Genomic DNA, 111,828 nt, shown 5'->3' with positions numbered 1-111,828 from the left:
TTCATGCATCTAAAAAATCACTTTCTACCTTCATAGCCTGTAATCGTTCAATTTAACTGTAAGAAATCCAGTTAGTTATAGCCTCTGCGGATAACAGCTTCATTTTAACTACAACAAATACAGTTAGTGTACGTATTCTCCGTGTTCACCACCGCTTCCACAACCGCTACTGCTATATCAGCTTATCAACTCATGAGCAAACATCAACTAAATCAGCTATTAGTTATCCCAGCCTATCAGCTCATGAGCTACATCAACTAAATCAGCTATATTAGTTATCTCAGCCTATCAGCTCATGAGCTACATTAGCTACATCAGCAATCTCAGCTATATCAGCTTATCAACTCATGAGCAAACATCAACTAAATCAGCTATTAGTTATCTCAGCCTATCAGCTCATGAGCTACATCAGCTACATCAGCCGTCTTAGATCTCTCAGACATCACAGCCACCACCACCAGCAATCGCCGGAATTTAGAAGGTTCAATAATCAATTAAAAAAGCTGCCTCCGTGGTTGGATATCAAACCTACGGCAGCAGCTTTCGCTCATATAACTTTTAATGGGATATGGACAAATGATTAGGCCTGGCTTGCGGCAATGGCTTGATCCAGATCATAAATGATATCTTCAATCGACTCCGTACCGATCGATAAGCGGATGAGTCCAGGTGTAACGCCCGCCGACTGCTGCTCCTCTGGGGATAGCTGCAAATGCGTCGTGCTTGCCGGATGTATGATCAATGATTTCGAGTCGCCGACGTTGGCCAAATGCGAGAACAGCTTGACACTGTTGATCAGCTTACGGCCTGCTTCTACCCCGCCCTTGATTTCGAAAGTCAGGATAGCCCCTTGGCCTTTCGGCAGATACTTCTGTGCAAGCTCATAGGATTCGTGGCTAGGAAGTCCGGCGTAGCTTACCCACTCCACATTCGGATGGGCTTCCAAATGCTTCGCGACTTTAAGCGCATTCTCGCTATGACGTTCCACGCGCAGGTGAAGAGTCTCTAACCCTTGCAGCAGCAGCCAGGCGTTAAATGGAGACAAGGACGCGCCAAGGTCACGCTGCAACTGAACGCGAGCCTTAATAATATAAGCTAGCGGCCCAAGCGCTTCCGTATAGACTACACCGTTGTAGCTTGGATCCGGCTCAGTCAGTCCAGGGAATTTTCCGCTGGCCGCCCAGTCGAATTTGCCACCGTCCACGATGACACCGCCAATGGATGTTCCGTGTCCGCCGATGAATTTCGTGGCAGAGTGAACGACGATATCCGCTCCGTGCTTAATAGGTTGCAGCAAGTACGGGCTTGGAAACGTGTTGTCTACGATCAGCGGAACGCCGTGCTCATGTGCAATGGCCGCCACCGCTTCAATATCAAGGATATCGCCCTTCGGATTGCCGATCGTCTCTGCAAATAAGGCTTTGGTCTTATCCGTGATCGCCGCGCGGAAATTCTCCGGGTTGGACGAATCCACAAACGTGACCTTGATTCCCAGCTTAGCAAGCGTAGTGGAGAACAGGTTATAGGTTCCGCCGTACAAGGTTGAAGAGGATACAATTTCATCCCCGGCGCCAGCAATATTCAGGATGGAAAATGTAATTGCTGCCTGGCCGGAACTCGTTGCAAGTGCGCCAACGCCGCCCTCGAGCGCTGCAATTCTTTTCTCAAACACATCGTTCGTCGGGTTCATAATTCGGGAATAAATGTTGCCGAATTCCTTCAGCCCGAATAGATTGGCCGCATGCTCCGTATCACGGAAACCATAGGATGTTGTTTGATACAGCGGTACTGCACGAGAATAAGTAGTAGGATCAATTTCCTGACCGGCATGAACCGCAAGTGTTTCAAGACCGAGTTGACGCTCTTCAGACATAGTTAAATCCTCCTTTAAATTTGCATATCCCTAAACGGGTGTCATGTTTTTCATATTCTCTCATATAATGATCCGTTTGAAAATACCAAATCCGATAAAATTCCTCTGAATTATTTAAATTCCCTTTTGCCTCCTAATGCTGTGGACAACAAATAAGCCGTCAGCTAAAGCCGCGGCCCATTTGTTCATATGTGCACAGAAATGTGCATACTGTTCATAATTTCCGGAAAATCGTATGGAATCATGCACTTATTCACAATTTTCAGCTAATCATCGTTCCCAGTTGCTGTCGTTTATTGTTGTCCACATGTGGATAGGCTTATACGCTCCAGGAATTCGCAGCGAATTTCCGAATGAAGTAGGCATCCTCCATCGACGGGTGAACCTCTGCCAGTCCGGGAAAAGGAACGCGATCAGCCACCAACCGTACAAAGAGTCCTCCTTCCGTCTCTCTCATAAAAATAACTCCCTTCTCCGGAAAACGGTGCAGCTGTTCCCTCGTGATCATCCCTTCCCACACTTTCGAGGGAAGCTCCCACTTCCACTCCGCAGCTCCGCCCTCAAAGCGAATTCCGCCCTTCTCCAGCCATAACACGCGATTCGCAGCAGCTTCCCATTCATTCAATTCATGAACGGCAGCCACGACGATACGTCCCAGCGCATAGCGGGTCAAATACGTAATCGCTAGTTTGCGTTCTCCCGAGTCCAGCGCATTTAGCGGTTCGTCGAGAAAAAGGAATTTCGGCTGGGCCAGCAGGGATTGAACGATAGCGATTCTTCTGCGCACGCCGATCGATAACCGCTTGATCCGGGTATTCCGGTACGATTCCAGCCGAAAATCGCGAATCAAGCGGTCAACCGGCTCGGTTTGAAAAACACCTTTCAGCTCGGCGAGATAAACAAGCAGCTTATATGTCGTCATTTCTTCGTATAGCTCCAAATCAGAGGGAACAAAACCAATTTGGCTGCGCACCAAAGGCAAATCATCCGCCGCTTCTCGCTGCTGGTACGTAATTTTGCCCTTGCGCGGTTTCTCCACGGTAGCGAGCAGCTTCAGCAAAGTGGTCTTCCCGGCCCCGTTAGGGCCGACGAGCATCGTAAGTCCCGGATATATCCGCAATTGGTTAATTGCTAGCTTAAACGCACCTACAGGCTGCTGCAATTGATCAATGGATATCATGGCCTGCACCCGCATTCATCTCAAATTTCAACCTGCGGCTGCGATAATAGGAGCGAAGCAGCAGCACTATTCCTGCAGCCAGCAGCACTCCATCGATAACCGCACGGTACTCGACACGCAATGTATAGGAAGTGGAGTTATCAATGTAAATGAACCACAGCCCATAGACGGCTAAGGCACTTCCCAGTGCGTAATAAATCCCTTTGCGAAAAAGAACATACATCGCCGCTCCACTCGTCAGCAGCGTAATCCCCAGCCACTGCAGCAGAAACGGCCCCAGTGGAAGCACGAATTCGCCGGCCTTAAATATGCGAACACTCACAATGATCGAGCTGATAAATGCATAGCAGACAATCAGGGCTATCACCATAAGCATTCGGCTGTACATGACGAGCGCCGGAGGATACGGCGTAATGCTCTCAATCGAACGCATTCCCGGATCCCAGGTTCGGTAGCTGAACAGCATGGACGCGATCAGCATCAGCGGCGTAATAACGGGAAACAGCGAGCTCGGCAGCGCGCCGATGGATAGAATCGGCTGGCGCGGATCCACGAGAAGTATCAGCATCAGAAAGACCGCTGAACTGGACAATATCAAGGATTTTCGATTCAAGCGGAATTGACTGCGCAGCAGCTTCCGCAATGCCGGAGATTCCACCTGCTCATTGAATTGAAGCGATTGGGATGCATGATCCGCTTTCAGCGCGTCAAATTCGGGCTGAAGATTTCGAATCAGCTCCGCGGTCTCCGCCGGAGATGGCGGCGGCTGCATCGCACGTCGCAGCGGTTCCTGCAATTGCTGCTCCAGCAGCTCTAGCTCTTTATCGATAGACGGATTCATGAAGCGGCACCTCCTTGTCCTTTCGGGATGGGTTACGGCTTCCCGTTTGCGGGGAAGGTAAATCTAAATCTGTGCTTTTAGCCAGCACGCGTTTTAATTTCCTTAAAGCTCCGTATAAATGCGATTTAACGGAGCTGAGGGGGATATCCATCAGCTCCGCAATTTCCTGCAGCTTCAGGTCATGGAAGAATCGCATTCTTACCACTTCCTGTTGAATATCCGGCAAGTATTCTAAAGTCGCGGCAAGCTGCTTGGCCGTTTCCTGCCTTTCCAGCATTTCCTCGGCTCCCGGTGCAGGATCGGCACCATCCGGCATTTCTTCGGCCGCCGTATGCTCCGAACGAAAGGAAGCGCTGCGCCAATAATCCCGGCACAAGTTCAGAGCCACCTTGTAAAGCCAGGCCCGAAGCTGCTCCATTCCTCCATGCTGCCGCAAATGCCGGATAAGCCGAATGAATGTCTCCTGCACAATATCCTCAGCCTTGCCGCGATCCTTGAGCTGCTGGGTAACGTAATTAAGCAAGGGGCCATGGTATCTGGTTACCAGAAGCTCGAACGCCTCCTGTTCCCCTAATGCCATGCGCTCTGTTAATTGCTGATCGGAAATCATTGCTCCCCCCCCTCTCTCTTTTATAGCAAAACAAAACTCCAGCTCTATTCCTCTTCCCTGCCAATCCAGCGTTCTCGCCTGTCTATGACCCAAACCGCCATCAGCAGGCAAACACATGAAATGGCCATAAGTATGATGCGATTAGCGACAAATGATACGCCTTCCGGCAAATACGCCGCATACAACGTACATTTTCCCAAGATTTTTCCAAAGCTAATTGTATCGAGCATCCATAACGCAAAAGCAAGGACAAGCCCACCGTAAAGCTTCTGAAACCATACAATCCCGAGCACAGCAACAGAAGCAAGAAGCATATACGCCGGCAGGGTCTGCAGCAGAAGCGTTAAAAACCCCACCTGCGCAGCTGCAGCCTCTTCGCCGTTCCAGGGATACACCCTTGTCATAATTTCACCGAACTTAGCCCGGTATATAAACATCCAGCCGACCCCTGCCACAGCAGAGAGCGCAAGAGATAGCGTCCATTTCCTAATGACCATAAACTTTAGGGATACGGGATAGGTAGCGATGACTTCCATGCCGCCCCCGCCGATTTCCCGCTCAAAAAGAAGGACGGCGAGCAGAATGACAACCGGAAACATCCCCATCTCCGAAAAATAATACACCGTTTGCGGATAATCCGCATTGCCCATTATGATCGCTGCCCAATAGGAGAGGTAAATGAACAGCGTCACGAGAAATAGCGGTTGTTTTCCTATTTTCAGATCAAGCCGCACTTGACTGCCCAGCGCCCTAAGCTCAGCTTTCATGACCGATCACCCTCTCCCACTCCCGTTCCCAAGCTTCGTAAGGAATCGGGCGGCCTTTAGCCGGAGCTGACGAATCCTCGATCGGCACATCAAGCCCCTGACTATAGAAGTAATTGAGAACTTCCTTTACTTCCTTGGTTTTCCCTTTATCCAGCGCCTGCCCTACCTGCTTAGCCATACGGCCGCCTAAATTCTCGGGGTCTTGATCAGGATCATGATGGAACAGGGCTCCAAGCATGCGAAAGTCGGCCATGCCGTTCTCCATATCCTTGTGGCTAAAACCATCAACCTCATTATAATATACGTACCACATCAAACTGCGCAGAGGCATCCGGATGTCATCCCTGGTTTTCTCGATTTGATAGGAGCCTCTCCGTGTTCCAAGCAGCATTTCATTCATAAAAAAACTGGCAAGCCCGTAGTCCACGCCGCCGCTGGAAATATATATATATGTTCCGTTCTCGGTCGTGACGGGCAGCGAATGCTCGGTCACGAAATAGTTAACCTGGTTGATTCTCGGCTTGAAATCAGCTACCCAGGAGACAAAATAATCGTAATATCCATTCCATTCCTCCAATAATTGCTCCGCATACCCTTTGCTGTTCGGGGTCGTAATGACGCGGCTTGGCAGCGAGGGATGACTGACTTCTACGAGCGTCCCTCCGAACAAGCTGATGCCGTCCTTTCCAGTCCCCTGAAAGACCTGCGGCCTCCCGTCCGTACGCTGCAAATTGTCATTCGCCGATGGCTCAACCTCGGGCAAGCTCGTATACAGCTTCGTATCAAAGCCCTTGGCCGTCAGCCGATACGCAGCGTTCGGATAGGACATTTCATAAAATATCGCACTCAATTGCAGTCTTTCCGACCAATCGTCCTTGGCATATACGGACTGCTTGCCGGGAAGCGGATACCAGGCAAAATAGCTCGGCAGCATAACAAGACCCTGATGAGCAAAAGCGTAAAATTGGCCTCTCCCGCCATATTCCCGGACAGCTCCCGAATACCGGACCTCCACAAATATACGATCCGCAGGCTGCTCCATGGGCTCCCCCCATGTAACCGACAAGCTATCTCCTTGCTGCTTATAGGGTAAGATCCGGCCATCGGCCTCGACTCTCGAAACGGTAAAGGCTCGATTGAGCGTAAACGTGATTTCTTCCTTCTCCTTTAGTGACGCCTTTAATGACGCCGCAGGAATTTCAAGCCGAGCCGTGACAGTAAGGACATCATTTTTCGTTTTCTCCAGCATGAGATCATAATTCGCAACCTCAAAACTCTTCTCCTTCTGCTCATTCCTTAATTCGGTGAATTCCAGTAGCGTGTCATCGTTTATTTTGTCATAATAGCTGCTGTATCTTTCCTGCCACAATAAGCCGTAAGGCACGAATGCAGCACAAGCTATCAGCACGCTCAGTCCGGCAGTAACCCCCAGCCGTAATCCATGCTTGGTTGGCCGCAAACGATTTAGAATCGTATTGGCCGCTACTAGCAGCAGCGCAGCGAAGGCCAGCACAAAAAGACCGGACAGCAGCAGCTCATCGGCAATGAGTTGGTAACCCCACAGCTCACCCCCCCGGGTTCCTTGAACGAATAACTGGCTTAGATGAAAGATACTCAGCATGTACCAATCATTTCTTTCCACAATAAACAGCTGCATAAAGAATGTCCCGAACATCCAGGCACAAAAGCCGATCAAATAAACGACGCGATTAGGCAGGCACACCGCGAGAAGCATGGCCAACGCCAGTGTAACCATATACGAGATTTCATAGGATAGGCCAAAATAAACACTGTGAGAAACGGTAATGCCGGATTCGATCCCTCTTTTAGCAGAGAAGAGGATAAACAAGCCGGCTGCCAGTAGTGAAAAAAGAGTTAAATACGTCATTCCTGCCGCGTATTTCGCCGTGATCCGCATGCTGTAGGATACCGGCAGGCCGGCACTCCATTCATAGGAGGGACGGCGAATATCCCGACGAATGGCTAGTATGCCCAGCAGCATGGCGATGCCAAGCGTAAGTGTATGAACGAGAGAATGAAAGTTGTATGTCTCGGCAAACAGGTTCTTCAGCGGCGGACTGGCCGATAGAAACCAAGCATAGAATATCCCGTATAGCACGGGCAGCCCCATAAACCATACATTGCGAAAAATATGATTCCATTCGAGCGCGAATTGGCGCTGCCATTTTACCATGGACGGGTCGCTCCTTCCTCCTGCTCCGACCTGAGCAGCGCCAGATAACCATCCTCCAATGTGGGCCGGACAGCTGCCGCCTCCATTCCTATTGGCGGGGCGTGAGCAATAATTCGGCACAGCAGCCCTTCCTCGGTTCGTCGCGTGGACACAATAGACATCGGATCCATCTCCGCGAATTGGCCGTCCTCCACCAGGCCTTCCCACACCTTGCCTTGTCCCGCAGCCTGCAAATGTGCCAAATCGCCAGAGAAGCGGACTCCGCCTTGGTTCAGCACAGCGATTTGCCGGCAGTTGCTCTCGATGTCCGCGACGATATGCGTGGATAAGAGCACGATACGCCCCATGCTGAACCGCGTGAGCAGATTGCGGAAACGCACACGCTCCTCCGGGTCTAATCCAGCGGTTGGCTCATCCACGATGAGCACCTGGGGCGACCCGAGCAGGGCCTGCGCAATCCCCAGGCGTCTTCTCATGCCGCCGGAATAAGTGCGGATACGCTTATTTGCCTTTTCCGCGAGATTGACCTCCTCCAGCAGCCGGGAAATTTCCGCCTTGCGTTTTCGGGAGTCGTTCATGCCTTTCATGACGGCGACATAATCCAAAAATTCGGCGCCTGTCAGTTGGGGATACACCTGAAACTGCTGCGGCAAATATCCGATCATCGCCCGGATGTCCTCTGCCTTCTTTAGAGAAACTCCGTTAATCAGCGCATCCCCCGAGCTGGGGCGGATCAATGTCGCCAAAATGCGCATCAGCGAGGTTTTGCCTGCGCCGTTCGGTCCGAGCAGGCCGACCATGCCTTCACTGAGCGATAAATTGACGTCATTCAGCGCCAGGTGGCCTTTCCGGTACATTTTATATAAATGATTAATTTCGATCATGAATGAATTTCCTCATTTCATAATGGTAATGTAATTGGATAGCCCCGCGCGGTCGGCATCTGTTACTGTAACGGGATAAATGAACAAAAAGTTCGCGTTCCTCACATTTATTATTTTGTCTTAGACCAAAGTCGGATTTTTTGCTAGAGTCTATATATCTGTGAAAGTCGGCTGAAGGGAGATTATTCATGCTGTATTCTGTCCTGTCCACATTGCTTCAAGTCATCGTACCCATCTCGATCCCCGTCATTTCCGGCGCATTGCTCAAACGATTTCAAGGGCTCGATACGAGACCGCTAGTTACGCTGTACTTGTATTTTCTAAGCCCTGCCCTGATCCTTGAGACGCTCGCCAAGGCGGATATTTCATATCAGGATATTTATCAAACGCTCGGATTCTCGCTATTGAATCTCGTTTTACTTTGGCTCGTAGCCGTCATCATCGGCCGGCTAATCAAGCTTCCGTCAGACGAGCAGGCGGGCCTCACCCTGGTGTCCACCTTTACGAATAGCGTAAACTATGGCCTGCCGCTCGTTCTGCTCGCCTTTGGCCAGCTCGGTCTGGACAAAGCCTCCGTCTATGTCATCGGTCAGATGATCATCGTCAATACGGTCGGGGTCTACTTGGCGGCACGATCCAATTTTTCCATGAAGGAAGCCGTGAAATCCGTATTTACCTTACCGTCCATATATGCCGCCGCCGCTGCCATTTTGCTTAGGGTTACAGGGGCTTCCTTGCCTGCCGGCATCGCTCAGGGCATTACAATGGCGGCGGCCGCCTATTCCCCCGTCGTCCTCGCCATCCTTGGCGCGCAAATGGTCAGTGTGGCGGGCGTTCCGATGAAATCCGGCTCCAAAAAGGCCTTTCGCTCCGGCATCGCCATTCGGATGCTGCTGTCGCCTTTGGTGGCGCTGTTCGCGCTGTGGCTGCTGCAAATCGAAGGCGTGCTGTTCTCCGTGCTGCTCATTCTAGCCTGTATGCCCGCGGCGGTTAACGCTTCCGCACTGGCCGAGAAATTCGGAGCCTCGCCGCAAACGGTATCCAAATGCATTCTGTGGACGACGCTGGCCTCCTTTATGACCTTGCCGATCCTGATCGTTCTGTTAAAATAAAGCACGGCGAAGAGGCCAACCCGATATATTCGAGTTGGCCTTAATAAGCAGAAGGAGTCTGTAGTCTTCCCGCTTAAAAAGCAAACGTAAGATTTGTCTAATACAAGCTGGATATGGTTACACCGGTCGGCAGCTTGTAGGGATGCTCCTTATTGATATGATCGTAGAACATGATTCCGTTCAAATGATCCATTTCATGCTGCATGACAATCGCCTCATAGCCCTTGAACCGCAGCCTCAGCTCGTTGCCTTCCCCGTCATAAGCCTTGACCTGCACCTTCTCGTAGCGCGGCACGAATCCCTGTATCGAACGATCCACGGACAGGCAGCCCTCGCTCTCCGGCAAATAAATCATTGCTTCGGAATGACTGATAATTTTGGGGTTATACAGGGCGTACTCCCGGGACTGCCCCTGATCATCGCTGAAATAGGCGGCGAACATCCGCTTATTCAGGCCGATCTGGTTCGCCGACAGTCCGACTCCCGCCCGAAGCTTGTATTTCTTGGACAGCTCGGGATCCTGGCTGTTTTTCAAAAATTGCAGCATCGCTGCCATTTCATCCTTATCTTCCTCCGTCGGTGGAATGCTGACAGGCTCAGTTACCGTCCGGAGAATGTCACTGCCTTCTCTCACAATATCGTCCATCGTAATCAAATAGCCTTTATTGAATTTACTCATAAATAAACAACTCATCCACCTTCATTACCAGATTTGCGCCAATCCGAGCTTATTTGTATTTATGCCAATCCATATTGCTGTTATTCAGCAAATGCTCAAAATCGTTCTCCAATCTTTTCTGCTCCGCCCGCCGAGCCTCTTCGGCCTGCTTTCTAGCCGCAGCCTTTGCCTCTTCTTCCTCCCGCTTCAAGCTCTCTGCCTGTTCTTTAAGCTTATGGATCGTCTCAGCTCCAAGCAGATCTTTAAGTGTCGCGGGCTTGTCGCCGGCGGAAGCGGCTGAAGGCTTTGAATGTCTTCTCTTCGCCATCCTCGGTTCACCTCAATTTCTGACTTCCTCTTAAGTTCTGGTTCTTGCCTGCCTAAAGTATCGTACGGTCAAAATGTTTTGTCAATAATCCTAAACCCTGACCGGGAGTTGATATTCTTCCGATTTGCTCACCATTTAGCCGGATTGGGAAACGAATTTATGTACCAACCAAAGAAAAACGTCTAGTGATGTACTCTCTAGGTCGACAGACCGCATTTAGCGGTAGTTTTTCTTGTGATGATAGGCTGGTTCAGCATAGCTGAAAACTTCAACTCCTTCATCTTAAAAAAATTTACCAAATTTGTTTAAGGTGAGTGCAAACACGTGTAATTCTACAATATGCTTATTCACAAGGCTTGGAGGAGAGAGAACATGAGAAATGAACAGGAAAACAACCATCATCCGAATACCAGACCAGCCAGACCGGTCAATGGCCGGGTCAAAGCGATGCAAAAATTGAAGGAAGAACAAATCAATGCCTGGAAGCCCGTCAAAATCGAAATGGCCCAATACTGGATTGAGCATGAGAAAGTACAAATGAAACGGAGAATGACCCGGGGCGCAATCCACTTTTGTAATTTTGGAGAAAATATCGGCTGCGAGCAAAATGAGGAACGGCCCGTCATCATCGTATCGAACAATACGGTGAACTCCACCTCCGGCAACGTGATCGTTGTTCCATTGACCAAAAATCTTAAAACGCGCACCAATCCCAAAACCGGGCAAGCGATTTTGACGAAGGAAGGCAAGCCGATCCCGCGTTTTCAGAGCCACTACTTTCTGTTCAAGAGCAAATATGATTTCCTGGCCTTTGATTCCGCCGCAAAAACGGAAGAAGCTACGTCTGTCAGCAAAATTCGCTTGAAGGAGCATCTTGGAAATTTGGACGAGGAGGATATGAACCGCCTGGAGAATCGGCTGAAATGGACGCTTGGATTTTAGACAAATGGAATAAGAATTAACGGAAACGGCCAAGCGTGAGGGATTCGGAAGGTACAGGAATGTGGAGTAATATTTATAAGGGGGATTGACACGAAACTGCGAAAAGGTTACTATAGGTATCAAGAGATTTGTTCGTAGAGTTTTATTATGTCATCCACCTCGTCGTGGATAAACTCACACGTTATACGTGTATTGAGTCAGAAGAGGAGCCTCGGCTCCTCTTTCGTCTTCTTCAATACCTTTAAAATCTCATTGTCATGAAACTCTCATGGCTATCACATAATAAGTATATGTCGCCCACCTGGTCGTGGGCAAATTCACCCCGCATGGAGGCTCCTGCGGGGTTTATTTTGTTCTCTTGTGTACTATTAACCGAATGGGCCGCATTTTAACCAAATTATTGCTTCAGTCCGGCCAGAAATATTCCCAGATTAAAATCCAGGCTCTTCTCCAGGGACAGCGGCAGACCGAAGCCTCCTAACTGCTCTAGCGAGGCAAAGCCATGAATAAAGCTTCGCAGTCCGCGAACTGCATGGAGGGCATCCTCCTGCAGCAGTTTATATGGCTGGAGAAGCTGCAGCACTAAATCGACAACCCGTTCGCCAGCCTCCCGGATCTCCCGCTCGTTCATTCCCTGCGGAACGAGCTGGGCACTTTCATACAGCCCTGGATGCTCACGGGCAAAGCTGATATAGGCGTGAGCAAATCGGCGGATACCCTCCCTGCCCGACAGTCCTTCCGTTTCTTCGCTGACTTTGCCGTAGAGCTGCTCCAGGGCATATACGGCAAGCAGCGCCCTCAGCTCCTCCAGCCCTCGAATATGATTGTATAGCGATGGAGAACGAACACCGAGGGCAGCGGCAACCGAAGCCAACGTTACTGCCTGCACTCCCTGCTGATCGGCGATTTCCACCGCCGCCATCAACACTGTATTTGTATCAAGTCCCGGCCTGGGCGCCATGATAATCACTCCTAATAGGTATATTGAGCCGCTAGTTACTTCCTGGCATGCAAAAAATCATGTGGTTTACGCGTAATCACTTGCCAAGCGACCCCTTGGCAGCGATTAGGGCCTTTCGCATCTCCGCAGCTGGTTCAGCCAGCATCTCCCCGTGCCCTGTAGCAAGCAGGCTCGGTTGATGATCGGCCAGCTTGCTCGCGCTTTCAAGCGCGATCTCCTTATTCCAGGTAGCCATGGCCGGAAAAGGAAACATTAATCGAAGATGCCCTGTCACGGTTAGCCCCCCACGCGTGTGGAAGGAATCGCCGACGAGCAGCGCTCGTGTTCTTGTATCCAGCAGCGAAATCGAGCCGGGCGTATGCCCGGGTGTGGCGATGACAAGCAGGGAACCGATGCGGTCACCCTCGCGGACGAGGATATCGGGCCGTGTCTTAATGTCTTTGGGTACGCCTCCCCGGATCTTGGTCTGCGGCTCATCGGCTAAGAGAGTACGATCGCCAGCAAGCAGCTTCGCATCGCGTTCCGAAATATAGACCTCTGCTTCCGGGAACTTCTCCTTCATTCTATCTAATGCCCCTACATGATCGTCATGGGCATGGGTCAATACGATTCGGGTCAACGGCTTGCCGATTTCCTCTATTGCCTTCGCAATCCCGGCTGCGCTATACGGAAGAGCAGCATCAACTAAAGTAAGACTCTTCTCTTCCTCGACTAAATAGCAATTTACCGGGAATAGCCTAGGCATAAACGTTAATTGCAGTAAAAATTCATGTCGAATTATTCTCATAACCATGCGCTCCTCTAAACAAAACTAACACCATTAGTTTCATTTTAAACTAATGGTGTTAGTTTCTCAAGAGAAATTTTAAATTTAGGATGCAGAAAATTCTTTTCCGTGATCAGCCTGCGCCTTCTTTGAACCTTTTCCTGGCCAAAAGGCCACACGGCCAAGCACCATGGTAATCGACGGCACAAGAAATGGACGGACGATAAACGTATCGAGCAATATCCCGATTGCTGAAATAATTCCAAACTGAACGAGCGCCTGAATAGGCAGAGTCGCCAGCACGGCGAATGTGCCGGCCAAGATTAACCCTGCGGACGTGATTACGCTGCCCGTCTCGGTAACTCCGTCACGAATCGCCTGCTTCAAGGGCATCTTCCTGCTCTTTCTCCAGATGCTGGAGATGAGGAATATATTGTAATCCTCGCCCAGCGCGACTAGGAATGCAAAAGCATAAAGCGGAATGAGACCCTGAATCGCCGTAGTGCCCATAATGTCATGAATGACGAGCCAGCCCAGGCCAAGCGCGGAGAAATAAGATAAAACGACGGTCAGAACCAGGTACACCATCGCTACCGCGGAGCGCAAATATAATAACAGGAGCAGAGCAATAAGCCCGATTACAATCGGAATAATCACAGCCGTGTCCCGCTCGTTGGTCCGCTCTGTGTCGTACTGGGTCGCCGTCTGTCCGGAAATCCATACATGCTCATCCGGTGCTGAAATACCAGCAGCCTGGAGCATCTTCTCCGCCGTACCCCGCAGCTCGGGGATCAGCGCCATCGCTTCATTGGAGTAGGGGTTCAAATTGAACTCAATATCGATGGCCTGAATGTCCGGATTGCTGCCTCCCTCCACTGCTTCAGACACGTGGCTTACATAAGAAAGGCCAGTAAAGGTTTGCTCGAGAGGTACCTCCTTTCCCTCCGTATTCACCATAAGCTTGACGGGAGCCAGCTCGCCCGGGGTAAACTTGTCGCCGATCACGGCAAAGCCTTCCCGCGATGGACTGCTCTCTGGAAACGTGGATAATAAATCCACGGTGTACTCGATCCGTGCAGAATTAACTGCACAAGCCCCAAGAAAAATTACCGTAACTGCGATGACGACCCAGGGACGGCGCGTTACGATTCGGCCGATCCAGCCTCCTTGTTTCTGATTGGCTGCAGCTTGCGGAGGAATCGGAGCCGGCTTACCTTTCTTCTGCGCTCTTTCCGCCAGCATTTCCGGAGTGCGGGGCACGAACGGATAGAAGGAGCCGCGGCCTAGAATAGCAAGCAGTGCAGGCACGAGCGTTAAGCTGGCCGCACCCATGATGAGAATTGATAAGCTGAACGGCACCGCAAACCGATGAACCGCGCCATATTTGGCGAACAAGAGCACCAATAGTGCTATGACGACCGTAAAGCCGCTCATCGCAATTGCTCCAGCCGAGTCTTTGAATGCGCGAATCAACGCCTTCGTCTTATCCCGTTCCTCCCCTAGAATTTGCCGGAAACGGGAAATGAGGAATAAGCAGTAATCAGTCCCGGCACCGAACAAAAGCACTGTCATGATAGAAATGCCTTGCGAATCGACGGTAATCCAGCCGAGGTCGGCCATTTTGCCCAGAATCGGACTAGCCGCTCCATAAGCAAAGCCTACCCCGATCAAAGGGATAATGGCCAGAATCGGCGATCTGTAAATGAGCAGGAGCAGCACGAGCACAAGCAGTACAGTCGCAATCAGCAAGGATACGTCTGCGCTGGAGAACAATCCGACCGCATCGATAGAAATTCCTGCCGGACCGGACACCCGGGCTGACAGCCCTTCGCTATCGTCTATACTTACGGAGAACGGGTTCACTCCGAATATTTCCAGGGATTGTTCCTTGATCTTTTCCATCCCCGCTTCCAAGGTGTCCGTCTCCGCTTCTTTGCTAAAAAACAGAGGCAGCACAAACGCCGTCCCATCCTCGGAGGTCTGCTTTTGCAGTACAGGCAGCGGCATTTGGTGAAAAGGCGGCACGGCCTCCTGCCCTTCGAGCGGGTTTTCCGTCAGAAATGCTGTGAGCTGCTGGAATCCGCTGAAGTCCTCTTCGGTTAATCCGCTATTTCTCTGCCATACGAGTAATGCCGGAATGCCGGAATCGCTCGGAAATTCTTTCTCGGCTAACTGCTGAGCCTGTACCGATGGCATCGACGCCTCCAAATTAGCGGCATTATTGTCCTCCTTCTCATTAACGCCCGGCCATATCGCCGTCAGGGCTCCTACGATGATAATCCAGGCGGCTACGGTAATCCATTTCGTCTTGCTTCCCGCAAACCAGCGCCCAAGTCGCTCCAGCATTTTATCCATCGACTCTCTCATCTCCATTTTTTTAATTTTGTGATCAAGTGATATAAATCATATTAGTAATTATATATACCGGAAGGTTAATTATCAATCACCTCTTTTCATTTTTTAGGCAGTCATTGAAAGATGATTTTTTGAGCAGCCTCTTATGGTATAATGATTCGTCAGTATATGTTTTTCGTCAGTATAAGTTATTGAGGTGACCTTTATGAAAGTCCCGAACAAGAAGCCCTTGGGAAGACCTCCCGTACAGCAGGAAGGGATGCCTACTTCCCAGCACATCTTAGTTACCGCCTCTAAGCTGTTTATGGAAAATGGCTATGAATCCGTTTCGATGAATATGGTGGCGCAGCATTCCGGCGTGACTAAAGCTTCGGTATATTATTATTTTCCGACCAAAAACGAGCTGTTCGTAGCATGCATGGTCGCTGTCCTCGTCAATGTGAAGCAGCGCATTGAATCGATATTGGCACAACCGGGCTCCTTCCGGGAGCGGCTTGTGCTCATTTCCCAAAATTATTTGCGAGTCCCCCAGGTGCATATGGACGGGATGGTGGAGAAGCTGAAGCATCATTTAAGCGAGGAGCAGCATGAACGTCTAAATCGTCATGAGAATGCTCTATACGAGGCACTGGAGCAAGGCTTCGCCGATGCTGTCGAAGATGGAGAGATTCATTGCGACGAGCCTTTTCTCGCTGCGCATCTGTACGTATCCATGCTGAAAGTGGGCGAACGCCGCTATTCGAACAATGAGACTTTGTTCGAATCGAATGAAGAAGCCGCCGCTAAAATCGTGGCCTTTCTGTGGAGAGGTATTCATAAATAATAAAGTACAAAGGATGGATCGGCATGGCTTTCGGAATTACGCGCAAGGAATTGAACGCATGGAAGCAGCGGGTTGCGCAAGGAGACATTGCTTATTTGACGCATTACTGGCTCGACCCGCGATTTCCGGGAATCACGACCGTCACTAAAGTAGGCTGCAATGATCTTGAACGGTTGTCAGCCTGGTGCAGAGCTAACGGCCTGAACCCGAAATATATTCACCGCCGGGATGAGTACCCCCATTTCGACTTGATCGGGACGAAGCAGGTAGAAATTCTTACCCGGGAAGGATTGCATGATCAGATCCAGCGATTCAATCTTATAACACCATATTAAAGGCAGGCCGCATTCATGTTATGCTGGCCTGCCTTTTTTAATAAATCTATGTGACGGCTTAGCCGTTAAGCCTGTTCGCCCGTTATGGCCACTCCGACCCGATGAACAAGCTCCGAGCTTTCCTGATTGAGCCCTACAAGCTGTACTTCTTTGTCCTGCTCCCGATACTTGGCAATCACCTTGGAGATCGCCTGAACGGCCGAATGATCCCATACGTGGGATTTCGTGAAATCGATCATAATTTGATCGGGATCGTTCGTCGGGTCAAACTCATTCAAGAAGCCGGTGACGGTACCGAAGAACATTTGACCTTTCACCGTATATTTTTTGATAGCCTCCTGCTCTTCCGCAGTAATGCGGATCTTGGCCATCCTCCAGGCAAAAATAAGGGTGCTGAGCAGAACGCCAATGCCGACGCCGATCGAAAGGTTATTCGTGGCTACAACGGCCGCAACGGTAATAACCATCACGAAGCCATCCGAAAACGGAATTTTTCGACGCATGGATCTTAGATAGCTCCAATCGAAAGTGCCTATGCATACCATGAACATAACGCCGACTAAAGCCGCCATAGGAATTGCCTTAACGACATCGCCAAGGACAATGATGAGAAATAATAAACCAACGCCCGATACCAAAGTAGATAAGCGGGTTCTTCCTCCGGATTTTACGTTGATCATCGACTGGCCAATCATGGCACAGCCTGCCATTCCCCCGAAAAAACCTGTGACGATGTTCGCTAGCCCCTGTCCTTTCATCTCCCGATTCTTATCGCTGGGCGTATCCGTAATTTCATCAATTAACGTCGCCGTCATCAGTGACTCAAGCAGCCCAACAACAGCTAGTGATAAAGAAACCGGAAAAATAACCTTGAGCATTTCCCAGGACAGAGCCACCTCTGGAAGATGGAATGTCGGCAGCGCACTCGTAATCGTTCCCATATCCCCAACCGTTTTGACATCCAAGCCGAGAACCACAGTAATGACTGATACAATAATAATGGCGGCCAAAGCCGAAGGAAATGCCTTCGTAATCCGTGGAAATACATAAATGATAACGAGAGTCAAAGCAACCAGAGCGTACATCATCCAACCCTCGCCCGTGAAATACGTAAGTTGAGCCATGAAGATCAGAATCGCCAATGCATTCACAAATCCGACCATAACGGAATGCGGCAGAAAGCTGATTAGTTTGCCGAGTCTCAGCACACCGAGAATAATTTGAATGATGCCTGCGAGTATCGTAGCTGCGAACAGGTACTCAATTCCGTAATCGCGAACAAGTCCTCCCATCAACAGCGCCATCGCCCCCGTAGCCGCAGAGATCATCCCTGGCCGGCCTCCCGCAAAAGCAATCACAACAGCGATGAAGAAAGAAGCATACAGACCCACCATCGGGCTGACCCCGGCCAGCAGTGAGAAAGCGATCGCTTCAGGAATTAAAGCAAAGGCTACCGTCAGGCCAGACAGCAGGTCGCTCCGAGTATTCGAGAACCATGCTGTTCTCATATTTACTGTTTTAAACAATTGATGTAATCCTCCCTGTTTATCTAGATGGTCCGGTGCAACGCTCACGAACTCGATTATATAAAATTTCAACGATGTATCACAAGTGAATATTCCCCCATGTAAGCGGTAACATATTGTGTATCCTTTTTATTGCTGCCTTTTAGAGTAGTTTGCTGTCCTTATCTTCCTTACCACAGAAAAAGCACCCTGTATGTGATTCATACAGGGCGCTGCATAATGCTGTATCCTTTGGCTGTGTTCACGTCATCCAAAATACTTAGCTATAATTTCTGCGATGGCCATGCTCTTTATCGGCTTACTGATATAATCGTCCATTCCGGCGTTCAGGCAGTTCTCCCTGTCGCCCTTCAATGCGTTAGCGGTAACCGCGACGATGACCGGCCATTTATTTGCAGGTACGGTCTCCTTAATAACCCGGGTTGCATCGAATCCGTTCAGTTCAGGCATGTGAACATCCATGAAAATAAGATCAAACGGTTCATAAGCGACTTTTTGAATGACTTCAATGCCGTTCGAGACGATCGTGATTTGGTGTCCAAGCCGCTCCAGCATTTTTTTCAACACGATCTGGTTAATTTCATTATCCTCAGCCACGAGCACTTTTAGCGATGGAGCATGTGTTCTGTCTGTACAGGCTCCCTCTCCTTTACCGGAAGCAGGCTCCTTCTTTGGCTCCTTTAAAGCAATATGGAAAGCAAAGGTAGCGCCCTGCCCTTCCGTTGGCTCGACCCAGATGTCCCCATCCATCAGCCCGATCAGCCGCTTGGTAATGGCCAGTCCCAAGCCTGTGCCCTCGTAATTTCGAGTCATGAAATGATCGAGCTGGGAGAACGGCTCGAATAGATGAGAAATTTTATCTTGAGGTATGCCAATGCCGGTATCCTTGACTACGATTTTCAATCTGACGTATTCCGCTTGCTTCTCAAGGGGATCAACCGATATAGATACCCCGCCGTTAAAAGTAAATTTAACTGCATTCCCGACCAAATTGAGAAATACCTGCTTCAAGCGATCGGGATCGCCGATCAATGCTTCCGGAATGTCAGGATGGACGTTGTACTCCATCTTTAATCTTTTCTCGTTGGCCCTTGGCGTAAGAACGTCCAACGTCTCGGCAATGCACTTGCGGATATCGAATAATTCCTTATGCAGTACGGTCTTGCCGGATTCGATTTTAGCAAAATCGAGAATGTCATTAATAATGCTCAGCAGGGTATCGCCGCTTTTGCGAATAATATCCAGGTATTCCCTCTGGGTACTATCCAGCTCCGTGGTCTCCAGCAATAAGTCCGTCATTCCGATGACCCCATTCATCGGCGTACGTATTTCATGGCTCATCATGGCCAGGAATTCGCTCTTGGCCTTGTTCGTGCTTTCCGCCGCTTCCTTGGCGATGAGCAGCCTTTTTTGCTCGGTAATATCTTTGGCAATAATATAAAAGCCCACGTTCTCGTTGTTGATAATAATCGGCGCTATTGTCGTTAGCACCTCTACCGTCTCGCCTTGCTTATTCTGAAGCTTATCAATCAGCTTCTCAATGCTTGGATCGTTAATCGCGTCTTTCAGGATGCGCTTTACATATTTCTCACCGATAAAATGCGAGAAGCTCCTGCCAGCCAATTCTTCAATCGCATAGCCGGTCATCTTCACGGCCATGACGTTGGCGTTTATAATTTTCCCCTCCAGGTCAAGGGAGAATACGGCGTCATGATTGTACTTCTTCAGCGAGGTATAACGCTCAACGGTTTCCTGTATTTTGCGTTCAATGTTTTTACGTTCCGTAATATCCTGTACGGTTCCGTTCATCTTGACGGCCTTTTTCTGGTCATCATAGGATACGATTCCTTTTAAACAGTAATAGCCTAAGCTGCCGTCGTCATATCTATATTGAAATTCAAAATCGAGCTTTCCGCTCTTCAGTGCCTGCTGAACCGCATCTATAAAACGTCCCCGCTCCGTACCCTGCATCAAAGCGACAAGCTTGGAGGAAGTCACTGCGGAATCCTTCTCGATATTGAACATCTCGTATACGTAATCAAACAGGACGATCTGATCGTTAGCCACGTCCCATTCCCAACTGCCGATTAACGCGGTACGCATCGTTTCCGACAGAATCGCCCGCTCATACTTCCATTTCGAAATGTCACGCCCTACTGCAAGAATGATCGGCTGCTCCAGTCCTTCGCGGATTTGGTTAATCTTAAACTCAAACCAGACGTACTTCCCATCCTTATGCTTAAGGCGCAGCTCTATTTTCCCCCCACTACGAATAATCCCCCGCATGGTCGGGAGATTCTGATCCTCAGGATGACACAGCTCATTGTAATGCCGGCCTAACACTTCCTCTGGAGCATATCCGAGGGCAGATCCGACGGATGGTGATATAAACTCGCAAATCCCTTCTTCGCTGCAGCAAAAAACAATATCTCCCACGTATTCAACGATCTGTCTGTAAAACTGATCCGACCTGAAATTAGACTGGATTTCCCCTGCACCGTAGCCGCATTCATCCCTGTTTGAAATCTCTTTCTGATTCTCGCGAATAGACTGCTGTCCATCTCCTCTGATGTTCATATTTCTGCCTCCGTCCAATAGGATGTCATATCATTCATCAATTGAATTCACGATTGAATATGAATACAGATCAGCTGCTACAGGAAATAATTATAGTAGAATTTTCTCTTTTCAAGAAGGCTAAAATGCATTATTGTTGCTAAGGGGCTTTTTTTGCCCTGGAAAGAGAAACCATATAGTTTGAGGTGATTATTTTGTCAACAACGGGGCAAGCTTCAAAACCCGGAAGTCTTTTTCGCAATCGGTTATACCAGACCATTCTCATCTCAAATGTCCTTCTGCAAATTGGAATTTGGGTCAGAAATTTTGCCATTCTAATGTTTGTAACAGATCAAACGAATCAAGATCCGCTGGCAATATCATTAATATACGTCGTCGAGTTTGCTCCGATTTTCGTGTTTTCCTTTATCGGCGGGGCATTTGCCGACAGATGGCTGCCGAAGCGTACGATTATTTGGTGTGACTTTCTGTCCGCGCTTTCCGTATTCGGCGTCCTGCTGACGCTGATGTACGGCTCCTGGGAGGCCGTCTATCTGGCTACCTTTGTATCCGCCATATTATCGCAGTTTTCTCAGCCATCCGTGATGAAGCTGTTCAAGCAGCACGTTCATCCGGATCAATTGCAGCAAGGCATGGCTTTGTTCCAATCGCTGGTTGCGATCTTCATGGTCGCCGGTCCCGTGCTGGGCATCTTTGCTTACCATCAATTCGGAATATATAATTCAATCGCCGTTATGGGCGTGGCCTTCCTGCTCTCTGCCCTCGTCATGTTCCGGCTGCCGCCTGACGAGAAGCCGGAGCACAAGCAGGTGCGTACGACAAATATCCGCCAGGAGCTGGCCGATGGATTTCGTTACGTATGGCGCAGCAAAGTACTTAAAGTGCTGGGCGCAACCTTTGCCATTGCAGGATTTGCGGTCGGAACGATTCAGACCCTCGGATTATTTATCGTTACCGAAAGATTGGGTCAGCCCAAAGAATTCCTGCAATTCCTGATGATGGTCAACGGTGTTGCTATGTTTATAGGGGGCATCGTCATTATGATGCTGACGAAGAAATTCGCCCCGCAGCTGCTGCTTGCCTTCGGAATAACGGTCAGTGCCGTATGTATTGTCGGCATGGGCTTATCGACCAGCATTCCTCTGACCCTAATCCTGCAGTTCATCAACGGCCTCACCTTCCCATGCATTCAGATCGGCATAAATACAATGATTCTTCAGAATACCGAGCAGTCCTACGTCGGCCGGGTTAACGGTGTGCTCAGCCCGATGTTTACGGGGATGATGGTCATCATGATGTCTCTGGCCGGCCCGCTCAAGAAGACGTTTCCACTCGTTGAAATCTATACCGTATCGGGAATCGTCATGCTGATGGGCGCTCTGATTCTTATACCGATCTTTAAGCATAAGCCTGCTCCAATCGCAATGAGTACAGATGCTGAAGCTTGTTCTTAATTAAACCAGCTCTATACACCCACATTCTATTAATTTAAACCGCTCTCTGAAGGGTGACTCAACGAAAATTTGATCTGGGGCGGATAGTGTACTTTATGTTCCTAGTGATTCAGAATCTATGCATGATTAAAAAGAGTCCGGAAGCAGCTTGTCTGCCTCCGGACTCTTTGCGCTGGCTATTCAGCACCCAGCGTGGAATCGGCTAATTCAATTAACGCTTATTGAAAATGTCCGTCAATACCGGTACGATTTGCGATTTCCGGGATACTACGCCTTTCAGCACAGCTTTGCTGTCAACGAGCTTCACGCCGTAAGCTTCCTCGACTGCGGCAGCTTCCTTGCCAACTGCAAGACCCACGGAATCATTGTTCAGAATATCCGTCACAACAAACAGGAACAGATCGAGTCCCTTCTTCTCCACGATGCCTGCCAGCGCAGTCTCCAAATCCGCCTGACGAGACAATACATCATTCACATCAACGGCATTGACCTGGGCGATTTCCACCTTGGAGCTGCCCATTTCAAATTCCTTCGCATCGAGGGAGATAAGGTCTTCAATCGACTTGTCGCTTAGATCGGCGCCTGCTTTAAGCATGTCCAAGCCATATTCATCCGCATTCACGCCAGCGATGTCGGCCAGCTCGCGAGCAGCCGCAACGTCCTGCTCGGTGCAAGTCGGGGATTTGAACAGCAAGGAATCGGAAATAATAGCCGACAACATCAAGCCTGCAATATTCGCCGGAACGGCGATCCCATTTTCTTTATACATTTTGTTCAAAATCGTTGCTGTACAGCCAACAGGCTCCGCACGGTAATAAAGCGGCCCGCTTGTTTCGAAGTTAGCGATACGGTGGTGGTCAATCACCTCGACGACCCGAACCTGATCGATATCCGAAACGCTTTGCTGGCGTTCATTGTGGTCAACGAGAATGACGTCCTTCACTTCGCCCGCTACGCTCTCAACGATACGAGGAGCCTTGAAACCGAAACGATCCAAAGCGAACCCTGTCTCCCCATTCACGCTCCCGAGGGCGACCGGCTCTACATTCCATCCCAGCTTGGATTTCAGATCCGCATAGGCGATGGCGGAGCAAATCGTATCCGTATCCGGATTTTTGTGACCGAAAATCAATACTTTGTCCATCTCAATACTCTCCTTTTACTCATTAACTTAGAAAAGTATATCCTACAAGGCCTTGGACAATCAAGATGATAGAGTCCTAGATTCAAATATTTTACATCGAATGTCATTATTTCTGCAAATCAAGCATGATCGAATTAAGGCGCAGCTCAGATTATTTTCAGCGTACATTCAGTAATCCCTCCTATAATAGAAAGAACTAATCGTCAGTCGTTACCAGAGGAGGCTTCGACCTATGAGTCATTTAAAAGGAATCAAAATTTTACTCATCGACGACGAGCCCCATATCGTTCAGTTCCTCGAGCTTGGGCTCCTCAACGAAGGGTACGAGGTGCGGAGCGCACATGACGGACTTAGCGCCATCAATCTAGCCGCGGAATTTCAGCCGCATATCATCGTCCTTGATGTCATGATGCCGGGCATGGATGGGTGGGAGGTCTGCCGACTGTTGAAAAAAAACGGCATGCATACCTCCATCATTATGCTGACCGCAAAGGATGAAGTGGAAGACCGGGTCAAGGGACTGACGATAGGCGCAGACGATTATGTCGTAAAGCCGTTCAGCTTCGAGGAGCTGCTGGCCCGGATCGGCGCTCGCCTGCGCAATCAATTCCCGGCACTTCTGGGGGAAGTGGCCTTGGGGCCTTTTCGTCTAAACGACAAGAAGAAGGAAATTAGTTATCACGAGCAAGTACTGGAGCTCTCTCCCACAGAGTATGAGCTTCTTAAATATCTGGTGATCAATCATGGCATCGTGCTGAGTAAAACGACTATTCTGGATAAAGTATGGGGCTATGACTTTGGCGGTGAAGAGAACATTGTTGAGGTGTACATCCGGTCGCTGCGCGATAAATTGCACGATAAGGAGCATCGCCTCATTCGAACACTGCGCGGAGCGGGGTACCGGGTCGATATATGAGCAGGCTAAAGCGGATACGAAGCCTTATTCGGAGGGGCGCAGCCCCCCGCTCTCTCCGAATCCAGTTATTGTCGCGTTCTCTACTCGTACTGGCCGTACTGCTTCTCCTGATCGGTGCGCTTCAATACGTAATTATGAAGGATTTCCTGTACCGGAATCAGGCAGAGACGATGAGCTCCCAAATGCGCGGGCTCCCAAAGGACCTTTTCGGTATCCCCGGTTTTGTCCCTGAACGCTGGAATATTCGCGTGCCGGGTTTAAGCGGAGACGCCCCCTCCCCGGATCCTGCCCCCAGTTCTAACGGTTCCTTAGATCATCCGGACAATCCGAGCAACCCGGATCGCGGGCCGTTTGTATTCCTGCCGGATATGTCGATTGCCTATATTTCGGAGAGCGGCGTGTTCACCGACTGGACGAAGGCAACAGGAATGGTGTCCCCTCAACTATCTTCGGACAAATACGCCGCCCTCCAAGCGGAATTTGAGCAGAGGATGCACGGCAACTATGAGGTGGTTGAGGACGAGACCGGCAGGGAGCAGCTCATCGTATTTCGCCCTGCCGGAGGGCCTGGCGCCCAATACGGGCTCATTCAGATCGGCAAAGACACCGCGCCGCTGCAGAGCATCGTCCTGCGCCAGCTCCTTACCTTCGCTACCTTGTCTGCGCTCGCCCTGGCATGCGGCCTGATGCTTTATCTGCCTTTGCTGCGCCAAACGCTGCATCCGTTGAACCGCATGGTGCGTACCGTGGAGGATATTAATGCAGGCAATCTGGGCATCCGCTTCCCTTCCAGACAGGGACAGTCGGAAATCGATGCGCTCGCCCAATCGTTCAACGGAATGCTTGAGCGGCTTGAAATCTCCTTTGAAGGAGAACGGGAAGCAAAGGAGCAAATGCGCCGCTTTATCGCCGATGCCTCGCATGAGCTGCGTACACCTCTGACTTCCATCCACGGATTTTTGGAAGTGCTTCTGCGCGGGGCGGCGGCAAATCCGGAGCAATTGCAGACCTCCCTGAAAAGCATGCTTGGCGAGTCCACGCGCATGAAGAAGCTGGTCGAGGATTTACTGCTGCTTGCTAAATTGGATCGCCAGCCTGTGCTAGAGCTGCGGGAAACGCGGCTAAATTCACTTATCTCGGAAATGGAGCCTCATTTACGAATGCTTGCGAAGCAGAGGACTGTTCGCTTCATCCTGACCGATGGAATCCGGGGGATGTTTGACGACAACGCCATCAAACAGGTTATCCTGAACCTGTTCAGCAATGCCGTGCAGCATACCGATCCCGAGCGGGGGCTGATTACCGTGACGCTAACCGCTTCGCGGGGCGAGGCCAAGCTGTCCATTCGCGATAACGGCTGCGGCATCCCGCCAGAGCACCTCCCGCATGTGTTCGAGCGCTTTTATCGCAGCGATGCCTCGCGTACGCGAAGCCATGGCGGAGCGGGGCTCGGCCTCTCCATCACTCAATCGATCGTGGAAGCGCACGGCGGTGATATTCAGGTCTCCAGTCCGCCTGGAGAAGGTACGACCTTTCAGGTGAATTTACCGCTGAATACACCGCAGCGGGATATGTAGCTATGTAGCGCCTATTTTTTCTCATATAATGACAGAAAGCCCGGGCAGAGCACTTGATAAAGAGCTCTACCCGGGCTTTAACGTTTTTAGCTGTCTGCCTCAATAACATACTGCTTGAATTTGTTGTAATCGCTTAGCTTACACTCCATTGTCAGCTTAGTTCCTTCAGCCTCGTAGCTGGTAGCCTTAATATTCGCATTCTCATTGAAATGGGATACGAGCGCGCCTTGATCATACGGAATAAGCATCTCGCAATGGATGTAATCCTTAAAAATCGCTTCTCTGATCCGCTGCACCAATTCCTCGATCCCGATTCGCGGCTTGGCGGCGATATATAGCTGCTCCCCCTGAACATCGGGTACAGGATGATCGGTTAGATCGCTCTTGTTATATGCATATAACGTCGGGATATCCGTAATGCCGATTTCCTTCAAGGTTTCATTGGTAATTTGGATAAGCCGTTCATACTCCGGGTTGCTGTAATCGACGACATGAATAAGCAAGTCAGCCTCCGCCACCTCCTCTAGGGTGGAGCGGAACGCCTTAACCAGATGATGCGGAAGCTTGCTGACGAAGCCTACCGTATCGGTAAGCAGAAAAGCTTTGTTATCCGGCAGCGGAATGTTCCGCACCGAGGTCTCCAGCGTAGCGAACAGCATATCCTTCTCAAAAACAAGCTTCTCCGGCGCCGGATTATACCGTTCCATCAGGGCGTTCATGATCGTCGATTTGCCGGCGTTAGTGTATCCTACCAGAGATACGACGGGCAGATCCTTCTTCTTGCGCTGTTTGCGCTGAGTCTGGCGATGGGCTACGAGCACTTCCAGCTCTTTGCTCAGCACCGTAATCTTCTCTTCAATCCGCCGACGATCCAGCTCCAGGCGCGTCTCCCCCGCACCCCGGTTCTTCGTGCCTACGCCGCCGCTCTGACGGCCAAGGGATTCCCTCATCCCGACAAGGCGAGGCAGCATGTATTTCATATGAGCGACTTCGACCTGGAGCTGAGCCTCCCTCGTCTTGGCCCGCTGCGCAAAAATATCGAGGATGAGCACCGTACGATCGATGACCTTGCACTCCAGATCCGCCTCCAGATTGCGAATTTGCGACGGGGACAGCTCGTCGTTGAAAATAACGAGATTCGCCTCCTGCCCTTCGATCAGCCCGCAGACTTCGCCAATTTTGCCTGTCCCAATGTAATGGGATTTATTTACCTTCGGCAAATTTTGCGTTAACGTACCGACGACCTCAATATGGCAGGCCTCCGTCAAATTAGCCAGCTCTTCCATGGAGTAATCGAAATCCTCCTGATGATTCAAGTTGACTCCAACCAGTATCGCCTTCTGTTGCAATTGTTTCATATAAACATAACCTCCTCCGACATTCGATGCCGAATTCCATCTTGATTTGCTTCGTGATCAAAAGTTAAAGGAAAAATAAAGACACAGGCGTCCCCCTGTGTCATTGCAAACAAGAACCATAAGCGACATCGAGCCTACGGCAAATAGCGCTATCCGTAAGCGACGTCAACAAAGTCGGCATATTCTATTATAAAGATCCCCTTTATGATAGACACCTCTCCCGTTTGCCCTGCACAGGGCAGAGCCTTTGAGCACTATTCAATTAGCCGCGCAAAGTGGTAAAACGGGATCTAATGTAAATCACAGGGAACCCTCCGTTCTTTTTCAAAAGTAATATCATATTAACATAATTTTCAATACCACACAATGCGGCTAGCAAGCTGTTATCGGGTCTAACGTTCATAAGTCTAAGTTTCATGATTTCGGAATAGTAAAACATTGTACGAAACCAATTGCATTCCAATTGCGTTTATATTGTGAAGGAGGCTGGCCATATGTCTGATTTTGGTTTCTCACCTATGGGAGGAGGAGGCTTTTTTAATTTAATGTTCACTCTTTTTCCCATCATCTTCATTATTGTATTAGGAATTATCATCGCTGCATTTATCTCGAACGGAGTAAAATATGCCAGGAACAAACGCTCTCCCCAAGAATCCGTATTTGCCACTATCGTATCCAAAAGGATGTACGTAGAGCATCATTCCAGCCATCATGCGAGTGATCATATGCATTCCTCCACGTCGCGAACCCATTATTACATTACTCTGCAATTCGACAATGGGGAACGCAGGGAATTTCTTGACGTTAAGAACCTGTTCGGCCTGGTAGTCGAAGGAGATACCGGATATGCCCTCGTCCAGGGGGAGTGGATCGTTGCATTTGAGCGAAGCGTAGAGAGAAGCCAGGAGAGAGCTTATTAAGGTAGTGATATCCCTGGCTATCGCAAATAAATAAGAAGGCTGGTATTTCCATGAATATGAAAAGGCTGCTGAGGCCGCTGCCGATTCTTCTTGCAGTAACCCTGCTTTGCGTTCTTACAGCCCTATTGCTTCCACCCACTGGAAGGCTGCTTACCTTTTGTAGCCCTTATTTTCTCGACGTTCCTGTTGGCCATCCTCGTGCATGAGTCGGGACACCTGCTGGTAGGGGCCTGGGCAGGGCTGAAGCCCGAAGAGATGATCGTGGGCCCATTCCGAATGACCTTTAGCGGAGGTTCTATCCGCTTCCGCCCCAACAACCGTTGGGAGCGATTTGGCGGAACGATGCGCTTTTCGGCCTGCTCTGGAAATCTGGATGAAATGGCGCGCAAGTGGAGCTGGATGGCTCTTGGCGGGCCCGCCGCCAATCTGTTAGCCGGCCTGCTGATTCTAAGCCTGCTCCCCTCGTCACATCTATGGACAGAATGTTTAATGTGGATCAGCTTTTCTCTTGTGGCAGCAACGCTTCTCCCATTATCCAATGGAGTCGGCCACTCCGACGGAAAGCTTTTTTTACTCCTGCGCAAAAAGTCGGCAAGGGCCGATTTATTGATGGCCGGAGTTATTCTGCAGAAGGATTATCTGTCCGAGCTCCGTCCAGCCGAGTGGAATTCCGAAGTTATTGCCGCAACCGTCCGGTTGCTGAATAGCTTGCCGGAACGGACGCCGGAGCAGTTCATTGAGGAAAGCGAGCTGCGAATGTTTCTCTATTGTCATTTTGCCGATAAAGAACAGCCGGAAGAAGCATTGAAGTATATCCAGCCAGTCAGCGTAACCTCCCCTTCTCCTGCTGTCATCCCATTAAACCGCATCATGATTGACAGCTTATATGCCGGACATCTTTTCTTGCACTCTCCACATGGCGATCAATCCCGTCAGGAGGCTGAGGCAATTGTAATGAATTTGCCCAACAACGAACCCTACAGCTACCACAAAGCTTGGGCCGCCATGCTGTCTGTACAGGGGAAAAAGGAGGATGCCTCCAAGCATTTATCTCAAGCTCAAATCCTGCTGGATCGCTGGTACAAACCGTTTGGAGCTTACCGTTTCGAACAGGTCATATTGTCGCAAATTGAAGATCGGTTGCAGCGGCGCTTCTCTTAGCCTACAGGGAACATTATTCAAGAAGACCGTCCTCTCCTAGAGAAGGGAACGGTCTTCATCTTCCTCATTAAGCTATGGGGTCTAGTCACCGATGAGACTAATGAGGATTTGGGAAGATAATTTCAGACACAGGCGTACGAAGGTTAATTTATCGGCAGCCCCTGACTTTTAGCATAATTCCCCCAATGTGGCCTGCGGCCGTCGATATCGCGATAGCCATACTCATCGGACAAGCTCCAGCTTGACCATACCTGGCCCGCTTTGGTCGCGATCTGGGGATCGGCAGCGAGCGCGGCGATTCCTTGCCCCAGCAAATATGGCGTTTCCGATTCGGCGTAATGAGGTTCTTTAACGATTGCGTCCCGCCAATTGCTCTCCTCCACGCCGAAGTGCTCCAGCATTTGCTCCGATCGCAGAAACCCCGGCGTGACCGCTAAAGCGGTTACCTGATACGGACGCAGCTCTTCGTTCATGGCATCGGCTAAGTGAATCGGGGATATTTTGGCCAGGCTGTAATACAAATTGCCGCGATAGTTGTAGCTCACCCCGTCCGTCACTTCAATAATCAATCCTGATTCCCTTGCAACCATAAGCGGCGCTCCGTAATAGCTAGTAATCAAATGTCCTTTGACTGCCCGCTCCTGCATAAGCAGCCCCTTCGAAAGTGAGGATTCCCAGAAGGGGGTGCCCCATTCGGTTAAATGCTCACCGCCCCACAGATTATTCACGAGAATGTCCAATCGACCGTGCTGCTCCCTACTCACCTGCTCGAATAAAGCCTTTACCTCTGCTTCTGATGTATGATCTGTCCGAACAGGGATTCCTTTCCCGCCGCAAGCTGTTACAAGCTCGGCGGTATCCTCAATCGTCTCGGAACGCTGCAGATCCGAAGGATTGCCACGAACGCTTCGCCCTGTGCAATATACAGTGGCCCCGGCTGCCCCGAGCGTGACCGCAATCGCCCGGCCTGCCCCTCGGGTCGAGCCAGCTACGACGGCAACCTTGCCTTCCAAGGAATTGCGCTTTACCAGGGCAGTTAAGGTCGATAATCTCTCGGTTTCCATCGTCATTTTGTTCGTCATTGTCATTCGATACCTCCAGATTTGATGTTTGATAAGCTTATACATTTCCTCTTTAGCTTACCTCACGATATATGACATCCTTTGTCTTATATCATAATCAAATCCTAGACATAAAAAACGATCCTTCTTCGGCAGAAGTTCCCTGCCCAAAGGATCGTTCCTAGAATCGGATGCGAGCTATTTTGATTACTGCCTCGCTATTATTGCACGGAATCCAACGGCTTCAAAGGAGCCTCAATCTGCTCGCGCTTCGACTCTAAGAATGGAGGCAGAGCGAGCGATTCTCCATTGCACCGGACCGAGACCCGTAACCATGAAATTCATGGACACGCTTTACGTTCGTCGACACGGTGCCCTTGCCGATACTCGGTCGGTGTGGCGTTATATTTTCTGCGGAAGACCTGGGTAAAATGCTTTACATCCTGATATCCGATCCGCTCGGAGATGTCCGCCAGCTTAAGCTGCGGGTTCAGCAGCAACTGCTTCGCCTGCTCCATGCGCAAATGGATGACGTATTCTTTGAAGCCGTAACCCGTCTTCTGTTTAAATACCTGACTGAAATAGACAGGGTTCAAATAGACGATCGAGGCTACTTTCTCTAACGACAAATCAGTGTTGTAGTAAGCCCGAATGTATTGAATCGCTACCTCGATAATTTCATTCCCGCCGGTCGCGTAATACTCGAATTCATGGTTTACCGAATCCTGGTGCATTCTCTGCACTTCCACAGGCACCGCATTGAAATCATGCAGTACATCGCTGTGCATAATTTGAAAAGGTACTCTGATATATTGCTTCAAATAAGTACGAAGCTCTTCCAGCATGCGTTCCATCGACTTCTCATCATCGACCGTAATTAGGCCGAGCAGGCTTTTGGCATCATAAGTGGCAACAAATCCCCGTCCATACTGCGTCGTTAATTCTGTTAGAACGTTATCGATGATAAAATGCTCCAAATGAACGGCCCTGTCACTTTCCATCTTGACCATAATCAATTGAAATCGTGGATGATTAGCGATCACGGAAGTCATATCCATCCCTCCAATGTCCAGACCGGATGCCCAGCGCTGAAATACGGCCTCTCGCAAAAAATTCAGATTTGACCGCAGCATCTTCGATTCCCGAGCCTTCTCCGCTTCTTGATCCATGAGCTCCTTCAGCTTATCGATCATGTCCAGCAGCAGTTCCTTGCCGATCGGCTTGAGCAGATAATCAATCGCTCCGAGCTTAATCGCTTCTTTAGCGTAGTTGAATTCGGAATAGGCCGAAATAATAACCCACTTCACATGGGGATAACCGCGTTTAGACAGCTGCATCAGTTCCAGGCCGGTCATGCCCGGCATCAAAATATCAGTTAATACGACCTCGATCGGACAGCTGCGCAACAGTTGTATAGCCTCTTCCGGATTAGCAGCCAGATAAATATCATACTGTGGATAAGCTCTCTGAATCGTGCGCATGATCCCTTCCCGGATGACCGATTCGTCATCCACAATTAGAATTTTCATCCCCACGCCCTCCTTGTAACGGTATCGGCAGCGGAACAACGATGGTGACTGTCGTCCCTTCTCCGAGCCGGCTCTCAACGCGTACTCCATAGCTTTCGCCGAACATCATGCTGACTCTGGCATGCACATTGTGCAGCCCGATTCCCCGCCGCGGCCGGCTCACCGGTTCAAGCACAAGACTCGGCAGTTGCTGCAGTGTTGCCTGAATCTGGTTCAGCGTCTCTTCATCCATGCCCATCCCATAATCAGCGACTTTGATATGCAGCTGATGATTCTGCCGTACCGCATAAACCAGCAGCTTGCACGGACTGCCCAGCGGTTCCAAACCGTATTTCACCGCATTCTCGATGATTGGCTGGATGGTCATTTTCGGCAAAACAACATCAAGCCAGCGCTCCTCCACGTCGATTTCCGTCTGCACGCGATCATTGAGGCGGCTTTCGATAATCGTTAAGTAGTGGCGAATCTGCTCAAGCTCCTGCCGGAACGTGGTCTGAGAAGCTTCCTCCCAATCGCTGCTGTAACGAAACATTTGCGACAAGGACAGAATGACGCAGCTCAGTCTCTCATTGCCCTTCTCGTCAAGCATCCAGTAAATCATGTCTAGCGTATTGTATAAAAAGTGCGGGTTCACTTGGGACTGAAGCGCCTGTAGCTGGGCATTCTTCTCGCTGACGGAGGAAAGTTTGATCCGCTCAATCAGCTCGTCCATGCGATGAACCATCCGGTTGAAGGAGGAGACCAGACTGTTGATTTCCTCGAACGAGTTTACATTCACAGAGCCGCTGAAATTGCCTAGCTCCATTTTTTTCATCTCCCGGATCAATAGCTTCAACGGAGAGGCAATCGTCTTGGAAACGATAGAAGCCAGCATCGTTGAGACGATGATCAGGGTGAGCACCACAATGACCACGTAAAGCCGAGTCTGGTTTATTTCTGCGCTAAAGTCGCTTTTTGGCGTAATACCATATATCGTCCAATCAGCAAGCGAGGTGTTGGCGGCTACAATTAACTGATTGGAGGTATCGTCCACAATAATCGCCTTATCCGGGGAAGGCTTGGGCAGCTGGGAAAACACCGGCCATCTCGCCCCCTGCTGGCCTTTGCTCGCAATGAGCTGATCGTCCATCCCCGTAATAAACACCCGCGTGCCAGGGCTTATGCTGACATTCGACAATGCTTCGGTAATCGGGGTGGGGTCGGTCTCGATTACAATAACGCCGATGGATTTGTAGTCCGTCAAATCATAAAGCTGCCGCCCAAAGACGAACACCGTATCCTGCTGCATCGTATTTATAGGGGAACCGGAATACAGCCCCAGCCAAACCATATTGCCCGTGGATGCCTTTAATTTACTGTACCATTCGGTCTGAACGTAGTTGATATCGATGACCCCGGCGAACTGTTTCTCGTAGCTGTATACTTTGCCGCCGTTCGTAATGATATGGATGCCCACAATCTCTTTACGGGAATAGAAGGCTGCCCCAATAATGTTCGTGATGGAGCGCTCATTAATGACGGATATGGCCGGATTGCTGGTCGTCTCTTGAAGCAGGCGCGTCAATTCGTAGTTGCTGTTCAGTGATTTGGTGACACTGTTATAGCCCTCAAGCATAAGATCGAATAAACCGGCGGTCTGGGAAATGTTTTTCTCGGCAATGTCGCTGATCTTTGAATGAATAATCTCTAACGCACGCGAATAATACAGGAAGCTGACCAAAATGAGTATCCCGGTCATACAGGTTAAGAAAAGCAGAAAAAGACGGCTATGGATAGAGCGGAATCCTCGAGCCAATGATGTAGTCTCCCTTCATTCGCTTCATAATTTATTCCAGTTTATCACAGTAACCGTTCTTCAAAATTAGCCCTTCACAGCACCAGCTACCATCCCCTGGGTAATTTTATCCGCCAGCATAAAATAGATCACGATGACCGGCAGCGCACCGAGCACAAGAAACGCCCCGATCGCCCCGTAGTTCACCGAATACTGGCTGACAAAGCTGTTTACGCCAAACGGCAGCGTCTTCAGCGATTCCGAAGAAATGAATGTGGCTGCCAAAATATATTCATTCCAGATGTTGATAAACGTCAGGATACATACAGTCATGATTGGCGGAACAGAAATAGGCAATAAAATATTGCGGTATACGCGAAATACGCTAGCCCCATCCATAATCGCCGACTCCTCGATCTCATACGGGATCGTCTTCATGAAGCCATTAAGAATAAATACGGAAATCGGCGTGGAGAACGCGATATATGGAAGAATGATCGATAAATGCGTATTCAGGATTTGCATATTTTTGAATATCAGCATTAATGGCAGTAACGTCGCCTGCATCGGAATCATCATCCCGACCAGAAAGACAAGCATGACCGCCTGACCATACTTCCAGCGAAAGCGGCTGATGGCAAATGCGGCGAGCGAGCTTAAGACAATAACACTGATCATCGTAATCGAGGTGACAAAAAAGCTGTTCCATAAATAGCGTAAATATCTTCCTCCAGCCAGGGCAGAAATGAAATTAATCCATTGCGGTGACTCCGGTAGAGCGAAGAAGCTCCCGGACAGTATTTCCTCATTCGTCTTGAAGGAATACAGCAGCAGCCAAAGCAGCGGGTACACTTGCGTCACAACGAGCAGCGACAAGAATACGATAACGATTCCTTTCGTAACAGAAAATCGTTTGCGCCTCGGTACGGCGGTTTCATTCCGAACGGCCATAGCGCCTGGTGTATTCATCTCGATTTTCCTCCTTTACGAGAACCGTTTCTCTAATGAATTGAAAATGAGGTTGATGATCAGCGTCGCGGTTAGGCAGACGACGACAAGAAACGCAGCAATAGAGCTGCCATACCCATATTTCATCGACAAGAACGACATGTTGTACATGTGGGTAGAAATCACATCAGTCGCATGAGCCGGCCCTCCGGCCGTCATGACCATCACCATATCGAATGCCTGAAGCGATCCGATGAATGCGAGCACGATGGATATTTTAAAAATCGGGATAATCAGCGGAAATGTGATGTGCCGATCGGCCTTGAATCCCTCAGCGCCATCGATCCGGGCCGCCTCATAAAGCTCGTTGGGAATGTTGGAAATACCGGTAAACTGAATCAAGGTGTGATAGCCCAGGTACTGCCATAAGGCGACAAAATAAAGGGCGTACATGGCGACAGCCGGATCAGTTAGCCAGGGCTTCGTCCAAGATTCCAAGCCGGCAGCGATCAAAACCTGATTCAGCATACCGCCCATGGAGGCAGGATTGTAGATGGTTTTCCACAACTGTCCCACGATAACTACGGACAAAATGACCGGCAGAAAATAGCTGGATACTAGAAAATTCGGCCGTTTAATATATCTGCGCAGCAGGATGGCTACGAGCAAGGCTATCGGGATTTCGACCATGGAGAACACGGCAAACATCAACGTCCTACGTACGGACGGCCAAAATACCGGGTCGTTAAAAAAGAGATTTTTGAAATTTGCCAGCCCGACAAACGTAGCCTCGCCGATTCCATTCCAATCCAGCAATCCGCTATATAGCGAGACGAGGATCGGGATGAACACCATTCCGCAATAAATGAGCAAGCAAGGCAGTACAAACAGAGCAATCGTAAGGCGGGAGACCTTAAGAACATTCACGCTGCATCCCCTCCTTTTTTTGGCAAGCATGATTTGGCAGCAGGGTAGATGACGAAGGGAACAGCAAGTGTCCCCTTCGTGCAACGCCCAACGCTGAAATATTTAGTTGGTCAAGATATGAACTGCTTCGACGATTTCATGTAGTTAATTATTGTTAGCCTCATACGCCGTTTGATGCTCTTTGGCCACCTCGGCGGAATCTTTTTTCTGCACGAACAGGTTTTGAATGCTGCTTAAGTGAGCTTGCGCCGTTCCCGGATTCATCGTGTTGTCGAACGCCAGATCGCCGCCTTTGACCTCCTTGAACAGACCAAGCACTTCCATCGCCATATCGGAGTAGCCTGCCGCCTTGAAGTCTCCTTCTACAATCTGGCCGATCCCGACAGCGCCTTTCGCTTCAAACGTTTCCTTCGGGAAGTTCAGCATGAAGTAGTTCAGGAAATCCTTTGTTTCTTGCAAATGCTTGCTGTCGGCCGAGATTGCAAACGCGCTGCCCGGTGCCAGCATAAATTCGTTCGGGTCGCCTTTGCCGTTGATCGTCGGGAACTTGAACACGCCTACTTTTCCATCCACGGAAGAGGTTTCAATACCGCCAGTGGCCCATGATCCCATATAGTACATCGCCGACTTGCCTGTCTTGAACAAATTCTCCCCGGCATTATAATCAAAGGAGGTCGCTCCCTCCTGAAAGGCGCCAGCCGCCACCAAACTCTGGAATGCGTCGACAGCTTCGATAAATGCTGGATCCTCGAAGGTCTTCTTATTCTCCAGGACATCGTTTAGGAAACCCGGCCCGTTCGTGCGCAGCAGCATGTTCATAAACAGGAAGGATCCCGTCCACGTATCCTTCTCGCCGATGGCAAGCGGGGTAATTCCTTTTGATTTAAGCGCTTTCACAGCCTCCAGCATTTCTTCGAATGTCCCAGGAACCTCAACGTCCGCTTGTTCAAACAGCTCCTTATTGTAGTAGACCACCCCGATGTTATTCCCATCAGGCAGCGCATAAATGCTGCCGTCAAAGCTGTACCAGTCGAGCAAGCCCTCCTGGAATGTATCCTTCAAGCCATTCACTTCTAGCATATCGTTCAGTGGAGCGAACAGGTTAGCTTCCACAAACGGTTTCATTTGCGCCGCCGGGTTGACCACGGTAATGTCGGGAACCTCTTTGGAAGCCGCTTGCGTCTTCAGCTTCAATTTCTGTTGATCCGTATTGAGAGAATCGAGCTCTATCTTGATGTTAGGGTTTTCCGCTTCGTATTGATCAACGAGCTTATTCATAATCTGATGCTTAGGATCGGTCGGATCCGGGAAAATGTTCTGGAACGTAATCGTGACTTTCTTATTCGTAGCCTTTACTTCTGTACCACCGTTTTCTGTGCTGCCAGTATTTCCTTGAGTTTCTTTCGCGCCGCCTCCGCAGGCTGTCAGGCTAAAGACCAGCGTTGCTGCCAGCGCGAGACTTAATACTTTGGACATCTTTGCCACTTTATTCCCCCCTTGTCGTTTCTATCCTAATTATGAGTGGGAACCCTTCCTTTGTGGAGGTGTGATATTTAGGAAAGAGGTTTGATTTTTTCGGAATTATGCCGAAAAACAAAAAATCTGCCCCCGTTCTGGGAAGGCAGATTTCGATGATTGGCCGAGCTGGCCTGCAGCCTACTCGGTTACAAAACCGTGAATGAGCGTAGGAGCTGTCGCCTGCTCGGAAATCGTGATATTCGCATAAATTTTCTCGATGACTTCATCGACATTTTCCCGGTTGGCGTGAATCGTCACCAGGGATTCCCCTGCCGCCACCTTGTTGCCAATTTTCTTGTTTAGCATCAGGCCGACCGCAAGATCGATTTCCGAATCCTTCGTAGCTCGTCCCGCGCCGAGCAGCATCGCCGCAGTGCCGATTTCATCGGCCACAATGGAGGCAACGACGCCATCGCTCTTCGCCGGCACTTCAATCCGATAAGCAGCCGTAGGCAGCTTGTCCGGATCATCGACAATGGAGGCGTCGCCGCCCTGATTCGCGATGAATTCCTTGAATTTCGCCAGCGCTTTTCCGCTGCGGATGACCTCTCTCAGCTTCTCTTCCGCTTCCTCCAGGGAAGAGGCTTTGCCTGCCAGGAACACCATCTGGCGGCCAAGGGCCAGGCACAGCTCCTCCAAGTCCTGCGGCCCGTTCCCGCGGAGGGTGTCAATCGCCTCTCGAACCTCCAGGGCGTTGCCGATGGCCGCGCCAAGCGGCTGGCTCATGTCGGAGATGACTGCCATCGTCCTGCGGCCAACATTGTTGCCAATGCTAACCATGGCATGAGCCAGCTCCCTAGCATCCTCCACAGTCTTCATAAATGCCCCGGCTCCCGTCTTCACATCCAGAACGATCGCATCCGAGCCGGCGGCAATTTTCTTGCTCATGATGGAGCTGGCGATAAGCGGGATTGAATCGACCGTAGCGGTCACATCGCGCAGTGCGTAAAGCTTCTTGTCAGCCGGCGTCAGATTGCCGCTCTGGCCGACGACCGCGATTTTATGCTCGTTGACGAGCTTCACGAACTCCTCCTTGCCGATCTCGACATGGAAGCCGGCGATGGCCTCCAGCTTATCGATCGTGCCGCCCGTATGCCCAAGCCCCCGCCCCGACATCTTGGCTACGGGAATGTCCAGCGCAGCGACGAGCGGAGCCAATACAAGCGTCGTCGTGTCGCCGACACCTCCGGTGGAGTGCTTGTCGACCTTCACTCCTTCAATCGCCGACAGGTCGATCGTATCCCCGGAGTTAACCATCGCCATCGTTAGATCGGCCCGCTCCCGCTCGCTCATATCCTTGAAAAATACCGCCATAGCCAAAGCGCTCACCTGATAGTCGGGAATCTCATCCCGCGTGTAGCCTTCAATGATGAAATTAATTTCCTCGGTAGTAAGCTCTTGCCCGTCGCGTTTTTTCTCAATCAAGTCCACCATTCTCATCGCTGATTCTCCTCACTATGAATACTAAGCCGCGAATACGAAATATTGTTATGATACTGTCGCTCCACTTATCGAAGGTTACAATGAAATAGCTGTCTCCAGCGCAACCTCCATCATGTCATGGAAGGTCGTTTGGCGCTCTTCGGCCGTGGTTTCTTCTCCAGTGATGAGATGATCGCTTACGGTAAGTATCGTCAATGCGTTCACCCCGAACTTGGCAGCAAGAGTATAGAGGGCAGTCGTCTCCATCTCCACACCGAGCACCCCATGATCCATCAGCTTCTGGACGACCGATTTGTCTTCGCGGTAGAATACATCGGAGGTAAATACATTGCCGACATGCATGTTCAGCCCTTTGGCCAGCCCGCGCTCATAAGCCGTCTTAAGCAGCTGGAAGCTGGCGATCGGCGAGTAATCATAGCCGCCAAAGTTGTGACGGTTGATGCTGGAGTCCGTACACGAAGCCTGGGCAAGGATAACCTCCCGTACGCGGACATGCTCCTGCATCGCCCCGCATGTGCCGACGCGCATCAAATTTTTGACGCCATATTCGCTGATCAGCTCATGAACATAAATCCCAATCGACGGAATACCCATTCCGGTGCCTTGCACGGACACGCGCTTGCCTTGATACGTGCCTGTAAAGCCCAGCATCCCCCGCACCTCGTTATAGCAAGTTACGTCGCTTAAATAGGTTTCTGCAATATACTTCGCCCGCAGCGGGTCGCCCGGCAGCAGAATCGTGTCTGCAACGTCTCCCTGCTTTGCTCCAATGTGTACGCTCATCTGGCTTCCTCCTCAACGTTTGAATTTTATTTCAAATCCGCCAAAAAGCTTACCCCATGCTCCGGCATTTTCACGCCGAAGTTATCCGCTACGGTAGCCCCGATATCCGCGAAGGTTTTACGAAGCGGCAGCTCTTTTCCTTCCCCGGCAAAAGATTTTGAATACACCAGCAGCGGCACGTATTCGCGCGTATGATCCGTCCCCTTATACGTCGGGTCGTTGCCGTGATCGGCTGTAATGATTAACAGATCGTCGTCGTGCAGCAGCTCAAACACCTCCGGCAAGCGGGCATCGTATTCTTCAAGCGCCTGTCCATAGCCCTTCGGGTTGCGCCGATGACCGAAGACCGCATCGAAATCGACCAGGTTCAGGAAGGAAAGCCCGTTGAACGGCGTCTTCAGCGTCTCGACCAATTTGTCCATGCCGTCGGCATTGGATACAGTGCGCACCGCCTTGGTTACCCCTTCCCCATCGTAAATATCAGAGATTTTGCCGAGGGCGATGACGTCGAAGCCGCTATCCTTCAGCTCATTCATCGTCGTCCGGCCAAACGGCTTCAAGGCATAATCATGCCGGTTCGATGTCCGCGTGAAGTTCCCAGGCTCGCCGACAAACGGACGGGCGATGATCCGGCCCAGCATATAAGGATCATCCAATGTGATTTCGCGGCAGAACTCGCAAATTTCATACAGTTCCTTCAGCGGCACCACCTCTTCATGGGCGGCGATTTGCAGCACGGAATCGGCAGAGGTGTATACGATCAGCGCGCCGGTCTTCATATGCTCTTCGCCCAGCTCGTCGATAATCTCGGTGCCGCTGGCCGGTTTATTGCCGATGACCTTGCGCCCCGTCTTCTCTTCGATGCGATGAATGAGTTCATCCGGGAAGCCGTCCGGAAATACGCGAAACGGAGTATCGATATACAAACCCATAATTTCCCAATGTCCAGTCATCGTATCTTTGCCTCGCGAAGCTTCTTGCATTTTCGTATAATACGCAAGCGGTTTATCCGCCTGGGGTACACCCTGGATCGGCTCTATGTTGGACAAGCCGAGCTTGGCCATGTTCGGCATATTAAGCCCGCCGCATGCCTCTGCGATATGCCCCAGCGTATCCGCCCCCGCGTCATCGAATTCTACAGCATCCGGCGCTTCGCCGATTCCGACGGAATCCAGTACGATCAAGTGTATTCTATTGAATTTTGCCATGCTCACTGCTTCCTTTCTCGCTATGATGTTATATTAAAGCAGCCCTCGTCGGGCCCGTCGTGACGGAAGTAAAAAGTAATCTATAGATAAAACATGCCTACCTATGCCGAACATTGCTTGCTGCAGTGCAATGCCTGTTTAATAAGAGCTCGTGCCCTGCTCGCCCTGCACAATTTGCACCCCGGAGCTTGCGCCGATGCGTGTTGCTCCGGCCTCGACCATTTTGGTTACGTCGTCCAGGCTGCGAACTCCTCCCGAAGCCTTTACGCCTACGTTCGGGCCTACGGTTCGGCGCATTAGGGCCACATCCTCGGCCGTTGCTCCGCCCCCCTGAAAGCCAGTGGACGTTTTTACAAAATTGGCGCCAGCTTGAACCGCCAGCTTGCAGGCTCTTACTTTCTCATCGTCCGTCAACAGGGCAGTCTCTATAATTACTTTAACCAAGGCTTTGCTCGCCGCCGCATCGACAACGGCCTGGATATCGCGAAGAACAAGATCATCATCCCCGGATTTCAGGGCTCCGATATTGATAACCATATCGACCTCGGCGGCTCCTCTGCCAATCGCATCGCTCGTCTCGTAAGCCTTCACTTTAGAAGTTGCAGCGCCAAGCGGAAAGCCGATAACGGTGCAGACCTTAACTTCACTGCCCGCCAGCTGCTCCGCGGCGTAGGCTACCCATGCCGGATTGACGCACACCGAGGCAAAGCGGTACTCCTTCGCCTCCTCCGTAAGCTTCTTGATCTCTTCTTTTGTTGCGTCCGACCGCAGCAGCGTATGGTCGATCATTCCGGCTATACTCATATTTATGTGCTCCTCCTCTATCGTTTGTATTGATGGTTAAAATGATGCACCCCAAACTGCCTTAACATCATCTTAACACCTGGTTGAACATATGTATATTAATCATTGAAATTATGTTCAACCCAACGTGTGACATCGCCTTCATTTTGAGCCGATATCCAAAAATTATGCAGACACAGAACCGCTTATCCATCCATCCTCTTGTTGTATGTTCCATCAACAAATATTCGGCTGAGCGCCATATCGAGGGCATCCTACTCTAGCAAAGCTTGTGCCGTAAACTGATCGGTCACCAGGATATTCGGATATTTGCCGATCAATGCGGCCCGAATGGCAGCGAGCTTGCGCTGCCCGCCTGCAACAAGAATCGACTTCTCCTTCCGGCGCAAATCGGGCAGATCAATGCCTACGGTACGATGGTTAATGTCCTTGCTGACAATATTCCCCGCCGCGTCAAAAAAGCGTGAGCAAATATCACCTGCGCCCTGCCGCTGAAGCAGCCTCTGCTCCACGTCGCTGAAGTACCCCAGCTTGAACAGAAGAGCATCCTCCTGAACAGTTCCCACTGTGTAAACGGCGATATTCGCCTGCTTCCCCAGCTGGATAATGCGCTGGATATGCCGATCCTCTTCGACCATTTGCTTGAGATGGATGCTGTCAAAGATGACGGGCAGCGGCAAATAGCGGGCGATGGTACCGTACGCCTCCGCAAATAAGTGTACCGTCTCTGCGGCATAGGTATTTGTACGCGAGTGGCTGACGCCTCCTTTAAGCTGCACCACCTCTACGCCCCGCACCTGCTTATGCCGCAAATGGAGTGCCACTTTATGCATGGTCGTCCCCCAGGTTACGCCGATAATGTCCGCATCCTTTACAGTTTCATATAGATAATCGGCAGCCTTTCTGCTGATATGCTCCTGAATTTCCTCAATTTCGTTCTGGGGAGAATGGCAGACCAGCACCGTGTCTATTTCGTATTTGGCTTTGACCCGTTCAGCTAGCGTATGCAAATCCTCCAGAGGGTCGACGATGTTGATGCGTACGTATCCCTGCTCCTTCGCATGCTGAAGCAAGCGGGATACCGTAGGCCGCGACACGCCGAGCCGGTCCGCAATCTCCTGCTGGCTATAGTCCGAAATATAGTACAGTCTTGCCGCCTCGATACTCAGGCGCCGCTTGTCATTTTCCATGTGTACATCCCACTTTTATCATTATTGAACGTTCCCTAGCGGTTCGTTATAGGTCTTCACACCATTATAGTGCCTTGCCAGCACTCTCGCCAGCAACCGCAGCAACATCTTGTATTGGCGCCGGAGCGCCCCATATGGCTGATCGAAACATAATGCCTGCCAATCCAATTAGCGCGGTAATCACGCCGATAAACATAAAAGCCCTGCCTGCCTCGATCGCCGTGATAAGAACTCCTCCAATCAGGGGGGCGGCCAGCATCACTAAGCTGATGATCGTATTCTGAATGCCAAACACACGGCCAATCATATGCTCGGAGGTTTCTTTTTGCAGTATGAAATTTTGCGTGACCATGTACATGCCGTTTCCGATGCCAATCATAATGCCCAGTCCGAGAAGCAGTGCCACTCCGGCTCCCGGCGGACACAGCCCTAGAAGAGCGATACCCGCCCCAATGAGAACATAGCCTCCGCCCAGCCCCCAGCCGTAGCCGATCCGATTCAGTCGATTCAACACGATAAGCACCGCTACTGCGCCGGCTCCAATGGCGGACACTAACCAGCCGATGAGCGATTCATTGGTTGGATCAATCGAACGGAGCAGCGTCGGGAACTGGTAATCGATCATTAGCAGGGCGGTCAAGCCGACAAAGCCGAAGGCCATCGTATAGAGCACTTTTTTGGCTTGAAAAAGGTACAGCCAGCCTTCTCGCCAATTCCGCAGGAATGAGTCTTTAGCGCTATGCCCGGAACCCATGGATTCTATGGATTCCTCAGCCTGGTTGGAGACCGGAAGCTGGCGCAGCGGGAACAGCAATGCCGCAGAGAGCAGCCGTGCCGCCGTGTTGAGAATAATGCATGCCTGGGGCGATAACGCAGTCAGGGTCATAGCGCCAAGCAGCGGGCCTGCTACCTTGGAGGACTGATTGACCAATCCGTTGAAGGAGGTCGCTTGGAACAGCAAATTCGCAGGCACAATTTGACGGGTCAACGCTTGCTGGGCAGGTACGTGAAATACGCCACAAGCGGCTCTTAGTGCCAGCAGCGGCAGAAGCCACGCCATATTGGGCGCAGCCAGAATGCACAGCGTCAGACCTGCGGTGATCAGGTCGCATACCAGCATCAGCCGCGCTTTGCGCACTCGATCCGCAATCGTACCGGCGAAGGAGCCAAAAACCACCGCTGGAAGCGCCATCATCACGGGAATGAGGGCAAGCATCAGCGGGTTTACGCCCCAGCGATAAGCGACAAGCACCTGAATAGCCAGCGCGTCGAACCAATCGCCAAAGGATGCGAGTGCATAAGCAGTAAACATATTTTTGAAACCACGTATCGATAACAAGGAGGAGCGTTCATTTCGCGTCATAGGTTATAGTTCCTTTCACATCACTAGATATCCATATCCTATCTGACGATTGTCAGAGGAATATCAGACAGTTGCTGAAGTGAACCACAAGCTATGACATCGAGAGCGCTTCATTAATAACGGCTTCCATATCCTTTCTATGCTTGGATAACCCATACTCTTGATCCAGGGTTTTATATATCGAGGCATATTTACGCTCCATTTCAGGAGAGGGATAATTTCGTTCGATATATCTCATAATTTGGCACATGGAAATGATCCGCAGCGGGACGTTCAGCGACATATTCAGTACATCCAGCCCTTCATCAAAAAGCCGCTCTGCTTCGCTCTCCCGACCATGAGCTAAGCACAACAATCCTTGAACGATTTGATAACGGCCGATCTCTCGCAAATATGGCGTTTCTTTAAGCAATTCGGTCAGGCGTTCAGATACCTTAGCCGCTTCCTCCAGCTGTCCTGCCAGCACGCAGACGTACATTTCCATAATCGCTACTGGCATGACGAAGCCTGTAAGACCCTCACTTCGAACCGTCTCCCTCGTCTTCCCGAACCGCTTCATGGCCTCCATCGCCAGACCGGCATCTGCATAGACTTCAAGAATGTTAAGAATGCTCACTTCGCGATGCTCCTCCGGCGAAAGAAGACGACGAGCAATAGTCTGGCTGAGATAGTCCAACACCTGCTCCGGCTCCGGGTTTGTCCCGCGGTATAAAATGAGCAGCCAAAACAACCGATTTTGCAGCGGAACCTCCTCGGTTTCGAGAAACCAGGCGATATCCCCCTGAATAAACTTCAAATAAATATTGTAAAATGGATCCATTTCGAAGCCAAGAATGTCCTGCTGCGTGGCCAAGGCCAGCATCGATTTACCTTGCCCGTACAGATGATATTTCTTGAATATGTCCCTCACCGAGGAGTTGACCTCGCGATCCCCTACCGATGGATTCATTACGGATATTGACTCCCTGACGGTTAAGCTGTAACCGTATCCCCGCACCGTATTGATCTGAATATGAGCCCATGAAGACAGCTTCTTCCTAAGACGATAAATATGATCATCCACCGTTCGCTCCACCGGAAACTCCATGGGCCACACCTGATCCAGGAGCTGATCGCGCGTAAATGCCCGATCCCGATGATGATACAGAAATTGCAGCAGCGCAAATTCCTTGGCCAGCAGCTCTATGCTCTCCATGCCCCATATTACTTTGTAGCCGACAGGATCGAATGTCAGTCGCCCCATAATTACTCCTTCTCCATGAAGATGATGTTGTATTAGATTTATAATAATCCATCCGGCACCATCTGAAAAATATAATCCATAGAACAAAGCAAAATCCCCTGAAGGCGGCAAGCCGGAGATTTCTCCAAGCTGCCCTCCAGGGGATCGTCTTTTCTGCTTATTGGATGTTAAATGTTAGGTGCCCAACGTTAGTAAGATATGCTATATGCTATAGAACGGCTGGTGTACGTTTTCGCTTCTGAGGAAGATCCGGCATTTCGTTCACGGAGACGACTTCATCTGTCTTCTTCTCCGGCTGCTCCCAATGCGCCTCGTTGCCGGGAAGGTCATCGAACCAGGCCGCATCCTTAGGGCAATCAAGAATCATCATTTTGCCGTAATTCCCGTCGCGGGACTGATGGTATTTCAAATAGGCCTTGCCATTTTCGATCGCCAAAATTTCGATTTTGCCCGATGTATGGCTCATTGACAGTCTGACTCGTTTTCCAAGGCCGGATGTTCTCGCCTTTGCTTCTTCGACGATCCGATAAACCTCCTCCAGAGTAAGAACAAAATCCCGGTTCCCAGCGACCGGCCTGTTCACGAAAAAGTAATACGGCGTTACCCCCGCCCAAGAGAGTTTATCGAGCAGCTCGCCAAGCACAACAGGGTCATCGTTAATGCCTTTTAACACTGGCGTTTGGTTCACCACAATCGCCCCAGCTTCATGCAGAGCCTGGAAGCCCCGTCTGGCTTCAGGAGTAATCTCGCGCGGATGGTTAATATGAGCCATAACGTAAATGCGCTGCTCCGGCGTGGAGTAAGTACGGATCACGTCCAGCAGTTCCTCATCCTCGTATATCCGCATTGGGTTGAATACGGGGATTTTCGAGCCCAGCCGAATGATTTTAACGTGCTCAATTTCACGTAGCTTCTCAAGGATTCCCCGCAGCTTCTCCGTGGCAAGAATCAGGCTGTCCCCGCCAGTCAGCAGAACGTTGTTAATTTCAGGTTGTTTGGCAATGTAATCAATGCCCGGCTGCACATCGGACATGGCCTCCTTCACATCGTTACGGAACAAGCGTTTGCGGAAGCAATAGCGGCAATATGCACCACACACCTCCGATACGATTAGAAGCGCAGTGGTCGTGTATTTGTGCTGGCACCCGGGAACAACATAGTTGGTATCCTCGTCGGAAGCATCCCAGCGTCCATACTCCTCCAGTTCCCCTTCATTCGGAATAACCAGCTTGCGAATCGGATCATTCGGATCATTCCAGTCGATCAGCTTCAAATAGTAATCGTTAACCCGAAATACGAATTTCTCCGTAATCGGTTTCAAACGTTCCCGCTCCTCTTCGGGGATCATCGTAAGTCTGTCAAGATTCGTAATATACCTCGCCTTTGTCATTGTACATCCTCCTTCCTAGTAATCAACAAAAAAAGACCCGGGTCGGGGGTCTAAGCACAGCTTCGCCAGCAAGGGTCAGAAGACAAAAATAGACCCTAAAAAGGGTCTAAAGAGACGTAATAAATGATCTTATAACAGACCCATCCACTGCTGACGAGGTTAGCTGACGGACTCGGGTAAGATGGTACCCTACATCTCATATGAATGAGTGATTCGCCCCACAATTAAACTGGTTCCCCCGCTTTCTCGGCTCTTACCGAGAAACTAAGCGTGTGTTAATGATAAGGTGTACAGCCGGGATTGTCAACCTTAGGGCCCTAATCAAGAGAGTTGTTTATATTTAATATTTCTCATTATTTGGAATTAATTGTTTATTTTTATGTTCATCTTGCAGTGATTGCATATTGAGATTATTGACGGATTTCATCATCACCATCATTTTCCGACCACCTCCCTCGATAACAGTGCACTTAAATACTCATATACGAAAATGGAAGTATTACCGCCGACCTCCGCATGACGAATTAGTGATATTCCGTGCGGCCCTTTTGCATAGACTTCCTGTGGATGATTTTCGACGATCGCCTTCACCACGTTAAGTTCTCCAAGCATAGCCGCGGCGAAAATATCCATTCGTGCTCCGTGCTCCAACAGTAATCTTGCAATGTTATAATTCCCGGTATGAGCCGCTGCCCCCAGAGCACTCTCCCAGTCACCGCTTCCCCAGTCGATTACCGCATGAATGAGTGCAGGCTCCTTTGTCAGCAGCCTTTTAACCTCTTCATAGTCACCATGCGCAGCAACAATAAACTCCCGCACCAATTCATGGCTTAATGGCCCTCTCGGCATATGTAACCTTCCTTGCCTGCTCTATCCGTACCTCTCGCTCCGGGTTCCTGCCTATGGATCCCCTCTTGCTGCTCCGCCTCTCTCCGGCACACTGCCATACTAATCATCAAAAGCGCCGATATATATACCAATGAAGTTTTGCTCATCTTCAATTCCTCCACTCGAGTCATTAATAACGATTAATTGATAACCATTCTCAATAATCGTCAACTTCATTCTATTGATAATGATTCTCATTGTCAATAGAGGGGGATATACCTAGTCCGCAACGAGCCAATTAAAATCGATTTACAGTTCCCGTTATCAAGCCCACATTGGGGTTGGAAAAAGAAATGACATTCAATTCTGCTTTGATATCGTTGCGGAGCTGTATCTGATTGTAGGACTCTTTCTCATGAAGCAGTTCTTCGAGGAGCTTATTCGTTCCTCCTCCAAAAGCCAGCTGCTGCGAGACGTGGTTGATATTATTCAGCGTATTCTCAAGAACAATCAGCTCCTGGTTGAGGTTGTTCTGCAGCGCCGCTTCCACCTTGTTGCCGAGAATCGAATTGATCGTGTAGAAGGATATAAAACCAAGACATATGAACGGAATCAAGCTGCTGATCAAAAATATGGCGATAATCCGATTCTTAAACGTAACTTGCTTGAACCGCCCCATCATAAATTTCCTGCTCATGAGCCCTCCCCCTGCTGTCATTATTGATGTGAATCATACAAATTCATTTTCGCGAAGTCAATGATTTATCAAAACTGGCCCAGCACTAACAATGCTCTTGAACGGTCAATACTAGATCAATGAATTGCAAGCTCATTAAGCGACAGTTTTCGAGATTTTATGAGCTTTACCAACAAGGTAAAATAAATTTAATTTTACTAAAAATAATGTTGGATTAACTATATTCCCACAGTTTATTCAGTAAAATCATCAAGTAAAACATATTGACTTTAGTAAAAACAGTGGTAAAATTCAGGTGTAAGCGATTCCAACCAAAGGAGGATTTCTGATGAGCACCCGCACCAAATTGAAGCCCTTTGCACTGCTTCTCATGACCTTTACCGCAGTGTTTGCCTTCAATACCATCATCAACAACAGTATCAGTATTGGCTTGGCCTCGATTCCGTCATTTCTTTTTGCCACCATGTTTTACTTCTTGCCTTTTGCCTTGATGATCGGCGAGTTTTCCTCGGCGAACGATGATCGCGAATCTGGCATTCACAGCTGGATCGAGAGTTCCCTTGGCCCGAAATGGGCGTTTCTCGGGGCGTTTTCCTATTTTTTCGTTAACCTGTTCTACTTCGTATCCGTTATTCCACAGGCGCTGATTTATGCCTCTTATGCTTTTACCGGACATAACGTCTTTGAGGGGAACAACGCCACTCTCTATATTTCGTTGATCTCCATTGCAATCTTCTGGGGCTCCACGTTCATCTCGACCAAAGGGGTCGGCTGGATTTCGAAAGTAACGAACATTTCCGGGATGGCTCGCTTGTTCATCGGCCTTATCTTCATCCTGCTGGCCTTCGGTGCCGTTCTCATTTTCAAACAGCCCGTCGCCCAGGAATTCACGATGCAGAACCTAACACCAAAATTCGACTGGATCTACTTCTCCACCTTCGCTTGGATTTTGATGGCTGTCGGCGGTGCCGAAAGCATCGGAGTCTATATCAAAAACGTGGAGGGCGGAAACAGAGTATTCGTTCGCACAATGATCTGGGCCTCCTTGTTTATCGGCGTCATTTACTCCCTTGGCTGTATTGCCGTAGGTCTGATCGTCCCGTCGGAAATGCTGCAGAACAATTACTCGACAGGCCTATTCGACGCTTTCATCATTCTTGGACAAGTGTACGGATTTGCTGAATATGCTCCATATATCGTAGGGCTTGTTATGCTGCTAGCGACTCTGGGTTCGATCGTTTTATGGACGGCGGCTCCGGTTAAAGTGTTGTTCTCGGAAATTCCGAAGCAAATTTTCGGGGAAAAGGTCAGCAAAACCGATGAGAACGGCAACCCGGTAAACGCACTGCTGCTGCAAGCGGTCATCGTAACGATTCTGCTGCTCATCCCGGGCATGGGGATCGGTTCGATCGATACGTTCCTGCGCATTCTGATCAACATGACTGCGGCGACTTCCCTACTGCCCGTTCTGTTCTTCATCATTGCTTACATTGCACTCCGCTACAAAAAGGATGACATGCCGCGTTCCTTCAAGCTGGGCAGCCGCAATACGGGACTGGCGATCGGTGTCATGCTGCTGGCTTTATTTATCGTCGCTTTTGTCATCGCTTCCATTCCGGAGCCTGCTCTGCTTATGAATTATTTTGCAGGTAAACCTTTACCTGACGGGGAGGCCAATCCCGTATTTACATTGCTCTATAACGTGCTTGGAGTAGTCGTATTCATGGGCTTTGCCTGGATTTGCTGGAATCGTTACGAGAAAAACACGCTTAAGAAGGACTAAGAGGAGGAAACTATCATGCGTAAAATGAAAATTTGGGAAAATATTGCGATAGCCCATCAGAATAGAATGGAGCCGCGCGCGTTTTTCCGTTCCTATCCGACGAAACAAAAGGCTTTGTATAACGAGCCTTCCTATACTCATCATTTCAAGAGCTTGAATGGAGCCTGGAAGTTCCTGTTCCTTGAGGCTCCGGAATATTCGCCGGCAGGCTTTGAGCAGCCGTCCTATGATTGCATGGGGTGGGATAATATCACGGTTCCGAGCAACTGGCAGCTGGAAGGCTACGGCAAAATGCATTATTCGGATCTTTGGTACAACTTCCCGATCAACCCGCCGTATGTGCCGACGAACAATCCCACAGGCCTGTACAAGCGCAATTTTACTATAGGCCAGGATTGGCTGGAGAATCAGCAGGTGATTCTGCGCTTCCATGGCGTGGATTCGGCTTACCATGTCTGGGTCAACGGCCAGGAGGTCGGGTTTAGCAAAGGCGCCCGCCTGCTTGCGGAATTCGATGTTACCGATGTTGTACAGGCCGGCAGCAACGAGCTCACCGTACGCGTATACCAATGGTCGGACGGCACGTATTTAGAGGATCAGGATATGTGGTGGCTGAGTGGGATTTTCCGTGATGTGGATCTGTATACGCAGCCTTTAACCGGCATCGACGACTTTACGGTCGTGACGGATTTGAATGCGGATTACACGGCGGCCGAGCTGCAAATTACGGCAAAAATTCGCCACGCCCGCCCTGGACTTGCGCTGTCCTATGAGCTGCTGGATGAAGCGCGCAAGGAGGTATTGAGCGGCAGTGTATCCGCAGAGCAAGCCGTGCAAATTACGGAGGCTGTCGAAAGTCCGCGACTCTGGACAGCGGAAACCCCCGCACTCTATACTTTGCTGCTGACGCTCAAAGACGGGGACGACGTGATCGAAGTCATTCCGCAAAAGGTCGGCTTTCGGAAAATCGATCTGAAAGGCGATACGTTTACGGTCAACGGCGTGGCCATCAAGTTTAAAGGCGTCAACCGCCACGATTATAATCCGGTTACCGGGCGCGTCGTTTCCCGGGAGGAAATCATTCAGGACATCCGCCTGATGAAGCAGCACAACATTAACGCAATCCGTACGGCTCATTATCCGAACTCGACATATTTGTATGACCTCTGTGACGAATACGGCATGTACGTCATCGATGAGACCGATCTGGAATGCCATGGCTTTGAGCTGACCGGCAACTACGACTGGATATCCGACGACCCGGCTTGGGAGCTGTCGTACGTCGAGCGCCTGGAGCGAATGATCCACCGGGACAAGAACCACCCGTCCATTATTATGTGGTCTCTCGGCAATGAATCCGGCTTCGGCCACAATTTCAGAGCTATGGCGAGCCGTTCCAGAGAATTAGACCCTACCCGGCTGGTACATTATGAAGGGGACTTCGAGGCCGAAGTCACGGACGTATATTCCACCATGTATTCGTGGCTGGAGCATCCGACGAAGAAAACGATGGCGCAAATTATCGAGACCTCGCAAAAGCCGCATATTCTCTGCGAATATGCCCATGCGATGGGCAACGGGCCCGGCAACCTCAGCGATTACCAGGAGCTGTTCTACGCCCATGATAAGCTGCAAGGCGGCTTCGTATGGGAATGGTTCGATCACGGAATCAAGACGGTCACCGAGGACGGCCGAGTATATTACCGCTACGGCGGCGATTTCGGCGATGATCCGACGAACGGCAACTTCTGCATCGACGGCCTGATTATGCCGGATCGCACGCCTTCGCCGGGACTGCTCGAATACAAGAAGGTCATCGAGCCTGTGCTAACTTACGAGGCAGACCTTCGCCAAGGAATCGTCCGCTGCGAGAACAAATATGATTTCGCCTCCCTGGCCCATTTGGATTTAACCTACTCCATCTGCAAGGACGACGATGTCATCCGGACGGGACGCGCCGACATTTCGGCCGTCGAAGCCAGATCCAGCAGGGATATCGAGCTTGGCTATACGCTGGATTTCGAGCCCGAACCGGGTACGGATTATTATCTGAATATTTCGTATACCTTAAACCGAGATACCATTTGGGCACCACAAGGGCATGAGCTCGCTACCGCGCAATTCAAGCTGCCTTTGGAATCGGAGCCGCACTACATTATTCCCGAGGGCGAGCTGGAAATGATCGAGAAGCACTCCGAGCTTGTCGTGCAAGGCACGGAGTTCGAGGTGATCTTCGATACGGTGACCGGGCAAATGAAGTCATGGACGCGTCATGGCGTCACGGTGGTGGAGCAAGGGCCACAGCTGCAATTTTGGCGGGCCGCGATCGATAACGATATGGAGATCGTGCAGGATTATAAGAAGAAGTATTTCATGCACCTGATGCACGAAGTCGTGGAGGACCTTACCTATGAGCAGCATGCCGATCACGTTCATTTCCGCGTCCAGACGATGAATGGAACGACGAACTCCTCCTGGTATTACCGTTCCGCCTATGATTACCGCATCTATCCTAACGGGGACATCCTGTTTGAAGTCAGCGGCGAACCGAGCGGATACACACACAATGCACCGGACATGCTGCCGCGGATCGGCGTAAAGCTGAATATCAACAAAAATTGCGAGTATGGCAAATGGTACGGACGAGGCCCTGGCGAATCGTATGCCGACTCCAAACAGGCAGCCCTGTTCGGCGTTTACGAGCAGACCGTCGAGGGCATGTTCACGAACTACGTGTATCCTCAGGAGAACGGCAACCATACGGACAGCCGCTGGGTACGCCTGACCGACCGCTACGGCGTCGGCCTCATGGCTGTGGCTTATCCGTCCATGGACTTCAGCGCGACGTATTACGAGGTAGAGGATCTCGATTTAGCGAAGCATACGATCGACCTGAAGCCGCGGGATTATATCGTGCTGAATCTCGACTACAAGCAAAACGCGCTGGGCACCAACTCCTGCGGCCAGAACCAGCTCGAGAAGTACCGCTGCAAATTCGAGCCGTTCCGCATGAAGCTGAAGCTATCCGTCTATTCGAATAAAGAAATTTCCGACATTCAGAAAGCGAAAGAAACGCTCCTGACTACGGAAAAATGACAATGAGCCGGCTATCTCATGATAGCCGGCTTTTGCATTCGCATTTTTACTTTATTTTTACTAAAATTAAAAGTACAATAGATGAAACATCTCTCATATTGGAGTGATACAGAAGAAATGGCCACACTGAAGGATATCGCTGAGCGGGCAAACGTCTCGATTTCCACGGTCTCCAGGGTATTGAACTTCGATCAAACGCTAAAGATCACGGACAAAACAAGAAGACGCATCCTGAAAATAACCGAGGAATTAGAATATAAAAAAGTACGTAAGCCGGAGCAGGCCGATCCCCCCTCTTCCGCCAAGCCGTCGCAGAAAAAAATGCGCATCGGCATTTTCATGACCTTCTCCAAAAGCGAGGAGTTGAACGATCCCTACTATTTGGCGATGCGGCTCGCCATCGAGGAAGCGGCCCGGGATTATCAGGTGCAGGTCATTGAAGGCTTCGAAGACCAGCAAATGTTCTCGTCCAAAGCGATCGCTGGCATGATCGTCGTAGGCCCCATCAGCCAGGAGGAGATTACACGGATCAGCGAAACTACGCCTAATATTGTATTTATAGATCCCATCCTTTGGGACAAACGCTTTGATATCGTGATGGTCGATTTATATGAAGCGGTGGAGCAAATTCTGGAGTACTTGCGCGGGCTGAACCATACGAAGATCGCCTATCTCGGCGGACGGGACGAGCTGAACGGAGAGTCTGTCCTGGACAGACGGGAGGATGCCTATGAGCTGTGGATGCGCAGATCGAATCTCTACAATCCCAAGCTTGTTAAGATCGGCAAATTCTCTGCGGAAGACGGATACCATATGATGAAGGAGCTCCTCTCTTCGGGTACGGAGCTGACCGCAGTCATCGCGGCCAACGATTCTATGGCCATTGGAGCCTTCCGCGCCATTCAGGAGCAGGGTCTCCGGGTACCCGAGGATATCAGTATCATCGGCTTTAATGACATTACGGTTGCCCAATTCATGACCCCTTCCCTGACCACGGTCAAGCTATACAGCGAGTTTATGGGGGAGACGGCGTTGGATCTGCTGCTTGAACGCATTCAAAAGAAGCGGACGATCGCCAAGAAGGTCATCATTCCGACGGAATTAATCGTACGTGAAAGCTGCTGCGCCGCCCTGGAGAAATAGAAGTAAGTTATACTAAGGCATATCGACAAAGAGCGCTGACGTGGTGTCAGCGCTCTTATCATTCCGTCCTCCAATTTATACGGTTGGCGCAGCTTGATTAAGCATATACGTTTCAACGACTTTTGCTACGCCGTCTTCCATGTTCGTATCGGTCACATGGTCTGCAATGGCCTTAATATCGTCCGGCGCATTCCCCATAGCTACCCCAAGCCCGGCAAATTCAATCATAGCTTGGTCATTGTAGCTGTCGCCTATCGCAATGACCTCTTCCTGCTTAATGCCTAGCTTCTGAATGAGATGATGCAGGCTTGTCCCTTTATCTACGCCCGACTCCGTAAACTCTAGGAAATATGGCTTGGAACGAACGACGTTAAGTTCTCCTTCGAGCTGTGGCTGTAATTTGCCCTCTAAAGCAATCAACTTCTCAGGATCGTCTACCATTAATACCTTCACGACAGGCTCCTGAATGGCTTCAACAAAATTCGCGGCCTCGACAATCGGCATCCCCGTAATTTCACCTTCGATATCGGTATACTTATTGCAGGCTGGCGTGACGATATCATCGCCGACGTAAGTATGAATCCAGACGCCCTCTTGCTTGCTGATTTCGTACAGCTCATGCACCGTTTCCGGCGTCAAAGTACTGCTGAACAAAATCTCTTCGGTTGCACAATTTGTAATTTTAGCCCCATTAAAAGATAGAATGAAGCTTCCGTATTTTTCAAGCTCCAGCTCCTTAGCTATATGCGTCATCGCAAAGGTCGGGCGCCCTGAGGCCAGTACTACTTTGATCCCCGCCTCCTGCGCGTCCATCAATGCCTTCTTCGTGCGCGGCGAAATCGTATGGTCATCCCGAAGCAGCGTATCATCCAAATCTAGCACGATCATTTTATAGTTCATCATTCTACGTCCCTTCCACTCATTCTGCCTGTGAAGCTATAAAAGTTAGCCACTCAGTATTACACTATACATAGCATACCATCTCTGTCGGCTTTCGGCATTACTTCGCTAAAAACAAAAACTGCCCCCAGACCGTATTCAAACGGACTAAGGGGCAGTATTCTTTCTAAATGAACTAACGCACTGCGTAACTCTATCAGCTACAAAATAGACTGATTCACAGCAATATACACATCGAAGCATGCTTCCTCCCCGGCCGGGGGCTGGGCGGAAACCTTATAACCGGCAGAGACCTGGATCATTTGGTTCTGATTGATGTAGTTCACGAGCTCCAAAAATACCCGATCCAGGCCTTGGAGATTTCCTGCATATCTAGTGTGTATGGCGTCTACCAGTTGAAATACGGGCTTGAATTTGTATGGTTCAGGCAAATCGATTTGGCGATCGATCGGAAACATAAACTCAATATCCAAAACTTGCTCCTCCTGGCCGTTCTCCACCCCAAAAGTAGCGGATATCATAGGCCCGCTTCTCCTTGCTCCACTGCCTTGTAAAATGGCTACGAATTGGCCCAGCTCCCTGTCCACTTCGGATTGCTTTATTTTTTTGCGAAACGAAGCTACATGATCGAACCTGATACTCTTGCCTGTTTCAATTTGAATGGTCTGTTCCATTTTAGACACCTCCAAGGTATTTTAGATAATAGAGTTTATTACGTCGCTAGACGTTTTTCTTATTTGGGAATCGTCCGGTCTTTCGTTCCATAATTGTGCTTCGCAGCATTCTGAATCCACTGAATCCGATGCTCAAATGAAGGATGTGTCTGAAGCTTCTCCATGAATTTGTGAATGGATAACATGGAATGATTCAATTCTGCCAATTTAGTTAAAGCCCTAATGAATACAGCTGCCGGAACTCCCATCCTAAGCACATATTCGTCCGCGTCTCTCTCAAGCTTCCTGGATACATATGAGCCTATGAACCATAGGTAGCCGAGCAATAGAGCCAAAATAAAAACTACTCCGGCAGGTATCGGTATATGAAAACCACTACCTTCCAACCGATCCATCATCGACGTCAAACCTAAAAACAAAGGAATCGCCGCTACGAACAACACGGCTTTAATCCATAGATGGAACCTTCTGATATGGCCGATCTCATGAGCCAGGATGGCATTCATTTCATCTGCCGAAAGATTCTCCAGTAAATAGCTGCCTATGAATACCCGCTTATGGATTAGCCCGCAAACGATCGCATTCGCCACTTTGCTGTTTGTTGTCGGCCATTCAAATACCTGCACCCGCTTCATGTTGTGCCAGTTCAGAAACCTCTCGATTTCCGCTTTCTTCGCTTTCTCTTTCAAAGGCTTGGCCGATAAGGAAAATTGGAGCAGATACGGATACGCCAGGTTATAAGCAGCAATTCCTATTAATATGAAAAGGCTGGGCATGAAGCCGCTCAAATCCATCGTGATCCACTGAAATCTGAGTGGTAAAATAACCAGCGCCGGCAAATACATAAGTACGCTGGTTTTGATTGAAGCAGCCAGCTCTTCCCGCATGGAATTCCCGACATCACGAACGATTCTGTTCACCCGATGGTATATAACCTGACTCAGGATCGTACTGAATATCAAATACACAAAGGGCAGCGTCGCTATGAGAGCATAATTCAATCTCGTCTTAGGCAAAAAACTGGTCAGCAGCATCATAACCGCCACCATAGAAACCATGTAATATATGTAATGAAATACTCTTATTTTCTCGAAAAAATACAATGCCTGCTCCCTAGAGGCCGTTCTCTTATAATTATTTATCGTACTATTGCCGATAAGCACGGCAATCGCTGCATTGAATAAATAAATGAGGATGGATAGAATTATCTTTGCTGCGATCATGTCATCACTCCATTAACCTGCCTTATAACTCAAGAAAGAAGAATTTCAGCCGAGCTGGAATGCCCGACTGAATTCTTCTCTGACAATGAACTAAGGCTTGTCCAAAAGGCTGCCTTATGAACTGTCAATTACATATTACCACCAGTAAGTAAGGAGATAAGCTGCAGCTCCGCCAACAGCTCCTGCGGCTCCGCCTACGAGTGCTCCTGGTCCAGCTCCAACTCCGCCAGCCATAGCACCAGCTGCACCGCCGCCGATCGCACCACTTGCAGCACCACCGACAACTGATTTACCCAAGTCTTTCCAACTGAAATCCGCACCACCATCGATCGACATCATTTCATTGAGGGACAGTTCACTGAAGCCATTCAATTGCATAACAGAATCCATAATTTCTCCTCCTTTAATTATATTTACTTTAGTTTTAGAGCTGTTCCATATATGTAAATGTTAACTAAAGTACACCCCGATTACTTCTCGCCCTTATTTCTTCTTTTGACAACCAAGCTATAAATAAAGACGGCAGCAAAACCTATAATAAATGAGAAGATAATAATACCTGTCATGGTATTTACCTCTTTCTGATTGGTTTCCTTATTATCTATATTATTTATAATATCCCAAATAAAGTAAATATCCCTTGAGGGCTATTTTGCCGTAGATTCATAAAATCGAATCCATCTAGCGGATCGGAACTTTACCAGACTCGCAGTACTTTGACCTTCCCCTCTTGGATTTCCAGCTCCATCTGCGCTTTAGGAGAGCCGGTCTGCTCCAGCATTTGCACCTTTTGCTCCTCATTCAAATCGACGATTATGCGATCCTTCAGCTTGCGTGCCTGCTTGCTCCAATTGCTCATGACGTCATAATAATTGAACAAGGAGGCGATGTTTTCTGTGCCTTTCTTTCTTGAATAGGCACCGGTTCCCGAGTAAGATGAGGGACGTTCAATGAGCGGGGCCTTCTGTAAATCTTGAATCAAATGAGCGGTAATCGGCGCCCCTGTCTTCAGCTCAATATCAAGAAAGGCCGGCATGCTATTGCACTCAATCATTACGAATTCGCCGTCAGGCGTTCTTCTAAGGTCGATGCCGCTGAAGCGGAGACCTAGCTGCTCCATGGCTCTGGCACAGAACCGGACTACTTGCTCAGGCAGATCAACGCTTTCATACTGCACTTCCCCAGAATGATATTCCGGGTCGGTTCGATAGTCCAAAATGTCCGGATTGGATTTAATAATTTTGTGCGCAGAAATCACTTTTCCCGCCAGCATATTGACGCGAATGTCATCACCCGGAATTTCCTCCTGAAAAATCGTAGGCTCATGGGTGATAGCCTCAAGCTGCTCGATCAGCTCCGGAGTCACCTTTCTGCAGTAACTGCCTCCGGGAAGCGGCTTGCAAACCGCACGCTTAACTTCCGATATAAAACTGCGGGCGATATCGGGGTTCGATGTAATGCACGTCCTTGGCATAGGGATACCGATTTGATGAAGGGTGTTTAACTGATAGTATTTGGAGGAGTTGCTCGGTGCATTAATGATTCGGGCCCCTTCCTCATGGAGCGCATGCAGCCATGCCTTTACGCTCTCCACTTGCGCGGTAAACTGGACTTGATTATTGTACCGTTCGGCCGCATCCCCTCTAGCAAGCTGTTTCGGATTGTGTGTCATGATGCTTCTGAAATAAGCGGAGCGAATCTTCTGCAATGGCTCCCCGTTATAGATCAATTCCCCATTTATGGCCGCATAATCATTCAATTCCGGTGAGCCAAGCTCCTTATATTCGATTCCCAGCTCTTTCAGCTTCATTACCATATGGCGGCAATGAACATCGTTCATCGGATTAATTACAAAGACTGGCATAATTAACCTCCTTTTCAATGGCTACTATGCATAAACATATGACCGAATATAAATACAAAAGGGTAATGTCATAATGACAATTACCCCTTTGTTGCTAAGCATTAGAAACACTCTTCGCCAATAGCCAGCGTAGTTGCGCCGCCTTCTTCGCCAATGGCCAGCGTAGTGAAGATCGGCCCACCGCCGCCTTCCTCGCCAAGCGCCATCGTCGTCATAATCGGACCGCTATCCTCGCCTACAGCCAATGTGATAATGCTCGAGCGATCCAAGCTCAAACTACCGCCATCGATATGCTGCATTTCTTCTGGAGAAATTTCAACGGCATTAATTTCGACATTAAAATGAGAGCTGATAGAATCTCTTTGCAATGCATCGAGTTTGATTTTCATTATTTTCACCTCCTTTCCCGTTACAGGAATTACTCCCTCAGATCTAACTTTTTCAAAATATATTGAAGAACCGTCTCGCTGCTCGTAATGATTTGTGCTTCGGCCGTCATCCCTGTCTTGATGTAGGCCTCCTCTCCTTTTTTGCTCTTGAGCGGTCTGCTCTGGATATCGGCCTCGACGGCATAGTAGCTGTAACCATCCTGCTGATGGATCACCGTATCCCCGCTAATGGATCGCACCGTACCTTGCAGAGTTCCATAATCCTTGGACGGCAGGGCAATGAAATTATATTTGATCGTATCGCCCACTTTAATATTCGCTACGTCCCGGTTGGAAAGGGCCAGCTTCACCATAAATTCGGAATCGTTCTCCGGGAGGATCGTAAGCAATTCCGTCCCCGTCTGCAGTAAGTCTCCTGCATTGATATCGGTAGTCACGTTTACGGTGCCATCGATCGGAGCGGTAATTACATAGTCTCTCAGAGCAAAGTCAAGATTCTGCGAGCGTTCCTCCAGGCTCCTTACGCGCTCCTCCTGAGCTTCGATGGATTCGACGAGCTGTAAATGAAGCACATCCATATCCTGCTTCAATTTGGTTAACAACTGATGGGTCTCATTCATCGCCGTAGTCAGCTCCAATTCGAACCCATTGACATAATCGCTAGCCTGCAGCTGCACTTCCTCCAGTTTCTGCCGGGCCGAGCTGCCATCCCCGTCTTCCCGAACCGTCATTTTGTATACCTCGGTAGCCGTTTCCTCCTGCAATGCATATCGTTCCTTTTTTATTTGATAGTCTTGGAACTTATAATAGTATTCCGTATCCTGAGGCAGTAAATTTGAGCCTACAGCAATGGATTGCTTCAGCAGCTGCAGATGACTTTGCTTCTCTTCGGCTAGCTCGATCTGGCCGGTCAGCCGAATCAATTCAACGTGTAATTTTTGCTTTGTAGAATGGCCCTCCAGCAAATTCCTCATTTGAATCGGCCGTTCAGCGGCACCTTGATCTTCCAGCGTTTTGCCGACAAGTATTTGCTGCCTAAACTGAACAAGCTCCTCCAATTGCCCTTTAGCTTCTTTCAAATCCTGCTCCACAGCCAGCTTGTCCGCTTCAATCTGATCCTTATGAAGCGTATATAAAGTATCTCCAGCCTTCACCTTCTGTCCTGCCGCATAATGAACGCTTTCCACCGTGCCTGTCGCCTTGTTTTGAATTCGGCTCACTTTCTCGTTTGGACGTACGACGCCGCTTGCTTTGACAACGATATCAATCTTGCTCACCGAGGCCCAGATCAGACCGATAGCTAAAATGGCCGCTAGAAAACCGATAAATATCGAAATAAAAGGATTCGTCTTCGCTTCCATTATTTCTCGGCTATCGGTGATTTCCCCCATATCTCGAATGACTGCTCTCATATTGTCCTACCTACTTCCCTGGGTTGTGCTCACGATAGGATAACTGTCCATCAATCCAACATAACTGCCTTAATTGCTAATCGGCTCCAGGACGTCTTGCTCCTGCATCCCTTCAGGAATCTGATCCTTCCACAGCTCGTAGTATCTTCCCCGCCGGCCCATGAGCTCCGCGTGTGTTCCGACTTCAATGATTTCACCATGATCCATGACAAAAATACGGTTGCATCGCATAATCGTACTTAATCGGTGGGCGATAATGATCGTAGTCACATCCTGCAAATTATGTATGGTTTCCGAAATGGCCTTCTCTGTCGTCGAATCCAAATTACTCGTCGCTTCATCCATAATGAGAATATCAGGCTGCTTTAAGATTGCTCTCGCAATAGCGAGACGCTGCTTCTGCCCGCCGGATAAGTTGGATGCATCCTCCTCCAAAGTCGTGTTATACCTTAACGGCATCTCGTTTATAAAATCATGCGCCTTGGCGATCTTTGCTGCTTCTACAATCTGCTCTAAATCCGTCTCGTCATCTATGCCAAGGCACAGGTTCTCCCGTATCGTACCGCTAAAGAAAAATGTGTCCTGTGTAATATAAGCAATTTTCTCGCGAAGCGTATCCATGTTAATGTCCTTAAGATTGTTGTCGTTGATTAGAATATCGCCCTTCTCCGGGACATAGAACCGCATGAGCAGTTGAATCAGCGTCGTTTTGCCTGAACCACTCTCACCGACGAACGCAATTTTCTCCCCGGGCGAGATGGTCAGATTCACGTTTTTTAGAACAAGCTGCCTTGTTCCGTATCGAAAATCCAGGTTCTGCAGCTTGATTTGCCCTTTTAAGGAGGCCGGATTGATTTTCCGTTCCTCATCCTCTTCCTTCTCCGGTTCGAGATCCAATATTTCCCCGAGGCGATCTGCAGCAACAACCGCTGTCTGAACCATCGGCTGCAGGTTGATCAAATTTTGGATGGGCTCCAGAAAATAGGCGAGCAACGCGTTGAAGGTAATCAACTGACCCATGGACAGATTCCCGCGAATCACCTGATACGCTCCGGCCCATAAAATGACGATTCCCCCGATTGCCTGAACCATGCCCTTTAACGAAGCTTGTACATTATTGAAAAAACCGAAGCGGAATACGCTCCGCAGCAAAACAACAAACTTCTTCTCTGTCTCGAAATTCGCCTTTTGTTCTGCATTGTAAGCCTTGACCGTCTCGATGCCATTAATCGATTCCACCAAATAGGAATTCAGTTGGGCATTATCCTCCATTAGTTTGCGGTTCATCCGTTCGAACGGCTTATGGAACGCCCATACAAGCAAGATATACAAGGGAACCATCGTGCTTGTTACCCCGAACAGAAATGGACTCTGGGAGTACAATATAAATCCGCCCATCAGCACCATGATGACATCGATCATGATCGTCAAGGTTGCCCCTGATATTGCATCCCTTACTTTAGAGGCATCCATCAGCCTGGAAATAATCTCCCCTGTCTTGCGGGTGCCGAAGAAATTCATCGGCAGCTTCAACACGTGCTGGTAATAACCGAGAATTAAGGATATATCCAGCTTTTGGCTCAAATAGAGCAGTAAATGATTGCGGAAAGCGCTTAACAAAATTTTGAATAGAGTTAATGTAATGACGCCGATGGATATCATGTGCAGGGTTTTATCCAAGCCGTGGGGTAAAATTTCATCCAGTAAAAATTTAAAGTAAAATGCTCCGAGAATCCCTAGTATCGTATAGAGAATAGAGGCCATGAATAAACTGAAGATAAGCTTGCGTTGAGGGATTAATAGACTAAAAAATCGGGGAAATAATCCTTTCGTTTCATCCCCCTTTTGAAAGGCAGGCGCTGGAACCATAAGAATAAGAACGCCCGTCCAAATCTTTAAAAAATCCTCAGGCGTATACTTCACGATTCCCTTTGCCGGATCGGCAATGATGAGTTCCTTCTTTGTGATTTTATGTATAACTACGTAATGCAGCAGGGTTTGATCAATAATGACATGAGCGATTGCCGGCAAGGGAAACGGTTCAAAAAGGGATTCCTCCGATGCCTTTACCCCTTTGGCTGTAAACCCTAGGCTCTCTGCGGCTTTAATGACTCCGTAGACATTCGTTCCTCGCTTGTCCGTTCCGGCTACTTCCCGTATCTTGGATATCGGAATCTTCAATCCATACTGCTTGGAAATGGTAGCTAGACAAGCCGCCCCGCAATCTTTAATGTCAAATTGCTTCATGCAGTGGTATTTGTTGAAAAATATCATTCGCAATCGTCCCATCCGCAATTTAGTGGTGTAGATGATTGGCGTATTCACCTAAATTATACCATTTAGTGCCTATGCCATGTAAATGTCCCTTAAGGGATATTTAGAGATGATATCTGTTGTACTACGGGTGAAATTTGATGATGAACTCTCCTTTATCGCTCACATTGGATTTTTTATAGACATTTTTCAACGTATTCTTTACCGTCCCGGGAGCAATGTACAGCATCTTGGCAATCTTATCCACCGAATGATTATGCATCCATAGGTAGCCGATCTCCTTCTCGCGCTTCGTCAGCCCGCATTTATCGAAAGCATGGTATATCGCTTGCCTCCTTAGCTCGGGATCCGGCCACCTCCCCTTAACCCGGTCGATAAATTGCTGCAGCAGTGGAACTATATACGTAATGTCCTCGTTGATGGATAAAGACATATCCAAATATCCTTTAATCTCGCCATTAATATGGATGGGAGCACATATACAAGACCAACCCGCGAATAGCTTCAAATGATGCTCTTCCCCCCGTATGACCGCCATACTATTAGTCTCCATCGCCACGGATACCGCATTGATCCCCGCATGCTTCATATCAAATAAGCTGCCTGCTCTGACACTTTGATCATTCAGCATAGCTATCACATTCTCAGGACCGTTCAAACTAAGCGTCACGCCTTCCGCATCCGTTAATAAAAAAATAAACGGTCTGATCAAAAAACGGCTAAGCGCTTCAAACTCTTCTTCAACAACGGACATCATTTCCTTATGAATCTCTAATCTTTGATTTAGTTCATCTAGTGGAACACACTTCAGTTGATCCATGTAGGCATGATGACCGCTTAACGAAAAAGAGCAGTTCCATTGCTGTATCATCTTCTGATTGATATCTTTCAAATAGACCCAATGACCGTCCGATAACGCAGCTTGGCAATTAAAGACACTTTTCAAAATATCTCCCCTTTCGTATTTTAAAATTATTTTACCATAATATATTTAAAAAATAACCTTTTAACTATATTGGGAAATTAAGTATTATTATAATTTAGTTCTATGTTTATACTTTCTAGCAAGAAGCGGGATTACAAAAAAAAACGCCTTGCGGCGTCAATTAAAATCGATTCGATTCGCTAAACCTATTAGTTGTAGGTTGGATTTTGGGAAATTTCGTCTGGTTTGCTGGAATTTGGTTGAATTTAGCGGGAGTTGGTTTGCTTTGGATGCCTTTATCTGGATTTTGTTAGGTTCGGTTCAATTTTAGCTGGATTTCGTGTATCTATTTTTAGTACTTGGGGGCAATTTCGAGAATTAGTTGGATTTTGTGTATCTAAAACATCTCTTTTCCCCTAAATCACCCTTGATGTTACTTTTTAACTGCAAGGAATCCATCTAATTGTTCGTCTATCGATAGATTCCTCATTTAAATACAACAATGCAGCTAATTATATGGATTCAAAAGCGAGCACAGGAGCACCCGGAAGGTCTATTCTGCTAAAATGGTAACGTAGCTATTCCCCTAGCGGATGCGCCATAACGCTCATGAGCGCCAGCTCCGGCTGCGTCGTGTCGAGCCGGCTGTATTGAATGATAACGGGAACGTCGCTTTCCACGGTCAGCGCATAAGGCACTCCGGCAGGAATCCGCTGTCCGCCGCTCTCTAAAGAAGACGTACGAATATGCTTCGTTCGCCGTCCTTCCACGATTTCCTCGAAGCCCTCCAAAGGATCACGATCTTCATAATAGACGGTGATGCTCAGCTTCGCCGGCGTCTCTCCGCAATTGAGCACGCAAATACTTTCGTGGCTGACCAGCTCTCCCCGGCTGTCCGGCGGAATATAGCCGTCGGGAATGACCCAGAAGCGATGTCCTTTTGCTTGAACTCCCATATATGCGAGTCCTCCTTTCATGTGATCGCTAACAGACAGTTGTTCATCCCAGCAGGACTTGATCTAACAAGCATCCTATCCAAGCAAGTCAGGCATGGCTATTCATAGCCAGCAACCCTGCACTTTGCACAGAAGGTATAAACGATCAACTATACGGGTCATCCTTGGAGCGCAGCAGCTGTGCCAGGAACGCCAGGGCAAGGCCCTGTCCCCAGCCTTGGATTCGCTTATACGGCACGCCTTTGTAGCCCTCTGCATCATTCATAACCGCCGTGCCGGCCGAAACTTCTGTCACCGTACCATCTTCCTTGATTCGGGACAGGATGCCGTCGATCGATTTTTGTGTGTATTTATTATAAAGCCTGCCCCGCATCAGCAGCGCCGTAGCGATTCCCGCCGACCCGGACATCTCCAGATATGAAGTCTCATCATTCAATACCGTATGCCAGAGCCCTTCTGGCGATTGCAGGCGGACAAGCGCGCTCAACTGATCCCGCAAAGAGCCGTCGATAATCATGTAAGAAGGATGCTGAACCTCCACATACTGCAGCGCTTTGGACATTGTCAGAGCCGCCCAGCTATTGCCGCGCGCCCAGTAAATGCCGGACATATGGTTCTGATTCAAATGATCCCAGCCGTGATAATAGAGGTTCGTATCGGGATCCTGCAAAAACTCTTCATGGCCGTGATACTGTTTTAGTCCATCTTCGAAATATTCCTTGTTCCCGAGCAGATGGCCGATGCGCAGCAGGAAATACCCGGCCATAAACATCGTATCCACCCAAGCCTGCTGGGGAAATACGTCATTCACCGAATTAACAGTATGCTGAAAAATACCGTCCGCGAACCGTTCCGCTTTATTTTTCAAAAACTCCGCCATTTCGACAGCCGTGTTCAAATACTTCTCGTCCTGGTAGACCTGATACAGCGTCAGCAGGCAATGGCCGATCGACACCCCGTTCACGGACAGCTTTGGCAGGCCGTCCTCCATATGCTCATCGACCCAAGCCTTCAGCTTGGTCAAATACTGCTCATTTCCTGTCGCTTCATACGCTTCGCATACCCCGTAGTAAGCTACGCCGCCCGGCCAATCCCAGTTGAAATCCATATTAAATGTGCGTTCGACGACCCGGTCGATCACCTGCTTTACCTTCTCCTCGTCATAAACCAATGCTGGCATATCTAGCTCTCCTCTCCATAATGGCTCTGTGGTCATTTGTACCTCCTAAGCGTCACCTTAGATACATTACCAAGGGCTGTAGTTGCAAATCACGAATTCCGTCAGCTACTAGCCGGGCAACCGCTTCTCCCCCCAGCTCTTGAAAATGGGTGTTATCCCTTGTACCCGCAGGGAAATTCATATATTCACCCGGATACACCCACATGAATAGATCCTTGCTGCCCTCCGGCCCTGCCGCCTCGAACAATTGCTTGCTCCTGGCCGCCAAATCGATCAGCGGCGTCTCCGTTTCCTCCGCCAATTCCTGCACCGCCTTGATGTAGTCTCCATGCGTATCGGAAAGCGTCCCGTCCGGATTAAAGTATCGGCGATGTACCGGGGTCAACAGCACCGGATGGGCGCGCTTCTCCCGAGCGCCTCCAATATAGCGCAGCAGATGCTGCTTATATGTCGTAAATGGATCCGTCCCCCGGGGATCGGGCTTCTCATCGTTATGGCCGAACTGGATCATCAGGAAATCTCCCGGCTTGGTCTGCTGCAATATCGCCTCCAGGCGCCCCTCCTCGATAAAGCTCCGCGAGCTGCGCCCGGACTGGGCATGATTATCCACGCAGACATCATGCTTGAACAGGGCGGGCAGCAGCTGTCCCCATCCTGCATAGGGATAGCCGTCCTCCGGCTGATCCGTCACGGTGGAGTCGCCCGCAAGAAATAAGGTCAGGGTGCTCGGCGCGGGCTGAAGCTCCAGCATGTTCAGACGAGGAGCCTGCCCTGACACGTTCAGACGGAAGCGGCCGCCCCGCACCGGAACGGCGAACTTCTCCTCAATGAACTGCCCGGGCGCCGAGCGGATCGGCGGCAGCACCCGCTTGCTTCCGGCCACCTTCAGCATTGTATGCGCTTCCGCAAAGGCGTCTCCGGCCACGATGTTTACCATATATATGCCGTCCGGCATGCATGCCGCAAACGTAGCTCCCATCGGAATGCAGAACCTATGATACAGCGCGGCCTTTACATCACCGGGAGCTGCAGCGGCTGCCTTGGATCTATCCCGGGCATACACCTGGCTCACGTCCTCAAATCCATACCCGGACGCAGAATCATACGCGCATTCCGCCGTAACCCCCGTGTATCCATCTGCCGCCTGCCCCGGACCAAAGTCGAATTTCCACGACGTCCTCTCCGTACCGGACTGACCGACCGCCGGCGTGACTTTTTCTTTCTCCATAGGATTCCCCCCTCCGCGATTCTCTGCTGTGCAAATGGTTTGCGCCGTCTCTTATCCTTTCAACCCGCTGCTGCTTATTCCTTCTACAATTTGTTTCTGGAACATAAAAAACACAACCACGACCGGAATCAAGCTGACGATGGACATCGCGAACATCGCCCCCCAGTTCGAGCCGGACTCGCTGTCCAGGAACATTTTGAGTCCCATCGACACGGTATATTTCTGCGGCGAATTCAGATACAGAACCGGGCCGATCAGATCCTCCCAACGCCAATAGAAGGAGAAGATCGCCGCCGTGGCGAGCGCCGGTTTAATGAGCGGCAGAATGATGCGATAGAACAGTCGAAACTTGTCGCAGCCGTCGATCGTTGCCGCCTCATCCAGCTCCATCGGAATCGAACGAATAAATTGAATCATCAGAAAGATGAAGAACGGAGCCCCGAAGTAATTCGGAATGACAATCGGCTTCATGCTATTCAGCCACCCGAGCTTGGAAAATATAATGTACTGCGGCACCAGCACTACATCATGCGGCAGCATCAACGTAACCATCATCAGGGCAAACCAGAGGTTGCGTCCTTTAAAATCAAGCCGGCCAAATCCGAAAGCGACCAGCGCCGAGGAAATCACCACGCCAATGGTAGCGAGCACGACGATAATGAGCGAGTTGACGATAAACTGGGCGAAGGGCTGCCCGCCAACGCCGGCCCAGCCTGCGGCATAGTTCCCAAAGTCCCAGGCTTCCGGAATCAACTGCGAAGCCGTAGCGAATATCGTCCGGCTCTCCTTGAAGGAGCTCATAAACAACCAGATGATCGGGTACAGCATGAGAATGGCAAGAGCGCCGACGAATACATGATATACCGGCCATTTCCACTTGCTTGAAACCATGATTAACGGCCTCCTTTCGACTCATAGAACACCCAGAATTTCGATGTCTTGAATAGAATCGCCGTCATGATGCCGATCATGATAAGCATGACCCAAGCCATCGCGGCCGCGTATCCCATGTTGTTGAACATGAAGGCTTGCCGGAACAGATACAGGGAATACAGCAGGGTTCCGTCCATCGGAGTTCCTTCCCCTTTGGAAATAATGTAAGCCGGCACGAAGGTCATAAATGCGCTGATCGTCTGCATGATCAAGTTGAATAATATGATCGGGCTCAGCAGCGGCAGCGTGATTTTCATAAATTTGCGTGGAGCGGTTGCTCCATCGATGCTTGATGCTTCGTACATCTCCGGGGAAATGTTCTTCAGCCCGGCGAGGAAAATCAGCATGGAAGATCCGAATTGCCATACCGACAGCGCAATCAGCGTTCCAAGCGCCGCATTGGGATCGCCGTACCAAGCGACAGGCGGGATGCCTAGAAATATAAGCAGGCTGTTTACGATCCCCTGCTCGTTAAAGATGTTGCGCCACATGATCGATACGGCCACGCTTCCGCCGATGATCGATGGCAAATAATAAATCGTGCGATAAACGCCGACCATGCGCGACTTCGTGTTCAGCAGCATAGCGACAAACAAGGCGAACATCAGCCGCAGCGGCACGCCGGCAAATACATATATAAAAGTAACTCTGACCGAGTTCCAATATTTTTGATCCTGGGTAAACATTTTTTTGAAATTGAATGTCCCGATCCACTGCGGATCGTTGAATAAATTGTAGTTCGTAAACGATAAATACAATGAGATCAAAATTGGAATAAGTGTAAAGGCCAAAAAACCGATGACAAAAGGACTGATAAAGGCATACCCGGTTAAATTGGCTTTCAATGACTGTTTCCGCAAGGCACCTGCACCTCCTGGCAGTTTCGTGAACATAAATCCACCTGAGCAACAGCGGTAAACCGGCATTCGATCCAAACGTATTTACCGCTATTCTCAAGTGGTTAAGGACAGCCTACTTGTTGTTAGCCAGGATGCCGTTCGCTTCCTGCCGGAACGTTGCGGCCGCTTTCTCCGGAGTGATTTGGCCGTAGTTGATCTGCTCCACTAGATCAGCAAGGGAGGCGATCACCTGCGGCGAGCCTACCGGCGGCGCCGGGCTCATCGGCGAGCTCTTCTCTTCCATGGCTGCCACGAAGTCGAATACCTGCTTCTCCGGCTCCGACAATTCCGAGACGATGGCTTCTTTGATCGAAGCCGAAATCGGAACTCCGCGCTCGCCCTTGATCAATTTGTTCGCTTCCACATCGTTAATCCAGAAGTCGATAAACTTGGCTGCCTCTTCCTTGTTCTTGGAATGCGAAGTGATCGACCAGAACATGCTCGGCTGCATATACAGGCCTTTCTCCATGTTCGGCCCTGTCATCGGCGCCAGCTCCATCGGCCGGTTGACCACAGCCTGAAGTCCGACATACTGGTTAGACCACTGCCAGACGCCAATACCTGTTCCTTTGACGACCTCCGATTCCTCCAGAATGTTCTTGGTTTGCGTTAGCTTTTCTTGGGAAGGTACGGCCCCTTCTTGAATCAGCTTAGCCAATCGTCCAAAGAATTCCGTGAATAAAGCATCATCCTCATATCCAAGCGCCGTTCCTTCTTGGTTGTACAACGAATATCCATGGGTGCGCAGGAAGTAATGGAAGAAAATATCCGGCGCCATGGAGCCGTCGATGACATAACCTGCGTCCCGGGCTTTTAACGCAATCTCTTCGTACTGATCCCATGTCCAATTTTCCGGGATGCTGTCGACGCCCGACTTCTTCAGCAGCTCAGGATCGTACTGGAAGCCAAGCACGTTGACGCCGGTCGGCACGCCGTACTGCACATCGTTGATTTTTCCGGTGGAAATGACATTTTCATTGACATCATCCACTTTGATTTGATTGCCCATATAAGGCGTCAAATCCTCAAGCTGATTATTCTTGGCATATTGCACGATATAGGAAATGTCCATCTGTACGATATCCGGCAGCTGATTCGCCGCTGCTTGCGGGGCAAGCTTCTTCCAATAGTCATCAAATGCCGCATACTCGACATCTATTTTCACATGCGGGTTTAGCTCCTGATACTTGTCAACGATTTGCTGGGTATATTCGTGGCGTTTGTCGCCTCCCCACCAGGCAATTCTTAGCGTCGTCTTGTCTTTTTTATTTGTACTCTCTTGCGCTGGCTTGCTATTGCCATCCCCGTTGCTCGTCCCTCCGGCGCTGCCTCCGCCGCCGCAGGCCGGCAAAATGAACAATAAGGCGACCAACATCCATAAAGCGGTTTTCTTCCTCACAAACATTCTCCCCTTTCGTCGAACGCTAGATTGATAACGCTTACAAGTATTGTCGCCCCTAAAGGGGGGTAAGGAAACTCACTCAACCGACTTAAAGGTATAAAAATCAGAGGTGCTTCAATGGACTTTGCTCTCCTCCACCGACTTGCGATATTCCGTCGGTGTCATGCCCATCCATTTCTTGAACGCTTGGCTGAAGTATTTGGAATTTCCTCCGAAGCCGAACGAATCAGCAAGCTCGAACACCTTCACGTCACCGCTGCGGCGGATTTGCTCAGCCGCCTTCTCGATACGCAGCCGGCTTAAATAATGGGAGAAATTGTCCCCCGTTACCTGCTTGAACACTTTGCCGAGATAATCGGGATTCATGTACAGCATTTCGTTCGCCACCCCATTCAGAGTCAGCTCGGCGTCCATGTAATGCTGCTCAATAATCGTTATCATTCGTTCGACGATGGAAGAGCGGCGGCTCATGCTGTTCTTGTAATAGCCGGAGGTTACGTGCATGGCGGCCTCCTTGACAAACGTCTTTAGACTGGACAGGGTGTCCAGCTTGACGATTTCGGCCATTTGCGCCGTAAACCGATGGCGATCCTCCGGCGAGCACAAACGAATCAGCATAGCATACAGCTCAAGCACGTAGGAACGCGTAACGCCGATTTCCAGGCATAGCTGCGCCAGCTGGCTGAACAGCCGCTCCAGCTCGCGCTCGACCTCTTCGCTCAGCCCTGATTTGATCAGAAGAGCCATTCGCTCCTCATCCAGCTCGACGTCCCCGCTCCCCCGATCTTCTGCCGGCAGGTCACCCTTCGTAATGAGGCTTCCTTCGCCGACGTAAAAGCGATGGTTCATGCATTGAAGCGCATCGCGATACAATTTGCGCGCTGATTCCATAGGGCCGGCCTCGCTAAGCGCCACGGTGAGCTCGACGCTGTAAAAGCCGAGGAAGGTTTGCTTTACTTCCTCAATGCTCCGCAAGAGGAGGGCTGGTTCCTGCGTGTCGTGAACGACCATAAGCAGTCTTCCATTAAGCGTGGCTCCGAGCAGGACGCCCTCCAGCAAATCCTCGGCGATATTTTTCAGGGCAAATAAATGCTCGTATTCATGGGAATGCTCAAGCTGAAAAAGAATCAAGCGTACCGGATGCTCCACCGATTTCAGACCAAACAATTCGCGGTAATAATCCAGATCGCTGCGTCCATACGTTTTATTGGAAACGAGCTCGCGCAGAAACTGCTCCTTCACATGGGGCATCACCTTATTCAGCCCGTCCTTCATTCTGGCTACGAACCGCTCTCTCTCCCGCCGCTCCTCGCGCTCAGCGACTAGCTCCGCTAAAGCTTCATAAATTTGCACCTCGTTGCAGGGCTTCAGCAAGTAGTGCTTCACGCCGTATTGCATCGCGCTGCGGGCATATTCAAAATCCTTATATCCCGTCAGCATGATGAACCGGATATCCGGGAACGAGTGCAGGGTTTTCTCTACCAGCTCCAGTCCGTTCAGCCCGGGCATGGATATATCGCTCACGACGAAATCCGGCTGCTCCTTGACGATCAGCTCATAGGCATCGATTCCGTTGCGTGCCGTTCCGATGAGCTCGGTACCCGCACTGCTCCAGTCCACGATCTGCTGAATGCCCTCCAAAATCATCCGCTCATCATCCACAAGCAGCACCTTATACATCCTCTTCCTCTCCTTGTCTATATGGTATGCGTACATGAATCGCCGTCCGAACATCCGGTTCGCTTTCGATCCGGATTCCCCACTCCGAGCCAAAGGTCAGCTTGATTCGTTCTTCAATGTTGGACAGCCCGATGCCTTTGCCCCGCGTCTGTACCCTTCCACCTCTCAGCTCCGTCAAAAATTCGGGCGTCATCCCCGGCCCGTCATCCTCGACCCGAATATCAAGCCCTCCGCTTCGCTCCGTAGACTCTTCTACCATGATGCGAATGTGACAAGGGTCGATCTTTGGCTCCAAAGCATAGTGAATGGCGTTTTCAAGCAGCGGCTGGAGCGTCATCTTAGGGATAAGGGCATCCAGGTATTCGTCGGGAACCTCTAACTGGAAGTCCAGCCGCTCCTCAAAACGGATGCGCTGGATCGTCACATAGCTGCGCACGATATCCAGCTCTGATTTTAGCGTGATTAAGCTTGTTCCATCATCCAACGAGCTGCGCAGCAGAAATCCGAGCGACTCTACCATTTGGGAAATCTGCGTTTGGCGGTTCACTTTGGCCAGCCAATTGATCGAATCCAGTGTATTGTATAAAAAATGCGGGTTGATCTGCGCTTGAAGCGCTTTCAATTCGCTTTCGCGAATGACCAGCTGCTTGGCATAATTCTGGTTAATCAGTTCTCGAATACGCTGGATCATCATTTTAAACGTTCGCTGCAAATGCTCGACCTCGGTCTGTGAAGTTTTGGGCACCTCTCCTAGGGATTGCTCCTCCAGGTTGTCGAGATCGCCTTTCTCGATCTTGCGCATCTTCTTAATCAGCTGCTCGATTGGCCGGGTAATGCTTCGCGACAATTTGACTCCCAGCGCAATGCCGATCAGCAGAATCAATATGAAGATAATCGTTACCAGTTCTTTGACGAATGAAATCGTGCGGAACATGCTGTCGTACGGGGTCATATTCAAATAAGTCCAGCCTAAATCGGATGACCTGACCCGCGTAAAAAAATACCGATTCTCTCCAACTGTCGTTAAGCCGTAAGTCTCGGAGCGTACTAGCTCGGCAGTGATATCCTCTTCCGAAAGGAGAGGGTTCTCCGGATAGATGATTTTGCTCCCGTCAGTAATGATGAGATGGCTGTCGTCCCGGCCGCTCTGTACGAAATCCTCGATGATCCTTTCTTTGCGGAAGCGAATAATGAGCGTGCCCAGGTTATCTCTTGGAAAAGTCGTACCGCTGTACGACTTGATTTGCCGTACGGCGTACAGGGATCGGTCGCTGCCGACGTACCACACGTTCGACCCGTCCGCCGATTCGGCAATCGATGCCAGCTCGGATTGCAGCTCCTGCGCCATCCAGCCGCGGTTGCCTCCGATGAGGGTATGCCGCTCCCGGTCGATGACCATGATCGAATATACGAACTTCTCCGAGCCTGCGATCGAAGTGAGGCGATCCATTATTTTTTTACGCTGGATGGCTTTCTCGTAAGACGTAGCGCTGCCCACCTTCAGGTAGGCAAGGCTTTGCTGAAGCTGCTCATCGGAAAATACCCGGAACGACAGCTCCTCCTGCTCCCTTAGCTGACTCTCGATTCCAAGCGCTGAGCTGTTCAGCACCTGGGACGTTCGCTCGTACATCTGCCGATCGTATAGACTGGTCACGTATTTTAATGCAATCCAATACAACGAGAAGCTGACGATCATCAGCACCGTGATCAACACCAGCATCTTATGGTAGATACCGGCTTCCCTGAATACTCCGCGAATTTTCCCCATCAAGTAGGCCACCCCGTTTTTAGGTCGATTCGGAATTACTATTATCGATATTTTACATAATTAGTAGACAACGGGATACCCATCGTAATATCTAATTCATGCTGTGGATAGCAAATTCTCCCGAACAGAAAGCCGAACTCCACGGTTGTCCCGCGAATGTCCGGCTATTATAGTATATTTATAATTTAATGGGCTGAATAATTCATATGGAAAGTATTTAACTAAAGTATTTTCTTAAACATTGAGATTACTTCTTCTTTGGTCGGAATAAACGGATTGCCGGGTGCGCAAGCGTCCTTCATGGAATTCTCCGCAAGCAGATCCAGATCCACTTCGGTTACCCCAAGCTCAGACAATTTGGCTGGGATGCCCACTTCCGTAGAAAGCTTCCTAATCGCACTCACAACGTAGTCTGCGCACTCCTTGTCGCTTCTGCCGATAACTTCAAATCCCATCGCCATGGCGATCGGTCTGAATTTCTCAGGGACATGCTTGGCATTCTCTTCTTCAACAATCGGCAGCAGCATCGCGTTGCATACACCGTGAGGCAGGTCGTAAACACCGCCCAACTGATGCGCCATCGCATGAACATAACCAAGCCCAGCGTTATTAAACGCCAATCCTGCAAGAAATATAGCATAAACCATCTGCTCACGGGCTTCAATATCCTGGCCGTTCTTCACCGTCCGAGCCAGGTTGTTATAAATCAGCTCGACAGCGGCCAACGCGGTAGCATCCGTTACAGGATAAGCGCCTGGGGTGACCAATGCTTCAATGGCGTGCGTAAGAGCATCCATTCCGGTTGCCGCGGTCAGATCAGCGGGTTTATCAACCATTAGCTCGGGATCGTTAACAGAGATCGTTGCGATACTATTTTTATCAACCATGACCATCTTAACTTTGCGTTCTTCGTCCGTAATTACATAATTTATCGTTACTTCGGCAGACGTCCCCGCGGTAGTGTTCACAGCTACAATAGGCAGCGACTTATGCTTCGACTTATGCACACCCTCGTATTCAGCGATATGACCGCCATTCGTGGCGATAATCCCTATGCCTTTAGCTGTATCCTGCGGCGAGCCTCCCCCGATGGATATGAGAAAATCGCAGCCGCTGGACTGTAAAACCTCTACGCCGTCATGCACATTTTTGCAGGTCGGATTCGGCTTTACTTCATCGTAAACGACATAATCAAGCTTGATAGTATCCAGAACACGCAGCACCTTGCCGGCAATGCCGCTCTTCATAAGGAATTTGTCGGTGACAACAAGCGCCTTCTTCAGATTGAGCTCTTGAATATACGGCCCCATATCCTGAAGACAGCCTTTCCCCATCATGTTGATGGATGGAACATAATACACACGAGTACTCACTTTCGATCAGCCTCCCGATTCATTAATCAACTTCAAAAACTCCAACAAGTGAATATATTCACATACAAATACACACTTTCATCCTACATTGCTATTTCTGCGAAGTCAACACTCATGTATTTGTTTTACCTTTGTTTATGTTATTTATAATTGTAAAAACAACTATAACCAGAGTATATTTCTTGCTATTGTCTGTATTCATTTTGTTTGGGGGGGTAAATGAGTCTTTATCCAATTAAAAAAGGAGCAATCTCCGGTCGGCTAGTTCAGGCCTTGGGAGACAGCTCCTTCTTTTGCGAAACTTTAGATTTCTACGCTTCTCTATTAAACATATTGATGTGCTAATTTGGAAGCTGCTTCAGTAACACGGCGTAATCCGTCTTCGATAATCTCATTAGCTTTATCCGGCATCGCATTATGTCCTTCGATGATGACTTCATCGAGAATTTCCATTCCGAAAACGCCGCCAAACACGTTGCGCATATAATTAACTCCCATTTCCAATGGTGCTGTTTCCGGCGTCGAATAAATGCCGCCTCGCGCGCTCAAGAAGATAGCTTTCTTATGTGTCATCAACGAAATCATCTGACCATCTTCTCTAAATTTAAACGCATAACCCGCCTGGTAGACATAATCTACGAAGGTATGCAATTTTGCAGGAACCGTCAGGTTCCACAGCGGAAATGCGAATACGACAACATCTGCAGCGCTGAACATATCCATGGCTTTTTGCTTGGCTGCAACAATACGACGTTCTAAATCGGTTAATTCGCCGCCGCTTTCCATTTTGCCAAAAGCGTTGAAAATATCCTGGCCGAAATAAGGCGTATCTTCTTCATACACGTCATATGTGGTGATGTTCAGATTTTCTGCGCCTTTCACCGCCTCCATAAACGTTTCAAACATTCTACTGGACACAGCCTCTGAAGCGGGGCGGTTATTTGCTCTAACGACTAGTACATTCATGTATGATTCCTCCACTTTTTTTTATATCTAATCTAGTTGTGATAGATATCACTCACTCTATCATACCAGATAAATGTTACAGGTGACATTTAACATCTATTGCTTATACGACACCTGTTGTATAGAATAATTGTAGAAGCAAATGCCACTATCGCTCAACCAATAGTTTTTGGCTTTTATCGTTTATACGACAAATTTAATGAAATGTAGAAAAAAATGATGAAATGAGGGATCCCATTGACCGGAGCTAAAATAGATCCGCGGGTTATTCGCACACGCAAGCTTATCATGGATTCATTTGTTCAGCTGTCAACGCACAAAGAGTTTAAGGATATCACGATCAAGGATATTACGTCAGAAGCGACCGTTAATCGGGCGACGTTCTATTACCACTTTACGGATAAATATGATCTGTTGGAAAAAGTCTTAACCGAAGACTTAATGACCAACGTCATCAGTGAAATTTCCGGACATGATCAGCTCAATGAGGCTACAGCGATCAATATTTTCTTGTCCCTCACCCAATTTCAAAAGTCGCTGCAATCACAATGCCGCAGAAGCTTTGAAGCCTTTACTACGACCATTGAAGCGATTATCAAGAAAGAGCTGGAAAACCTGTTCTATAAAATGCTGCTGCAGCATCATGCCAAAGAAAGCGATGAATCACTTAGAGTTACCGCTGTCATTCTGAGTTGGGGCATTTACGGAGCCTCCATCGATTGGCAGAACAATAGCAAGGTATCCGCCGAGGAATATATAAAATTAGCTATTCCCTACATGATGCATGGCATGGAGGCTCCTTTCGTTTACAAAATATAGCTGTAGTCCTGAATTGCCGATGCCAAAAAAGCCGAGCTTATTCAGAGTTGAATCCCTGAGTATGCTCGGCTTTTTTGCCTGCCTAGGCGCCTATCTCATAGCCGTGGTTCAGCGACCGCCTTCCCGCAGCTGTAATTCACGGCTGGGAGTTGCCCAAGTTGGCTTGCCTCTCTGCTTTTGCTATCCGATCTACAAATTGGCAGTTATTTCGCTGATTAATCATCCAGCTCAACGCTTTGAATATTTCCATCCGCATCGACATTCCATTCGATTTCAACCCCTTTATTCAAGCCAAGGTTGTCGTCATCCTCAATCGTGATATTGTCCGGAATGGTTATAGTTTGCTGTTCTCCCTGATCCACTTGGACGGTTACCTTCTTGCCGTTGACCTCCAGAATCCTTCCTTCGTATTCCAGATTCAGCACCACGATCCCGCCGTTAGCATCCGTAATCGTAACTCGCTTGCCCCCGTCAGTGAGCAGCTCTACCTTCTTATGATAATTATTTTTAAGCGTAATATCTTTGACCACTTTTTTGACTTTCACGCCGGAAGGAAGCCCCTCGGTTTCCGTCACGGCTGCAGCTCCATTCTGCTGCTGATTAGCTGTGTTATTTGCTGCGTTCGAACCATTAGACGCTGGAGATTCTGTTGCAGCCCCCGGTGCATTCCCCTGTGCCCCTGTTTGCGCGTTGCCCGCACAGCCGCTTAACAACATGCTAGTGCCAATTACAAAAAGAAGTGTGGCCTTAAGCCCTCGCTGAAAACTGACTTTGTTATGTGTCATCGTATACCTCCGTTGAGTTTAACATGGTGTTATTAGCGTATACTTAGTCTTTACTTTTATTTAAATATTATAAATGAAGCGGCTCAAAATAAAAAATCAGCCCGAGATAAGCCCACGCTCAGGATTTTTCCTGTAACATTTTCACCGATACTTTTCGTACATAATGAACAGTCACAGTCTCAATAGGCTCATCGTCAAAATTTTTCTTCGTTAACTGGCTGGAACCATATCGCTCAGCGATAATTATTCCACAATCACTTCACTTCTTCGTCCGATATACCACTTATAAAAAGATTCAGCCCGTCGCATGGGCAAGTCTTTTACACCTGCGTGATGTACGGGCTTGGCCCGGTTAATGGTTCCGATTGAAGCGAGACCAAACAGCTGTTGAAGCTTACTCTGATTTACTTCCACTTCAATGATTTTATCCCTCTTGGATATGAAAAGAGTCGTAGTTAGACTTCCTGTTTTAAATTGTATAAAGCGATCATTCAAGGTATATCGGGTATTCAAAAAATTCAACAATCTTGTAACAAGAACAATAACGAGCAAAACAGCTGAGAGAATCCACCAAGCTTCCTTCATTTTTAGAATAGCCGGTTTGAAATAGAACAATCCCGCTGTAACTATCATCCACAGCCAACTTGGGCGCAGCAAACGTAGCCATAACGCCTTTTGGGGAAGACGAGCCATCCCTTCCGTGACTTGATAAGATGGTAAAATCTCGGATACCATTTCATAGGCACGCTTCTTAGGCAGAAAAGGATACAGGGAATTGATTTCATGCATATTTTTGTTGGATTCCAAGCTGCCTGCACTGATCAGCTTCACTTCGGCAAGTCCGAGCCATCTTTTTATCATAGACTGCTCTATTTCAATTGCCTGCACTCTTTCCTTAGAAATGGAGAAGGCCGTTTCATCAAGTACACCTTTTGTAATATAAATACGTTCAAGGTCTGATGAAATCTCATATTTACCATATTTAAGAAAAGTCCTCACAATTCCAAAAATGGTAGAAGCAACAATAAAGACAATGATAATTACGGCGATTAGCCATCTTGAGCTAAGAATATTCTGAAGAATTCCTCCCGCTTTCTCCTCTACATTAATAATTTCATTAATTTTATAATAAAACGATATAATTACAGGAATAAGCACTAAAAAGCTTAGAGATGTAAAGGAAGCCTTTAAAATATCATTTTTTGTCGGAGTAAAGTGAATGGTTCGCTCTTGAGCCGCACTTTCTGAATCTAATGAAAAAGAGGGCTCAATCTCCCCATGAATAGGTTGCACAGCAGTTAATTCCTCCGAGATGTTAGCTCCTGCCACATTTGCTTCTATCCGCTCTGCTTCGGCTTGAGAAATGACTTCAAACTTGACAGCAGCGTCCTCTCCCATCATTCCCGTCTCAAAGCTGACCGAAGTCACTTTAAAAAAACGATGAAATAAGGAAGTATGACGATTGACATTCTGAATTTTCGAAAATGGAATGGTTCGCTCCGATTTGTTGAAAATTCCTTTGTAAAGATGGAAGGAACGATCATCAAGCTCATATTTATGGGTAAGCCATTTGAATATTATGGAGCAAACTGAAACTCCGAGAGCCAGGAAAAAAATGTACCTGCTATATACAATGAAGGATGATTCCGAGCCAGCTTTGATCACGAACAAATAAATAACAAAGAAAACCGAGTTTTTGGCTAATTTCCACAAATGAAGAAGGATAGAAAGTGGATGGTAACGTTTTGCCTTCATCATGACTCCACTTCCTTAATTTTTGCATAATGAGCTATTTGATTTCTTAATTCGACAGCAATCTTTTTAGGTAGAGCAGGGATGGCGTGAGATGATCCCATTGTTTCGATCGAAAGCGAGCATAACCCATATTTTCTTAGCAAGGGCCCCTGTTTGGTCGCGACCGATTGTATTTTTGTCATTGGGACGAGCTGATGCTTCTCAACTAATACGCCTGATTTCATCTGCAAGAACTCTTCACTTACATCATAGCGCCAATTTTTGTACAGAAAAAACGGATTTATAAGCGACCATATTGTGCTTAACACCAAAAATATTGTAATCATAATCAGAATCCAACCGATCCATTCTTTCCATGAATAACGATGATCGAGATAAAATAAAATCGCCAAAATCATAAATCCAATGATATTCGTAATCAAATCACTTATGATCCATACCTTAACTGCATCCCTTGATAATCGTCGTTGCGGAAGGTTCAATGGAGACTGCATCAAATCACCACCTATAGTTTAAATCCATTGTTATATATACATACGTAATTACGTGAATGTTGTCTCAAAAAGTGGACTTGGGAAAAAAACATTTAACAGGAGGACAGGAAAAGTAAAGCATAGTCAAGCCAATAACTGCGCAAAGCCTGGTTTAGTATAACAATGAAGAACCCCTTCCTACTTAAGTAGAGAAAGGGTCCAGCATGCGGTTATTGTTTGCATGTTCTTTAACGATATTAGGTCACGCTTGAACCCTGTTCAGAAGACTGCACTGTCAATCGTTTTTTCGCCCTTAATGATAAGCCAAAACAGATAAGCAGAACTATACATGCAAGAGTATATGGATAATTAATATTGATATCGAACAAAAATCCAGCCAGGATCGGCCCGGCGATATTGCCGAGACTAGTATAAGCCGAGTTGAGGCCAGCAACGTAGCCTTGCCGATCCATGGCAAGCCTCGACATCTGGGTACCGATCGCTGGACGCAGAATATCGATAGCAAGGAAGACGATAAAGGTAACGGCAAAAATCATCCAGAATTTATGCACAAAGAGCGTCATAAGAATGAAAATGCCTGCAAATAAAAGGCATACCGAGATGACATTTTTCTCGCCAAAGCGATTTAAAATCCAGCTAAAGGCTGTAGCTTGAACCACAGCGCCAGCTATCGAGCCGAATGTAATGATAAAGGCAATATCTCCAGGCTCAAACCCAAATTTATGATCGACAAACAGTCCAAAGACCGTTTCAAAGTTGGCCAGTCCGAAAGACATCACAAATACGATGATCAAGCTTAAAAAGAAGGGCTCTCGATAGGAGTTCATCAATTGAGATAGAAGACTGCTTCCTTTGTCCGTCGAAGTTGGTGAGTCGGATGTTTTTTCTTTGACAGACAGAGACTCTCGCAGAATAAACAAAGAGATACAGCCCGCTATAAGCCCCGCAGCTCCTGCAGCAAAAAAGGGAACACGGATACCGAACTCGGCGATATATCCTCCGATACCAGGCCCGATGATAAAACCTGTTGTAATGGCCGCATTAATATAACCCATCCCGGCAGCACGTTCCTCTTGCGTCGTAATGTCCGCGACGTAAGCCATTACGGCCGGCATGATCATAGCGGCGCTAACGCCGCCGAGCATCCTTGAGACAAACAATAGCACAGGGGCGCTCGCTAATCCGAATAGCACTTCGGAGAAAGCGAATACGATCATGCCGATGACAATCATCCGCTTTCTTCCATAAGAGTCAGCCAACCGGCCGGCTAGCGGCGAAAAAAGAAATTGCGTCAGCGAAAAGGTTGCCACTAACAGACCGATCGTGCTCCCGCCAATGCCTAAACTATTCATGAACTTGGGCATGATCGGTATGATTAGTCCAATCCCCATAAAAACGAGAAATATATTAAACATGAGGATCAGTACAGCTCCTCGATTTTTCAACATTAAACCCATGCTTGTTTCCCCCAAACGTTGTTATGGAACATACTGAATATTCATTCGAAATGATAATATAAAAAAACTATTTGGTTGGCTTGGCGATCCCATGTAAAAAAACATCCATAGCCAATCGGTAAGCCACCAGCGTTTCCTCCCGCTGCATATTTCGCGAGTGTTGACTTAAACCCAACAGAAGACAGTCCAAGATCATGGCAAGCCCGTCCACATTTGTGATTTTAAACTCGTCATTATCGATCCCTTTCTGCAGCAGCTGCTGGTTGAAAATGAGATAACCTTTGACGATTTCATTAATCCGCTCTTCCACGTCAGAAGCTTTCTCCGAATTGTTGTAAAACTCATCAGCGGCCCTGGTCAGCGGATGATTCAATTGATCGAGCGCCAAATGCTCAGCCATGCCATATAATTTATCGATCGTCGTCGGATAGAGCGGCTCCTCAGCGAGCCATGTCTCTTCCCATTCCTCGTTCCATTCTTCAATCAAATATAAAAATAACCCCTCTTTATTCTTGAAATGATAATAAATGTTGCCTGCGCTGCAGCCGGTTGCCTTCACAATATCTTCAATCGATGTAGCCTTGTAGCCCTTTTGTATAAACAAAGCCCTGGATGCATCGGCAATTTTCTTTCTTGTCTGCTCGCTTTGCTGTTTCTTTTTATTCATCCCTGCTTCACCACTTTCAGAATACTGAACAATTATTCAGTATTATAATCGAAAAAAGCCGCCTTAAGCAAATAAATTTTTAAATTGATTACTTGCCGTCAATTCTAAGGAGAACTGACTCACGTGCCGCCTTCGTAAGCGTGCCGAGCACCAAGTCATAGGAATGGTCGATCATCGTTTCTAAATCTTCCATGGGAAGGCTTCCGTTCGCGATAACCGTGTTCCAATGCGTCTTGTTCAAATGGTAGCCGGGCAGAACGCACTCATGCTGCTCCCTCAGATTCGCTGCGATGACGGGATCGCATTTGAGAGAAATGCGCACCTCCCTGTCGTTACCAGCCTCGGTAAGCAGCGCAAACATTTTGCCTCCTACCTTCATAACCAGCGGATCCGGCCCAAACGGATAATCCTGGACGGCACCTTTCTTGGATAAACAATAGGCGGTTAGTCGGTCGTACATCTTATCACCCTCTATAGGAAATATATTGACGAATATTATGCACACTTTTATATCGATGCACTAATAATATAAGAAAAACATCTAGCGATGTAAATTTTAAGTAGACTACTTATAAATTCTATAATCTCCAAAAAAAATCCGACCAGCATCATGCTGATTGGATTTTTCCCGCAAAACAAAATTTTACTTTTACAAATTAACCGTCTCTAACGAACCCTTTTTTATAGTCATTATTTCATCAAATAATACTTCCAACTCATGCACATCATGAGTGGTAATTACAATTGTTAGTCCGTGCTCTTGTGACAAGCGTAACAAAATAGATTTGAACGTTTGAACACTTTCTTCGTCAAGTCCATTTGTAGGCTCGTCCAACAATAATAACTTTCTCGACATTAAAATTGCCATGATCAAGGATATTTTTTGCTTGGTACCTAGCGAGTAGGTCTTTACTTTCTTGTCAACAAACGTCTCCAATTGAAATTTGTTTATTAAAATATCAGGTTCGTAATAAAATTCTGCCAGATCAGATGTGAAGAAGCTGATGTTTTGTTTCCCTGACAAATAAGGATATAATTTAGGGTTTTCAAGGTGTACCCCAATTGGGGAGTACTGATCTGGGAATAATTTCATAGTCTGTTTTTGATCATCTTCTTCTAACCCACTCAACAATTTTAAAAGTGTCGTCTTTCCGGTACCGTTTTTTCCGATGATTCCATATATCTTTCCTGGGGCTAAATCGAAATTTAAGTTTTCAAAGATGATATTGTTTTTGATCCTCTTATTCAAACTTCTAATTTCTATCATCAAATTAACCTTCCTCTTTTTTTGCTGAAAGTATACAACGCTAATATCTGGATAATCACTATATAAACAATATAGATAAACAGTGTGAACGGTAATGAAAAACCTCGGTCTACTCCTGTAGAAGGTAAGTTAAAAAAGTAGGATATATCGATATGATTTAGAATGATAAACTTAGCAAAAGAGAATTTATTCAGCAAACTATATATGCCGATTTTCGCCATTTCAATAATAAATAAAACGGAGAGAACAAATACATAATTATTTACTACTAACGCAAAAAGAATCGCTAAGGTAACATAGAAAATGGCCGTATATGATTTTGTGATTAATAAAAGAAAAGCGTTTAAAATCATTTCAGCTTCCCCGCCATAAATAAAGAGCGCAACGATACTTGCGAACAGGATTAAAAACAAATTACTGATGACCACAAAACCATAAGCTGCTCCCAGCTTATTAGCTATTATCTTTGCAGGGGGGATATTTTTGACAAAGGAATATATGAAGACGCCATTTTTTTTATCGCTTATGATGGAGGAAGCTGCACAATATATAAAGTAAACCATAGATAAAAAAGCGATCGTATCAATGGCAAAGTTTTGATAGATCAATCCCGCAGAATTCACCGACAACGCTTCTTTTACTGCATCAATGTTACCCCCTGAAAGAATAACATACTGCAGCCAACAGCCTAAAATAATAAAGCATGCAAAAATGAAAAGCGGTTTATGTCGATAAAAATACAGTTTAAATTCATTATTCATTGGATTCACCTATATTTTATTTAATTTAGGTTAACAAGTAGAACCAAGAAATTAATTAGCGTTAGGAAAATAAAGAGAATAATCGATTCTTTGTATTTTACGAACCCTTTTTTTACAACAATGAAAATGTAAATAAAATTGACCACAATCATAGACGCCACTTTAAAATATAGATTGGTCGCAATCGCATAGAGATCTAGAGTAGGAATAAAATGAATAGCAATAACTGCTACAGAGAAAGGTATATATCCGATAGTCAGATAATAAAAACTGGTAAATACCGACGGATATTTTTCGCTTTTAAACAGCAATAAAATAAAACGATACACAAACCCTTGAAACAAAAGGAATAATACGGAAAAGAACATAATAACAAAGTTCAAAAACACCATCATTATTTCTTCTGTTTTAAAAATATTATTCTCACTTAGAAAGTCTCCCTCTAACTTGATTAACTCTTGGCTCACGAATTGAACTGATAATAGATACCACAGTGTGAATAGGAGTAATAAGATTTTTTCCTGCCCTTTTAACTTAACCACTCTGAACCTCCTAGTAATTGAAAGACATTGTATTCAATAATCGCGGCTATTAAATAGATCAAAATAAGGCCTGTGACGAATTTAAGGATGTAAAGCAATACGTTGATATTAAGTTGTTTTTTCAAAAGAGATCTATAGAAGATAAACATTCGTTTTGAGGCTATAATGCACAGAATCCAGCCGATAATCTCTAAAGGAGTGTGGAAAATAAGAGTCAAAAATGTTTTATATGAACCGAATAACTGGATGGCGAAAAAAATGTTTAGGCCTAAGAAAAATCCATTAAACAAAATAATCGGATAGGAAACCAAGCTTGTTAAAAGAACCAGTATTACCCCAATGCTTAAGTTGTTCCAAAAAATCCCCGTCATACTGATATGTTCCCGGTTGATCGTCAAGTCAATATCTAAAATCGAACCAAAAAACACTCCCATAACGACGGATATCAGCAAAAACAATGAAATTTTATAAATTTCAGCCATTTTTATATTATAGGTAGATACCATTTTAATCCCCCTATTCTATCTCCAGATACCTATTAAGGTTATGCTTGTATGAATCCACACCGTTATTTTCAATTTCGATCAAGGTCTTTTTATCTTTCATTACGATGCATTTATTAGTGTATAGTTCAAGTTTGTTGAAGTTATGGGTCGTAATAATAATCGTAAATTGATATTTATTGTCCCGGAGCAAAGTTTTAAAATATTTTTCTGACTTGTAATCCAACCCGTTAAAGGGTTCATCGAAAATAAGAACATCTGCATTTGTGAGAAACCCAGTTAGAATAATCAATTTTTGCTTTTGTCCTAACGATAGCCCCTTTAGCTTGGTGCCAAGGAAACTGGCAATATTCAAAGGTTCAAAATCGTCAAGCAGCGCCTGCAGTTCCCGGTTTGTTTTTTTGTTGTAATTGGCTATTAACTCTAAAAACTCTTTAGCGGTTAACTCATCGAATACTAAATATTCAAGATCAAGGTAAACTACTTTTTGCTCTTTTAATAGTTTTACTACTGATTCGTTCTTACTTTGCAATATGCTTGCTAATAACTGTACAGTGGTAGTTTTACCAACCCCGTTGGGGCCAACAATTGCTGTAACCCCTCCTTCCGGTATCGAAAATGATAAATGTTCTAAGATGTCCTTTTCCTCAATAGAGTAGTTCAGATCCGTTATTTCAAACATGGCTGATACCTCACTTAAATAAGTCTTTAAAGAAGCTTCGCTTCCAGATATAAGCGACCAAGGATACGCAAGCAATTAACAAAATTAAGATAAGAAGCATATTGGTTCCCATTAATTCTGAAACCGATCGTTTACTCTTCACAACAAAAGTGATTAGTGCAGCCGGAACAAACGCGATTAGCAATACGCTCGAAAGACCTTTTTTGGAGTGGATAAATAGATTAGGCAGTTCATTTTTCTTCACTACTTTTCTCGTTATATAAATCACCAATTCATCTGTCTTAATATCCAGTAGGTACAAAAATAATAGAATACCTAGGAATATAAAATTTTGCTGAAGTAGCAAATAGGATGAGTGAATGACCAATATCGGTAAAAGTAATATATAATTATTGAATTGGACATCCCTAATAATGTTTTTTTGCAAAGTACAATCAACTGACTTCATGTAAAAAAGGAAATACCCATAGGTTTCGACGGTCATGTAATTTACGAAATTAGTTTTAACAAGCAAAGAAACTAACAAAAATGACATTAAAACTAAAGAGTGCTCAATCCTCCCCACAATCTCAAACGTTTGGCTTAAGAGCATAATGCCAGCAAGCATGATGATCGAAAAACAAATACATTTCAAATACCTTCTGAGATGAGTTTTTTTTAGGATGTAATTCGTGGTGTTAACCTTTCCGAATAAATATGGAGTACAAGCAAGAATTAATACAGCAATAGAAGCCAGTACAGCAAGAAATAGCATCTGGCTGTCTGTAATATGTAGATGAACGTCAATATTCTTTAATAGCTTGTTGGATAGAGAAAAAATGAACAGAGTTATAACGCTAAGAAATACCCCTTTAATGATCCCCTCCGAATATTTGAAAAACACCAGTTTTGCGTATAGGAAGGCAAAGAGGATGCCAATGCTTAATATAAAGAAACTCGAGAACAGAATGGTGCCAAAGAGCTTCATATAAAACAGTTGAATAAGGATCCAAGTATAGAAGTGTTTAAAATTGCTGCATATTATATAAAACATCGATGGCAAAATACCGTATATCATTTGGATTTTTTTAGGGAATGCAAACTTAGATATATGTTTTAATATGATGACTTCAAGCATAAATTTTAATAAAATGATTTCATACCCATAATCCGTAATGGTATTTTCAACAAATGGATTCCCTCGAAAATTTACACTTAAAAGAACCAAAATCAACAATATTTGAGTGATAAGGGAAATATAAAGGAAATAAGCGCTGCCCTTCTTAAACTCCGGGAATATGCGTTCAGTTTTTTCGTTGATCCGATGTTGATATACTCTGAATGCATTTGTCAGGATAAGCCAATAAATATTTCGTTTCATTAATTACACCTCAATTTGTAGAGAAGGAGACTTGGGCATGAAATCAGTTCATGCCCAAGCTCATGGTTGAGTTATTAAACGCTTACCATTTAACGAATTCCTTTAACGCTTGTTTTTTGACTGCTGCCCAAATGGTTTGAGCAACAATAGCTCCAAGCCCGAAACTCGCTACGATCGCTGCAGCGGTTGCTCCCCAGCTTACCCACTGCAGGGCAAAGTAAATATTCGTTGCTAGTCCTTCACTGATCCCAATCGTAACAGCAGCATTATGAAAGTTCATGAGAAGCAATGTGGATAATAGAATACTTAATGAGACAAAGAAGATCGCTTTGGAATCCTTTTTTAAGACCATTTTCACTTTTAAAACACCCCTTCTCTTAATACTGTAAGAATTGTTTTAAAGTATGTTTCTTCACGTATGACCAGATTGCTTGTGCTGCAATTGCACCAAGTCCAAAGCTTGCAACGATTCCAGCTGCCGTGGCTCCCCAGGCTATTGCATTCAATGCCGTGTAAAGCAGAGTAGCTGTGCTTGCTGATAATCCTAAATTCACCGCAGCAAATTTAAAAGTAAACAGCAGCATAGAGCTTAGGACAACTACCAATGACATACTAATAAAAAGCTTAGTATCCTTTTTTAAAATTTGGGCTCTCATTTGATTTCCCTCCTTTCCCCTATAATTACCTAAATTATTCCATATATCATTTACTAATTCAATCAGATTTTACTATTTTTAGTAATATACATCCAAATTCCTAATTACACCTCCGCATCCTTAGTCCCGATATGAAAAAAACAAAGTCTTTAAGATTAGCATTGACCACACATGTATCATTTCAAAATAAATTGCAATAAAAAACACACATTATCGATTAAATTAAAGTAATCGAACGTGTGTTTTTAACTATCGCCTTATTCTTTTATTAACCACGAACATTCGTTTGGGAAAGCACCAGGCTATCCGCTTGAATTTTACTAAAAATAATTATATTTTCAACTTGAATAGGAGAAGGAATTTGTAAATACAAACTCACGCATTCGGTTTATTCCCATAAACACTTTATTATTTGACATAAAATATGTCGATGGTATAATCACTATATGTATGTGGCATATTTTACGTCAAAGAGGTGTTGTTAAATGAAAAGCATTACCACGCTTCCTTACCTGGCTCTGCTTCATCAGGTATCTTACACTAGCATATGCAAAGAAATTGGGATCACCCCACAACAGTTCTCAGATTGGGTAAAACAGCGGCGTCCTGTGCCTCATGAAAGGCTCCAGCAAGTAGCTGAATATTTTGGAGTACCTGCAGAGCTGCTTGTTGATAATCATCACTACCTATTAGAACTGAATGGGATGGCCAAATTACGTCTGCAAATTGCGTATCTTACTCACAAAATTAAGACGGTTGATGATGAGGAAGAGAAAACGATGCACCGTGAAACGTTGGCCAAATTGCAGGAGGAAGTCAAAATACAGAAACTTCAGGAGCGATTTAATGCTGCCATTCAATCAGGAAATCCAAAAGCTCTTCAGCTGTGCCATCTCTTTCTGGATCAACTTGAGCAGAAAAATTTCAGCCGACTTGACAATCTGCTTGCTTTAGAAAGGAATTGAACAGGTAATGGAATGTTTACGATACCCAATAAAATATTTATTCTGATTGGCTTGATTCCGTTGTACACCAACTTTGGCGTTACACATTCTATTACTACATTAACGAACATTACGATGTGAAAACAACCAAGCAGAAATAGTTAATAATAATACTACCCAAGAAAATTGAACCGCTAGTCCCGACCATTTGTCCAAAAAGATATTTACCGCAGGTATTGAAAAAAGATTCATTGTAGCAAGAGTAGGTAAAAATTTTGCCGACTGAGAAATTGCAAACAACATATGGCCAAGCCCCAAAACAAGCGGGAGCATGATAGCGATAGGTGCTATAAGCGATTTTGTCATAATAGATAAGGCAGAGGTAATCCAAGCTAATTGAATCCAACTAAGTATGCCAAGAGAAATACTTCCAAGTAACCGTATCATGAAAGAACCTGTCCATTCCATATCATGTTGAAAAAAAAGAACGATTAAACTAAGTACACTTGAAACTATTCCTGCAAATACTACAATTATGGCATTGTTAACGAATTTCGCACATAATAATTTTAATCTTGATGGTTGTGTGAGAAGTGTTGTTCTAAGAGCAGAATGCGAATATTCTTGTCCAAAATAACCTGCACTGGCAACAATAATTCCTGGTTGACCTAAATAGAGGGCTTGCAAGCAAAGAGAAAGGATCTCCTGCTCTCTCCCGATCTTTGGTGTATCGGATGTTAATAAGTAGAGTAAGGGAACGATGATAGCTCCGAATACACCTAAAATACACCAACCAAACGAAAAAAATTTAGTTTTCTCACTACGCAACGCAGCGTACATCAACATTTCCCTCCTACATCACTACGAATAAAAGCGTAATAAGATGTGATTAAAATTAACATCATCCATATCAGCAGTACGATACCGCCTTTTAACGGATCATGTTCAATAGGGTCTGTTGGTGTTGCAAAGAGAAGATTACCTGCTGCAACAGGGAGATACTCCCCCCATTCCCATCTTTGTGCCAAATAACTCCCAAGATTGTAAATTTGAGGAATCAGAAAAACTAAAGGTACTATAGTATTTCTAAAGAGCATCCCGATCCCAAAAGAAAGTAATGTTAGTAAAATCCAATCCAGCATTGAAAAGCCAATAAACTGCCAAGCTATTGTACTTAAATAAAATGGATGTAATCCTAGTTCCCCAAAACCAAAATGCGTGATAGAAATTGTAGCATAAATTGACAAAAACGATATGGATGCACTGCATATGAAAAGTGCGAGTACTTTCGCACAAAAAACCTTAATACGATTACTTTGACATAGTAAAGTTGTACGTAATTGATGATGTTTATATTCACTTGCCCCTATAATTCCTCCAAAGACAACCATCGCTAATAACCCAAATGTAACCATATCAAATCCAAAATAATCCAAGGGGGGCAAAGCTTGCGCTAAATCCGGATGAGTTTCTGGTGTTGCGTCTAAACCAATCTGAAGATAGCTTTTTGCTGCGATAAGTGCCAGTAATGGTTGAATAACGACAACTAAAGCACAAATGATCCACCACACTCTACTTGAACCAATCTTTATCTGTTCAATTCTTATGGTTCTAGAAAAATTGTTCATATTATGCCCCCCCTTCTGTAAGAGAAAAGAACAAATCCTCCAAGGATTCTAGATTTTTCATGACATGCTGAAGTTCACCAGTTGCTATTATTTTTCCATGATTAATAATAACTACATCGTCCGCCACAGCTTCCACTTCAGAAAGAAGATGGGATGACAACAAAACAGTCTTTCCCATGTCTGATTGCTGACGAATAAATTTTCTAAACCAACGAATTCCTGTCGGATCAAGTCCATTAGTTGGTTCATCAAGAACAAGATATTGCGGGTCTCCCAAAAGAGCCGCTGCAAGTCCAAGACGTTGTCCTTCACCCAATGATAAAGTACCCAGCCTCGCTTTGCTTTTTTCTGATAAACCGACGATTTCCAATACTTCGGACACACGACGGAAAGAGATGCAGTTGCTTTGTGCTATGATTTTCAGATGGGTTTTTACGCTTCTAGAAGGAGCACCTCCTATACCGTCAAATGCTGCTCCTACCACTTTCAATGGAGTATCAAATGTGACATAGTTACGTCCGCCAAAAGTTGCCGTTCCAGATGAACGATCAAGTCCTAACAAAATACGAAGTGTTGAGCTTTTTCCTGCGCCATTTGGTCCAAGAAAAGCTGTGATTCTCCCTTGTTTTGCTTCAAATGACACGTCTTTTAAAATATCTTTTTCTCCATGTCGCTTACATAATTGTGATATAACAATATGGTTTGTAGTATTCGCCAATATAAATATCTCCTCCGAAGAATATTTGTTTTAATAATAATCTATTTTTAAACGTTTTCTCCTTTGTGTAACAAACTGCAGGTTATATGTAATTATCGACATTATTTCTATATAGAGAACAGGAGCTTTTATACTAATAATGATCATGTCTTAATTAACCGTGTTATGGAAAATGGCTGTAGAATGGTAGAAGTGGCTAAGTATTTAAACTTAATTTACAACCTCTTCTTGAATGGTGGTAAACTATAAAAACAAGGATTTTCAGAATCTAATCAGGTTTCCGTCTAGGACAAAGTAGTAAGAATCGTGCATCATAGCTACTATTTACCATTATCAAGGGAGTGAAACGATGGTCATAAAAGTTGCTATTTGTGATGATGTTCCTGTTATTGCAAAAGCTATCGAAGATTTAATGTTAGAATATGACTCCTCGTTATTTGAAATTGATATATTCTACAATCCATTTCGTTTAATTGAATTACTTAAAGAAAATACATATGATTTGTTTATTTTAGATATTGAGTTCCCTAATTTATCGGGAATAGAGATTGCCGAAACCATTAGAAAGAAAAATTATACTTGTCCAATTATCTTTCTTACTAGTTTCAAAGAATATATGGAAAAGGTTTTTAAGGTTAACACTTTTGATTACATTTTAAAACCAGTTACAAAAGACAAACTATATCCTGCCTTGAATCGCGCTATTAAATATTTAGACCTAGATGATTCAAAATTTATGTTTACATTCAACAAAGTTTTTTACAGTCTTTCTTTTAGTGAAATTATTTACTTTGAAAAAAATAAAAGGAGTGTACTTATTCACACTCCTTCTGATATATATGAAACGATCCTTCAAACAAAAGCCCTTTTATCCAAAGTTACTGATAATTTTGTGCAGGTCCACACCTCGTTTATTGTTAATGTTAGATATATAAAACAAATAAGCAGTAATTCAATTATTGCTAAATTAAATGATAAGCAAACTGTTGAAATACCAATGAGTCGTAAATTTATAGATAGTGCCAAAAAACAAATTTTGATGAAGCTAAGAGACTTCATATGATGGTTAAATTTTCGCGCAAACCAAAAAAGAGACCCATAAACGTCTTTCTCCTAATGGCACTATTTTCCATTCCCATCATGATATCAGTATTTGTGTTAGTTGCTTCTGTTGTATCTGAAATTACCTTTATTAATCATCCTAATTTTATTTTTATATTGATTGTTTCTTTTATTATTTATTTGAACATATGCATTCTATATCTTTATAAAACCCTCAGAAACTATTATGAAAAGCTTGAAAAAACTACAACGCAAAAAATAGTATTTGAATCAGAATTGAAATTTTTTAAGCAACTAAAGGATTCCCAATCTAAACTATATTCAATGAAGCATGACTTAAAAAACCAATATGTAGTTCTGATGGGGATGTTAAGTCAGGGAGATACTGCTGGAGCTGAAAAATATCTTCAAAATTCGATTCAAAAAATCGAACACATTGATTACTTTTTTACAAATAACTATGTGCTAAATTATCTTCTGAATGAAAAAAAATCTATTGCTGAAAGCCATGGAATAACTTTAAACGTTAAATCTTTCCTTCCTGAAAAGATTAATTTGGATACTGATATTTTTGCAGTTGTGCTAGGAAATTTAATAGATAATTCCTTAAACGCAGTCTTACGTTTATCTAATTCCAAAGAAAAAGAGATTTCACTTCTTATCAAACAATTTGATAATAACCTGCTTATAGAAATTTCAAATGTATTTGATCCTGTGGAGCTTAAAACTCGAAAGAATAGACAATTCGAGGGAATAGGAATTAAAAATGTGAAAAGAATTGTAGAAGAGAATGGTGGAGTTTATAATCAATGGATTCAAGATCATCAGTATATCGTAAGTATACTTTTACTCCATGTATATGATAAAGAAGATGAAGAATAGAAAAGACTGGTAGAATTTTGCGGATCCACTAGTTTTTTTGGCATTGTCACCAGCAGGATGAACAATATCTACAGTGCGATAAAGCCCGGAAACATTTTTGACAAAAAAGGTAATTAGTTGGATAATTATTATCCAGGTAAAGGACTTAAAGATAGCGAGATATCAAAGACGTTAGGTATAAGTATGCGACCTACCGGTGAAATTGCAGCTTCTATTAAACACACATGGAATATGCCTCCTCTTATTTTGTTTTGGGACAATAATCATTTTGTCGTGATGGAAAAAGGTTTTGTTCTTTCACTTGCCCCCGGAGATTTTTTTATACCGAAAAAAGGAAGAAAAGCATTCATTATCATCGATTTCTTGACAGGAGAAAGATTAGAATGGATTCAAGTTTTAAGCTTTACGCATCCGTTTATCTCACTCGGATCAAGCATATTTCATGGCGCGATATTGTTTTAACGTTGTCTCTCCTTCTTTTGCTGACCCGGGGGACATATCAATTCACTACGATGTTAGCCGAAAAGGGCTTCTCATCCACATTTATAACGGGTTGCTGGGGGCTAATAGGGATGACCGTTGGAATTGGTCTGTTTGCCGGGAACCTGATGATGGCTGAAATGCGCTTCTTATGGTCGCTTGGACGAGGGGCTCGTTTTTTAACGTCATATATGATCTGGAAAAAGTCCCCCTTTGTTCTAGTGCTTGTTTGGATGCTGTTGGGTCAATTGCTTTGGTCACCGTCATATAGTATCGGACAAGCATTACTAATGCTGTCGCTCGGGCTCTCTTATGCAGAATTCGGTGTCTATTGCTTTGTGGCGCTTTCGGGAATGGCGAGAGAGCGAAAAGCCGAATCGCTATCGTTAGCCTTGCTGTTATTGACAGTACTGGTGCTAAATATTTCATTGATGATGATGCCCATTATGCCTGCTGTTCGGCCGATTGTTGCAATAGTCGTTACCTTGCTGCAATACATCGCCGCTTTTCAAGCGTCACGCTTCTCCTGGCCGCAAATGATAAGTGCAGCCCCACCGGGTGAATCCGGCGCCAAATGGCATATCCTCTCCCGCTATCCGTTGTTTCGTAAAGAGGTTTATTTTCTAACCCGCTTCAAAGATATGTTTCCTTTTCTTATTGCCGTTTGTTTATTACAGCTCCTTACCTATTATTCAGCAGTTGATACCCCGATAGTTGTCCCGATAGGAGCAGCCTTGATGGTCTGGCTGGTCAGCGACGTTTGGGTTACCAGAAGCTTCGTAGCCGAAGGCAGAGGAATAGCACTATACACCGTTACCTTGGGTGCCTGGCATAGAGGGTTATGGGCAAAATGGCTTTTTTATGAGACAGTAGGCATAAGTATGTTCATCGTTCATACCTTAATCTGGGGATTTCGCATAGACTGGACTTGGACGGTTTGGTCGTTTCTTGAGTTATTAGCGCAGTGCCTGCTGCTTACTTCCACATTTGTTTCATTCAGTTTGCTGGTTGGATATCACTTCACAACTCAAGGGCGCATTTCACTGCCCGCTCAGCTGTTAATTACACTTTGCATGTTTTTGCTAATATACTTGCATCAAGCGCATCTAGTTTTATTTTTATTCGTCTCCATAGCTATACAACTTGGATTTTATCGACTTTACCGCCGCGTACCTTGTAATCTTCCTATCAAATTTTCAATATGAGGAGAGATTAATAAGATGGAAAAAAACTTAGCGCTGTCCCTGCAATTGAAGCAAGTCAGCTATGGGTACGGAGGCAAGCGCATCCTGCACAACATCGACTGGATCCTGCAGGGAGGAGAGATTACGGTCTTGCTCGGCCCCAACGGAGCAGGCAAAACGACGCTATTGCATTTGCTCGCAGGGATGAAGCCGACCCAGCAAGGTAGCATTTTGCTCAACCAGCAAGTGGTGCATTGGCAGGATCAACAATATAAAAAACGTATTGCTTTATGATGGAGTTTCCGTTTCAGTACCCGTTTCTGACCGTGATCGAAATGATGCGACTCATCGGCCAACTGCGCTATGTCTCCCCTGACCAACTGGAGGAGTCTATACGACACTGGCTCAAGCATTTTTCGCTGGAATCCTACAGCAACTATTCGATTGGAGCTTTGTCCCAAGGAACGGCCAGGCGGGTCGCATTGGCATCTCAACTATTGCACGAACCGGATATCCTTCTTCTGGATGAGCCGACCAATGGACTTGACCCGGATCAAGTCATTATCGTGCGTGATACATTGCAGCAATACTCCTCGCGGGGGGCTCTCATTCTGTTATCCACCCATATCATGGGGTTAGCGGAAAAACTTTCGCATCAAGCTGCTATTTTACGAAATGGACGTATTGTATATGCTGGCAAGTCTTCTGGAGATTTGGAGAGTCTATACGTAGCAAGTAAATAGCCTGCAGATTATAGTAGAGAGAAAGTTGGTATGTCACTTAAGCTACCTTTTGTAGTACTAATCAGCATTCATGAAAGAAGCTTATTTTATGGAAGAAAATGCCCTTCTACGAGCGTTTCTGAAGTTCTGAACTTTCTGAACATTTTATCGGGTATGGATTTGAGTGAAAGTTAAAAAACGTTAGGCATTATCCTCCTGAATCTGCAAGAGCGGCTAACGTTCAGGTATTCGCGAACTCGAGGCCCTTGAGGCAACATTGCCGCCAGTCGCGAGTGGTTAGGTGGTTCGGATGTCTGCTGATTCAACTTCCTACCAATTGCTTCTCGAGGACCATGGATCGGCGAATGCCGATCCGATGCGTGGATACGGTTTTAGACCCCATTCATATCGAATCATCACATGTGGAATGGCACATCCTCATAATATGCAGGTAATGCCCTTTAAACCATCCGAGATAAACAGCAGAATACTTGTGCGTTTCGATGTCGCGGTGGGTATCCGTTGAGCGCAACTTCATACATTTTTGGTCTAACAATGATCTAACCGGCATTGTTCGGTTTAACTTTATCCATAGCTTCATTCGATTCAGAGCGGCTTGAAATTTCTTTCCGCTCGTTTGTCGTTTCACTCTGAATTTTCCATTTCGACTTTTCCCACAGTAGTGGGTAAATCCCAGGAATCAAATGTTTCCGGCCTACCTTCCCTCTGTTTCTCTTGTTTCGAGCAGAAATTGGCCAAATTCGATAATCTTGGTCTTTTCAGCTGTATCTCCAGGTTAAACTTCTTGAGCCGTTCTCGAGCTGCAATAGGAAGTTTCTAGCTTCGCCTTCGGATTGGAAACAACATACAAAATCATCCGTATAACGAACCATATGGGTCTGGCCTTTGTATTGCTTCTTCAGTCGTTTCTCGAACCATAAGTCCAATACGTAATGTAGGTAGACATTAGCGAGTACGGGGGAGATGGTTCCTCCCTGTGGCGTGCCCTGCTCTGTTTGACGGATACTTTCTTCTTCCATAATTCCAGCTTTGAGCATACGCTGAATCAGACGCAAGAGTTTACGATCCTTGATTCGAACCTCCAAGCATTTCATCATCCAGCTATGATCGACATGATCAAAAAATCCTGATATATCCGCATCTACAACCCAGTTCGTTTTCTTCGTCATGATGATTGTATTTAGTGTTCGCAGTGCATCATGACATCCAAGTCCAGGGCGAAATCCAAAAGAAAATTCTAGGAAATCCGTTTCGAATATGGAAGATAAGATTTTGCCTACCGCCAATTGAACAATCTTGTCTTCGTAGGCTGGTATGCCCCCAATGGCCTCATCTTGTTGATTCCAGGTTTGGGAATAGTATGTGTAACTACATCGGCCTTTCTCGACTATTTTTTCGAGGCTCAATCACTTCAGCTTACGCTTTCGGCCCATTATTTTGCCGTTCTACGCTTAAAGCTATTCGTTGCCGAATAACCTCCAAGAACTAGCTACAGGACTGCTGGTTAGGCTTTATCCTGATGGGACTCCCACCCACTAGAATTAACGACCTTGCCCGGCCGCACTACACATAATTTAGGACTTGATCTGCGCCAACGGTAACGCTGGCGTTTTTTTGCGTACCACTTCGTCTTTCCACAATACATAGTCTTGTGTGATGGTTTTTATCGTCAAATCCAAGGAGAAATGAAAGTGATTTTATAGATTTTTAAGTGAAGGAGGATTTAATTAGTAAGATTCGTTCATAAACAGGTATATAATCAGCCTTTTCTCGAATTCATCTTCATATGTCGTCCCGTCTTCTGCAGCGACACCGGTTAATAGCCAACTTAAGTTCACATTATATTGTGTGCGAATAGATATTAATGTTTCTGCAGATGGATTACTATTTCCCAGCTCATTTTCACTCAGGTTCCCTTGAGAAATTCCTATGCTTTTTGCAAACTGAATTTGGTTTAAATTGTTTTCTTTACGGATACATTTTATTTTATGCCAATGTCATTCAACATTTTCACCACATGAAGGATGTAAAATGTTTTTTAGCATTTTAAAAGGGAGCCACGAATCAATCCCTCGGGCTCCCTTCCAGATACTGAAAATCATTCATCTTGTATTTCGGTTCACGACATTTTTTACTGGTTCACGACTTTTTTATCACGGGACTGCAGTTTCTCTATCCCCTACTCCACCGTCACGCTCTTCGCCAGGTTGCGCGGCTTGTCGACATCATTGCCGCGAACCAGGGCAGCGTAGTAAGCAAGGAGCTGTAGAGGCACAACAGACAGCGCTGGAGTAAGCAGCGGCAGCGTCTTCGGAATAGCCAGTGCTTGATCGACGGACTTTAGCAATCCCGCCACATGCTCCTCATGCGTGATGGCCATGACATCCGCGCCGCGCGCTTTCACTTCCTTGATGTTGCTGACGGTCTTCTCAAGCACGGCCTCCTGCGTTGCCAGGGCAATCACTGGAATGCCTTCTTCAATCAACGCCAGCGTGCCATGCTTCAGTTCGCCTGCAGCATAGGCTTCCGAGTGAATGTAGGAGATTTCCTTCAGCTTCAGCGATCCTTCCTGGGCTACGGCGTAATCTAGGCCACGGCCAATGAAGAACAGATGCTCATGCTGGGCAATATGCTCGGCATAGCTTTTCACGGCATCCGCCTGCTCCAGCATGCTCTCCACCTGCTCTGGCAGCGCCTGCAGGGCAGCAATGATGCGACTGACTTCCTCCACGTTCTGTGTGCCCCGTACCTGTGCCAGGTACAGACCTAGCAGGTAGAACGCGATCAATTGCGACGTGTAGGCCTTGGTTGAAGCTACCGCGATTTCCGGTCCAGCCAGCGTCGCAATGACATCGTCCGCATCGCGAGCGATCGAGCTGCCCACTACGTTCGTGATAGCCAACACATGAGCACCGTTGGCATGAGCTTCACGGAGCGCAGCCAGCGTATCCGCCGTTTCACCAGATTGGCTCACTACGATAACAAGCGTTTCAGGTGTAATTAGCGGCGAGCGGTAGCGGTATTCCGAAGCAACGTCATACGCCACCGGAATCCGCACGAGCTGCTCAATCGCCGTGCCGCCAACTAAACCAGCATGATACGCTGTTCCGCAGGCTACGATGTGAATGCTGTTCAGGCTGTGAATTTTCTCTTCTGTCAGCTTTAAGTCGGGAAATACGATCTTATGCCCGTTTTCGTCGATCCTCCCTCTCATCGTGTCGCGATAAGCCTTAGGCTGCTCGTGGATTTCCTTCAGCATGAAATGATCGAAACCGCCCTTTTCCGCGGTTACCGCATCCCAGTCGACAGAAATCATTTCCCGAGAAATAAAATTCCCCTCGATGGTCATCAATTCGACAGCGTCCTCTGTCAGAACAGCCATTTCACCATCATTCAAAATGTAGATTTTACGCGTATAATTCAAAATGGCAGGAATGTCTGAGCCGATGAAGTTCTCTCCTTCACCGAGCCCGATAATGAGTGGACTCGCTTGACGTACGGCGACAAGCTTGTTCGGTTCATATTCAGTCAGCACGCCAAGCGCAAAAGCGCCCCGCATATAACTGATTGCCTTCTGAACCGCCTTGACGATGTCTCCATCGTATTCGCGAGCGACCAAATGGGAGATGACCTCCGTATCCGTCTCGGACACGAACACGTACCCTTGGCTGATCAACTCTTCCTTCAGCTCCAAATAGTTCTCCACGATCCCGTTGTGCACAACGGAGAACTTCTGGCTGTGATCGGTATGCGGATGCGAGTTCACATCCGACGGCTTGCCATGGGTAGCCCAGCGGGTATGTCCGATTCCGGCTGTACCCAAAAGCGGCGTATCCTCCAGTTTCGATTCCAAATTGGCCAAACGGCCAATCGACTTGGCAATTTGCAAGCCCTCTGGCGTAAATACGGCAATACCTGCCGAATCGTACCCGCGGTACTCCAGCTTTTTAAGCCCTTCAATCAATACGGTTTGCGTGTCTCTCTTCCCAATATATCCAACAATCCCACACATATTTATATATCCTCCGTTTCATCATCTCAGAATTGATGTGCTCGAAATGAAAAGAAACGGAAGATTGGCACCGCAGTATACAGAGAAACATATTTAATTGTCATAAATCAAATATATGAAAACAAAAAGAAAAGTCTGAAAATCCAGGCATTTTCATGAATGTCCACTTCTCCGCACACTGCGGTTCTCCCGCTCTTTCTCTCGCACATTCATGAACATTATCGTTACTCTCCAGCATCCTTACGAGAAGCTTGTGAGAACAGTTGCCCGCTCCTTTTCGCTTACTCGATTACGGTATGGATGAATTACCGGGAGGCCCCCGCCGAACAATTCGAACACCTCCACCTCGTCAGCTTCGATTGCCGAGCATGATCTTATGTAGGGCCCATTGCTAAGTTGCTACCAACTGATGCAATCACTAGCCCACGATACTCAAGCCGCTTACCAGCTATAAATGGTGCATGGCTAATCACCGGCACATAAATCATGTCTTCGCGCGAATGAAGCTCTGGCGCTTATACTGCTAGGTAACCTCACGATCCTCGCTTTCTTTTTTGGAATATGCTTAATTATATGCAACTGCGAACCATTTGGCAATAATCATCATGTCCTGATCCTGTTGCCCCCTTCCGCTATGCTTCTAGCTGCTCCTGGCACCTTCCGTGCCCTTTTAGCCCTTTCCCATGCCGTTCGCCACATAACCTTACCCAAAATAAAAACCGCTGAAACAGGTGCCTCCTGTCCCAGCGGTCATCTTATAAATTACGTAATTAGTCCCTAATTATGACTGATTAAATCGGCTTAAACCTTCTTACAATCGATCTTATTATACTAGTTCCGCCTCAACAACCGACACGATTTGCGACACAAGCTGCTCCAGTTCTCCTTTGTCCGGCCCTTCCGCCATTACGCGAATGAGGGATTCCGTTCCTGAAGGACGAACGAGCACCCGCCCATTGTCTGCAAGCTGGCTCTCGACCGCAGCGACAGCTTTAACAATCGCTTCATTACCCTCGTACTTGCTCTTGTCCTGTACCCGGACGTTCACCAGCACTTGAGGGTATTGCTTCATAACCTGTCTAAGCTCACTAAGCGATTTACCGGAAGTCATCAGAGTGTCGACCAGTTGAATCGCTGTCAGGATGCCATCTCCCGTCGTAATATAATCGAGGAAAATCACATGCCCGGATTGCTCCCCGCCCAGGTTATACCCGCCGCGCCGCATCTCTGCCATGACATATCGGTCGCCGACAGCGGTTTGCGCCGTATTCAGCCCAAGCTTCTTGGCTGCTTTATAGAAGCCGAAGTTGCTCATCACGGTCGTAACGACCGTGCTATCCTTCAATTTGCCGGCACGGTTCATGGCATCGCCGCAAATGCACAGAATATAATCGCCGTCCACCTCTTCACCGTTCCCATCGATGGCAATAAGTCGGTCAGCATCACCGTCAAAGGCAAGGCCGAGATCGGCGCCCAGACGTACAACTTCTTTTTTCAACAGCTCTGGATGGGTCGAGCCGCAGTGATCATTGATGTTCAGCCCGTTAGGCTCTGCGCCAATCGTGTGCACCTCTGCGCCCAGTTCCTTAAATAAGCGCGGGGCAAGCTCATAAGCAGCTCCATTCGCACAATCAAGCACAACCTTGATGCCTTTGAAGGAGGATGAGGATATTGTAGATTTCAAAAATTCCAAATACATCAGCTTAGACTCTGTATCTATCGTTACGCTGCCAAGATCTTCGCCGATCGGACGCGGGAGCTCATCAACTTCCTTGTCCATCAACTCCTCGATTTGCAGTTCCGTTTCGTCTGACAGCTTGAATCCATCACTACCGAAAAATTTAATGCCATTGTCCTCAACCGGATTATGTGAAGCGGAAATCATGACGCCCGCATCGGCCCCCAGCTTCTGGGTCAAAAAGGCGACTGCCGGGGTCGAGACGACTCCCAGGCGAACAACGTCTGCTCCAATGGACAACAGGCCGGCTACAAGCGCCGATTCCAGCATGACGCCGGAAATCCGGGTATCCATCCCGATCACTACTTTGGGTTTCGGAGCTTGGCCTGCCAGAACATACCCTCCGCAGCGACCAATTGTGTATGCCATTTCTGCAGTCAGTTCCTTATTTGCAACTCCACGTACTCCATCCGTTCCAAAATACTTTCCCATGATTTCACTCCTTATACGTTATGTGAGATTGATGCCGCTATCGCTTTTTTACGGCAGACTTACTGCTTCTGCTCCCCGCCTGCATTCGTTCCGTTGCTGTTTCCTCCCGAATTCTCGGAGGGCGGTGCCACAGCGTCGGGATCATTGGCAGGGTTTGAATCCGGCTGTGCTTCCGGTTCCCCCTGGGCCGGCTCCGCCTTCTCTACCAGCTCTACGCTGATCTGTCTGGAGCCATCACTCTCAGCCAGCTTAACATGAAGCGGCAGCGAGATGACGACGGGAACCATATGCATCCCAGGCCCGAGACCAGATAAATCGGCAGTAACCTCGATATCTTCCGGCTTCAGCTTATCGATCACTTCTTTGGCACCTAGAACCGTAAGTGACATCTTCTTGTCTGCCGGTTCCAGAATGGTCGCTGTCAGCAGCTGATTATCCTGTTTAAGAGTAATCGGGATGTTCTCTACCTGCCTTTGGCCCGGCGGTTCCACCTTGACGGTAACCGTTACGGAGCTAGGCTCGATTTTCTCAGAACCTTCGGGCGGAGTCAAGTCCACCGTATACCTAGTTTGATTAGTTCCTTTGAATTGACTTAAATCAACCGAAACCCAGTACGAAGTGATGCCTTCTAATACTTCTTTAGACCCATATATGGCAACGCCCTTCACATCGCTCTCCACGCTGGATACAACCAGTCCATCCGGCAGCTGTCCGATCTCCCGAATCTCCAGAGGGACACTTTTGTATAGCTTCATGATCGGGACGTCGACATCCACAGAGGATGGTACAATCGAAGCATTTTTCATTTCCTGCCCATGTTTATCATATGCGACCAGCTTTACGCTTTTTCCCTTTATAGGCTCAGTTATGCCGCTAATATCTACAATGCCCTGCACCCGTTCCAGTTCCGCTAATTCACTTTCAGGCAGAGTCACCTGAACTACTCCCGAACCTGCCACAAGCGGAGTACCTAACTGCATGCCCTGGGCAGGCTGCCCCTTCGTAATGATATTCACGGCAATGTCTTTTGTTTGCTTCGCTTCAACAGTCACTTTAACAATCGACGGACTCATAGAGACTAGCTGAACTCCTGGCGGCAGCTCATGGGTGAGCGGCTGGGAAGACGTGCCCGGCTCTACATTGCTCAAATCAAGCTTGACCTTATATTCGGAAAAATTGGTTGTAATATCCGTACGTTTCCCCCGTACCTCCAGCCTGACCTTATCGGTTTCGAGGCCGGATAACACATACTTGTCGCTATCAAAGCCGACAACTTGAATTTTAACGTTGGGAATCACTTTCGTATTGACTACAGGTGTCGGAGCCACAGGCGTTCCACTGTCCAAATGCACCATTGCCCATAGAATAATACTGACAATAAGAGCGATCACCTTAGCAACATTGTTATGGCTCAGCCATTTATCCATTTCTCCCGCCCTCCTTCTTCTTCCAGAAAGGCGTGCGCTTCTCGACCGGGCTCGAATTAGGACCCAATTCTTCATACAGCTTCGATATTAGCGATTCCTCATTGATATCGCGAACGACCTGGCCGTCCACCGCCAGAGATATTTGTCCTGTCTCCTCCGAAACAATGATGGAAATCGCATCTGCGACCTCGCTGATTCCGATTGCTGCCCGGTGGCGCGTCCCCAGTTCCTTACTGATAAACGGGTTCTCCGATAACGGCAAATAACAAGCGGCTGCCGCAATCCGTTGGCCCTGTATAATCACGGCTCCGTCATGAAGCGGAGTGTTTGGAATAAATATATTAATAAGCAGTTGGGATGAAATGACGGATTGAATCGGAATGCCCGACTCCGTATACTCATTCAAACCGGTATCCCGTTCAAACACGATGAGCGCACCGATTTTTCTACGTGATAAATAATTAATGGCCTTAATAACTTCACTTACTTCTTTACCAAACTCCTCCTCATCGGCCATGTTCCTTCCGAATAATTTGCCGCGGCCCAGCTGCTCTAACGCCCGTCTGAGCTCAGGCTGGAAAATGATGAAGATGGCAAGCACACCAAACGTAAACATCTGGTTCATAAGCCATTTCAATGTATATAAGTCAAACCAGGTACTAACTGCCCAAATGACGACAAGAAATAGAATCCCCTTAAGCAGTTGAACAGCCCGAGTACCCCGAACCAGCAGTATAAGGTGATAAATAATATAAGTAACGATAAGTATGTCGATAATATCTTTAATGGTATCCTGCCATGTTAAATTTGCAAAATAGTTCATGGTGCAACCCCCGGTTATCTCTCCGTCAGCTTCATTGGCCAACAAAGAAATATTATGTAACTCGCATCAAATCTGTGAAACAGCTTGTCTCTATATATTCCCCTTAAACTCTAGGTTATAACGTTCACAATCCAGATGCAAGTACCCGTGAGAAATAGCATCTTTCGTCTACACATGTAAAAATTCCCTTTCAACGCAAAAAAATAAAAGCGCCTTGATCCCGATATGGGAGGCGCCAATGCTTTGCCTAAATATTTGTTACCTGTAGGCGACTTCCGTAAAAGTATTCGTGATCCTGTACCAGATCCAATCCAGCGCTTGATCGATACTCTTGACCTCTCCCAAAATTTTCGCGGTTGAAGCCTGATAATACGATCCATCAATGACTGTAAGATTTCCCTCTACCTCACCGTAAATTTCCGCCGTGCCATTCTCTACAGTCAGGTTGCCGGTTACTTTGGAGCCGCTTGGTACCGTTACAGTTCTTCCATTGATCACGACTTGATCCAGATCCTTCCCCTTCACTACAAGCTGGTCATCGCTATTCCATAGGGAAATCGTACTGAACAGCATTACTAACAGGAACATCGCGGCCGCCGTTAATGCAGGGTGTCTCTTGACCCAATAAAGCCAAGCCCGCTGTTTGTGTTGACTGGGAATCGTCTTCATAATCCGATCTACCAGCTCGTCGGAAGCAGAGAATGAAGAGTGCCTAATTGTCGCAAACAACATCATTTCCGTCTGCTCAAGTTCCTTAAAACGAATCTGGCAGGATGGACATTCCTGAAGATGACTTTTGAGTGACAAGGCCTCTTCCCCAAACAACTCGTCATCTAAATACTCATGCATTAATGAGGTGGCTTGTTTGCAATCCATATCAGCCAGTCCTTTCAGTAAAATCTATGCAAAACCAAAAAACCACGGTGTAACTAGTCGTCCTACCATACAATACGTTGTGTGCAGCATTATGTTTCAAAAAACTAAATATTTCCTTATAACGCTAACTGCTATAGAACTTTATACTGCAATTTCTTGCGTAAAAACTCACGTCCGCGGTGGAGCCGCGTTTTGACCGTAGTTACTGGCATATCAAGTACATCGCTAATTTCACTCAGCGACAGCTCCTGCAAATATCTTAAAATGATGACTGATTTGTATTTCGCCGGCAAGCCTTCAATCGCGTAATGAATCGTCTGCTGCGTCTCAGATAGCAGGTATTCACTTTCGGGCGTCCGTTCATCCCCCGGAATCAGTGTATACCCGTCCAAGCCCTCCTGATCGTTCATTTCTGCGTCAAGGTAATAGTTAGGCTTGCGCTTACGAAGCCTGTCTATGCATAAATTTGTGGCAATCCGGTACAGCCACGTGGAAAACTTTTGCTTCTCATCGTAGCGCTCCCAATTTTTGTAGACGCGCAAAAAAGTCTCCTGCACAATGTCCTCCGCCTCATGGCGGTTCGACAGCATACGGTAGGCCAGATGAAATATTTTATCCTTATATAAATCCACAAGGTCGGCAAAAGATTCCTGATCCCCTTGGCGGGCTAGCTTCACTAATCTCACATCAAAATGATCTACCATTGAATTTCCCCCAGATCCATGGACGGGCTTCAATTTTTCACCCTGCCTGTCCGGCCATCGGCATCCCGTGATCACACACGGCACCCTCGCCGTCGGCACTTCATTCCAAATGTTAATTCATGTTTCTCTAAAAAGCAAGATATGCTGTCAAGTCGAGCCTTCAAAACGCAATTACTTTGAAAATTCTGCAAATTTGAAAACAAGCCGGCTCCCCATATTGAGGTTTCCGGCTTGTTTGTTCGTATTTTATAGGATTGTCATCAGCCCGTATTTCTAAGGCCAGCGGCAATTCCGTTAATGGTAAGCAGCACTTCACGCAGCAGAATCGGATCGTCCTGATCCTTCTCGCGAATCGCACGAAGCTCGCTCAGAAGCTGTACCTGCAAATAACTTAACGGATCGATATAAGGATTACGCTGACGAATGGATTCCTGGAGTCCCGGATTATGATCCAGAATATCCGTTTGTCCCGTAATCTTCAGAATCATATCCTTCGTTAAATAGAATTCCTCTTCAATCTGCTTGAAAATACGATCTCTAACTTCATCATCGCTGCACATAGCAGCATATTCTTTGGCGATGACCAAATCCGCTTTGACCACCGCGAATTGAAGCGTATCGATAACCGAACGGAAAAAGGAGAAATTCTCATACATTTCTTGAAGTACTTTCAGATTATCTTCCTTGTCCTGATAGAACTGGTACAATCCTGTTCCAGCCGCATACCAGGCCGGGAACAGATACCGGCTCTGCGTCCAGGCGAACACCCATGGAATAGCACGTAGATCCTCAAAACGATCGCTATTTTTGCGCTTCGATGGTCTGGATCCGATATTCAGTTCGCCGACTTCCAGAAGAGGTGTAGATTCCTTGAAGTATTTCAGGAAATCCGGCTCACGGAATACCAAGTCCTGATACTTTTTCAATGAAGTCTCAGAAATACCCGCACTAATCTCTTCCCACTTTTGTTCATTCTCGTCGTTATCACGATGAAGCTTGGCATTAATCGCCGCGGTAATCAACGCCGAGGTAGCCTGCTCCAAGCTGCGATAAGCGATGCCTTTCAAGGAATAACGGGAAGAGATAACCTCACCCTGCTCCGTAATCTTGATGCCTCCGCCGATCGTCTCCGCAGGTTGAACCAAAATACTGCGGTTCAGCGGCATTCCACCGCGTCCGAGCGCTCCGCCGCGTCCATGGAAGAACTTCAGCTTCACGCCGTGCTCATCAGCTGCAGCGGTAATTTGCTTCAGAGCCACCCGAAGCTCCCAGTTTGCCGTCACTACTCCGCCGTCTTTATTGCTATCGGAATAACCAAGCATAATTTCCTGCAGGTCGTTCATCGCTGCAACCGACTGACGATAGATCGGCATGCTGAACAGGGTTCCCATAATTCCAGGCGCAGCATGAAGGTCATCAATCGTCTCGAACAACGGCACCGATTGAAGCGTACAGATGACCGTGCCATCCGCTTCTTTACGGAACAAGCCGACTTCTTTAGAGAAGACCATAACCTCTAGAATATCGCTCGCAGCTTCCGTCATACTAATCAAGTAGCTCGTAATGCACTGGTTCCCGAATTCCTGCTGGGCACGAAATACCGTACGGTATACATTCAGACACTCTGTGGTGCTCTCGCTATATTCCTGATAAGGGGAAGTTAGAGGACGAGGATCGTTGAGCAGTCGTTCAAGCAGCTTAATCTTCTCTTCTTCCTGCAATTCGGCATAGTTGCTGACAATGTTCATGTTTGCCAGAATTTCCGTCATCGCATTTTCGTGCTCCTGACTATGCTGACGAATATCCAGCGTTGCTGTATGGAATCCAAACAGCTCTACTTGACGGATCATCTTCTGAATATGAGTATCCGCGACGTAATCCGCATAATGATGACGCAAGCTGCGGTCGATGATTTTTAAATCCTTAATCAGTTCCTTAACGTCCGCATAGCGTTCCGGTGAACCTTTCTTGGAATCATCCAGCAAGTTGTGCAGCTTCTCCGTCATATAAGTAAGCTTAACCCGGTAGGGCTCCTTCTCGTTGAGCCATTGCGGCGTTTTATGCATGGTGACCTGCAGACGGTCTCTTTGGATGGAAGCTTCCAGTTCATCCGTTACATCCACGATCGTTGTGCTAAAGCTAAGGTGCTTAAACAGTTCCGCCAGGTAACGCTGGTATTCCCGTACAACAAGCTTGCGCTGCATTTTCAGCGTCTGCCATGTTACATCTGCCGTTACGGACGGGTTGCCGTCCCGGTCTCCACCGATCCAAGAGCCAAAACGCAGATAAGTCGGTACATGCCACAAATGCTCCGGATAATATTTGCTCAAGCATCGCTCTAATTCCAGATATACTTCCGGCAGCACCTGGAATAACGTTTCATGGAAATAATACATGCCGTTACGCACTTCATCGATAACTGTCGGTTTGCGATCGCGCAGCTCATCGGTTTGCCACAGCGTGATTACTTCGTTCAACAGCTTCTCACGGAGCTGCTCCCGCTCACGGAATGTTAGTGTTGGATTATCCAACTGCATGACATCGTCAGCAATCCGCTTATGAATATCAAGGATAGCGCGGCGCATCGCTTCCGTCGGGTGCGCCGTCATTACTAGTTCCAAAGACATTCCTTCCAGAATTTCCTGAGCTTCCGCATAATTGAATCCATGTTCCTTCAGATTCTTTACAGAGGCTTCGATCGAACCTGATTGAACCGACTCGCCCGCTGACCGTTCCAAGTCTCTTCTCCGGCGAATTCGATGATTCTGCTCCGCAATATTGACCAATTGAAAATAAATAGCGAATGCACGGATTACTTGGTGACGAATGTCGGGTTCAAGAGAATTAATCATATCTTTAAACTCATCATGCAATTCCGGTAAAAATACAGCCCGCAGCGATTTACTGGCTTCACGAATCTTCTCGACAATATCCAAGAGTTCATTACCGCCCTGATGGACCAGGACCTCTCCTAGAATATTGCCCAAAAAACGGATGTCGCGCCGAAGCAGGTTATTTGAATTACTTTTCCCTGCGGTCACTGTTAATTCAGTCATGTTTCTCCCCCATTTCATCCCTATTCCGTCTTTCTAAAGCCTTCCTACTATCATACAATAAACTGTTCTGAAAATCTTCACTTTATTGTAAAGTAGTTTCAGAAAAATTCAGGCAGCGGCTGTACCGCTCCGACTTTTTATACAACAAAACGCATAATACGCCGATTTGTATTGGATTAACGCCTTCAATAATTTATATTTATACATCATAACCGTAATTACTTAGATTACAAATTCATAGAATCCAATACTTACCTTATCACGGTAAAGCAATAAAATGCAATAGCAGATTTCGGTGAATTTGACACATTTCAGCAGGATTCAGTCCATTGATCCTATAAACCTTTTCACCCTTATTATTTACTTTGCTTCATTTACGGATTATACTACAGAGTGAGTACTCACTCATTATTCAAGCGAAGGAGAACGAACCATGGCCCCAAATAGCCCTGTGATCCGAATAAGTGATGCCTCAAAACAGTTTAACAAGAAAACCGTGCTAGAGCATATTTCTCTTGAAGTATTCCCTGCGGAAACCTTTGGCTTGCTAGGCCCTTCCGGCTCGGGAAAGACAACGCTCGTGAAATTGCTTACGGGCATCGATAAAGCTACGTCTGGAAGTATCGAGGTATTCAATACACTTATGCCTAATCTGCCTATCCTATCGAAAATCGGGTATATGGCCCAATCAGATGCTCTATATACCGAGCTTAGCGCCCTGGAGAACCTGGATTTCTATGCGGCTCTTTATGGATTAAAAGGATACCGGCGAAAACAGCGCATTTCTACAGTAATGGAGATTGTTTCTTTACAGGATCATCTGCATAAAAAAGTGAATCAATATTCCGGAGGAATGAAGCGAAGACTTTCGCTCGCCATAGCCCTCCTGCATGAGCCTCCTCTTCTCGTCCTGGATGAGCCCACCGTAGGGATCGACCCTTTGCTGCGGCAAGCCATCTGGACAGAGCTCAAGGCTTTAAATGTTAAGGGTACAACGATTATTATGACAACGCATGTTATGGATGAAGCGGAAAAATGCGACCGTCTCGGTATGATTCGTGATGGCCGTTTGATCGCGGTAGATACTCCTTCCGCGCTCATAGAGCAATCGGGGAAAGCTTCTATAGAAGAGGCCTTTATTCATTATGGAGGTGTTCAGTCATGAGAGTTTGGGCCATTATACTGCGAATTTTACGACAGTTTCGGCGTGACAAAAGAACACTTGCCCTCCTTTTCTTGGCTCCTATCATTGTGCTTTCTTTAATGAACCTAGTCTTTAACGGTACAGATTATGAACCGAATATTGGTGTGATGAGCGCTCCAAATGCACTAGTCGATCAGATGAAGGAGCACCAGGCCAACGTTATTCATTATGAGAACAGGGAAATAGCGGAGCAGGCTCTCGAAGCCCGGAGCATCGATGCCATTATTTCATTGGAAAACGCTGTCCTTCAGGTGAAGCTGGAAGGCAGCAAACCCTCCATAAATAAGGCGGTCATTATGCTGCTGCAAAAATCAGGAGAAGGGCTCCAATCCAAGTCGGATACGAGCAAAATGAATATTACGTATTTGCACGGTTCAGAGGGCATGACGGCCATTGATCAATTTGGGCCGGTATTGATCGGATTCTTCATCTTCTTTTTCGTTTTCCTGATCTCGGGTGTTTCCTTTCTTCGCGAACGTACTACGGGTACGCTGGAGCGCTTGTTATCGACCCCTCTGCGCCGTTCTGAACTCGTCCTAGGGTATATTGGAGGCTTCGGCATATTTACGATTATACAGGCGTTATTGATCTCCTGGTTCTGCATCAAGGTGCTCGGCATATTAATGACCGGTTCCTTTGCCTACGTGCTTCTGTTGACGCTGCTTCTGTCAATGACTGCATTAACTCTAGGCACGCTGCTATCAGCTTACGCCAACAATGAACTGCAAATGATTCAGTTTATTCCTTTAATTATCGTTCCACAGCTCTTTTTATCCGGCTTGTTTCCCTTGGATACCCTTCCGGTGTGGCTGCAGAAGCTTGGGGTCGTTATGCCGCTGACTTATGGAACGCATGCTTTAAGCGATGTGATGATTCGCGGCAAAGGCTGGGATGATATCGCTGGTAATGTGTTTGTACTGATCGGCTTTTCTTTATTATTTATTCTCCTGAATATCGCTGCACTGCGTAAGCATCGCAAAATATAACATTATACCGAGGGTTATGATAATATTTAAGTTACACGGCAATATCATACGTAATTTTAGTGCTTTTCTCAGGAGGATGTATTTTGATGCCCCAACAAGATTCGGTAGAACAGTGGATTCAGGAAATCGTCAAAATAGATGAAGACAAACTGACGGACAAACAAATTAAAATTATTCAGGCAGCTGTGGAGATTTTTGCCGAGAAGGGATATGCGGCTTCTTCGACCAGCGAAATCGCCCAGAAGGCAGGAGTAGCGGAAGGCACGATCTTCCGTCACTATAAAACAAAAAAGGATCTGCTCTTGTCCATCGTATCCCCAATGATGACCAGGCTCATCGCTCCCTTTATATGGAAGGATTTTAAAGAGGTGCTGGAGTCGGAGTACCCAACGATCGAAGAATTTCTGTATGCACTTGCAGTCAATCGTTTGAATTTCGCCCGCAAGCACCTTAAAATTATTAAAATTTTACTACAAGAAATCCCTTTTCAGCCTGTACTCCAAGAGGAATTCAAAAAACACATCGGCACCAAAGTATTTCACCGGTTTGCTGAGATTGTCGAGCATTTCAAAGGCAAGGGACAGATCATTCAAATGCCCACCCCTTCCCTGCTGCGCTTTAGCGCATCCGCCATGGCCGGAATGTTCATCACTCGATTTCTCATCTTTCCCGACCAGCCTTGGGACGAGGAGAAGGAAATCCGGGACACAATACAGCTTATTCTGAATGGGATATCACCCAAGTAATCAAGCTCATTTAAAATCAATATGTATATAAAAAAGGAACCCCGCTTCTTTATCGGTAGCGGGGTTCCTTGCCATATATGCGGTATCGCATCCTCATTAAGCCGAGAACATATCTTTCTAAGGTTTCTTATCCCCCTATATGTTGACATGCGATTTAATTAACTTTTAAAGATTTCTCCTTAAGCAACAAAAAAACTGCCTTACGGCAGTATTTTTTATGTATGGAGCGGGTGATGGGAATCGAACCCACGCTACCAGCTTGGAAGGCTGGAGTTCTACCATTGAACTACACCCGCATCATTATGGTCGGGACGACACGATTTGAACATGCGACCCCCTGGTCCCAAACCAGGTGCTCTACCAAGCTGAGCTACGTCCCGATAATGATGTAATAAGAAG

100 protein-coding genes, 2 tRNA genes and 1 riboswitch are annotated in these 111,828 nt (G+C 47.2%); of the genes, 23 read left to right on the top strand and 79 right to left on the bottom strand.

Going from position 1 to position 111,828, the window contains the following annotated elements:
* Positions 1 to 580: 580 nt before the first annotated feature.
* The 7 genes from ACE3MQ_RS24045 to ACE3MQ_RS24015 form a co-directional block, all read right to left on the bottom strand.
* Entirely contained in the window at positions 581 to 1,873 is a 1,293-nt protein-coding gene (locus tag ACE3MQ_RS24045) for a homocysteine synthase (RefSeq protein WP_379397546.1), read from the bottom strand.
* Positions 1,874 to 2,192: 319 nt separating this feature from the next.
* On the bottom strand, positions 2,193 to 3,053 hold the full coding sequence (locus ACE3MQ_RS24040) for an ATP-binding cassette domain-containing protein (protein ID WP_379397544.1): 861 nt from the start codon (positions 3,051 to 3,053) through the stop codon (positions 2,193 to 2,195).
* Positions 3,040 to 3,894, bottom strand: coding sequence for a hypothetical protein (locus tag ACE3MQ_RS24035; protein WP_379397542.1), 855 nt, complete (start codon positions 3,892 to 3,894; stop codon positions 3,040 to 3,042). Before ACE3MQ_RS24035 ends, ACE3MQ_RS24040 begins: the two co-directional genes overlap by 14 nt.
* Complete coding sequence (locus ACE3MQ_RS24030) at positions 3,875 to 4,504, bottom strand: RNA polymerase sigma factor (protein WP_379397540.1); 630 nt, start codon at positions 4,502 to 4,504, stop codon at positions 3,875 to 3,877. Before ACE3MQ_RS24030 ends, ACE3MQ_RS24035 begins: the two co-directional genes overlap by 20 nt.
* Before the next feature lie 44 nt (positions 4,505 to 4,548).
* Positions 4,549 to 5,271, bottom strand: a complete 723-nt coding sequence (locus ACE3MQ_RS24025; RefSeq protein WP_379397538.1) for a hypothetical protein — start codon at positions 5,269 to 5,271, stop codon at positions 4,549 to 4,551.
* Entirely contained in the window at positions 5,261 to 7,465 is a 2,205-nt protein-coding gene (locus ACE3MQ_RS24020) for a hypothetical protein (protein WP_379397536.1), read from the bottom strand. The genes ACE3MQ_RS24025 and ACE3MQ_RS24020 overlap by 11 nt, the downstream gene beginning before the upstream one ends.
* Positions 7,459 to 8,349: an ABC transporter ATP-binding protein gene (locus tag ACE3MQ_RS24015; RefSeq protein WP_379397534.1), complete on the bottom strand. Its 891-nt coding sequence runs from the start codon at positions 8,347 to 8,349 to the stop codon at positions 7,459 to 7,461. Before ACE3MQ_RS24015 ends, ACE3MQ_RS24020 begins: the two co-directional genes overlap by 7 nt.
* A 188-nt stretch (positions 8,350 to 8,537) precedes the next feature.
* Here ACE3MQ_RS24015 and ACE3MQ_RS24010 point away from each other — a divergent pair, with 188 nt between their 5' ends.
* Entirely contained in the window at positions 8,538 to 9,461 is a 924-nt protein-coding gene (locus ACE3MQ_RS24010) for an AEC family transporter (RefSeq protein WP_379397532.1), read from the top strand.
* 97 nt (positions 9,462 to 9,558) lie between these two features.
* Here the strand turns inward: ACE3MQ_RS24010 and def are convergent, their stop codons facing one another.
* On the bottom strand, positions 9,559 to 10,140 hold the full coding sequence (gene def / locus ACE3MQ_RS24005; RefSeq protein ID WP_379397530.1) for a peptide deformylase: 582 nt from the start codon (positions 10,138 to 10,140) through the stop codon (positions 9,559 to 9,561).
* A gap of 49 nt (positions 10,141 to 10,189) precedes the next feature.
* Positions 10,190 to 10,447 (bottom strand): YqkE family protein, encoded by a 258-nt coding sequence (locus ACE3MQ_RS24000; RefSeq protein ID WP_379397528.1) that lies wholly within the window; start codon positions 10,445 to 10,447, stop codon positions 10,190 to 10,192.
* A 372-nt stretch (positions 10,448 to 10,819) separates the two neighbouring features.
* On the opposite strand from ACE3MQ_RS24000, the gene ACE3MQ_RS23995 reads away from it, so the two are divergent.
* Complete coding sequence (locus ACE3MQ_RS23995; protein ID WP_379397526.1) at positions 10,820 to 11,389, top strand: type II toxin-antitoxin system PemK/MazF family toxin; 570 nt, start codon at positions 10,820 to 10,822, stop codon at positions 11,387 to 11,389.
* A gap of 397 nt (positions 11,390 to 11,786) precedes the next feature.
* Here the strand turns inward: ACE3MQ_RS23995 and ACE3MQ_RS23990 are convergent, their stop codons facing one another.
* From ACE3MQ_RS23990 to ACE3MQ_RS23980, 3 genes are all read right to left on the bottom strand, one after another.
* Positions 11,787 to 12,350: a TetR/AcrR family transcriptional regulator gene (locus ACE3MQ_RS23990; RefSeq protein ID WP_379397524.1), complete on the bottom strand. Its 564-nt coding sequence runs from the start codon at positions 12,348 to 12,350 to the stop codon at positions 11,787 to 11,789.
* 76 nt (positions 12,351 to 12,426) lie between these two features.
* Positions 12,427 to 13,137: an MBL fold metallo-hydrolase gene (locus ACE3MQ_RS23985; protein WP_379397522.1), complete on the bottom strand. Its 711-nt coding sequence runs from the start codon at positions 13,135 to 13,137 to the stop codon at positions 12,427 to 12,429.
* Between the two features lie 84 nt (positions 13,138 to 13,221).
* On the bottom strand, positions 13,222 to 15,471 hold the full coding sequence (locus ACE3MQ_RS23980; protein ID WP_379397520.1) for an MMPL family transporter: 2,250 nt from the start codon (positions 15,469 to 15,471) through the stop codon (positions 13,222 to 13,224).
* Positions 15,472 to 15,676: 205 nt separating this feature from the next.
* Here ACE3MQ_RS23980 and ACE3MQ_RS23975 point away from each other — a divergent pair, with 205 nt between their 5' ends.
* Positions 15,677 to 16,294: a TetR/AcrR family transcriptional regulator gene (locus ACE3MQ_RS23975; RefSeq protein WP_379397518.1), complete on the top strand. Its 618-nt coding sequence runs from the start codon at positions 15,677 to 15,679 to the stop codon at positions 16,292 to 16,294.
* A 23-nt stretch (positions 16,295 to 16,317) separates the two neighbouring features.
* On the top strand, positions 16,318 to 16,629 hold the full coding sequence (locus tag ACE3MQ_RS23970; RefSeq protein WP_379397516.1) for a hypothetical protein: 312 nt from the start codon (positions 16,318 to 16,320) through the stop codon (positions 16,627 to 16,629).
* Positions 16,630 to 16,694: 65 nt separating this feature from the next.
* On the opposite strand, the gene ACE3MQ_RS23965 is transcribed toward ACE3MQ_RS23970, so the two are convergent.
* Together ACE3MQ_RS23965 and ACE3MQ_RS23960 are read right to left on the bottom strand one after the other, a co-directional pair.
* Positions 16,695 to 18,137, bottom strand: coding sequence for a SulP family inorganic anion transporter (locus tag ACE3MQ_RS23965; RefSeq protein ID WP_379397561.1), 1,443 nt, complete (start codon positions 18,135 to 18,137; stop codon positions 16,695 to 16,697).
* A 264-nt stretch (positions 18,138 to 18,401) separates the two neighbouring features.
* Positions 18,402 to 20,732 (bottom strand): PAS domain-containing hybrid sensor histidine kinase/response regulator, encoded by a 2,331-nt coding sequence (locus ACE3MQ_RS23960; RefSeq protein ID WP_379397514.1) that lies wholly within the window; start codon positions 20,730 to 20,732, stop codon positions 18,402 to 18,404.
* 194 nt (positions 20,733 to 20,926) lie between these two features.
* Here ACE3MQ_RS23960 and ACE3MQ_RS23955 point away from each other — a divergent pair, with 194 nt between their 5' ends.
* On the top strand, positions 20,927 to 22,186 hold the full coding sequence (locus ACE3MQ_RS23955) for an MFS transporter (RefSeq protein WP_379397512.1): 1,260 nt from the start codon (positions 20,927 to 20,929) through the stop codon (positions 22,184 to 22,186).
* A 211-nt stretch (positions 22,187 to 22,397) separates the two neighbouring features.
* Here ACE3MQ_RS23955 and ACE3MQ_RS23950 read toward each other — a convergent pair whose 3' ends face one another.
* The gene (locus tag ACE3MQ_RS23950; RefSeq protein WP_379397510.1) at positions 22,398 to 23,330 is read right to left on the bottom strand and encodes a manganese-dependent inorganic pyrophosphatase; all 933 of its coding nucleotides are present in this window, start codon (positions 23,328 to 23,330) and stop codon (positions 22,398 to 22,400) included.
* A gap of 232 nt (positions 23,331 to 23,562) precedes the next feature.
* On the opposite strand from ACE3MQ_RS23950, the gene ACE3MQ_RS23945 reads away from it, so the two are divergent.
* Both ACE3MQ_RS23945 and ACE3MQ_RS23940 read left to right on the top strand, forming a co-directional pair.
* Complete coding sequence (locus ACE3MQ_RS23945; RefSeq protein WP_379397508.1) at positions 23,563 to 24,246, top strand: response regulator transcription factor; 684 nt, start codon at positions 23,563 to 23,565, stop codon at positions 24,244 to 24,246.
* Positions 24,243 to 25,823, top strand: a complete 1,581-nt coding sequence (locus ACE3MQ_RS23940) for a sensor histidine kinase (protein ID WP_379397506.1) — start codon at positions 24,243 to 24,245, stop codon at positions 25,821 to 25,823. The genes ACE3MQ_RS23945 and ACE3MQ_RS23940 overlap by 4 nt, the downstream gene beginning before the upstream one ends.
* A gap of 86 nt (positions 25,824 to 25,909) precedes the next feature.
* Here the strand turns inward: ACE3MQ_RS23940 and hflX are convergent, their stop codons facing one another.
* On the bottom strand, positions 25,910 to 27,181 hold the full coding sequence (gene hflX / locus ACE3MQ_RS23935; protein WP_379397504.1) for a GTPase HflX: 1,272 nt from the start codon (positions 27,179 to 27,181) through the stop codon (positions 25,910 to 25,912).
* A gap of 494 nt (positions 27,182 to 27,675) precedes the next feature.
* Here hflX and ACE3MQ_RS23930 point away from each other — a divergent pair, with 494 nt between their 5' ends.
* Positions 27,676 to 28,101 carry a DUF2500 domain-containing protein gene (locus ACE3MQ_RS23930; protein WP_379397502.1) on the top strand — a complete coding sequence of 142 codons (426 nt, stop codon included), beginning with the start codon at positions 27,676 to 27,678 and terminating at the stop codon, positions 28,099 to 28,101.
* Between the two features lie 186 nt (positions 28,102 to 28,287).
* On the top strand, positions 28,288 to 29,262 hold the full coding sequence (locus tag ACE3MQ_RS23925; protein ID WP_379397500.1) for a hypothetical protein: 975 nt from the start codon (positions 28,288 to 28,290) through the stop codon (positions 29,260 to 29,262).
* Between the two features lie 143 nt (positions 29,263 to 29,405).
* Here ACE3MQ_RS23925 and ACE3MQ_RS23920 read toward each other — a convergent pair whose 3' ends face one another.
* The 17 genes from ACE3MQ_RS23920 to ACE3MQ_RS23840 all read right to left on the bottom strand — a co-directional run bounded on the left by ACE3MQ_RS23920 (position 29,406) and on the right by ACE3MQ_RS23840 (position 47,968).
* Positions 29,406 to 30,326, bottom strand: coding sequence for an SDR family oxidoreductase (locus ACE3MQ_RS23920; protein ID WP_379397559.1), 921 nt, complete (start codon positions 30,324 to 30,326; stop codon positions 29,406 to 29,408).
* Positions 30,327 to 30,664: 338 nt separating this feature from the next.
* Positions 30,665 to 31,852: a response regulator gene (locus ACE3MQ_RS23915; protein WP_379397498.1), complete on the bottom strand. Its 1,188-nt coding sequence runs from the start codon at positions 31,850 to 31,852 to the stop codon at positions 30,665 to 30,667.
* Positions 31,830 to 33,647 carry a sensor histidine kinase gene (locus tag ACE3MQ_RS23910; protein ID WP_379397494.1) on the bottom strand — a complete coding sequence of 606 codons (1,818 nt, stop codon included), beginning with the start codon at positions 33,645 to 33,647 and terminating at the stop codon, positions 31,830 to 31,832. The genes ACE3MQ_RS23915 and ACE3MQ_RS23910 overlap by 23 nt, the downstream gene beginning before the upstream one ends.
* A gap of 66 nt (positions 33,648 to 33,713) precedes the next feature.
* Positions 33,714 to 34,595 (bottom strand): carbohydrate ABC transporter permease, encoded by an 882-nt coding sequence (locus tag ACE3MQ_RS23905; protein ID WP_379397492.1) that lies wholly within the window; start codon positions 34,593 to 34,595, stop codon positions 33,714 to 33,716.
* A 15-nt stretch (positions 34,596 to 34,610) separates the two neighbouring features.
* Positions 34,611 to 35,501, bottom strand: a complete 891-nt coding sequence (locus ACE3MQ_RS23900) for a carbohydrate ABC transporter permease (RefSeq protein ID WP_379397490.1) — start codon at positions 35,499 to 35,501, stop codon at positions 34,611 to 34,613.
* 144 nt (positions 35,502 to 35,645) lie between these two features.
* Positions 35,646 to 36,977, bottom strand: a complete 1,332-nt coding sequence (locus tag ACE3MQ_RS23895; protein ID WP_379397557.1) for an extracellular solute-binding protein — start codon at positions 36,975 to 36,977, stop codon at positions 35,646 to 35,648.
* Between the two features lie 180 nt (positions 36,978 to 37,157).
* On the bottom strand, positions 37,158 to 38,459 hold the full coding sequence (locus ACE3MQ_RS23890) for a pyrimidine-nucleoside phosphorylase (RefSeq protein WP_379397488.1): 1,302 nt from the start codon (positions 38,457 to 38,459) through the stop codon (positions 37,158 to 37,160).
* A gap of 78 nt (positions 38,460 to 38,537) precedes the next feature.
* The gene (gene deoD / locus ACE3MQ_RS23885) at positions 38,538 to 39,245 is read right to left on the bottom strand and encodes a purine-nucleoside phosphorylase (RefSeq protein WP_379397486.1); all 708 of its coding nucleotides are present in this window, start codon (positions 39,243 to 39,245) and stop codon (positions 38,538 to 38,540) included.
* Positions 39,246 to 39,271: 26 nt separating this feature from the next.
* The gene (deoB, locus tag ACE3MQ_RS23880; protein WP_379397484.1) at positions 39,272 to 40,453 is read right to left on the bottom strand and encodes a phosphopentomutase; all 1,182 of its coding nucleotides are present in this window, start codon (positions 40,451 to 40,453) and stop codon (positions 39,272 to 39,274) included.
* A gap of 138 nt (positions 40,454 to 40,591) precedes the next feature.
* Positions 40,592 to 41,257, bottom strand: coding sequence for a deoxyribose-phosphate aldolase (gene deoC / locus ACE3MQ_RS23875; RefSeq protein ID WP_379397482.1), 666 nt, complete (start codon positions 41,255 to 41,257; stop codon positions 40,592 to 40,594).
* Positions 41,258 to 41,511: 254 nt separating this feature from the next.
* Complete coding sequence (locus ACE3MQ_RS23870) at positions 41,512 to 42,447, bottom strand: sugar-binding transcriptional regulator (RefSeq protein ID WP_379397480.1); 936 nt, start codon at positions 42,445 to 42,447, stop codon at positions 41,512 to 41,514.
* Positions 42,448 to 42,511: 64 nt separating this feature from the next.
* Positions 42,512 to 43,810, bottom strand: a complete 1,299-nt coding sequence (locus tag ACE3MQ_RS23865; protein WP_379397478.1) for an MFS transporter — start codon at positions 43,808 to 43,810, stop codon at positions 42,512 to 42,514.
* 91 nt (positions 43,811 to 43,901) lie between these two features.
* The gene (locus ACE3MQ_RS23860; protein ID WP_379397476.1) at positions 43,902 to 45,053 is read right to left on the bottom strand and encodes a winged helix-turn-helix domain-containing protein; all 1,152 of its coding nucleotides are present in this window, start codon (positions 45,051 to 45,053) and stop codon (positions 43,902 to 43,904) included.
* Positions 45,054 to 45,261: 208 nt separating this feature from the next.
* Complete coding sequence (locus ACE3MQ_RS23855) at positions 45,262 to 46,443, bottom strand: KamA family radical SAM protein (protein WP_379397474.1); 1,182 nt, start codon at positions 46,441 to 46,443, stop codon at positions 45,262 to 45,264.
* A 133-nt stretch (positions 46,444 to 46,576) separates the two neighbouring features.
* A riboswitch (cyclic di-AMP (ydaO/yuaA leader) is annotated at positions 46,577 to 46,724 on the bottom strand.
* 154 nt (positions 46,725 to 46,878) lie between these two features.
* Positions 46,879 to 47,292, bottom strand: coding sequence for an ankyrin repeat domain-containing protein (locus ACE3MQ_RS23850; protein WP_379397472.1), 414 nt, complete (start codon positions 47,290 to 47,292; stop codon positions 46,879 to 46,881).
* Positions 47,274 to 47,438 (bottom strand): hypothetical protein, encoded by a 165-nt coding sequence (locus tag ACE3MQ_RS23845; RefSeq protein ID WP_379397470.1) that lies wholly within the window; start codon positions 47,436 to 47,438, stop codon positions 47,274 to 47,276. Before ACE3MQ_RS23845 ends, ACE3MQ_RS23850 begins: the two co-directional genes overlap by 19 nt.
* Before the next feature lie 131 nt (positions 47,439 to 47,569).
* Complete coding sequence (locus ACE3MQ_RS23840; protein ID WP_379397468.1) at positions 47,570 to 47,968, bottom strand: hypothetical protein; 399 nt, start codon at positions 47,966 to 47,968, stop codon at positions 47,570 to 47,572.
* Positions 47,969 to 48,296: 328 nt separating this feature from the next.
* On the opposite strand from ACE3MQ_RS23840, the gene ACE3MQ_RS23835 reads away from it, so the two are divergent.
* From ACE3MQ_RS23835 to ACE3MQ_RS23825, 3 genes are all read left to right on the top strand, one after another.
* Positions 48,297 to 49,751: an amino acid permease gene (locus tag ACE3MQ_RS23835; protein WP_379397466.1), complete on the top strand. Its 1,455-nt coding sequence runs from the start codon at positions 48,297 to 48,299 to the stop codon at positions 49,749 to 49,751.
* Positions 49,752 to 49,766: 15 nt separating this feature from the next.
* Positions 49,767 to 52,847 (top strand): beta-galactosidase subunit alpha, encoded by a 3,081-nt coding sequence (gene ebgA / locus ACE3MQ_RS23830; RefSeq protein WP_379397464.1) that lies wholly within the window; start codon positions 49,767 to 49,769, stop codon positions 52,845 to 52,847.
* A 117-nt stretch (positions 52,848 to 52,964) separates the two neighbouring features.
* Entirely contained in the window at positions 52,965 to 53,990 is a 1,026-nt protein-coding gene (locus ACE3MQ_RS23825; RefSeq protein ID WP_379397462.1) for a LacI family DNA-binding transcriptional regulator, read from the top strand.
* Between the two features lie 75 nt (positions 53,991 to 54,065).
* Here the strand turns inward: ACE3MQ_RS23825 and ACE3MQ_RS23820 are convergent, their stop codons facing one another.
* The 19 genes from ACE3MQ_RS23820 to ACE3MQ_RS23730 all read right to left on the bottom strand — a co-directional run bounded on the left by ACE3MQ_RS23820 (position 54,066) and on the right by ACE3MQ_RS23730 (position 76,036).
* Positions 54,066 to 54,890: a Cof-type HAD-IIB family hydrolase gene (locus tag ACE3MQ_RS23820; RefSeq protein WP_379397555.1), complete on the bottom strand. Its 825-nt coding sequence runs from the start codon at positions 54,888 to 54,890 to the stop codon at positions 54,066 to 54,068.
* A gap of 200 nt (positions 54,891 to 55,090) precedes the next feature.
* Positions 55,091 to 55,564 carry a GyrI-like domain-containing protein gene (locus ACE3MQ_RS23815; protein WP_379397460.1) on the bottom strand — a complete coding sequence of 158 codons (474 nt, stop codon included), beginning with the start codon at positions 55,562 to 55,564 and terminating at the stop codon, positions 55,091 to 55,093.
* Positions 55,565 to 55,623: 59 nt separating this feature from the next.
* On the bottom strand, positions 55,624 to 56,787 hold the full coding sequence (locus ACE3MQ_RS23810; RefSeq protein ID WP_379397458.1) for a M48 family metalloprotease: 1,164 nt from the start codon (positions 56,785 to 56,787) through the stop codon (positions 55,624 to 55,626).
* Positions 56,788 to 56,922: 135 nt separating this feature from the next.
* Positions 56,923 to 57,177, bottom strand: coding sequence for a hypothetical protein (locus ACE3MQ_RS23805; RefSeq protein ID WP_379397456.1), 255 nt, complete (start codon positions 57,175 to 57,177; stop codon positions 56,923 to 56,925).
* A 307-nt stretch (positions 57,178 to 57,484) separates the two neighbouring features.
* Positions 57,485 to 58,651 (bottom strand): ATP-grasp domain-containing protein, encoded by a 1,167-nt coding sequence (locus ACE3MQ_RS23800; protein ID WP_379397454.1) that lies wholly within the window; start codon positions 58,649 to 58,651, stop codon positions 57,485 to 57,487.
* A gap of 101 nt (positions 58,652 to 58,752) precedes the next feature.
* Complete coding sequence (locus ACE3MQ_RS23795) at positions 58,753 to 59,040, bottom strand: hypothetical protein (RefSeq protein WP_379397452.1); 288 nt, start codon at positions 59,038 to 59,040, stop codon at positions 58,753 to 58,755.
* Between the two features lie 29 nt (positions 59,041 to 59,069).
* A complete protein-coding gene (locus tag ACE3MQ_RS23790; RefSeq protein ID WP_379397450.1) occupies positions 59,070 to 60,452 on the bottom strand; it encodes an HlyD family efflux transporter periplasmic adaptor subunit in 1,383 nt (460 codons plus the stop codon).
* 69 nt (positions 60,453 to 60,521) lie between these two features.
* Positions 60,522 to 62,726, bottom strand: coding sequence for a peptidase domain-containing ABC transporter (locus ACE3MQ_RS23785; protein ID WP_379397448.1), 2,205 nt, complete (start codon positions 62,724 to 62,726; stop codon positions 60,522 to 60,524).
* Positions 62,727 to 62,850: 124 nt separating this feature from the next.
* Complete coding sequence (locus ACE3MQ_RS23780; protein WP_379397445.1) at positions 62,851 to 63,672, bottom strand: LuxR C-terminal-related transcriptional regulator; 822 nt, start codon at positions 63,670 to 63,672, stop codon at positions 62,851 to 62,853.
* Between the two features lie 557 nt (positions 63,673 to 64,229).
* Entirely contained in the window at positions 64,230 to 64,607 is a 378-nt protein-coding gene (locus tag ACE3MQ_RS23775; RefSeq protein ID WP_379397443.1) for a sensory rhodopsin transducer, read from the bottom strand.
* 145 nt (positions 64,608 to 64,752) lie between these two features.
* Positions 64,753 to 65,787 carry a glycoside hydrolase family 88/105 protein gene (locus tag ACE3MQ_RS23770; protein ID WP_379397441.1) on the bottom strand — a complete coding sequence of 345 codons (1,035 nt, stop codon included), beginning with the start codon at positions 65,785 to 65,787 and terminating at the stop codon, positions 64,753 to 64,755.
* 52 nt (positions 65,788 to 65,839) lie between these two features.
* Positions 65,840 to 67,015 (bottom strand): rhamnogalacturonan acetylesterase, encoded by a 1,176-nt coding sequence (locus ACE3MQ_RS23765; RefSeq protein WP_379397439.1) that lies wholly within the window; start codon positions 67,013 to 67,015, stop codon positions 65,840 to 65,842.
* Positions 67,016 to 67,066: 51 nt separating this feature from the next.
* On the bottom strand, positions 67,067 to 67,906 hold the full coding sequence (locus ACE3MQ_RS23760) for a carbohydrate ABC transporter permease (RefSeq protein ID WP_379397437.1): 840 nt from the start codon (positions 67,904 to 67,906) through the stop codon (positions 67,067 to 67,069).
* A gap of 2 nt (positions 67,907 to 67,908) precedes the next feature.
* A complete protein-coding gene (locus ACE3MQ_RS23755; RefSeq protein WP_379397435.1) occupies positions 67,909 to 68,841 on the bottom strand; it encodes a carbohydrate ABC transporter permease in 933 nt (310 codons plus the stop codon).
* Positions 68,842 to 68,920: 79 nt separating this feature from the next.
* A complete protein-coding gene (locus ACE3MQ_RS23750; RefSeq protein ID WP_379397433.1) occupies positions 68,921 to 70,252 on the bottom strand; it encodes an ABC transporter substrate-binding protein in 1,332 nt (443 codons plus the stop codon).
* 111 nt (positions 70,253 to 70,363) lie between these two features.
* The gene (locus tag ACE3MQ_RS23745; protein WP_379397431.1) at positions 70,364 to 71,929 is read right to left on the bottom strand and encodes a response regulator transcription factor; all 1,566 of its coding nucleotides are present in this window, start codon (positions 71,927 to 71,929) and stop codon (positions 70,364 to 70,366) included.
* Positions 71,922 to 73,697 carry a sensor histidine kinase gene (locus ACE3MQ_RS23740; protein WP_379397429.1) on the bottom strand — a complete coding sequence of 592 codons (1,776 nt, stop codon included), beginning with the start codon at positions 73,695 to 73,697 and terminating at the stop codon, positions 71,922 to 71,924. Before ACE3MQ_RS23740 ends, ACE3MQ_RS23745 begins: the two co-directional genes overlap by 8 nt.
* A gap of 221 nt (positions 73,698 to 73,918) precedes the next feature.
* Positions 73,919 to 75,034, bottom strand: coding sequence for an iron-containing alcohol dehydrogenase (locus tag ACE3MQ_RS23735; RefSeq protein ID WP_379397552.1), 1,116 nt, complete (start codon positions 75,032 to 75,034; stop codon positions 73,919 to 73,921).
* A 360-nt stretch (positions 75,035 to 75,394) separates the two neighbouring features.
* Complete coding sequence (locus ACE3MQ_RS23730) at positions 75,395 to 76,036, bottom strand: FMN-dependent NADH-azoreductase (protein ID WP_379397427.1); 642 nt, start codon at positions 76,034 to 76,036, stop codon at positions 75,395 to 75,397.
* A gap of 237 nt (positions 76,037 to 76,273) precedes the next feature.
* Between ACE3MQ_RS23730 and ACE3MQ_RS23725 the strand changes: the two genes are divergently transcribed.
* Entirely contained in the window at positions 76,274 to 76,855 is a 582-nt protein-coding gene (locus tag ACE3MQ_RS23725) for a TetR/AcrR family transcriptional regulator (RefSeq protein WP_379397425.1), read from the top strand.
* Between the two features lie 215 nt (positions 76,856 to 77,070).
* On the opposite strand, the gene ACE3MQ_RS23720 is transcribed toward ACE3MQ_RS23725, so the two are convergent.
* From ACE3MQ_RS23720 to ACE3MQ_RS23660, 13 genes are all read right to left on the bottom strand, one after another.
* Positions 77,071 to 77,640, bottom strand: a complete 570-nt coding sequence (locus ACE3MQ_RS23720) for an LSm family protein (RefSeq protein WP_379397423.1) — start codon at positions 77,638 to 77,640, stop codon at positions 77,071 to 77,073.
* A 243-nt stretch (positions 77,641 to 77,883) separates the two neighbouring features.
* Complete coding sequence (locus ACE3MQ_RS23715; RefSeq protein WP_379397421.1) at positions 77,884 to 79,398, bottom strand: PH domain-containing protein; 1,515 nt, start codon at positions 79,396 to 79,398, stop codon at positions 77,884 to 77,886.
* Positions 79,395 to 79,889 (bottom strand): PH domain-containing protein, encoded by a 495-nt coding sequence (locus ACE3MQ_RS23710; protein WP_379397419.1) that lies wholly within the window; start codon positions 79,887 to 79,889, stop codon positions 79,395 to 79,397. The genes ACE3MQ_RS23715 and ACE3MQ_RS23710 overlap by 4 nt, the downstream gene beginning before the upstream one ends.
* 236 nt (positions 79,890 to 80,125) lie before the next feature.
* Complete coding sequence (locus ACE3MQ_RS23705) at positions 80,126 to 81,346, bottom strand: MFS transporter (RefSeq protein WP_379397417.1); 1,221 nt, start codon at positions 81,344 to 81,346, stop codon at positions 80,126 to 80,128.
* A gap of 67 nt (positions 81,347 to 81,413) precedes the next feature.
* Entirely contained in the window at positions 81,414 to 82,013 is a 600-nt protein-coding gene (locus ACE3MQ_RS23700) for a TetR/AcrR family transcriptional regulator (RefSeq protein ID WP_379397415.1), read from the bottom strand.
* Positions 82,014 to 82,101: 88 nt separating this feature from the next.
* Positions 82,102 to 82,473: an MmcQ/YjbR family DNA-binding protein gene (locus ACE3MQ_RS23695; RefSeq protein WP_379397413.1), complete on the bottom strand. Its 372-nt coding sequence runs from the start codon at positions 82,471 to 82,473 to the stop codon at positions 82,102 to 82,104.
* A 189-nt stretch (positions 82,474 to 82,662) separates the two neighbouring features.
* Entirely contained in the window at positions 82,663 to 83,280 is a 618-nt protein-coding gene (locus tag ACE3MQ_RS23690) for an ATP-binding cassette domain-containing protein (protein WP_379397411.1), read from the bottom strand.
* Complete coding sequence (locus ACE3MQ_RS23685) at positions 83,280 to 84,041, bottom strand: hypothetical protein (protein ID WP_379397409.1); 762 nt, start codon at positions 84,039 to 84,041, stop codon at positions 83,280 to 83,282. Before ACE3MQ_RS23685 ends, ACE3MQ_RS23690 begins: the two co-directional genes overlap by 1 nt.
* 20 nt (positions 84,042 to 84,061) lie before the next feature.
* Entirely contained in the window at positions 84,062 to 84,583 is a 522-nt protein-coding gene (locus ACE3MQ_RS23680) for a hypothetical protein (protein ID WP_379397407.1), read from the bottom strand.
* Entirely contained in the window at positions 84,571 to 85,089 is a 519-nt protein-coding gene (locus ACE3MQ_RS23675; RefSeq protein ID WP_379397405.1) for a stage II sporulation protein M, read from the bottom strand. Before ACE3MQ_RS23675 ends, ACE3MQ_RS23680 begins: the two co-directional genes overlap by 13 nt.
* 10 nt (positions 85,090 to 85,099) lie before the next feature.
* Positions 85,100 to 85,768, bottom strand: coding sequence for an ATP-binding cassette domain-containing protein (locus ACE3MQ_RS23670; protein ID WP_379397403.1), 669 nt, complete (start codon positions 85,766 to 85,768; stop codon positions 85,100 to 85,102).
* A 1,442-nt stretch (positions 85,769 to 87,210) separates the two neighbouring features.
* The gene (locus tag ACE3MQ_RS23665; protein WP_379397401.1) at positions 87,211 to 87,486 is read right to left on the bottom strand and encodes a hypothetical protein; all 276 of its coding nucleotides are present in this window, start codon (positions 87,484 to 87,486) and stop codon (positions 87,211 to 87,213) included.
* Positions 87,487 to 87,505: 19 nt separating this feature from the next.
* Positions 87,506 to 87,784, bottom strand: a complete 279-nt coding sequence (locus tag ACE3MQ_RS23660; RefSeq protein WP_379397399.1) for a hypothetical protein — start codon at positions 87,782 to 87,784, stop codon at positions 87,506 to 87,508.
* 485 nt (positions 87,785 to 88,269) lie between these two features.
* On the opposite strand from ACE3MQ_RS23660, the gene ACE3MQ_RS23655 reads away from it, so the two are divergent.
* A complete protein-coding gene (locus ACE3MQ_RS23655) occupies positions 88,270 to 88,749 on the top strand; it encodes a helix-turn-helix domain-containing protein (RefSeq protein WP_379397397.1) in 480 nt (159 codons plus the stop codon).
* A 99-nt stretch (positions 88,750 to 88,848) separates the two neighbouring features.
* On the opposite strand, the gene ACE3MQ_RS23650 is transcribed toward ACE3MQ_RS23655, so the two are convergent.
* The 3 genes from ACE3MQ_RS23650 to ACE3MQ_RS23640 are packed head-to-tail and all read right to left on the bottom strand — an operon-like array spanning position 88,849 to position 91,074.
* Positions 88,849 to 89,568: an ABC transporter permease gene (locus tag ACE3MQ_RS23650; protein WP_379397395.1), complete on the bottom strand. Its 720-nt coding sequence runs from the start codon at positions 89,566 to 89,568 to the stop codon at positions 88,849 to 88,851.
* Positions 89,568 to 90,356: an ABC transporter permease gene (locus ACE3MQ_RS23645; RefSeq protein WP_379397393.1), complete on the bottom strand. Its 789-nt coding sequence runs from the start codon at positions 90,354 to 90,356 to the stop codon at positions 89,568 to 89,570. The genes ACE3MQ_RS23650 and ACE3MQ_RS23645 overlap by 1 nt, the downstream gene beginning before the upstream one ends.
* 1 nt (position 90,357) lies before the next feature.
* Positions 90,358 to 91,074 (bottom strand): ABC transporter ATP-binding protein, encoded by a 717-nt coding sequence (locus ACE3MQ_RS23640; RefSeq protein ID WP_379397391.1) that lies wholly within the window; start codon positions 91,072 to 91,074, stop codon positions 90,358 to 90,360.
* A gap of 349 nt (positions 91,075 to 91,423) precedes the next feature.
* Here ACE3MQ_RS23640 and ACE3MQ_RS23635 point away from each other — a divergent pair, with 349 nt between their 5' ends.
* From ACE3MQ_RS23635 to ACE3MQ_RS23610, 6 genes are all read left to right on the top strand, one after another.
* The gene (locus tag ACE3MQ_RS23635) at positions 91,424 to 92,137 is read left to right on the top strand and encodes a LytR/AlgR family response regulator transcription factor (protein WP_379397389.1); all 714 of its coding nucleotides are present in this window, start codon (positions 91,424 to 91,426) and stop codon (positions 92,135 to 92,137) included.
* Positions 92,134 to 93,018 carry a sensor histidine kinase gene (locus ACE3MQ_RS23630; RefSeq protein ID WP_379397387.1) on the top strand — a complete coding sequence of 295 codons (885 nt, stop codon included), beginning with the start codon at positions 92,134 to 92,136 and terminating at the stop codon, positions 93,016 to 93,018. Before ACE3MQ_RS23635 ends, ACE3MQ_RS23630 begins: the two co-directional genes overlap by 4 nt.
* A gap of 117 nt (positions 93,019 to 93,135) precedes the next feature.
* Complete coding sequence (locus tag ACE3MQ_RS23625) at positions 93,136 to 93,480, top strand: hypothetical protein (RefSeq protein ID WP_379397385.1); 345 nt, start codon at positions 93,136 to 93,138, stop codon at positions 93,478 to 93,480.
* A gap of 110 nt (positions 93,481 to 93,590) precedes the next feature.
* On the top strand, positions 93,591 to 94,703 hold the full coding sequence (locus ACE3MQ_RS23620; RefSeq protein WP_379397383.1) for a hypothetical protein: 1,113 nt from the start codon (positions 93,591 to 93,593) through the stop codon (positions 94,701 to 94,703).
* Between the two features lie 15 nt (positions 94,704 to 94,718).
* The gene (locus ACE3MQ_RS23615) at positions 94,719 to 94,976 is read left to right on the top strand and encodes an ATP-binding cassette domain-containing protein (protein WP_379397381.1); all 258 of its coding nucleotides are present in this window, start codon (positions 94,719 to 94,721) and stop codon (positions 94,974 to 94,976) included.
* Positions 94,973 to 95,425, top strand: a complete 453-nt coding sequence (locus tag ACE3MQ_RS23610) for an ATP-binding cassette domain-containing protein (protein ID WP_379397379.1) — start codon at positions 94,973 to 94,975, stop codon at positions 95,423 to 95,425. Before ACE3MQ_RS23615 ends, ACE3MQ_RS23610 begins: the two co-directional genes overlap by 4 nt.
* A gap of 758 nt (positions 95,426 to 96,183) precedes the next feature.
* Here ACE3MQ_RS23610 and ACE3MQ_RS23605 read toward each other — a convergent pair.
* From ACE3MQ_RS23605 to ppc, 9 genes are all read right to left on the bottom strand, one after another.
* Complete coding sequence (locus ACE3MQ_RS23605; RefSeq protein ID WP_379397550.1) at positions 96,184 to 96,711, bottom strand: reverse transcriptase domain-containing protein; 528 nt, start codon at positions 96,709 to 96,711, stop codon at positions 96,184 to 96,186.
* A gap of 441 nt (positions 96,712 to 97,152) precedes the next feature.
* The gene (locus ACE3MQ_RS23600) at positions 97,153 to 97,401 is read right to left on the bottom strand and encodes a helix-turn-helix domain-containing protein (RefSeq protein WP_379397548.1); all 249 of its coding nucleotides are present in this window, start codon (positions 97,399 to 97,401) and stop codon (positions 97,153 to 97,155) included.
* Positions 97,402 to 97,604: 203 nt separating this feature from the next.
* Complete coding sequence (gene glmS / locus ACE3MQ_RS23595) at positions 97,605 to 99,437, bottom strand: glutamine--fructose-6-phosphate transaminase (isomerizing) (RefSeq protein WP_379397377.1); 1,833 nt, start codon at positions 99,435 to 99,437, stop codon at positions 97,605 to 97,607.
* A gap of 826 nt (positions 99,438 to 100,263) precedes the next feature.
* The gene (gene glmM, locus ACE3MQ_RS23590) at positions 100,264 to 101,607 is read right to left on the bottom strand and encodes a phosphoglucosamine mutase (protein WP_379397375.1); all 1,344 of its coding nucleotides are present in this window, start codon (positions 101,605 to 101,607) and stop codon (positions 100,264 to 100,266) included.
* A gap of 59 nt (positions 101,608 to 101,666) precedes the next feature.
* The gene (locus ACE3MQ_RS23585; protein ID WP_379397373.1) at positions 101,667 to 103,034 is read right to left on the bottom strand and encodes a CdaR family protein; all 1,368 of its coding nucleotides are present in this window, start codon (positions 103,032 to 103,034) and stop codon (positions 101,667 to 101,669) included.
* Positions 103,027 to 103,857 carry a diadenylate cyclase CdaA gene (gene cdaA, locus ACE3MQ_RS23580; RefSeq protein ID WP_379397371.1) on the bottom strand — a complete coding sequence of 277 codons (831 nt, stop codon included), beginning with the start codon at positions 103,855 to 103,857 and terminating at the stop codon, positions 103,027 to 103,029. Before cdaA ends, ACE3MQ_RS23585 begins: the two co-directional genes overlap by 8 nt.
* A gap of 258 nt (positions 103,858 to 104,115) precedes the next feature.
* The gene (locus ACE3MQ_RS23575; RefSeq protein ID WP_379397369.1) at positions 104,116 to 104,733 is read right to left on the bottom strand and encodes a zf-HC2 domain-containing protein; all 618 of its coding nucleotides are present in this window, start codon (positions 104,731 to 104,733) and stop codon (positions 104,116 to 104,118) included.
* A gap of 131 nt (positions 104,734 to 104,864) precedes the next feature.
* On the bottom strand, positions 104,865 to 105,437 hold the full coding sequence (gene sigW / locus ACE3MQ_RS23570; protein WP_379397367.1) for an RNA polymerase sigma factor SigW: 573 nt from the start codon (positions 105,435 to 105,437) through the stop codon (positions 104,865 to 104,867).
* Positions 105,438 to 105,697: 260 nt separating this feature from the next.
* Positions 105,698 to 108,493 carry a phosphoenolpyruvate carboxylase gene (ppc, locus tag ACE3MQ_RS23565; RefSeq protein ID WP_379397365.1) on the bottom strand — a complete coding sequence of 932 codons (2,796 nt, stop codon included), beginning with the start codon at positions 108,491 to 108,493 and terminating at the stop codon, positions 105,698 to 105,700.
* 433 nt (positions 108,494 to 108,926) lie between these two features.
* On the opposite strand from ppc, the gene ACE3MQ_RS23560 reads away from it, so the two are divergent.
* The 3 genes from ACE3MQ_RS23560 to ACE3MQ_RS23550 all read left to right on the top strand — a co-directional run bounded on the left by ACE3MQ_RS23560 (position 108,927) and on the right by ACE3MQ_RS23550 (position 111,429).
* The gene (locus ACE3MQ_RS23560; protein WP_379397363.1) at positions 108,927 to 109,658 is read left to right on the top strand and encodes an ABC transporter ATP-binding protein; all 732 of its coding nucleotides are present in this window, start codon (positions 108,927 to 108,929) and stop codon (positions 109,656 to 109,658) included.
* A complete protein-coding gene (locus tag ACE3MQ_RS23555) occupies positions 109,655 to 110,683 on the top strand; it encodes an ABC transporter permease (RefSeq protein WP_379397361.1) in 1,029 nt (342 codons plus the stop codon). Before ACE3MQ_RS23560 ends, ACE3MQ_RS23555 begins: the two co-directional genes overlap by 4 nt.
* Positions 110,684 to 110,769: 86 nt before the next feature.
* Positions 110,770 to 111,429: a TetR/AcrR family transcriptional regulator gene (locus ACE3MQ_RS23550; protein ID WP_379397359.1), complete on the top strand. Its 660-nt coding sequence runs from the start codon at positions 110,770 to 110,772 to the stop codon at positions 111,427 to 111,429.
* 222 nt (positions 111,430 to 111,651) lie between these two features.
* On the opposite strand, the gene ACE3MQ_RS23545 is transcribed toward ACE3MQ_RS23550, so the two are convergent.
* Positions 111,652 to 111,725, bottom strand: a tRNA-Gly gene (locus tag ACE3MQ_RS23545).
* A gap of 7 nt (positions 111,726 to 111,732) precedes the next feature.
* A tRNA-Pro gene (locus ACE3MQ_RS23540) sits at positions 111,733 to 111,809 on the bottom strand.
* Positions 111,810 to 111,828: the final 19 nt, after the last annotated feature.

The sequence above is a fragment of the Paenibacillus lentus genome (assembly GCF_042714055.1).
Taxonomy (GTDB): Bacteria; Bacillota; Bacilli; order Paenibacillales; family Paenibacillaceae; genus Fontibacillus; species Fontibacillus lentus_A.
The sequence above is the reverse complement of the archived record's forward strand: the minus strand, read 5'-3'. Positions and strand labels throughout refer to the sequence as shown.

Coding starts and splice junctions, on each gene's coding strand:
- ACE3MQ_RS24045 (WP_379397546.1), bottom strand. CDS start 1,873: ATGTCTGAAGAGCGTCAACTCGGTCTTGAAACACTTGCGGTTCATGCC.
- ACE3MQ_RS24040 (WP_379397544.1), bottom strand. CDS start 3,053: ATGATATCCATTGATCAATTGCAGCAGCCTGTAGGTGCGTTTAAGCTA.
- ACE3MQ_RS24035 (WP_379397542.1), bottom strand. CDS start 3,894: ATGAATCCGTCTATCGATAAAGAGCTAGAGCTGCTGGAGCAGCAATTG.
- ACE3MQ_RS24030 (WP_379397540.1), bottom strand. CDS start 4,504: ATGATTTCCGATCAGCAATTAACAGAGCGCATGGCATTAGGGGAACAG.
- ACE3MQ_RS24025 (WP_379397538.1), bottom strand. CDS start 5,271: ATGAAAGCTGAGCTTAGGGCGCTGGGCAGTCAAGTGCGGCTTGATCTG.
- ACE3MQ_RS24020 (WP_379397536.1), bottom strand. CDS start 7,465: ATGGTAAAATGGCAGCGCCAATTCGCGCTCGAATGGAATCATATTTTT.
- ACE3MQ_RS24015 (WP_379397534.1), bottom strand. CDS start 8,349: ATGATCGAAATTAATCATTTATATAAAATGTACCGGAAAGGCCACCTG.
- ACE3MQ_RS24010 (WP_379397532.1), top strand. CDS start 8,538: ATGCTGTATTCTGTCCTGTCCACATTGCTTCAAGTCATCGTACCCATC.
- def (WP_379397530.1), bottom strand. CDS start 10,140: ATGAGTAAATTCAATAAAGGCTATTTGATTACGATGGACGATATTGTG.
- ACE3MQ_RS24000 (WP_379397528.1), bottom strand. CDS start 10,447: ATGGCGAAGAGAAGACATTCAAAGCCTTCAGCCGCTTCCGCCGGCGAC.
- ACE3MQ_RS23995 (WP_379397526.1), top strand. CDS start 10,820: ATGAGAAATGAACAGGAAAACAACCATCATCCGAATACCAGACCAGCC.
- ACE3MQ_RS23990 (WP_379397524.1), bottom strand. CDS start 12,350: ATGGCGCCCAGGCCGGGACTTGATACAAATACAGTGTTGATGGCGGCG.
- ACE3MQ_RS23985 (WP_379397522.1), bottom strand. CDS start 13,137: ATGAGAATAATTCGACATGAATTTTTACTGCAATTAACGTTTATGCCT.
- ACE3MQ_RS23980 (WP_379397520.1), bottom strand. CDS start 15,471: ATGGATAAAATGCTGGAGCGACTTGGGCGCTGGTTTGCGGGAAGCAAG.
- ACE3MQ_RS23975 (WP_379397518.1), top strand. CDS start 15,677: ATGAAAGTCCCGAACAAGAAGCCCTTGGGAAGACCTCCCGTACAGCAG.
- ACE3MQ_RS23970 (WP_379397516.1), top strand. CDS start 16,318: ATGGCTTTCGGAATTACGCGCAAGGAATTGAACGCATGGAAGCAGCGG.
- ACE3MQ_RS23965 (WP_379397561.1), bottom strand. CDS start 18,137: ATGAGAACAGCATGGTTCTCGAATACTCGGAGCGACCTGCTGTCTGGC.
- ACE3MQ_RS23960 (WP_379397514.1), bottom strand. CDS start 20,732: ATGAACATCAGAGGAGATGGACAGCAGTCTATTCGCGAGAATCAGAAA.
- ACE3MQ_RS23950 (WP_379397510.1), bottom strand. CDS start 23,330: ATGGACAAAGTATTGATTTTCGGTCACAAAAATCCGGATACGGATACG.
- ACE3MQ_RS23945 (WP_379397508.1), top strand. CDS start 23,563: ATGAGTCATTTAAAAGGAATCAAAATTTTACTCATCGACGACGAGCCC.
- ACE3MQ_RS23940 (WP_379397506.1), top strand. CDS start 24,243: ATGAGCAGGCTAAAGCGGATACGAAGCCTTATTCGGAGGGGCGCAGCC.
- hflX (WP_379397504.1), bottom strand. CDS start 27,181: ATGAAACAATTGCAACAGAAGGCGATACTGGTTGGAGTCAACTTGAAT.
- ACE3MQ_RS23930 (WP_379397502.1), top strand. CDS start 27,676: ATGTCTGATTTTGGTTTCTCACCTATGGGAGGAGGAGGCTTTTTTAAT.
- ACE3MQ_RS23920 (WP_379397559.1), bottom strand. CDS start 30,326: ATGGAAACCGAGAGATTATCGACCTTAACTGCCCTGGTAAAGCGCAAT.
- ACE3MQ_RS23915 (WP_379397498.1), bottom strand. CDS start 31,852: ATGAAAATTCTAATTGTGGATGACGAATCGGTCATCCGGGAAGGGATC.
- ACE3MQ_RS23905 (WP_379397492.1), bottom strand. CDS start 34,595: ATGAATACACCAGGCGCTATGGCCGTTCGGAATGAAACCGCCGTACCG.
- ACE3MQ_RS23895 (WP_379397557.1), bottom strand. CDS start 36,977: ATGTCCAAAGTATTAAGTCTCGCGCTGGCAGCAACGCTGGTCTTTAGC.
- ACE3MQ_RS23890 (WP_379397488.1), bottom strand. CDS start 38,459: ATGAGAATGGTGGACTTGATTGAGAAAAAACGCGACGGGCAAGAGCTT.
- deoD (WP_379397486.1), bottom strand. CDS start 39,245: ATGAGCGTACACATTGGAGCAAAGCAGGGAGACGTTGCAGACACGATT.
- deoB (WP_379397484.1), bottom strand. CDS start 40,453: ATGGCAAAATTCAATAGAATACACTTGATCGTACTGGATTCCGTCGGA.
- deoC (WP_379397482.1), bottom strand. CDS start 41,257: ATGAGTATAGCCGGAATGATCGACCATACGCTGCTGCGGTCGGACGCA.
- ACE3MQ_RS23870 (WP_379397480.1), bottom strand. CDS start 42,447: ATGGAAAATGACAAGCGGCGCCTGAGTATCGAGGCGGCAAGACTGTAC.
- ACE3MQ_RS23865 (WP_379397478.1), bottom strand. CDS start 43,810: ATGACGCGAAATGAACGCTCCTCCTTGTTATCGATACGTGGTTTCAAA.
- ACE3MQ_RS23860 (WP_379397476.1), bottom strand. CDS start 45,053: ATGGGGCGACTGACATTCGATCCTGTCGGCTACAAAGTAATATGGGGC.
- ACE3MQ_RS23855 (WP_379397474.1), bottom strand. CDS start 46,443: ATGACAAAGGCGAGGTATATTACGAATCTTGACAGACTTACGATGATC.
- ACE3MQ_RS23850 (WP_379397472.1), bottom strand. CDS start 47,292: ATGCCGAGAGGGCCATTAAGCCATGAATTGGTGCGGGAGTTTATTGTT.
- ACE3MQ_RS23845 (WP_379397470.1), bottom strand. CDS start 47,438: ATGAGCAAAACTTCATTGGTATATATATCGGCGCTTTTGATGATTAGT.
- ACE3MQ_RS23840 (WP_379397468.1), bottom strand. CDS start 47,968: ATGAGCAGGAAATTTATGATGGGGCGGTTCAAGCAAGTTACGTTTAAG.
- ACE3MQ_RS23835 (WP_379397466.1), top strand. CDS start 48,297: ATGAGCACCCGCACCAAATTGAAGCCCTTTGCACTGCTTCTCATGACC.
- ebgA (WP_379397464.1), top strand. CDS start 49,767: ATGCGTAAAATGAAAATTTGGGAAAATATTGCGATAGCCCATCAGAAT.
- ACE3MQ_RS23825 (WP_379397462.1), top strand. CDS start 52,965: ATGGCCACACTGAAGGATATCGCTGAGCGGGCAAACGTCTCGATTTCC.
- ACE3MQ_RS23820 (WP_379397555.1), bottom strand. CDS start 54,890: ATGAACTATAAAATGATCGTGCTAGATTTGGATGATACGCTGCTTCGG.
- ACE3MQ_RS23815 (WP_379397460.1), bottom strand. CDS start 55,564: ATGGAACAGACCATTCAAATTGAAACAGGCAAGAGTATCAGGTTCGAT.
- ACE3MQ_RS23810 (WP_379397458.1), bottom strand. CDS start 56,787: ATGATCGCAGCAAAGATAATTCTATCCATCCTCATTTATTTATTCAAT.
- ACE3MQ_RS23805 (WP_379397456.1), bottom strand. CDS start 57,177: ATGGATTCTGTTATGCAATTGAATGGCTTCAGTGAACTGTCCCTCAAT.
- ACE3MQ_RS23800 (WP_379397454.1), bottom strand. CDS start 58,651: ATGCCAGTCTTTGTAATTAATCCGATGAACGATGTTCATTGCCGCCAT.
- ACE3MQ_RS23795 (WP_379397452.1), bottom strand. CDS start 59,040: ATGAAAATCAAACTCGATGCATTGCAAAGAGATTCTATCAGCTCTCAT.
- ACE3MQ_RS23790 (WP_379397450.1), bottom strand. CDS start 60,452: ATGAGAGCAGTCATTCGAGATATGGGGGAAATCACCGATAGCCGAGAA.
- ACE3MQ_RS23785 (WP_379397448.1), bottom strand. CDS start 62,726: ATGATATTTTTCAACAAATACCACTGCATGAAGCAATTTGACATTAAA.
- ACE3MQ_RS23775 (WP_379397443.1), bottom strand. CDS start 64,607: ATGGGAGTTCAAGCAAAAGGACATCGCTTCTGGGTCATTCCCGACGGC.
- ACE3MQ_RS23770 (WP_379397441.1), bottom strand. CDS start 65,787: ATGCCAGCATTGGTTTATGACGAGGAGAAGGTAAAGCAGGTGATCGAC.
- ACE3MQ_RS23765 (WP_379397439.1), bottom strand. CDS start 67,015: ATGGAGAAAGAAAAAGTCACGCCGGCGGTCGGTCAGTCCGGTACGGAG.
- ACE3MQ_RS23760 (WP_379397437.1), bottom strand. CDS start 67,906: ATGGTTTCAAGCAAGTGGAAATGGCCGGTATATCATGTATTCGTCGGC.
- ACE3MQ_RS23755 (WP_379397435.1), bottom strand. CDS start 68,841: ATGTTCACGAAACTGCCAGGAGGTGCAGGTGCCTTGCGGAAACAGTCA.
- ACE3MQ_RS23750 (WP_379397433.1), bottom strand. CDS start 70,252: ATGTTTGTGAGGAAGAAAACCGCTTTATGGATGTTGGTCGCCTTATTG.
- ACE3MQ_RS23745 (WP_379397431.1), bottom strand. CDS start 71,929: ATGTATAAGGTGCTGCTTGTGGATGATGAGCGGATGATTTTGGAGGGC.
- ACE3MQ_RS23740 (WP_379397429.1), bottom strand. CDS start 73,697: ATGGGGAAAATTCGCGGAGTATTCAGGGAAGCCGGTATCTACCATAAG.
- ACE3MQ_RS23735 (WP_379397552.1), bottom strand. CDS start 75,034: ATGATGGGGAAAGGCTGTCTTCAGGATATGGGGCCGTATATTCAAGAG.
- ACE3MQ_RS23730 (WP_379397427.1), bottom strand. CDS start 76,036: ATGAATGTACTAGTCGTTAGAGCAAATAACCGCCCCGCTTCAGAGGCT.
- ACE3MQ_RS23720 (WP_379397423.1), bottom strand. CDS start 77,640: ATGACACATAACAAAGTCAGTTTTCAGCGAGGGCTTAAGGCCACACTT.
- ACE3MQ_RS23715 (WP_379397421.1), bottom strand. CDS start 79,398: ATGATGAAGGCAAAACGTTACCATCCACTTTCTATCCTTCTTCATTTG.
- ACE3MQ_RS23710 (WP_379397419.1), bottom strand. CDS start 79,889: ATGCAGTCTCCATTGAACCTTCCGCAACGACGATTATCAAGGGATGCA.
- ACE3MQ_RS23705 (WP_379397417.1), bottom strand. CDS start 81,346: ATGGGTTTAATGTTGAAAAATCGAGGAGCTGTACTGATCCTCATGTTT.
- ACE3MQ_RS23700 (WP_379397415.1), bottom strand. CDS start 82,013: ATGAATAAAAAGAAACAGCAAAGCGAGCAGACAAGAAAGAAAATTGCC.
- ACE3MQ_RS23695 (WP_379397413.1), bottom strand. CDS start 82,473: ATGTACGACCGACTAACCGCCTATTGTTTATCCAAGAAAGGTGCCGTC.
- ACE3MQ_RS23690 (WP_379397411.1), bottom strand. CDS start 83,280: ATGATAGAAATTAGAAGTTTGAATAAGAGGATCAAAAACAATATCATC.
- ACE3MQ_RS23685 (WP_379397409.1), bottom strand. CDS start 84,041: ATGAATAATGAATTTAAACTGTATTTTTATCGACATAAACCGCTTTTC.
- ACE3MQ_RS23675 (WP_379397405.1), bottom strand. CDS start 85,089: ATGGTATCTACCTATAATATAAAAATGGCTGAAATTTATAAAATTTCA.
- ACE3MQ_RS23670 (WP_379397403.1), bottom strand. CDS start 85,768: ATGTTTGAAATAACGGATCTGAACTACTCTATTGAGGAAAAGGACATC.
- ACE3MQ_RS23660 (WP_379397399.1), bottom strand. CDS start 87,784: ATGAGAGCCCAAATTTTAAAAAAGGATACTAAGCTTTTTATTAGTATG.
- ACE3MQ_RS23655 (WP_379397397.1), top strand. CDS start 88,270: ATGAAAAGCATTACCACGCTTCCTTACCTGGCTCTGCTTCATCAGGTA.
- ACE3MQ_RS23650 (WP_379397395.1), bottom strand. CDS start 89,568: ATGTACGCTGCGTTGCGTAGTGAGAAAACTAAATTTTTTTCGTTTGGT.
- ACE3MQ_RS23645 (WP_379397393.1), bottom strand. CDS start 90,356: ATGAACAATTTTTCTAGAACCATAAGAATTGAACAGATAAAGATTGGT.
- ACE3MQ_RS23635 (WP_379397389.1), top strand. CDS start 91,424: ATGGTCATAAAAGTTGCTATTTGTGATGATGTTCCTGTTATTGCAAAA.
- ACE3MQ_RS23630 (WP_379397387.1), top strand. CDS start 92,134: ATGATGGTTAAATTTTCGCGCAAACCAAAAAAGAGACCCATAAACGTC.
- ACE3MQ_RS23620 (WP_379397383.1), top strand. CDS start 93,591: ATGACCGTTGGAATTGGTCTGTTTGCCGGGAACCTGATGATGGCTGAA.
- ACE3MQ_RS23615 (WP_379397381.1), top strand. CDS start 94,719: ATGGAAAAAAACTTAGCGCTGTCCCTGCAATTGAAGCAAGTCAGCTAT.
- ACE3MQ_RS23610 (WP_379397379.1), top strand. CDS start 94,973: ATGATGGAGTTTCCGTTTCAGTACCCGTTTCTGACCGTGATCGAAATG.
- glmS (WP_379397377.1), bottom strand. CDS start 99,437: ATGTGTGGGATTGTTGGATATATTGGGAAGAGAGACACGCAAACCGTA.
- glmM (WP_379397375.1), bottom strand. CDS start 101,607: ATGGGAAAGTATTTTGGAACGGATGGAGTACGTGGAGTTGCAAATAAG.
- ACE3MQ_RS23585 (WP_379397373.1), bottom strand. CDS start 103,034: ATGGATAAATGGCTGAGCCATAACAATGTTGCTAAGGTGATCGCTCTT.
- cdaA (WP_379397371.1), bottom strand. CDS start 103,857: ATGAACTATTTTGCAAATTTAACATGGCAGGATACCATTAAAGATATT.
- ACE3MQ_RS23575 (WP_379397369.1), bottom strand. CDS start 104,733: ATGGATTGCAAACAAGCCACCTCATTAATGCATGAGTATTTAGATGAC.
- sigW (WP_379397367.1), bottom strand. CDS start 105,437: ATGGTAGATCATTTTGATGTGAGATTAGTGAAGCTAGCCCGCCAAGGG.
- ppc (WP_379397365.1), bottom strand. CDS start 108,493: ATGACTGAATTAACAGTGACCGCAGGGAAAAGTAATTCAAATAACCTG.
- ACE3MQ_RS23560 (WP_379397363.1), top strand. CDS start 108,927: ATGGCCCCAAATAGCCCTGTGATCCGAATAAGTGATGCCTCAAAACAG.
- ACE3MQ_RS23555 (WP_379397361.1), top strand. CDS start 109,655: ATGAGAGTTTGGGCCATTATACTGCGAATTTTACGACAGTTTCGGCGT.
- ACE3MQ_RS23550 (WP_379397359.1), top strand. CDS start 110,770: ATGCCCCAACAAGATTCGGTAGAACAGTGGATTCAGGAAATCGTCAAA.